Origin of the sequence: Pseudomonas sp. SL4(2022) (assembly GCF_026625725.1) — a bacterium.
Classification (GTDB): domain Bacteria; phylum Pseudomonadota; class Gammaproteobacteria; order Pseudomonadales; family Pseudomonadaceae; genus Aquipseudomonas.
In genome coordinates this window covers 1,225,040-1,339,049 of record NZ_CP113060.1, presented here as the reverse complement: position 1 = coordinate 1,339,049, position 114,010 = coordinate 1,225,040, and the positions used below count along the sequence as shown (strand labels likewise).

The window sequence follows — 114,010 nt, the reverse complement described above, 5'->3', positions numbered from 1 at the left end:
GCTGGAAAACAGCGCCGGGCGGATCGTTGCGCAGAAAAACCTCGAGCTGAGCGGTCACCAGCTGAACAACCAGAGCGGTGAAGTTCTGGCCAAGCAAGCGATCAAGGTCACGGCGGCCAACTTGGCTAACCAAAACGGCACCGTCTCTGCCAATGGCGCGATCACGGTCGAATTGACCGGGGCACTGGATAACACAAGTGGCCTGGTTGAGGCCGGTAGCACCCTCGTTGTCAGTGCCGACAGCCTGAGCAATAGCAATGGTGGGCTGCGTGCATTGGGCAATAGTGGCTCAAGCGTTTTTGCTATCGGCACTCTGTTCGATAACCACACGGGCAAAGTCGAAATCGGCAATTCCGCCTTACGACTGCATGCTGCCCGCTTCGAGCAGAGCAGTGCTGGTCGCTTGTTGGCACTCGGCTCGCTGGAGGCCAAGGGTGCTGATTGGCGTAACGAGGGTGAGGTCAATACTCAGGCTGCACGCCTGGAGCTGACAGGAAGCTACCGTGGGAATGGCAGCCTGCTCAGCGAGCAGGATCTATTCATTACGACTGATAGTTTGGAGCTGGGAAATGGCGCGCAGTTGCGTACCCGTGGCCAGGCACACCTGCAACTTTCTGGCGAGTTGCGCAGCCGTGGCATCATCACGGCCACCCAGGGCCTGACACTTGCGGCAAGTAAGGTGCATAACCTTGGCACACTAGGCTCCGCTGGGGCAGTACGTGTCGATACCCAGGCCTTGGCGAACGAGAACGGCCTGCTATTCAGCGGCGCGGACATGCAACTGCGTAGCAAGGCGTTGACCAACCGCTTTGGCGACATCTACAGCCTTGGCTCACTGGACTTCGCCCTGGACGACCAGCACCGCCGCGCCGAACTGCTGGAGAACATCTCCGGCACGATTGAAAGCGCCGCTGACATGCGTTTGGCGGTAGACAGCCTGGTCAACCGTAAAGACAAACTGGTTTTCCAGCAGCGATTGGTTTCAGGGCAAATTACCCTGACTTCCACCGACAACTGCAAAGGCAAACACTGTGAAGCCTCTTATTATGTAAACGAAACCTTCGGCCCGCATATTACCGAGGACTCGGCCAGCGCCAGCCTGACGGCCGGGGGGGCTCTGCGGTTCACGGGTGGCACCTTCGACAACCGCTACAGCAGCGTGTCAGCCGGCAACGATATCGTCATCAATACCGAGCGCTTCTCCAATACCGGGGTCGGTGGCGGTGAGCTGCGCTATGCCAGCTATCACGTCTACACCAAGAGTGACAGCGCCTACTGGACCTTCATCAACAACATGGGGGCCTACAACGCCTATAACGACCCCGCCTCGGCTTCTTACAACCCCGGTTACCTGTCATTTTCCGGGATCGCCTTAGGGGCGCAAACCGGCGGCAGTGTGACGGCAACGAGTGGCGGCGTCGTGGCGCCTGCGGTTGTTCAGGCCGGTGGTAATGTCAATATTGTTGGCCTGCAGACTATCGAGAATGCGCTTGTCCGTGCGGGTGAAGCCACCCAGCCAGGCGTGAGTCGTGTTGCAGACACCCAGCTCGGGACTACCCCGCCTCCCACGCTGAATCAACAGTTACCGCCGGAGCTGGCCCAGCAAACCGTCGACCCTCTGGCTTTGCCTGGATTTAGCCTGCCGCAGGGGAACAATGGCCTGTTCAGCCTCAGCCAGAACCCTGAACATCCCTATCTCATTGAAACCAACCCGGCCTTTGCCAGCCTGAGTAGCTTTCTCAACTCGGGCTACCTGCTCAACGCCGTTGGTTACAACCCGGATCAAACCCAACGCCGCCTGGGCGATGGTTTGTATGAGCAGCGCCTGATCCAGCAAGCCATCGTCGCGCGTACCGGCAAGCGCTTCCTCGCGGGTTTGAACTCGAACGAAGCGCAGTTCAAGTACCTGATGGACAACGCCATCGCCAGCAAACAAGCGCTGAACCTGGCCCCCGGTATCGCCCTGACGGCCGAACAGGTGGCGGCCCTGACCCATGACATCGTCTGGATGCAAGAGCAGGTCGTGAATGGCCAGAAGGTTCTGGTGCCGGTGTTGTATATGGCCCAGGCCAATGACCGTCTGGCTCCCACGGGCGCCCTGATTCAAGGGCAAGATGTCGCCTTGATCAGCGGCGGCAACCTGAACAATAGCGGCACCCTGCGCGCCAGTAAGAACCTCAGCGTGACGGCCAACAACATCGGCAATAACGGCCTGATACAAGCGGGCGAGCGCCTGAGCCTGCTGGCCACCGACAGCATCCGCAATGCACAGGGCGGCATCATCAATGGCAAGAACGTCACCCTGGTTACCGAACAGGGCGACATCCGCAACGAACGCAGCATTGGCACCAGTGCGGGCCGTGACGGTGGTTTCAGTTGGAGCCAGAGCGTGGCGGACAACGCTGCCCGTATCGAAGCCGGCAATAACCTGACCCTCTCCGCCGGTCGCGACCTGCGCAATATCGGTGGCGTGCTCCAGGCTGGCGGCGATGCTCAACTTCGGGCCGGTCGTGACCTGCTGATTACCGCCGCCACTGAAGTGGACACTACTCAGGCGCAATACAAGAAAGCCCGCACCTCCAGCCAGACCATCACCCAACATGGTAGCGAGGTGAATATTGGCGGCGATCTGACAGCCGAGGCTGGACAAGACCTGGAGGTGATCGCCAGCGAGGTTAAGGCCGGTGGGGATATCGACGTGTTGGCGGGTGGCGGCGTGCTGATCGGGGCGGCAGCTAACGAAAGTAGCAGTGAGTACCACTACAAGAGCAGTAAGAAAAAGATCCACAAGGAAGATGCTTCGGTACGCCAACAGGGCTCTGAGATAGAGGCAGGCGGTAATTTCACCAGCGTCTCAGGTAACGACACTATCCTTGTTGGCAGCCAGATCCATGCCGGTGAAGAGGCCTACCTCTACGCCCGCGGCAACATAGAGCTCGATGCTGCCCAGAACTCCGACTACAGCTATTTCTACAAGAAGAAAAAAGGCGGCATGTTCAGCAGCAGCAAGCTGCAGATGTCCGAGTCCTCCAATAGCCAGTCGGTCTCCTCCTACATCACGTCGGGAAGTGACCTGACGCTGCATGCCAATAAGGATATTGCCGCACGCGGAGCTCAGTTGATCAGCGATTCGGATATCTATCTGAATGCAGGTGGCGACGTTGTTCTGGATGCAGCACAGAACTCCAGTAGCCAGGCCAACGCCAAGGTCAAAAGCGGCCTGTTTTCCAGCAAGGCGAAAACCAGCAGCTCCGAGGCCTCGACTCTCACCGGTACCCGCCTGGACGGCCAAAACATCGTCATCGACGCCAGCGACGATATCGTACTGCGCGCAGCTGGCTTACGTGCTGACGACGCCATCATCCTGGATGCCGGGCGCGATATCTCCGTAGGCACTGCTGTGGCCTCGCAGCAGTCGAGCCAGGCCAGCAAGTCCAGCTCACTGAAGTGGCACATCTTTGACTCGCTCGCAACCAATGGGTCTTTGACGCTCGAGCAGAAATCCAAGGGTGCACAGTCATCTTCATCGCAGGAGGTTGGTAGCACGCTCAGCGGCGCCACCATTGACGTGACCAGCGGCCGCGATACCGCGATCCGGGGTAGCACCCTGGTTGCTGACAGCGATATCAACGTAGCGGCTGGGCGCAATCTGCTTATCACCAGTGGGGAAGCCAAGGATGACTCCCGTGCCCGCTCCAGCTCGAAGAAGTCCGGAGAAATTGGCGACTGGTGGCAGGGCGCAACGGGTGTGGTCAGCATCAAGCAAAGCAGCCAGAACAGTACGACTCAACAACTGGGCAGCCAGATCGCCTCGTTGGGTGGGGATGTCGAGCTGAAGGCTGGTGAAGCCTATCGCCAGCAGGCCAGCCAGGTCATCGCGCCGCAGGGCGATGTCTCTATCACCGCCAAGCGTGTCGATATTGAAGCGGGTTATGACCTGCTCAGTTCCAGCCAGAAGCAAAGCTCCAACCGTACCGCTGTTGGCGGCACCGTGAGTGTGCCGCTGATCGAAGCGGTCCAAGGTGCGCAGCGAATGATCAATGCAGCCGGTGATACCAAGGACACACGCCTGACCGCCCTGGCGGCCGCCAACACCGCGATGAGTGGTTACCAGGCTTATCAGAGTGCCCAGACCCTGGCGACCGGGGATTTCACGGGTGTCAAAATCAGCGTCAACCTGAGCAACAGCCAAAGCAAGAGTGGCGGTACCCAGTCTGGGCAGAACGTGGTTGCCAGCAGCGTCGCAGCTGGCCGGGACGTCAGCATCAAGGCAACCGGTGACGGTGACGCCAGTAATCTGAACGTGGTGGGTAGCACCATCGATGCGGGGCGCAATGTAGCGCTCGATGCGGATGGCAACATCAACCTCGTCTCGGCGCAAAACACCGCCAGCCAAGAGGGCAAGAACAGCAACAGCGGTTGGAGTGCCGGAGTCGGTTTCGGCGTGGGCCAGCAGAACGGCTTTACCCTCGAGCTGGCTGCCAATAAGGGCAAAGGCTCATCCGAAGGTGAAGCGATCACCCATGCCAATACGTTGGTGACTGCCGGCGAGAAAGTCGCTCTGAACAGTGGTGGCGACACTAACCTGAAAGGCGCAGTGGTCACCGCCAAGCAGGTTACTGCTGAGGTCGGTGGCGACTTGAATCTGGTCAGCCAGCAAGACATCGACGACTACAAATCCAAACAGCAAAACGCGGGCGTTGGGCTGAGCCTGTGCATCCCGCCTTTCTGTGCGGGCGTGTCCACGGTCTCCGGAAGTTTTAGCCAGCAGAAGATCAACAGTGAGTACGCAAGTGTCGGCCAGCAAACCGGTATCAAGGCGGGTGATGGCGGCTTCCAGATCAACGTTGGCGGCAATACGGATCTGCAAGGCGCCATTATCGCCAGCAATGACAAAGCCTTAGAGGATGGCAAGAACAGCCTGACGACTGCCACGCTGACGCATTCCGATATCGAGAACAAAGCCGAGTACAAGGGCAGCAGTATCAGCTTGAGTGGCAGCTATAGCACAGCTGCTCGTGACAAGGCCGGCAATGTAATCACGGACAAGGACGGAAAGCCTGTTCAGGAGGCCGCTGCGAATGCAGGCACACCAATCGCGCTAAGTGCCAGTGGTAAGGATAAGAGCACCACGCAGAGCGGTATCAGTGCTGGTGCCATCACCATCACCGATGCTGCCAAGCAGCAAGAGCTGACAGGGCAGACGGCTGAGCAGGCGGTGGCCGGCGTCAATCGCGATGTATCCAGCGATAGGGACGGCAGCAATACCCTCAAACCGATCTTTGATCGCAAGGAGATCGAAGCTGGCTTCGAGATTACTGAGCAGTTTGTGCGCAACGTGGGCACTTTGTTGGAGGCCAAGGCGCGGGAGGCTGATTCTAAAAAGGCATACGCCGAGAAAATCGAGGCTCAGGCAAACGACGTAAGTAATGGCCTCACTACTGAACAGCGGCTGAGCTTGCTAGGCCAGGCGCAGATACTCAGGGACGAAGCTAAATCCATCAATGACAACTGGGGGGCAGGTGGAACCTACAGGCAAATTGCGACGGCATTAACTGCTGCTGCAGGGGGCCAAGTCAATGCAGGCACCAGCCAGTTCGCGCAGAACATGGTGGTCAACTATCTCCAGCAACAGGGGGCCGGTTACATCGGTAAGTTGGTGGAAAATGGCTCGTTGACCGAGGGAAGCCCGCTGCATGCTGCACTGCATGCCATTGTCGGCTGTGGCGCAGCCGCTGCCAGTCAGCAGTCTTGTTCGGCCGGTGCAATGGGGGCTGCGGCTAGTAGCGTACTCACGGGGGTGTTCGCTGAAGCCCGTCCCGATGAAAGCAGCGAGCAACGTGAGGCCAAGCGTAATCTGCTTCTGAGCATCGTCACGGGTATCGCTGCGGCCACAGACCCTGATAGCGCCGCCACCGCTAATAATGCCGCCACCGCAAATGTTGACAACAACTGGTTGGCCACACAGCAGAAAGTTCAGCGTAATAAAGAGTTGGCCGAAGCGGAAACGCTAGCCGAGCAATTAAACATACATGCTAAATGGCTTAAAACATCGTTAGATCAGGATCTCTCTACGGGGGGAGGCATTGCCAAAGGCCTGAAGGACGGTTTGGCAGGCTCTGGACTCGATACGCTCAATACAGTGGCACGCTTCTCTGCATTCCCCGGTGAAAGTCTTGATGAGATATCCGAGGTGATCAGCGCTCCAGCAATTAAACAGTTGCTGGGGGCAAAGTATGACGAGATGCAGCAGTCCATCGAAAAAGCCAAGGTTGCGTTGGAAGTTGGTGGCCTGGATCATGCCGAACAGTTGGGCATGCAGATTGGACGCATTATCTCTGTAGCGATCACGCTGGTGGTTGCCGTCGAAGCCGATGCGGTAAAGGCGGCAGGGCAGGCAGCCAAATTTGGTGTTGCGGTTACCAAGGAGCAAGCTGGCGCACTGATGGCTGGCTCGAGTGGGAAACTGGCGGCTCAGCTGGCGACTATCGAGAAGTATGGGTTTGATGGGGATGTGCCGTTAGTACCTAAGGAGGTAGGTGGTCCAAAAGCGACAGGAGCTGTAGATGTTCCCGCCACTTCGTCTATTGCCCGAGATGGGCTGCGTAATGATCTTGCTGTGCAGGCAGGCATTCCAAGGAGCTTGGATAAGGTCTGGGGTTCATCAATAGATGATTTGGTTCAAGCGTATAAGATGGACGGCGCAAAGCTTGTGCCTAAACCTCCCAAGCCAGGCACTTCTGGCAATGCACAAGCATTTACAGTGGAAGGGCACCCAGCGATTAAGGAAGTCCAATACCACTCTGGCGGAGGTCGGCATGACGCGGAGTACTATAAGTTTACGTACAAAGATGGAACTGAAGTCAGAGTGATTGACTCGAGTGCAGGCTTCAAGCCAGGAACAATTACCAAGTATCAGCAGTATTATGATAAGCAGGGTAACCGCTTGAAGTATGAGGCTGGCCAGTGGAAAGCTTGGAGGTAGTGGTGCATGGCGATGTTAATTCCTAATCTTAGTGCAGTGCTTATTCCGGGTATAAGCGCGGCGGGGTTTTCTCTGGGTGAGGATTTTTCCAGTATTAAAGAAAAAATTGGAATCGTAGACTGGTATGAGTCTAATGCGTGCATTGATGAGGTTTTGATTAACAGTGCGGGATGGGTTGGAGTCAGGTCAAAAGTCGGTTCTGCCATCGGGCTTGACAAGACTGTTGAGTCATTCAGCTATCGCAATGATTTGGTTTCATTGGATTTTGGGGATGCCAAGAAACTATATAGAATTGTGGTTGGGAAAGGCTACCAAGGGAAATTCAAGTCGGTTATGCCTGGCGATGACCTACTGCTGCTTAGTGATTCTCATGAACTTGATTTCAATGACATGGATGACGATTTTTTAATAATTGAAAGTGGTAGATATATAGAGGGCATTAGCTTTATAACCGACTATAGAGCTTCATTGGAGCATGCGCCGATTCAGAAAATTGAATATATTTCAATACATGATTGGTCTTTTCGATAACTGTCCAAGCACACTATCCGACCCAGAGTTATAGAAAAAGGGGACAGATTTATTTTTTCGCCAGCTTTACTAGGCTTAAAGCTTCCACGGAAGGAGGAGGCAGATATGCCGAGAATGGGACGTGTTGTTTTACCGAACTACCCGCACCATGTTGTGCAGCGCGGCCATAATCGTCAGGTGGTGTTTGCCGCTGCAGAGGATTATCAGCGCTATCTCGGGGATTTGCGCGAACTCAAGGATGCGTTTGGCGTGAAGGTCTATGCCTATTGCCTGATGACCAACCACGTTCATCTGCTGCTGACGCCGGGCGACTCGGTTGCCGGCCTGGGACAGTTGATGAAGGCGCTGGCGGCGCGTGCGACGCGCTATCGCAATCGCTTGGAGGGTCGCTCCGGTACCCTGTGGGAAAGCCGTTACAAGTCCAGTGTGGTGCAGTCGGATGCCTATTTGCTTGCCTGTTGTCGTTACATCGAATTGAACCCTGTACGTGCTCGTATGGTGGCCGATGCGGCGGATTATCCATGGTCGAGTTATCGCGTTCGGTTTAGTGATGTGCCAGATGATCATTGGCTGGATGCTGACCCTTGTTTTTTGGCTTTGGGTAATACCGCCAATGAACGGCATCATCGATATGAGGCGTTTATACGCCAAGCGATTCCCGTTGATGAAATCAGATTAATCCGAGAGGCTTTGCAGCGTGGTCAGTTGACTGGTACCAGCCGTTTCGTCGACGAGGTAGAGCGTATTTTTGGCTTACGGATAGAGCAGCGAGGGCAAGGTCGGCCAAGAGTGGCACTGAGGGAATAGATGTTTCTGGTTTATATGGCGTGTTTTTATATCACTGTCGCATTTGTTTAACTTCCTTTTCGTTACTAATACGTATTGCGAAAGTGTGATTATCTATTTTTATAATTTAATTGTTGGGCGGTTAGTGTGCAGTTAACGGTTTTTGTTTTGGCGGCTGAGAATGGGGTAAAACAGGAGCGTTGGGCCAGTTTTATGAAATGCCCGAAGCAATTTATTGAGGTGATGGGGGAGGCGCTTATTCATCGCACTTTGCGATTGTGTAGGCTGTATTTCAAGTGTGATATTCATCTGCTGGCTATAAACGACTTGTATGATTCGCTGCCTGTTATAAAGTTGGTGCCAGTGTCTTTTGCCACAAAGGCGCATAGCGTATTGAGCGTTCTGGATGAATGGAAAGGTGGCAATCTGGTAGTGCTTTACAGTGATGTGTATTACTCAGAGGCGGCGTTTCAGCGTGTGCTGCATACGCCGGGCACCCATTTTTTTGGTCGCGCTGGGCGGAGTGCATTTACCTTTAAAAATTATGGTGAGTTGTTCGCCTTAAGAGTGGCATGGGACGATAAAGATTATTTAGCTGAAATGCTTCATGTGTGTGTGGATAACTACGGGCGTACTGGGCAACAAAGTTTTTGGGCGCTTTATCGGTTGATGGCTGGCTTTCCTGTTGATAAGCACAGGGTTGAAAGTCAGCTATTTATTGAGATACACGATGAGACGGACGATATTGACTTTCCTCAAGATGTACAGCGAGTTGTTGAGGCTGTAGAGAAACGGCCTAAATGGCGTATACGGTTTTGGCTACGTCGAGCAAGTTTATGGAATAAGCAGCGACGTGACAGTGTGCGAGAGAAGAGATCCCAGAAGCAGCGCTAATGTTGTGTGATATTTATATATTGAATGCCTAACTTAGGTTCAACTTTAAAAAGCCCCCGCCGGCGCGAGCCTGCGGGGGCTTTTTTGTTTTCGGATGGTCTACTAGACGTGTGTTGAGTTTGCGCGCAAGGTTTGACGAGTTTTTCACAGTCTGTCTGGCATAACAGGCACCACTATTGGGCTGCCATGAGGTTGCTATGTCTGCAGTGTTGACAGGAGCGGCGCGCCAGCGGGTCGATTGGGCCGGGCTGGGTTGGGCGTTTGTGTTTTTCTGGTATTTCTCCGGCGTGACCCAGTTGTTGATTCAGCTGACCGGTACGGCGGGGTTTTCTGGCTTTCGTCAGGCGTTGCTTGCCAGAAGTAAAAAAGGGGACAGATTTTTTCCGCCAGCTTTACTAGGCTTAAAGCTTCCACGGAAGGAGGAGGCAGATATGCCGAGAATGGGACGTGTTGTTTTACCGAACTACCCGCACCATGTTGTGCAGCGTGGTCATAACCGCCAGGTGGTGTTTGCTGCTGCCGAAGATTATCAGCGCTATCTCACGGATCTTCGCGAGCTTAAAGATGTATTTGGGGTAAAGGTCTACGCCTACTGCTTGATGACCAATCATGTTCATCTTTTGCTGGAGCTAATGGGGTCGGAGTGATTTATTTTTGATCAATTAGGAATGGTCAGCTGCTAGATAATTCACTCCGACCCCATTGGCTTTAAAAACTGATGTCGCGCGAAATCAAAGATCATTTCCTTTGTATTGAGATAACAACTGATTCATCAAGGTTTTATTTTCGCGAACTTGAGCTATTGCCTCCCAGATTGCCTGCTGCCTTTCTGCGGGGAAGTTGCTGCTGATAGAAAAAGCGGCAAAATAAGATTTTGAGTTGAAAGGCACCGTTTGTATCTTTAATTTATCTTTGAAGGACGGATGTTCAGCAAACAGCTCTGCCATATTGCGAAGCGTGACCACGCTACCGTTGTCTTGAGTCACTAAGCGCAGCAACGTTGCGAGGTCCCCTTTTGACGTGCTGTCCACGTCGTTGAGGCCACCCGCTTTAAGGTCCGCGCCAACCGAATAACCTTGCGGCACCATCACCGGTTTGGGTAAGTCAAGTATGTTGCCTTCAAACTCATAGGGGTTATCCTTGCGGTTAACCACAACATATTCAGCTTGAGTTAATCGAAATGCAGACGCATTGGTGCTGCTCGCATCTGCTGGATAGCTTAGAAACTCGGTGCGTGCTTCCACGTACGAAGCCCTCAGCACCATCTGTACTTCGCCTTTACGCGCCTGTTCAAGGCAAGCAACCCAATCCATAGGTCTAATGCGAAAACGGTCACCGCTAATTTTGCCGGCTTCGTTGAGCATGTCGACATAGAGTCCTTCAGCCTTATTGATTTGTACAAAAGTGAAGGGGTACCAGTAGGCTTTATCAGTACAAACACTGATGGCATCCTCGCTCAGTGCTGGCAAGCAATAGCCACTGAGTGCCAAAAACATACTCAATGAAGCAGAAGCCGTTCGTTTGCTGGCCATTAGAGCCTCCGGATAACCAATGATCTAAGGTGATTGACCGCTCTCTAACCCTAGGTCTGCTCCCCCAAAAATACAATTATTAGACGTGGGGCAGGCGTAAGCGCCCCATTAGCCGCGCCCCATGACAAGACCTTTTTCAGGCGGCCGGAGCTGGCGAACCGCTCTGAGGCAGCAGCGCTGCGTGGCCATCGAGGGTGTTGATCAGCTGCAGGCGTTCGAGCGTGTGGCGCAGGTAAGCGCAAGATTACTGGCCGTTGGCCTTGGTGGTTTCCACCAGGCCATAGAGCTGGTGCGATCGAAGTAAGCTGCTGAGGCCGACTGAAACCGTGATCTATCCGCTGTTATCCCTTTGTGTGGAGGGCGGGTACCTGTTAACGGTTTGTTATGGGTTTGTTCTTTGTGTGCAACTTTTTTCAATATGCTTGTCTGGCATCAGCCAGGCACATGCCACCAGAAAGTAAATTATTAAACTGAGCACAGGTGCAAAAAACGCGCAAACTATGCCGGTCAGGTAGGCCAGCATCGACAACTTGGTCTTGCCCGTCATGGCACACAGCCTCTGTACTTCCGGGTTGTCCGCTTCTTCTTTGGCGACAAACTGTGTCAGCAGAGACCAGGCGAAACTGGACAAAAATAAAATCCCCCCATAAAACGCCAGCGGGTATGAGCTAATAAAGTGCTTTCCCACCCAGCCACTGGCCATGGGAAGAATGGATAGCCAGAAAAGTAAATGTGAATTGGCCCAGAGAATCTTCCCGGTTACCTTGGTTGCGGAAAACCATAGGTGATGATGGTTGTTCCAATAAATACCCACGTAGATAAACGTCAAAATGTGGGCAGTGAATTCAGGAATCAGGGGGACTAGAGATTCCCAGTTGGTGAACTCTGGGGGTTTGAGGTTGAATACCAGAATGGTAATGGTGATTGCCAGTACTCCATCGCTGAACGCTTGTAATCGGGCTGAATTCACTACGGTTACCTTGAAATGATGCAAAAAGAGCGAGTGGTTTACTGTCGTTGGCTGAAGACTGGGTTCAACGGTAAAGCCATTTGGCGACCATGCGCGTATAGCGAGGCATGATTACATACACCATCAGTCCCACAATGCATGTTGCTACCAGCAGTTTGCCAAAGAGCATCGCGGGCAGCCCTTGCCCAGCACCCAGCAGGGGGGCAAGCAGTGCCGGTACGATCACCGTTAGTGGAAAAATGGCAGACAGGGTGAGCAGGAACTGCTTCCAGGAAACCGGCGGCTTGACCGTCGGCGGCGTAAACCAGAAATCCAGTCCGGTCTGCACCACGTAACGGTCACCTTTCTCAAGTAGGTGTTCAATACGCTGCAGAAACTCGCGTCGCACGTCAGACTGCATCCAGCGTTGCAGGGCCTCTATGCCTGAAAAACGAATGATCACGGTGAAGGTAGTGAGATTGCCAACCGGGCGGATCACGTCGGTGGACAAATAGCCTGGAATCTCTCTACAAGCCTCTCCTACATCCTCCAGCCACCGTTCGTATTCGGGCCAGCCATTGCGGCGGGGTTGGTGCACGATGATGGCCGTGACGGTTGTATCTGGGCTGCTGGAGTCAATTGCATGGTTTGTGGCGGTCATGGCAGGCCTATGTCGGGCAAGAAAGCGCACCCGCATTTTTGCAGATGCGCTCCGGGATTTACTTAGCGTTGTAGCTGGTCATCAGGTTTTTGTAGTCGGGAATATGGTTTGCGCAGAGCGTTCCCAGACCTTCGACATCATTGCGCCAGTCACGATGCAGTTCGCAGGCCATGCCAAACCAGGTCATGAGTTGCGCGCCTGCTGTCGACATGCGGTTCCAGGCGGAGTCGCGTGTCAGCTCATTGAACGTGCCAGAAGCGTCGGTAATCACGAACACTTCGAAGTCTTCTGCAATGGCGTCCAGTGCGGGGAAGGCTACGCACACTTCAGTAACTACGCCCGCGATGATGAGTTGCTTTTTGCCGGTGGCTTTGACTGCCTTGACGAAGTCCTCGTTATCCCAGGCGTTGATTTGGCCCGGGCGAGCAATATAAGGCGCATCCGGGAAGAGCGCCTTGAGCTCGGGCATCAGGGGGCCGTTGGGGCCTTGTTCGAAACTTGTAGTCAGTATGGTCGGCAGACCGAAAAACTTGGCAGCATCGGCAAGCGCCATAACGTTGTTTTTGAAGCGATCTGGCTCGATATCACGAACCAGTGACAGCAGGCCGACCTGATGATCCACCAGCAGGACAGCGGCATTGTTTTTGTCGAGCTTGACGTAAGGCTTGCTCAAAGGGTTCTCCTTGGTTTTTTTGGTATGTGCGGCGAGTGTTGTTTGCCTGTGGTCGGGGATGCCGCACGAATCCCCGCAGGTTTTTAATCAGCGTTAGGCAGATAAATCAGGTGAGGTGTGTATTGATAACGGAAAGAGACTAGGGGTCGTTCCCAATTTGTGTCAGGAACTAAGTTCGCAGTGCAAAAATAATACACCCACCCAGATAACCGTTTTATTACCGGCTCGCTTGTTCAGTTTGATTGCTCAGGACACGAGTCGTATGAATGCACTTCACTTTTTCGGTTTTTCTTTATGAAGTTATTTTTTGCTCAACGAACTTGGCTCATCTGGAACCTGCATGATGATCCTGACAGTAAGATCGCCAAGTACTTCTTTGTGGCAGCTGTCCCTTAACGTTAGGCTGCGACGTCGACCAGTACGATTTCGGCGGCTTCCTCTGCGGTCACGCGGATCGACTGCTCACCGGAAATCGCCGCACCATCCTGGGCCTGCAGCGCGATGCCATTGACGGTCACGCTGCCGCGTGCGGCGACCAGGTATCCCCGACGACTCGCATCTGCAAAGCGGTATTCCAGGGTTTCCCCGGGGCTCAGCGCTGCACCCAAAACCCGCGCGTTGGCGCGTATCGGCAATGCCTCTGTGTCATCTGCCAGGCCACTCGCCAAGGTGACAAATCGCCCGCAAATGTCGCCTTTGGGGAAGGGCTTGGTTCCCCACGAGGGCGGACCGCCAGGCTGGTCGGGAATGATCCAGAGCTGAAAGATGCGGGTGATGCCCTGTTCGAGGTTGAATTCGGAGTGCCTGATGCCGGTTCCGGCGCTCATCACCTGCACATCACCTGCAAGGGTTTTGCCCTTATTGCCGAGGTTGTCCTGATGAGTGATGGCCCCCTCGCGCACATACGTGATGATTTCCATGTCGGCATGCGGATGCGGCGAAAAGCCGCTGCCCGGTTGAATCGTGTCGTCGTTCCAGGCACGCAAGGCGCCCCAGTTGTTCCTGTCAGGATCCGCGTAGCTCGCGAATGAGAAATGATGACGGGCCTGTAGCCAGCCATGGTCGGCATGGCCGAGGCTTGATAAGGGGCGACGTTCGATCATGGTAGGGTACTGCTTTAAGATGGTTTAAATAAGGATAATAAGCGTTAATGTTTTCCTTAAAAATAGCAACAATGGAATAGCACCATTTCCATTTTTGCTTAGATGACTGGGCCAGTCAGATAATCCGTTGGCGGGCCGGGAAGGTGATGACTGGAGCGTGCGCTTGAACAAACTTCCTGATCTAGAGGCATGGGCGATCTTCGCCAAGGTTGCCCAAACCGGTTCATTCGTGCAGGCCGCAACGGAGTTGTCGCTGTCGCAGGGGACGGTCTCAAAAGCGATTACCCGGCTGGAGGCGCGGGTCAGGAGCATGCTTTTTCACCGCACCTCGCGCAGCATGACGCTGACCGACAGCGGTGTGATTGCTTTGGAGTTTGCCAACAAGATTCTTGAGGAGGGGTTGGCGGTCGAAGCCGAACTGACGGAACAGGCGGTCAATCTGCATGGGCAGGTGCGTGTGACAGCGCCGATGTCTTTCGGGCTTTCGTATGTCGCGCCTGCGCTGCCGGGGTTTATGGCGCAATATCCTGATATTGCGCTCGATATCGATTTCAGTGACGCGTTGGTCGACCTGATCGAACAGCGATTCGATCTGGCTATCCGGATTGCCAAACTCTCTGATTCGAGCCTGCTGGCGCGGCGCTTGTGCACGGTACGCATTCTTCTGGTCGGTTCGCCCGCCTATTTCGAGCAGCATGGCCGGCCTAGGCATCCTCGCGATCTCGCCGGGCACCGGGCGCTTCAATATGCCTATTCCCCTAAGGGTGAGAGCTGGCGGTTCCAGCATCCGCAGCATGGTGAATTCACGCAAACGATGCATGCGCCGTTGCGAGTGAACAACGCGGAAGCCTTGGTGCCAGCACTCCATGCTGGGCTTGGGCTGGCATTACAGCCTGAGTTTCTTGCCTGGCAGGACATTCAATCAGGACGGCTGGAAACCGCCATTGACGACTGGGAGGTCGAACCTATTGCCTTGCATCTGGTCACCCCGCCCGGAAGGCGGCGTCCCGCGCGAGTACAAACGCTGATCGATTACCTGGGCGATTACTTTGCCACGGTGCCGTGGGCTCACGGAACCGGGCCGGAGCAGGCGTGAATTGGCCGCCCAGATCGTGGGAAAGGAGGCGATTTAATTTCCCGGCTGGTGAGGGCGCCAATCAGTAAAGCTGTCCCCCTGTTGCTTTTCCTAGCTGACTAAAAAGCCTCCGCAGGCATGAGCCTGCGGAGGCTTTTTGTTGGCACTGTTCGCCGGGGGCGGCAACGGTTCTGCCAGGTCATCATTTAGCGTTTGCATCGGTTATCAGGTTTTGGCGATCTGAAAGCGTTCACGCAGCCCCATGAGCAGACCGAGGCAATTGGAGCCGTTCATTTGATACGGCCGGAAGTCATCATCGACACCAAAGCGCAGCAGCAGGTCGCGGGTCAGTTTGGTGATGGGAACATACGCCATGCTCCATTCAGGGAACTGGCGTTCGTCAATCTCGCTGACCTGCAGCAGCAGGAGTTGCTCATGCCGCGAGTCCAGGGCGATGTGTTGATAGAGTTGGTTGACGGCAGTGCGTCCGCCTTCCAATACCTGCAGGAAGAATTCGCCGTTAAAGGCCAGCATGCCGGTGATGCCAACCTTCGCATTGTGTTGGCGAGCGACCTGTAACAGGGCGTCAATTTCATGAGCGCCTAATCCGTTTACCACCTTACTTACATAAAGCAGCCGCACAAGGTACATGGTTATTCTCCTTTTACCATTGGTCAGGCAAACGATAGATGCTCCGCATGGTTTGTGCTGCGCAGAAAGGTTGCATTGTGCAAATTCAGATCAGTGGATTGCGACGCCAATCGCGGCGCGTTGACGGGGGCAGCAAGTGCCTGGCCCAGGTGCTGGATGGGTCTTAGCGCATTAATTTTTCCAGACGGGCGGCCACAGTGCGGGCCATTTTACGCCGCCAGGGGGCGCTGTTTGGGTTGGCCAGTACGCGGTCTTCGAGGGCAAAACTCTGGATGATGGCGTTGTAGCCGAGCCAGCGCAGGGGTTCCGGCTCCCAGCGCGGGAGTCGGTTCAGTGGCTGGTCGCCCAGTACCCAGGGTTGGCGGGTTAGCTCGCTGTGTTGTCCGAGGATCAGGTCAGCCAATGTGCGCCCACCGAGGTTGCTGGCGCCGACGCCTTCGCCGCCATAACCGCCTGCCAGGGCAATGCCGCTGCGCCGGTCGACCAGCATGTGCGGTCGAAAACGCCGTGCCATGCCCAGGTTGCCGCCCCAGGCATGGGTGATGCGCACGTGCCTGAGTTGGGGGAACAGTTCCGCGAAGAGGTAGCGGCGCAATTCGCGCTCATGTTCATGCAGGTTGAAGTCGCTGCGCAAACGCCCGCCGAAGCGATAGCCGCCGCGTGCCCCGAATACCAGTCGGTTGTCAGCGCTGCGTTGGCCGTACGTGACCTGGCGGCTGTTTTCACTGAAGGCCTGGCCCCGTTCCAGGCCGATGTCAGCCCACACTTCCTTGGGCAGTGGCTCGGTAGCTACCAGCAGGCTTTGCACGGGTAGCTGATGCTTGCCCAGCGGTGGGAGGCCTGCTGCGTAGCCTTCAACCGCCGGGACAATCCAGTCAGCACGTACGCTGCCGGTGGCCGTGCGCAGCAGGCCGTTTTGCCAGTCGAGTACGCGGCTTTGCTCGTACAGTTCAACGCCCATGGCCAACACGCAGCGGGCCAAGCCGCGTACCAGCTTGGCCGGTTGGATGGTGGCGCAGTGAGGGCTGTAGAGTGCACCGTAGGCCTTGGCCAGTTGCAGTTGCTTACCCAGGTCAAAGGGCGTCAGCCAGCGGTAATCCGTTTCATCCAGGCCCTGGGCGCGCAAATCAGCCAGCTGCTGTTGCAGGCTGCTGCGCTGCTCGGGATAGCGTGCGGCGCAGTACAGCACGCCGCCTTTGCGGTAGTCGCAGGCAATCTGTTCGCGCTCGAGGACGCTGGCGACTTCATCCGGGATGCCGTGCAGCAATGCGTGGGCGCTGTGCCGTGAGGCATTGGACAGACCGGCCAGCATGCGTTCCTGGCCGAGCAGGTTGCCCATCAGCCAGCCGCCGTTGCGCCCGGATGCACCGAAGCCGGCGATCTCGCTTTCGATAATGACGATGCGCAGTTGTGGCGCCTGGCGTTTCAGGTAGTAGGCGGTCCATAGGCCGGTGTAGCCGGCACCAATGATCGCCACGTCGACCTGCAGGTCTTCGCACAGGGCTGGGCGCGGGGTGAGCGTTTTGCCCAGTTGGTCCATCCACAGGCTGAGGGTATGCCATTGCTGCATCTGGGTAGGCCTATTGCGGGTAATGGCCTTTAGCGTAAACCAGTACAGCGCAGCCGGAACTTAGCTCTTGGGTTTATAGGCGCAATAACCTGGGCGCGGGCCGATTCGTGGGTGGTTGCGGCAGGTGTCCGGGCGTTTGTCGTAGATGGTGCACAGGCGGGTTTTGCGATCGAGGTAGTAGCAGTCGTTGTTGCTCATGCGGGTGAGGGTGAAGATGCCCGACTTCTGATGGAAACGTTCGACGATGCCGTCCTTCTGCAGGCGCTTGGCGATGTTCTTCAGCGGTTCGCTGCGTTCGAACTCATCGACCACGCCGATGCGGATCAGGTCATTCAGACGTGCCTCGACCGGCAGCGTGCAGCAGCTGGACATGCAGCTGTGGCACATGTCGGCAGTGTATTTGGCCCAGGTTTCCAGGCGGTCGAGTTCGGCGGCAGCAATCAGGTTGTTTTTCATCAGCGCAGGCAGGCATCAGTTGTACGGCGCGCGATGATACCGGCCTGACGGCGCTTGTGGATGACTATCTGCCAACTGGTCATCTTTTGTGCTGTTTGCGGACGGGCGAATTTCTTGTTGTGCTGTGATGCGTGCGGCATTCGTCTCTCTGGGTATGCACCGGTCGTGCTCCTATACTGCTGCGCAGTTTGCGCCGGGTGCCGGGCAACGGGATGTTCGGGTTTAGCTGAATAGGAACGCGCTGCATGCAATGGATCTTCATGCTGGTGGGGTTGGTGCTCGGGGCGTTGGCAGATGAGACGCTGACGGCGTCACTGCTGGGCGCTCTGATAGGCTTGGGCCTTGGCCAGGCGCTCAAACTGCAGGGGTTGGCGCGCGAGAATGCTGCGCTGACGGCGCAACTCAAGGCGTTTACGCAGCGCTTCGAGCAAGGCACTGCGGCGCTGTATGAGCGCTTGCTCAAGTTGGAGCAGGCCGCCATGCCAGCTGCCGAGGTGCCGCCTGTGTCGGAACCGATCAGCTCCGTTGTCGAGCCTGCACCTGAACCTATCGTGAGTGCTCAAGCGGCCCAGCCTGAACTGGACTGGACCCTGGATTTTGTCCTGCCAGAACCAGCTTCCGAGCCTGTCACTGTCATGCAGTCCGTGCCTGAGTCCGCTGTCGCGTCGATCGAAACGCTGCCCGCTACACCCAGGAGGCCTGCTGAACCGCGTCAGCCAACCTTGCTTGAGCGGGGCTTTGCGGCGGCGAAGGACTGGCTGCTGGGCGGTAATACGGTGCTGCGTGTCGGTGTCGTACTGCTGTTTCTCGGCCTGGCCTTCTTGCTGCGTTACGCCACCGAAGGCGTGGTGGTGCCGGTGGAGTTGCGCTATGCCAGTGTCGCCGCCAGTGCCGTGGCGTTGCTGGGTTTGGGCTGGTGGCTGCGTCTGCGTAACCCGAACTATGCCTTGATGCTGCAAGGCACCGGGATCGCAGTGTTGTACCTGACGGTGTTCGCTGCGATGCGCCTGCACCCGCTGCTCGACCCTGGTATAGCGCTGGGGCTGTTGGTGCTGGTGACGGTGTTCTCGGCGATCCTGGCGGTGCAACAGAATGCCCTGGGCCTGGCGGCTGCAGCGGCATTGGGTGGTTTCGCCGCGCCGATCCTGACCAGTACCGGCAGCGGCAACCATGTGGCACTGTTCAGCTATTTCGCCCTGCTCAATGCCGGAATCTTTGCCATCGCCTGGTTCAAGGCCTGGCGCCTGCTCAATCTGATCGGTTTTGTCGGCACCTTTGGCATCGGCTTCGCCTGGGGCATCCGCTCCTATAAGCCGGAACTGCTGTGGAGCACCGAGCCGTTCTTGATTCTGTTTTTCCTGATGTATGTGGCCATTGGTCTGCTGTTTGCCCGGCGCAAGCTGCATGAGGCTCTGGACGCGCCCGAGGACCGCGACGCACTGCTGCGCTGGGCGGCGCGCAAGGGCGACTATATCGACGCCACTGTGCTGTTCGGTCCGCCGCTGGTGGGTTTTGGCTTGCAGTTTGCGCTGGTGCAACACCTCGAATTTGCTGCGGCGTTCAGTGCGCTGGCGCTCGGACTGTTCTATCTGCTGCTGGCGCGGCTGCTGGTCGGCCGCACCGGTGATCGTGCCGGATTGCTGGTAGAAACCTGCCTGGCACTGGGTGTGGTGTTCGGCAGCCTGGCGATTCCCTTGGGTCTGGATGCGCGCTGGACTTCAGCCGCCTGGGCGGTGGAAGGTGCGGGTATCTACTGGCTCGGTTTACGTCAGCAGCGCAGCTTGGCGCGGGCGTTTGCCCTGCTGCTGCAGGTGGGGGCGGCGCTGGCATTTGTTATGGGCTTGCGCGGCGGCGAGTTGACCCTGTTGGACGGTGTGCCGCTGGGCGCGTTGATGCTTGGCGTGGCCTTGCTGTTCAGCTGCTGGCAGTTGCGGCAGAACACGCAACACGCCAGCAGTTGGGAAGTGCGTGGTCTGCCGGTGCTGGCCTGCGCCGGCCTGGCGTTTCTCTATCTGCTTGCGCCGTTGCTGTTTGCTGCCCAGGGCACGGCGATCAGCTGGGCGTTGGCCGGTCTGCTGACGTTATGGCTGGGTTTGCGCCTGCAGGCGCGCAGCTTCCTGTTCAGTGCCTTTGCCGTGCAATTGCTTGGTGGTGTGGTGTTTATGCTGGAGATGGCCGGCAATGCGGCCACCGGCATGGGCGGCTTCTCTGCCGGCTGGCAGGGCTTGCTGACTTCGTCCTTGATTGGTTTCGGCCTGATCGCCGGCATGCTGCTGGCCGCTCGTGATCCGCAGGTGGGTAACGACCGCCGCCTGCTGCGCGGGCTGTCGGTTGTGCTGCTGGTTGGGCTGGTGTTTCTCAATCTGGCGGTGCTGTTTGTGCTGCCCTGGGCGACGGCCAGTGCGGTATGGGGCGGCAGCGGGTTGCTGATCATCTGGCTCAGTTTGCATCTGCAGCAGCGCGCCAGTTTTGTCTTCGGTCTGTTGTTGCAGGTGCTGGCGGGGCTGGTGTTTCTCGCAGTCAGTCCGCTGCTGTTCGGTCAGTTGTCGGTCGAGGGGCTTCGGCCGCTGGCTCATATGGATTTCTGGACGCCGCTGGTGCTCGGTGTCGCCGCCTTGATCGGTGCCTGGCGCTTGCAGCAATTGGCGCGCCGCGAGGCGCCCAGCGCCCTGGGTCATTTCAGTTTGCTTGGCCTGGCGCAGTTACTGTTGGTGTGGGGGGGCGCCTGGTGGGCGCTGGCGCTGAGCAGTGAAGTGCTGCGCTTTGTCGCCGCTGAATGGCAGGCAAGTGCCTTGCTCGCGTTGCTGGCGGCCAGTGTGGCCTTGGCCGCGTTTTTGGCCCCGCGCACCCGCTGGGCCGAACTGGCGCTGCTGTGTTGCCTGCTGACACCGCTGGCCGGTGTGGTGTTGCTGTACGCCTGGCATCAGCACTATCACCCGGCCGCACAGTTTGGCTGGCTGGCCTGGGCGCTGCTGTTTGCCGTGCACTTCTGGGCGTTGCGACGGTTGGCGGTGCAGTTGCCGGCTGGCGCGCTGAGCGCCGCCCATGTGCTCGGTTGCTGGTTGCTGCTGGGCGTGCTGGCGCTGGAATTGCGCTACCTGCTGTTGGCTCTGTCGGAGCATTACAACGCCTGGCGCTGGCTGGGCTGGGCGCTGCTGCCGAGTGTCTACCTCTGGCTGATGGCGCTGCCACGGCGCTGGCCATGGCCTGTCGTGGCCTATTCGCGGGAATACCGCTTGCTGGCGGCGGCCCCGCTGGCGTTACTGATGCTGGGCTGGTTCTGGCTGGCCAACGTGGTCAGTGCCGGGGATGCTGAGCCTTTGGCCTACCTGCCGTTGCTCAACCCTCTGGAGCTGGGCCTGCTGTTTGCCCTGGGCGCGGTGTTCGCCTGGGCGCGCCTGGGCCTGGCCGAGCTGGGCGTGGACGGTGTGCACAGTCAGTGGCTGACTCAGGCTGTGGCGGGGGCTTCGCTGTTCGCCCTGCTGACCGCGATGGTGATGCGCACGGCCCATCACTGGGGCGGCGTGCCTTATCAGCTGGATGCATTACTCGATTCGATGCTGGTGCAGGCTGGCTTGTCGATTGTCTGGACGCTGATCGCGCTGCCGCTGATGGTGCTCGGTAACCGCCGTGGCCGGCGCGAGCTGTGGCTGATCGGCGCGGCGTTGATCGCTCTCGTAGTGGCCAAGCTGTTCTTCGTCGAATTGGGTAACCGCGGTGGCCTGGAGCGCATCGTGTCGTTTATTGGGGTGGGTGTATTGCTGCTGGTCGTGGGCTATTTCGCGCCCCTGCCGGCACGCAAGGCGGATGTGGATCAGCCGCAGGAGCAAGCATGATCAGTCGTTTAATTTACCGCGTGGGCAGCGCTGCCTTGCTTGGCTTGCTGTGCGGCGCGCCAGTCCTGGCGCAGGAGCAGCCTGGCGACTATGCCGTGCAATTACAGCTGAGTCTCAGTGGCGAAGGCCCCTGGTATCGTTTGGATGTGCCGATGGCGCTGCATTTCGCTGCGCGTTATGGCGATCTGCGCGACCTGCGGGTGTTTAACGCGGAAGGTCAGGCCCTGGCTTACGCCCTGGTGGCGGGGCAGGGTGAGTCGCGCGACAGCCAGCAGGAGCAGGCGGTCAAGTGGTTTCCGCTGTATGCCGAGCAGGGCGACAGCAGCGCCACGCCGAGCCTGCGGGTGCAGCGCAGCACCAGCGGCACGCTGATCGAGTTGCTTGATGAGGCGAACTCCTCAGCCACCCCCGCCTTGCTGCGTGGCTGGCTACTGGATGCCAGCGCATTGGACGAGCCGCTGGTGCGCTTGCAGCTGGATTGGAGCGGCGGCCAGGACGGTTTTCAGCGCTTCAGCATCGAGGCCAGTGATGACCTGCAAGGCTGGCAGCCCTGGGGCAGTGGTCAGCTGGCGCGCTTGTCTTTCGACGGTGAGCGTATTGAGCAGCGCCAGATCGAGCTACCGGGGCGCAAGGCGCGTTATCTGCGCCTGCTCTGGCAAAGCCCGCAACAAGCGCCACAGCTGACGGCAGCCAGTTTGCGTAGCCAGCGCAGTGATAGCGTGTCGGCACCGCTGGTGTGGTCGCAGCCGCTGGCGGCTACGCGCAGCCCGGATGGTGAATATCAGTGGCAGCTGCCCCTGGCCTTGCCGCTGGAACGGTTAAAGGTTGAGCTTACGCAGGCCAATAGCCTGGCGCCGATCCGCGTTAGCGGACGCAATGAAGCCAAGGGTGCTTGGCAATCACTGACACAGGGGCTGCTCTATCGGCTGCCGGAAAATGGCGTGGAAATCCGTCAGGACGAGCTGGCACTGCCCGGTTGGGCGGTGCAGCAGCTGCGTCTGCAGGTGGATGAGCGAGGCGGCGGCCTGGGCGGCGAGCCACCGCAGATCAAGGTAGCGGTGCGCGCCACCCAGCTGGTGTTTCTGCAGCGTGGCAGCCCGCCCTATCGGTTGGCGTTGGGGCGCAGCGGGGCAGCGTCGGCGGCCTTGCCGCTGACGACCCTGATTCCTGGCTATCAGCCGCAGCGCCTGCAGCAACTGGGCACAGCCGAAGCAGCGTTGCAGGCCGCTAACCTGGCACAGCAAGAGCGGGCAGCGGTGAGCGATAGCGGCTGGAAGCGTTGGGGCTTGTGGCTGGTGTTGTTGCTTGGGGTTGGACTGCTGGCGCTGATGGCGGTCAGTCTGTTGCGTAGCCCGAAGGCTGAGTAGAGTCCTCTAACAGAAATAAAGCCCAGCTACCTAACGAAATTTGCAGTATGGTTGGCACCTTCAATTGATTGGCGTTTGAGGTCAGGAAGGCCCTTGCGTATTTCTATTTTGACCCGTGTTTGGGTAGCGCCTGAGTGGTTTTGCGGTGTTTTTGACCGAATTGCCAGGCCAATAGCTTTGGTAGAACCCAGCCGATGAATGCCTGCGGAAATTCCTCCTGGGCGTTGAGTGGGCCATTGATACTCACCTGCCTGGTCTGTATCGGGGTGCTGCTGTTGACCCGTTGGGTGACTCGGCAGCGCTATTTCCCCGGGCGCGAGAGTTTTATCGTGCTGCACTTGGCCAGCCTCTGGTGGATGGTGGCCGCAAGCCTGGAGATGGCCGCGCAGGGCGCACAGTGCAAGGTGTTCTGGGCGAGCATGGCCTGGCCGGGAATTCTTGTCGCGCCCACCTTCTGGGCGATCTTCCTCTGGCAATACGTCAACAGCGTGCGGCAACCGTTGCCGCTGCGCAGCGTGCTAGGGTTGGCCGTGGTGCCGGTGCTGATTTGGCTGATGGCCCTGAGCAACCCCTGGCATGGTTTGTTCTATGGCGCAGGTACCGCGCCGCTCAGTGATGAGCCGGGCGCGCCAATCCGTTATCAGCACGGGCCGTTGTTCTATGCGGCAGCGGCATACGTTTATCTGTTCATGACGTTTTGCATGGGCGTAGTGCTGCGCGCGGCTATCGTCAGTTACGGCGTGCATCGGCGTCACTACCTGGCGTTTGTCTTCGTCACGGCCGTGCCCTGGGTCGCCAACATCAGTTACGTGGTATTTGGCTGGATGCTGTTCGGCTTCGACCCGACGCCGTTCAGCTTTGCCTTTACCCTGGTGGCCTTTGCCTGGCTGATCGTCGGGGTACGTCTTTTTGATCTGCTGCCCGTGGCCCGGCACTTGTTGCTGGAAGCGCTGCTTGATCCGGTTCTGGTGGTGGATGCTCAGTTGCGAGTGATTGAAGCCAATCCGGCGGCGTTGAAACTCGCCAGTTTGCGCAGTGGTTGGCAGGGCCGCCCACTGCTGGACTGGCCGATTCTCGGTGCTGATCTGCAGCAATTGCTGGGTCAGCACCCGCCTGGTGAGCAGGATTGTCTCCTGACATTGGCCAACTCCGCACGCTACTTCGAGGTGCGTATCCGGGCGATCGAACGCGTCACGCGCCAAGGCGCTCAGGTGCTCGGGCAGATGCTCTATCTGCGCGATGTGACCCAACGCCACCTTAGTGAGTTGAAACTGGCCGAAGCGCTCGCCTTGAGTGAGGAGCGCCTGCGAACCATCAGCAGCCTGCATGAGCAGTTGCAGCAGCAGGCGCTGTGCGATCCGCTGACCGGTTTGTATAACCGGCGCTATTTGGATGAGTTCTTTGCCCGTGAACTGACCTTGGCGCAGCGCGAATGTTCGCCCATTGCCCTGGCTCTTATCGATCTTGATCACTTCAAGCAACTGAACGATGAGCATGGCCATCTCGAAGGTGACGATGTGCTCAAGGGCGTAGCCCAGCACTTGCTGGAGAACCTGCGTAGCTCTGATGCCGTGTTTCGTATCGGTGGTGAAGAGTTCCTGCTGATCTTGCCAAGAGCCGATGCCGCGGAGGCGCGTGCGCGCCTGGAGGGGATCTGTCGCGATCTGGCGGCTCATCCGCTGCCCACTCGTGGAGGTGCGCGCTATGTCACCCTGTCGGCTGGTCTGGCGCTTTGGCCTGCGCAGGGGCATGTGCTGGACGAGCTGCTCCAGGTGGCGGATGCGGCGCTCTATCAGGCCAAGCATGAAGGCCGTAACCGGGTCTGCAGCCTGGCCTGAGTCAGGTGTTGTCAGGCCGTGCCTTCCCTTCCATCCAGCGCAGAGGCGCTTTTCCCGCTAAAGGGGTAAACTGCGCGCGATTTTTCTTCCTTCCCGGAGCCGTCCATGTCCCGCGTTACCCTCAGCCGCTATCTGATCGAGCAGACCCGCAGCCACAACACCCCGGCCGATCTGCGTTTCCTTATCGAAGTGGTCGCACGCGCCTGCAAGGAAATCAGCCATCAGGTGTCCAAAGGTGCATTGGGCGGTGTGCTGGGTAGCATGGGCACCGAGAACGTGCAGGGCGAAGTGCAGAAGAAACTCGACGTGATTTCTAACGAGATTCTGCTGGAAGCCAACGAATGGGGCGGTCACCTGGCCGGCATGGCGTCGGAAGAAATGGACAATGCCTACCAGATTCCCGGCAAGTACCCGAAGGGTGCCTACCTGCTGGTATTCGACCCGCTGGATGGCTCCAGCAACATCGACGTCAACGTTTCGGTCGGCACCATTTTCTCGGTACTGCGCTGCCCAGACCGCAATGGCGAAGAGGGTGATCTGGGCGAAGAGGCCTTCCTCCAGCCGGGTACTCAGCAAGTGGCTGCAGGTTATGCCATCTACGGCCCGCAGACCATGCTCCTGCTGACCCTCGGTGAAGGCGTCAAGGGCTTTACCCTGGATCGCGAACTGGGCAGCTTTGTGCTCACCCACGACAACATCAAGGTGCCGGAGTCGACCAAGGAATTCGCCATCAACATGTCCAACCAGCGCCACTGGGAGGCGCCGGTGCAGCGCTATGTCAGCGAATTGCTGGCGGGTGAAGAAGGCCCGCTGGGCAAGAACTACAACATGCGCTGGATCGCCTCGATGGTGGCCGACGTGCACCGCATCCTCACCCGTGGCGGTGTATTTATGTACCCACGCGACAGTCGTGAGCCGGAGAAACCGGGCAAGCTGCGCCTGATGTACGAAGCCAATCCGATGTCGATGATCATCGAGCAGGCTGGCGGTGTGGCCACCAATGGCACCCAGCGCATTCTCGATATCCAGCCGACGTCCCTGCACCAGCGCGTCGCCGTCTTCCTGGGTTCCAAGGAAGAAGTGCTGCGCATCAGCGCCTATCACCGCGAGTAAGCGGTGAACGTGCCCTGGCAGCCGTTGCTCGACTGGTGGTTCGGTGCGGCCGGCTGCGGCCCCGGTGTGACGGTGGCCGAGGTGGCTGCCAGTCGTACTTCGCTGTGGTTCGGCAAACAGGACTACCAGGATGACCAGGCGCGCGAGCAGTTTGCTGCGCTGGTCGAGCAGGCGCTGGGCAACCAGCTGCAAAACTGGCAGGGCCAGCCTGAAGGCTGGCTGGCGACACTGTTGTTGCTCGATCAGCTGCCACGGATGATCTTTCGCGATACATCAAAAGCCTTTGCCGGTGATCCGTTGGCGCGTGCTCTGGTTCAGCACGGGCTGGCGCAAGGCTGGGATCAGGCATTGCCGCCGATCCAGCGGGTGTTTGCCTATCTGGTGCTGGAGCATGCCGAAGATCTGCAGCTGCAAGATCAGGCCGTGCAGCGCTTTGAGGTGTTGCATACGCAGGTCGCAGACACCGAGCGCGAGCTGTTTGCCGGCTATCTGGATTATGCCGAGCGCCACCAGCGGGTAATCGCCCGTTTTGGTCGATTCCCCCACCGCAATCAGATTCTTGGCCGCTGCAGCAGTGCCGAGGAATCTGCCTTTCTGCTGGAACCAGGCTCACGCTTCTAGCGTCGAAGCAAGCAAGCTCGGTATGGCTATGCCAAGCTGGTTTGGCCCATTTTCTCAGGAGTAATCCCATGCCTCTGCGTGTCGTCGCACTACTCGCCGGTTGCCTGCTGCTGGTTGCCTGCAACAAGGTCAACCAGGACAGCTACGCCCAGCTCAAGCCCGGCATGAGCAAGGATGACGTCGAACGCCTGCTCGGCGGCCCGGATGAGTGTGCCGGTGCTCTGGGTATGTCCAGCTGCACCTGGGGTGACGAGCAGCGGTTTATCAGCGTGCAGTACGCGGGCGACAAGGTCATGCTGTTTTCCGGCAAGGGGCTGAAGTGATGCGTCTGTTCGCCGTGTTGAGCGCTGTGCTGGCGCTGGTCGGTTGCGTTAATTCAGGTACCGGTGTGGTGCCGCCGCAGACTGTGGACAAGGTCGACCTGCAGCGCTATCAGGGTACCTGGTACGAAGTAGCCCGCCTGCCGATGTTCTTCCAGCGCAACTGTGCGCAATCCGAGGCGCACTACCGGTTGCAGGACGACGGGGCTATTGGGGTAGTAAACCGTTGTCGGACCTTCAATGGCGAGTTGCAGGAGGTCAAGGGGCAGGCCGTGCCACAGGTGCCGGGGCAAACCAGCAAGCTCTGGGTGCGTTTCGACAATTGGGCCAGCACTCTGCTGCCAGGGCTGACCAAGGGCGACTACTGGGTGCTCTACCTGGATGAGAACTACCAGACCGCGCTGGTCGGGCATCCCAACCGTAAATACCTCTGGCTGTTGGCGCGTGATCAGGACATCGGCCCGCAACACCGTGCGACCCTACTGGAAGAGGCGCGCAAGCGCGGCTATGACACCCGCGAGCTGATCTGGCGGCGTACTGAGGCCGAGATGGCCTTGCCGCGCTGAGGGCTGTTGCCGGCGTTACTTCCAGCTCAGGCGCGCCAGCTTCCAGTCATCGCCATCCAGCCACCATTCCAGTTTCACGCTGTAATGGCGTGCGCTGTCAGGTATCAGCCCCTCGGCACCCGAAAGGGCAACCTGCGCCTCGGTGTGGCCTTTTTCACGGTAGGTCGTATCGAGGTGACTGTCCTTGCTCAGGGCCAAGACTTTGATGTTCTTGTGGCGCATAAACAGCAGCAACATGGTGCGCTGCGCCCACTCGCGGTCGAATTCGCCCTGGGCCGAGAACTGCGGGTGCAGTTGGTCGAGCACCGCGCTGGTGCTCTTTGCTTCCAGATTGTCCTGCAGCTGCTGCAGCGCTGCTTCCAGGGCGGCCTGCGGGTCATCCTTGCTGCCGCAGCCAGCGAGCAAAGTGCAAAACATCAGGAAAACTAAGGCAATTATCCGTGTTGGCATGCTCAACTCCTGTTTCATGGTTATGATGCCCGGCAGAGCTTAAAGCGGTTGCGCCCGTGGTTGTTCGGCGCAAGGCCGTCAACGTTACGCCGCGCATTATTCAGGTCAAGTCAGGAGCATGCCATGCAGACCTTGTATCCGGAGATTAAACCCTACGCCCGTCATGAGCTGGCGGTGCAGGCACCGCACGTGCTGTATGTGGACGAAAGCGGTTCACCGGATGGTTTGCCTGTGGTGTTTATTCACGGCGGGCCAGGTGCCGGCTGCGATGCTGCGAGTCGACGCTATTTCGACCCCAATCTGTACCGTATTGTCACCTTCGATCAGCGTGGCTGCGGTCGCTCCACCCCGCACGCCAGCCTGGAAAACAACACCACCCAGGCATTGATCGCCGACATGGAGCAGATCCGCGAGCACCTTGGCATCGACCAGTGGGTGCTGTTCGGCGGCTCCTGGGGCTCGACCCTGGCGCTGGCTTACGCCCAGGCCCATCCGCAGCGCGTGCACGGGCTGATTCTGCGCGGCATCTTCTTATGCCGCCCGCAGGAAATTCAGTGGTTCTATCAGGAAGGTGCAAGCCGCCTGTTTCCCGATTACTGGGAGGATTACCTCGCGCCGATCCCGGCGGATGAGCGCGCTGATCTGGTGCAGGCCTTCTACAAACGCTTGACTGGTCCGGATCAGATTGCCCAGATGCACGCGGCCAAAGCCTGGTCGACCTGGGAGGGCCGCACCGCCACCCTGCGCCCGAACCCGCAGGTGGTCGACCGCTTTAGCGAGGCGCACCGCGCGCTATCGATCGCTCGCATCGAATGCCATTACTTCGTCAATAACGCCTTCCTTGAGCCCAATCAGCTGCTGCGCGACATGCCGAAAATCGCCCACCTGCCTGGGGTGATTGTGCATGGCCGTTATGACGTGATCTGCCCGCTGGATAACGCCTGGGCGTTGCACCAGGCCTGGCCGAACAGTGAGTTGCAGATCATCCGCGATGCCGGCCATTCGGCCGCTGAAAGCGGTATTACCGATGCCCTGGTGCGTGCAGCGGACGAACTGGCGCGACGCCTGCTCAACCTGGCGCCGGACGAAGCATGAAAGCACTGATTCAACGGGTGCGTGGCGCCCGTGTCGAGGTCGCCGGTGACGTGGTGGGCGCGATTGATCAAGGCTTGCTGGCGCTGATCGGTGTGGAGCCCCATGACACCCCGGCCAGTGTCGAGAAAATCCTGCACAAACTGCTCAATTACCGGGTATTCAGCGATGCGGACGGCAAGATGAACCTGTCGCTGGGTGATGTCGGCGGCGGGTTGTTGCTGGTTTCGCAATTCACCCTGGCCGCCGACACCAAAAGCGGTCTGCGCCCCAGTTTCACTCGCGCCGCGCCGCCGGCACTTGGCGCTGAATTATTCGACTTGCTGGTGGCGCAGGCCCGCGCCCGGCACCCTCAGGTCGCCACCGGGCAATTCGGGGCCGACATGCAGGTGCACCTGATCAATGACGGGCCGGTGACGTTTCTGCTGGAGAGCTGAGCAGACGTCGATCTGCCTGTGCGGCGTGAGCTTGAGCTTCTGGCCTCTTGGCGGGTTGCGGGCCGTGCGTCGCAGCATCGGTTTTGGCTTGGCCAATCAACTCACCGGCGTACAGCGCCCAGAGAATGATCAGCGGCTGAAAGGGCAGGCGCAGCCAGTAGTACCAGGTCGCCGCAGGCAGGCCTTCAACCTGCAATCCATCTACGGCGTTCTTGATATTGGCCGGGAACACGCAGACGAAATAAATCGCCAGGGCAATGGCGGCATAGCGCCTGAAGCGTGGCAGCAGCAGGCCGATCGCACCTGCCAGTTCGCACAGGCCAGTGAAGAGCACCAGTTGCAAAGGATAGGGCAGGTAGCCCGGCATCATGGCCAGGTAACGCTCGGGCGTCAGCAGGTGGTCGGTGCCCGCCATCAGCAGCGCCACGACCATGGCCAGGCGCATGCGCTGGGGCCAGTCAGCCACGCCAGGGACGCCGCAACGGTGAGCCAATGCGGCCAGTAGAGTCAGGCTGAGCAACAAGGCAATGAATAGCATGAGTCCTCCTAATGTGCCGACTGGTAAGGCTAACCGAGCTCGCGGCATAATGTGGGCGTCGTCAACATATAAGGAGATGTTGTCAGTGTCAACACGCAAGCAGGAACAGCCCTATCACCATGGAGAGTTGCGCGGTGCGCTGCTGCTCGCCGCGACCGAACTGTTGGCTGAAGGAGGGCTGGCATCCATTAGCCTGCGCGAAGTCGCACGTCGAGCGGGTGTCTCGCATAACGCGCCCTACCGCCATTTTGCCGACCGCGACAGCCTGCTGGCGTCTCTGGCAATCCAGGGGTTCGTTCAGTTGGGACAAGAGATGGGCCGGCAGTCTGGCGGGCTGGCCGAGCTGGGACAGTGCTATGTGCGTTTCGCCCTGGCGCAGCCGGGGCATTTTGGGTTGATGTTCGGTGCCACCCTGGACAAGCGCCGTTATCCCGAGTTGCAGCAGGCCTCGGCGGCCTTGCACGCGCGTTTGGCCGCGGCCGTGCAGGTGGCCGCGCCACAGCGCGCTCAGCCGGTCGCGACCCTGGCGGCATGGAGCCTGGTGCATGGTCTTGCTCATCTGCTGCAGGAGCAGCAACTGAGCGAGGCCCTGGGAACAGATGAATTGACCGAGCAGGTGACACGACTGTTCGTCAGCCTGCTCTAAGGCATTTCAGCGGCGCAGGGCTGCGACCAGAAAGCCCTGCTGATTCTGGCCGGAGTTGCATTTCGCTGCCGCCCCCGTTGCGTTTGGTGTCTTCTTCGCTGCTGCTCTTCGGGTGTTCTTTGAGCCTTTCAGTTGACTGTGGTGAGCCGGTTGCAACGAGTAGGGTGGATGATGCGCTGTTTATCCATCGGCCGCTGTGGGGGGTGAATGGAGTAAAGGCTTTCCATCCTACGGCTCATGGATGTGTGGTTAAAAAAGTCGCGCGAGCAAGGCAGTAACCGCTGTTTCCACCCGCAGAATCCGCGCGCCTAGTTGAACCGGTTGCAGGCCGGCGTGCTGGAGCTTTTCCACTTCGTAGGGAATCCAGCCGCCTTCCGGGCCGATGGCCAATGTGACGGCCTGTTCGACGGCTCGCGGGCAGGCCGGGTAGTCGCCAGGATGGCCGACCAGGCCCAGGGTGCCGGCGGCAATACCCGGCAGCTGGTCTTCGACAAAGGGCTTGAAGCGTTTCTCGAGGGTGACCTCGGGCAGCACCGTATCGCGGGCTTGCTCCAGGCCGAGGATCAGCTGTTCGCGAATGGCAGCGGGCTCGAGGAAAGGTGTTTGCCAGAAGCTTTTTTCCACCCGGTAGCTGTTCAGCAGCACCAGCCGTGACACGCCCATGCTGCTGACGGTTTGCAGCACGCGGCGCAGCATCTTCGGCCGAGGCAGGGCGAGCAGCAGGGTCAGGGGTAGTTTCACTGGCGGTGGCTGGTTGAGTTGCACAGACAGCTCGGCTTCTTCTGCATCCAGGCGCAGCAATTGGCCGCTGCCCATCAGGCCATTCAGGCGGCCGACGCGCAGGCTGTCGCCCGCTTCGGCGCGGTGCACTTCCTGCAGGTGCTTGAGGCGGCGGCCGCTTAGCCGTACGCAGTCCTCGGCGATAAAGTCGCCGTCTTCCAGCAGCAGCAGGTTCACGGCAGTGGGGCTGGCGGCTGGTCTTCGGTCTCTCGCGTGGTTTCGTCCAGCTCATGCTCATCGCGCCGCTTGATCATGCTGCCGCACAACACGCCGGCCTCGAACAGCAGCCACATGGGCACGGCCAGCAGGGTCTGCGAGAAGATATCTGGCGGCGTTAGCACCATACCGACTACAAAGCAGCCGACGATCACATACGGCCGGCTCTTGCGCAGGGTATCGACGTCGACGATGCCGACCCAGATCAGCAGGAAGGTCGCGACAGGGATCTCGAATGCCACACCAAAGGCGAAGAACAGGGTGAGGACAAAGTCCAGGTATTCGTTGATGTCGGTCATCATCGCCACGCCTTCGGGGGTCACGCTGGCGAAGAAATGGAAAATGATCGGGAACACCAGGAAATAGGCGAAAGCCATGCCGCTGTAAAACAGGATGATGCTGGAAACCAGCAGCGGCATGGCGATGCGCTTTTCATGCTTGTACAGACCGGGTGCGATAAAGCCCCAGATCTGATGCAGGATCACCGGCACGCTGAGAAACAGTGCGATCCAGGCGGTGAGTTTGAACGGGGTGAGAAATGGCGAGGCGACCCCGGTGGCGATCATCGTCGCGCCTTCCGGCAGGTAGGCGCGCAGCGGCGCGGAAACAATGGTGTAGATGTCCTGGGCGAAGTAGAACAGCCCTGCGAATAGCAACAAGACCGCCACTACGCAGCGCAGCAGGCGCGAGCGCAGTTCGGTCAGGTGCGACACCAGGGGCATTTCCTGGTCGCTTTCCGGTAGTCGACTCATGGTTGTGGGGTCTTGTCCTGGCTGGCGGCGGTGGGCGTCGTCAGGCTGGTTTCAGTTGCAGTTACACTGCTTTCGACGGGCGTGGCGGGGGCGATAAGGCTCTGCTTCATCGCCTGCATTTCCCGCTCCAGGTCGAGAATCTGTTCGTTATGCAGTTGCCGACGGATTTCGTCGGCACCGATCTCGCGCTCCACTTCCTGCTTGATCGACAGGAAACTGCGTTTCAGGCGGCCGATCCATAGGCCCGCAGTGCGCACGGCGCCGGGCAGGCGGTCCGGGCCAAGCACCACCAGGGCGACTACGCCTACGAGCACTAATTCGGAAAAACCGATATCGAACATGGCGTGGACTCAGTCTTTACGGGCAGGTTCTTCGACTTTTTGCGCGTGCCCGTCGATGGTCTGCGGCTGATGAAGAGGAGCGGTGTGTGCCTGCGGCGCTGGGTGCGGCGCTGGGGCTGGCTGTGGTTCGGCCTTTTCCGCGTCTTCATCGGTGTTCATCGCCTTACGGAAACCTTTGATGGTTTCGCCCAGGTCAGAGCCAAGGTTCTTCAGTTTTTTGGTGCCGAACACCAGGATCACCACGATAAGAATGACTACCCAGTGTTTCCAATCGAAAATACCCATGAACGGCGCTCCTCTAAGATTGATTAGTTGGTGTCGCGCGCGGCTTTTTCCGCGTGCCCGGACAGACCGAAACGCCGGTCCAGTTCATCCAGTACCGCCTGCGGATGCTGGCCGAGGGCGGCCAGCATGACCAGGCTATGGAACCACAGGTCGGCGGTTTCATAGATCACATTGCTGCAGTCGCCGCTGACGGCTGCGTCTTTGGCGGCAAGGATGGTTTCCACCGACTCCTCGCCGACCTTTTCCAGAATCTTGTTCAAGCCCTTGTGGTATAGGCTGGCGACATAGGAGCTGTCGGCGGCCGCGCCTTTGCGCGACTCCAGCACCTCGGCCAGGCGGCTCAGGGTATCAGTCATGGCCGAATCACTCATGGGTATGTCCTGCGCTGTAGATGGCGTGCGGGTCTTTCAGTACTGCTTCGACCGTTTTCCAGGTGCCATTCTCGAACACCCGGTAAAAGCAGCTCTCGCGGCCGGTGTGGCAGGCAATACCGCCCAGCTGCTCAACCATCAGAATGATCACGTCAGCGTCGCAGTCCAGGCGTATCTCATGCAGTTTCTGCACATGACCGGATTCTTCACCCTTGCGCCAGAGTTTGCCGCGCGAGCGTGACCAGTAGATGGCACGCTGCTCGCTGGCCGTCAGGCTCAGGGCTTCACGGTTCATCCAGGCCATCATCAGCACACGGCCGGTCTTGTGGTCCTGAGCGATGGCCGGCACCAGGCCGTCGCTGTTCCAGTTGATTTCGTCGAGCCAGTCAGTCATTACAAGTTCCGCCCATCTCGGGCTGTCTGATTCAGAAGGCTAGTGTGCCAGTGCACACCCGGTGTGGCTATCGGCGCAGCACCAGATAGAGACCGCCCGCCAGCATCAGCCAGCTGGGCCAGACGCTCAGGCTCAGCACCAGACCCTGGGTGGCCGCCCCCGCGATCAGCGCCGCGCCGAGCAAGCGGGCGGGCCATTGGCGCCCGCTCGTAGGCTGTGACTGGCGACTGGCTGCGGGCTGGTTGAGGCGCTCCAGCGCATCGCGGGCAATCTGCGACAGGTGCGGTACCTGCTCGGCCTGCAATTGCAGGTTGCGCAGCAGATGCAGCGGGCTGATGCGTTCACGCATCCAACGCTCCAGGAATGGCTGCGCGGTGCTCCACAGGTCCAGGTCCGGGTACAGCTGGCGGCCCAGGCCTTCGATATTCAGCAGGGTCTTTTGCAGCAGCACCAGCTGCGGCTGCACTTCCATATTGAAGCGCCGTGCGGTCTGGAACAGGCGTAGCAGCACCTGGCCGAAGGAGATGTCTTTGAGCGGCTTTTCAAAGATCGGCTCGCACACGGTGCGGATCGCGGCCTCGAAATCATTGATTTGGGTTTCTGCCGGCACCCAGCCGGAATCAATATGCAGCTGCGCCACGCGGCGGTAGTCACGCTTGAAGAAGGCGATCAGGTTACGCGCCAGGTAGTCCTGATCTTCTGCGGTGAGGCTGCCGATGATGCCGCAGTCGATGGCGATGTACTGCGGGTTCCACGGCGTGCGCGTGCTGACGAAGATGTTGCCGGGGTGCATGTCGGCGTGGAAGAAGCTGTCGCGGAACACCTGGGTGAAGAAGATTTCTACGCCGCGTTCGGCCAGTTTTTTCATGTCGGTGCGTTGGTCGGCCAAGGTGTCCAGATCGGTGACCTGAATACCGTAAATGCGCTCCATGACCAGCACTTTGGGCCGGCAATAGTCCCAATACACCTGCGGCACGTAGAGCAGCGGCGAGCCTTCGAAGTTGCGCCGCAACTGGCTGGCGTTGGCCGCTTCACGCAGCAGATCGAGTTCATCGATGATGGTTTTCTGGTAGTCGCTGACCACTTCCACCGGGCGCAGACGGCGGGCATCGGCGGAGGCGCGTTCGGCCAATTTGGCCAGCAGGAACAGCCAGGCGATGTCTTGCTCGATCACCGGCTTCAGGCCGGGGCGAATCACCTTGACCACCACTTCTTCGCCACTTTTCAGCTGCGCGGCATGCACCTGAGCCACTGAGGCTGACGCCAATGGCAGGGCATCAAAGCGGGCGAACACGTCGCTGACCTTGGCCCCCAGTTGCGCTTCGATCAGCGCTTGCGCCTTGGCCGGGTCAAAGGGTGGCACCTGATCCTGCAGCTTGGCCAGTTCGTCAGCGATGTCCAGCGGCAGCAGGTCGCGGCGGGTGGAGAGGACCTGGCCGAATTTGATGAAAATGGGCCCCAGCTCTTCCAGTGCCAAACGCAGGCGTGCGCCGCGCGACAGCACCATTGGGCGCCGTGGCAGCCAGCGCCAGGGCAGTGCGTAGCGCAACAGACGCGCCCAGAAGGGCAGCGGCATGTCGAACAGCAGATCATCCAGTTGATAACGAACAATCACGCTCTGGATACGCAGCAGGCGACGCAGGGCTAGCAGCTTCATGCGATGGGCTTATGGCGTTGGGCGAGGCGCTCGATGCGCGCGTCGAGTCGATCAAGGGACAGCTTGAGCTGATCCAGTTCGGCGAAGCGCGCATCGGCTTCGCGCTGGCCAACCAGGCTGCGGGATTCTTCGCTGAGGTAGTCGGCCAGGTTCAGGCGCAGGCTGTCGAGGGCCTGGCTGGTCCAGTTGAGTCGGCTGCGCAGGTGGCCGCCGAGCAGCTGGCTGCCGACCGGGCCGAGCCAGCGTGACAGCTCGTATTCCCAGTCCAACTCCAGGTCCTGAAGGATGCCTGCCAACTCCAGCAGGGCAGCGCTGTCGCCGTCCAGCGTGACGTCAGGGCTGTGCAGGATGCTGGTTTTGTCCTTGCTGGTGGCCAGGCGCAGCAGGCTGGCGGCGGATGCGCGCAACTGGCAATCGGCCTCACCGCCCCATTGTGCGGCCAGTTGAAGACCGCTGGCGCTAGGCAGAATAAACAGTTGCAGCGCTGGTGCGGCGCATTCCACGGCAATCACCCGACCGCTCAAGCGGGCCAGCCGTGGCAGCGCGGTGCTGTCCATGGCCAGTACACGATTGAGGCCGAGTTCAACCCCAGCCAGCAGCCCGGTGAGCAGCATCAGGGCTTGAGGCCGCGGTGCAGGGCGACGATGCCGCCGGTCATGTTGTGGTAGGTGACGCGCTCGAAGCCGGCTTCGACCATCATCGCCTTGAGGGTGTTCTGATCCGGGTGCATGCGGATCGACTCGGCCAGGTAGCGGTAGCTGTCGGCATCGTTGGTGATCAGCTTGCCGGCCAGCGGCATGAACTTGAACGAGTAGGCGTCGTAGAACTTCGACAGCAGCGGGCTGGACGGTTTGGAAAACTCCAGAATCAGCAAGCGGCCGCCGGGCTTGAGCACGCGCAGCATCGAGCGGATGGCATCTTCCTTGTGCGTCACGTTGCGCAGGCCGAAGGCGATGGTCACCACGTCGAAGTGGTTATCCGGGAACGGCAGCTTTTCTGCATCAGCCTGAACGAAGTTGACGTTGCCGGCCACGCCCTTGTCGAGCAGGCGGTCGCGGCCCACCTTGAGCATGGATTCGTTGATGTCGGCCAGCACCACTTCGCCAGTTGGACCGACCAGGCTGGAGAACTTGCGGGTCAGATCACCCGTACCGCCGGCAATATCCAGTACCCGGTTACCGCTGCGCACACCCGACAGTTCGATGGTGAAACGCTTCCACAGGCGGTGCATGCCGCCGGACAGCACGTCGTTCATCAAGTCGTATTTGGCGGCCACCGAATGGAACACCTCGGCGACTTTCTCCGCCTTCTGGCTTTCCGGCACGCTCTGGAAACCAAAGTGTGTGGTGGGTTCGCTGTCGCTGCTGTTGCGCGGGTCGTTCATCTTGCCCTTTCCTAAAACAGAGAGGCTGCATCCAAAGTGGCGCTCATTCTAAACCCAAAAAGCCCCGCTGGGTTTGGGCCGTGCGGCGGCAAACCACAAAGTTGTGCCGTGGGTGGAACACTGACGTTGCGTGCAGCTTGCGCCTTGCAGCCTTGCTATAGTCGCAGCGACTTAAGGTCGCAGTTAACGGGCGAGGAGAAATGCCATGGCCAAGATCACCATTGAACGACCCCATTCCCTGGGGCGCGAGGTTGCCCGCGAAAAAGCCGAACAACTGGCCGAGCGCCTGGCGCGAGAATACGACGTGCGTTACCGCTGGAACGGCGACAGCCTGGAGTTCAAACGCAGCGGTGCTGATGGCCGCATTGATGTGCATGACGACAGCGTGCGCGTGCAACTCAGCCTGGGATTGTTGCTGTCGGCCATGAGCGGCACCATCAAACGCGAAATCGAAGACGTGCTGGACAAGAATCTGCGGGCGTGAGGTGTCGTCTGAAGACACCTTGGCCGTTTTCATGAGACACCCCAGGCAGCCACCCTCCGGGCCGTTGCTGCGCTCGGCTCAAGACGGCCCCGGCATTTTTTCTCACGCTTAGTATGCGGTTTCTAATTTTCATCGATACCGTGCACCTAAGCCTGCATTACGTGGGCGTTTCCTCGAAACATAAAGAGTGAGGTGCACCATGTCGAAAGTTGCCGTTAAAAAGAAAACTGCCGTCGTTGAAGAAAGCACCAGCGTGCTGAGCGACGCCAAAGTCTACGCCCGCAAAATCTGGCTGGCAGGTCTGGGCGCATACGCCAAGGCGGGTCAGGAAGGCGCCGAGTACTTCAAAGAACTGGTGAAGAGCGGTGAAGGCGTTGAGAAACAAGGCAAGAAGCTGGTCAACGAACAAGTTGACGCCGCCAACAGCCAGATCGACAGCGTCAAGAGCACCGTCACCAGTAACGTCAGCAGCGTCAAAGGCAAGGTCGAAGTGCAGCTCGACAAGATCGAGAAAGCCTTCGACAACCGTGTTGCCAGCGCCCTGAATCGTCTGGGCATTCCGTCCAAACAAGACGTGGAAGCACTGTCTGCTAAGCTGGATGAGCTGAGCGCGTTGCTCGAGCACGTCGCGCGTACCAAGTAAGGAGAGCAGGATGGCTGTTAAGAAGAAAACCGAAAAGCAAACCACTTCCTGGATCGGCGAAGTAGAGAAATACTCGCGTCAAATCTGGCTGGCCGGTTTGGGTGCCTACTCCAAGGTCAGCAAGGACGGCAACAAGCTGTTCGATACGCTGGTCAAGGACGGCGAGAAAGCTGAAAAACTGGCCAAGACTGAAGTCGACAAGCAAGTTGGCGCGGTGAAGTCCACTGTGGGTTCGAAAGTGGACAGCGCCAAGTCGAAAGTTGACGAAGTCAAAGACAAGGCCATTGGCAAGTGGGGCGAGCTGGAAGAGGCGTTCGACAAGCGCTTGAACAATGCCATTTCGCGTCTTGGTGTACCGAGCCGCAATGAAGTGAAAGCACTCAACGCCAAAGTCGAAAGCCTGACTAAGCAGATCGAGCAATTGACCGGCGTTTCGGTCAAGTCGGTCAAGCCTGCCGTGAAGAAAGTTGTGGCCAAGCCAGCGGCCAAACCGGCTGCCAAAGCCGCCGCCAAGCCTGTTGCTAAAGCGGCTGCCAAACCGGCGGTCAAGGCTGCGGCCAAGCCAGCGGCTAAACCCGCTGCCAAAGCTGCCGCCAAGCCGGCTGCTAAACCCGCGGCGAAACCGGCTGCCAAGCCGGCCGCCAAGGCTGCTGCTAAACCCGCCGCCAAGCCTGCAGTTGCCAAACCCGCTGCTGCCCCGGTAGCCGCTGCGGTTCCTGCGCCGGCCGCTGCACCTGCTGCACCAGTAACACCTGCCGCCCAGTCGTAAGACGCGCAGCAGTCAACGCAAACGCCCGGCTTCGTGCCGGGCGTTTGCGTTTAGGCGGGGGCTGCGTCTGGGCCGCATCGGTCAGGCTTGTCAGTCCTGAATGGCGTGGGTGAATTGTGCGATGGCATCCACGACCCGCTGTGCTTCGCTGCGAATTTGCAGCATCAGCTCACCGCGGGGTTGGCCAGTTCCCCCCCCGCGTTCGGCACTGCCCAGGCTGCCGGTCATGCCAGCGACTGCCTGCTGTGCCAGGTTCTGGTTCTGTTGCATCACATCGTTGATTTCCACCGGTCTGGCTGGTTCTTGCTGTCAGGCTGCGCACCTCATCGGCAACCACTGCGAAGCCGCGGTCTTGATCGCCGACGCGGGCGCCTCAATCGTGGCGTTGAGGGCCAGCAGGCTGGTCTGTTCGGCAATGCTGCGGATGACCTGGACAATGCTGCTGATGCGTTCCGACTGGTGGCTCAGTGCATGGATGTTGGTGGATACGGTGCCCAGTTCGCCGGCAATCGAGCGCACCACATCTACCGTATCCTGAACCCTTTTGCCCCTTCCACGGCACTGGTGTCGGTCTCGCAATGTTCGATTTGGGCCGTGATGTCACTGGCGAACTTGATCACGCCAACCACCTTGCCCTGCGCGTTATACCGCGGGTTATCGGTTGCGCGCAGCCAGGCCGTGCGGCTGTCTTTGGTGGCGCACTCAAATCGGGGGCGTCGTGCCTGAAAGGCGCTTAGATCATCCCTTTGCGGTTTAGGGGCTTTTGCCTGAGTGTGGGAATGCCGCACGCAGCGCCTGAGTAAATGGGCTCAGGCGCTGCGTATCACGCTTCCAGGTAGCGACTGGCCAAGTGCTCGGCTGCCAGGCGTGAAGTGCCCGCGAGGTGTGGGGCCACCAGCATCATCACCTGGTACACCACCAGACGGCTTTCACCTTCGCGGCCAATGATGCGCTGGTAGTCGAGGGAGAACAGCAGGGTCAGGGTGATCTGCTCGACCAGTTGGCCGAGTGATGCGGTGTCGCTGTGCAACTGGCCGTCTAGCTGCAGTTGCGCGAGCAGTTCAGCCAGCGCGCGTTTCAGGCTGTTGAGCCAGTGGCGCATGCCGCGTTCGAGTTTCGGCAAGCGGCTGGTGAGGTTGGAGAGGTCCTGAAACAAAAAGCGGTAGTGTGCCAGGCGTTCGACAATCAGGTGCAGAAACAGCCAGTAGTCTTCGACATCCAGCTGCACGTCTTCGGGCGGCGAGAGCAGCGGCGCCAACTCGGCCTGAAAGCGCTCGAACAGGCCGAGGATCAGCGGCTCCTTGCCGTGGAAGTGGTAGTACAGGTTGCCCGGGCTGATGCCCAGTTCGTTGGCGATTTCCAGGGTGGAGACATTCGGTTCGCCCTTCTGGTTGAACAACAGCAGGGCACATTCAAGGATTCTGTCGCGGGTTTTCATCCGGTCTTCTTATGCTGGCCGCGGGGCGTTTGACGATACCTGGCCGCAGCAGGCTGCGGCCAGTGGCGGTTGTTCAGCGCACGTGCACGTAGGTGCCGGGAGCCGCTTCCATGGCAGGGTGGTTCTGGTTGCCCAGGGCCATCAGGGTGTCCCGCTGTTCGCCCGAGCGTTCCTGCATCCACTTCAGCCACACCGGCCACCAGCTGCCCTGTACGTGCTCGGCATCGTGGTACCAGGCGCGTGGGTCGCCGGTGAGCTTGGGGTTTTCCAGGTAATTGGATTTGGGGTTGCCCGGCGGGTTGAGAATGCTTTGGATGTGTCCGCTGTTGGACAGGATAAAGCGCCGGTTGCCGCCCAGCAGCAAGGTCGAGCGGTAGACCGCGTCCCAGGGGGTGATGTGGTCGTTGATCCCGGCGACGCTGAAGCTGTCGACCGTGACCTTCTGCAGGTCCACTGGCGTACCACAGACTTCCAGGCCGCTTGGGCGGGTCAGCGGGTTGTGCTTGAAGAAGTCGATCAGGTCGCCGTGTAGAGCTGCGGGTAGGCGGGTGTTGTCGTTGTTCCAGTAGAGAATGTCGAAGGCCGGCGGCTGCTTGCCGAGCAGGTAGTTGTTGACCCAGTAATTCCAGATCAGGTCGTTTGGGCGCATCCAGGCGAACACCCGCGCCATGTCACGGCCATCCAGAACGCCTTGCTGGTAGGAGCGGCGTTTGGCGGCTTCGAGGGTCAGCTCGTCAGCAAAAAGCATGGCTGGGCTGTCGATCTGGCTGTCGAGCAGGCTGACCATGTAGGTGGCGCTGGCCACTTTGCGCAACTGACGCTTGGCTTGTAAATGACCTTGCAGCGCCGCAATGGTCAGGCCGCCGGCGCAGGCACCGAGGAGGTTAACGTCCTTGCTGCCGGTGATTTCACGGCAGACGTCGATGGCTTTTTCCAGTGCTTCTACGTAGCTCGACAGGCCCCATTCGCGATGCCGCGGGTCCGGGTTGCGCCAGCTGATGACGAAGGTTTGCAAGCCATTCTTCAGTGCGTACTGGACGAAGCTTTTTTCGCTGGAGAGGTCGAAGATATAGAACTTGTTGATTTGCGGCGGCACGATCAGCAGCGGTTTGGCGTACTGTTTTTCGCTCATCGGTTTGTACTGGATCAGCTCCAGCAACTCGTTGCGAAACACCACTGCGCCGCTCGTGGTGGCCAGGTTACGGCCGACTTCGAAAGCGTGTTTGCTGACCTGGCTAGGCATGCCGTCGTTGTTCACCAGGTCATCGAACAGATGGGTCACGCCCTTGAGCAGGCTGCTGCCGCCGCTGTTGAACAGTTCTTTGATCACCTGTGGATTGAGTAGGGTGTTGCTGGGGGCGAGGGCATCGCCGAGCAGGGTAGCGACAAAACGTGCGCGGGCACGGTCATCGGCGTCCAGGTTGCTCTCGTCGATCCAGCTGTTCAGCTGCTTCTGGCAAGCCAGGTAGGCTTGCAGGCTGCGGCTGTAAAGCGGGTTTTCACGCCAGGTTGGGTCGGCGAAGCGCGGATCTTGTGGGTTGACCTTGAACGGTTTGTCACCCAGCAGCACCCGCCCCAGCTGGCCGCCGAGGGCTACGGCATGCCGTGCGCTGTGGATGGGGTGTCGGACCCCTTGCAGGGCCAGGCTGCGCAGTGTGGAAAGCAAGTCGCGGCCGCGCAGGCCGACCACCGCGTTCTGGGCATTCATCACACTGCTGCGGGCGGGCAGGGCGTTTTTGGCAGGCTGGTCTCGCATTGGGCAACACTCCGTCGTCAAACCGTGAGACTTCAAGGTCGATAGATAAGCAGCAAGGCTTATACCAACGCGCGCGCTAGGTGCATTCCAGACTACCGCGCGACAAGCTTCAGGTAATACAACGTGCCCGGAAACGGGTCAAGCACTGAGCGGCCGGCACAGCCTCGGTGCGTTGTCAGGGGGCGCCTGCCCAACCAAGGTGCGGTCAGCTCAGGGTGCGTGCGGCTGCCGGCTGTGGGTGCATGATGGCGCGCTGACGCTCTTCCTCAAGGAACTTCATGATGATCGGCGCCACGGCTTCGGCGCGGGTCACCAGAAACAGGTGGCCGTCGTCGATGACGTGCAATTCTGAGTTGGGGATGCGCCAGGCCAGCAGGCGCATATTCACCAATGGGATCAGAGGGTCGTCATCACCGGCCATGACCAGCGTCGGTTGGCGGATTTTGTGCAGCCAGTGGATGCTGGTCCAGCCGAGGCCGGCGAACAGCTGCCAGTAATAGCCCATCTTGCCGCCCGAGCGGACTTTACTGGCGTGCGCCAGCGCCAGCTTGGGGTCACGGCGAAAGGCGCCACCGTAGATGTCCGGGGCAATCTGCACGCCATAGGAGGGCTGCACATAACGTCGGGGGCTGGCCATGCACCAGAGCACCTTGGGTTTGCCTGGCACCATCACCGCGCCGGCTGAGGTGGCGGCGAGGATCAGTTTCTTGCAGCGCTCCGGGTAGTCGTGAGCAAACTGCTGTGCCAGTGCGCCACCCCAGGACACGCCAATGGCATTGACCTGACCGTAGTCGAGGTAGTCGAGCATGCGTGCTGCCAGCTTGGCCAGGCCAGGAAAACGGTACGGTGTGCTGGGGGTGGATGAACCGCCTACGCCAGGCACGTCGAAGGCGATGACTTCCAGGTCGGGGTCGAGGGCGCGCACGAAGGGCATGACCAGTTCCAGGTTGGCCCCGATGCCGTTGAAGATCAGCAGCGGGGTCATCTTGCCGTTGCCGGGGCGAACGGCGGTACGGATGGTCTGGCCGTCCAGTTCGATGGTGCGGAATACGAAAGGTAGCGACATGCGCAGAAGCCCTATCAGTGAAAACGCTGGGTCAGACCCTCCGGGTCATTTCCAGAAACGCCAGGGCAAAGCCTGGTTCGCCGCACTCAGACCATTGCCTGGGTGGGCGAGCGGCACCTCCAGTGCCGCGGGCAGTGCTGCGCAGTGCGCAGGTATCAACGTTCGTGAACGTAAGTGCCAGGCGCTGCTTCGCCGGCGGGGTGCTTTTTATTGCCAAGCTGGGTCGGCGCCTTTTTCATTTCACCGGAGCGCTGTGCCAGCCAAGTCTGCCAATGCAGCCACCAGGAGTCGGCATGCTTGGTAGAAGTGGCTTGCCAGGTTTTCGGATCAGCGTGCAGTTCCGTGTTGGTCATGTAACGCGCCTTGGGGTTACCCGGCGGGTTGAGAATGCTCTGAATGTGCCCGCTGTTGGACAGCACGAATTCGACGTTGCCGCCAAACAGCTTGGCTGACTTGTAGCACGACTCCCACGGTGTGATGTGGTCGGTGGTGCCGGCTACACAGTACAGGTCGCTGGTGACCTGCTTGAGGTCAATCGGCGTGCCGCAGACTTCCAAGGCGTTGGCCCGAATCAGCGGGTTGGACTGGAACATGTCAATAAACTCGCCATGCAGGGCGGCCGGCAGGCGGGTGGTGTCGTTGTTCCAGTAGAGAATGTCGAATACCGGTGGCTCGTTGCCCAGCAGGTAGTTGTTGACCCAGTAGTTCCAGATCAGGTCATTGGGACGCATCCAGGCAAAGACTTTGGCCATGTCGCTGCCTTCCAGTACACCGGCCTGGTAGGAACGGCGTTTGGCCAGCTCCAGGCTTTTCTCATCGGCAAACAGGGCAACGTCGGTTTCCAGGCGATTGTCCAGCACGCTGACCAGCAGGGTCAGGGCGTTTACCTTCTTATCTCCCAGCGCGGCGTAATGGCCCAGCAGCGAGGTGGTGGTGAGGCCGCCGGAGCAGGCGCCGAGCATGTTGATGTCGTTGCTGCCGGTGATGGCGGTGACCACGTCGATGGCTTCTTTCAGCGCTTCGATATAGGTCGACAGGCCCCACTCGCGGTGGGCCTTGGTCGGGTTGCGCCAGCTCACCACGAAGGTCTGCACGCCGTTGCGCAGCAGAAAGCGCGCCACGCTCTTTTCCGGTGACAGGTCGAAGACGTAGAACTTGTTGATCTGTGGCGGCACCACCAGCAGCGGGCGTTCGTGCACTTGCTCGGTGATTGGCTTGTACTGAATCAGTTCCAGCAGGTCGTTACGGAAGATCACCGCGCCGTCGCTGGTGGCGAGGTTCTTGCCAACCTCGAAGGCGTTCATATTGACCTGGCTGGGCATGCCGCCGTTGTTGACGATGTCTTTGGCCAGATGCGACAGGCCATCGAGCAGACTCTTGCCGCCAGTCTCGAAGAAGCGTTTGACGGCCGCCGGGTTAGCCATGCTGTTGCTCGGGGCCATGGCTTCGGTCATCAGATTGATCACGAAGTGGCCGCGGCTGGCGTCCTGTTCGGACAGGTTGCTGTGCTCGACCCAGTCGTGCAGCTCCTTGCGCCAGGCCAAGTAGGTCTGCAGGTAACGACGGTACAGCGGGTTCTGGCTCCAGGCCGGATCAGCAAAGCGCCGATCGCCTTCGGTGGGGGTGAGTTCGGATTGGCCGAGCATCACGTTTTTCAGTTCGATACTGAAGTGGGCCAGGTGTTTGGCACTGTGCAGGGGTTGCTTGAGGGCTTGCTTGAGTACGATACGCGCAGAGCTGAGCAGGTCTTTACCCCGGATGCCGATTACCGGGTTAAGGCCCAGGGTGTTCTCGGAGGCCTGGTGTTTCAGGTCATCATTATTCTTATCTGTCATCTACAACGCTCCATTGTCCTGAGACGAAATACCGGCAACTTGCTGTGCACGGCGACACAGGGCTAGAACCTGCCCCCAGTCTGCTGCATATCGGCGCTGCTGCGCAGGAACAGACTCGGGAGCGACAGCTCGTACACTGCGCGTCTTCGCCTGTTCTTGCCTTGCATGGCTTTAGCTCGTGAGACTTTGAACGGGTTCCATGAACCAGGTATTGCCCGGATTACCAAGGGCGGATCACTCCGCAATATTTCCTGCCGCTGGTTTGGCCAGATGCAAGAAAACTTCCAACTACTTGGTTACCCGAGTTTGTGAATTTGTGCAAGCTGACCACGATCTTGGCCGAATGCGCGATGAGTATGCCGAGAAGGATTAGAAAATGCGCTCTAACCGGGTAAGCGTGGCGGGTTAGAGCGCGTGCTGTCAGGCTGCCAGTAGGCGGTGGGGCCGGAAATGGCTGATGCCCTGATGTGGCCTCAGCGAGCGCTCCGGCAAGCCGTGTGCAGCGTTTCAGAGCATCAGTCTGACCACGCTCTCGTTCGGGTCACGCGATTGCCCGGCGGCCCTCAGTGCGGCCAGATAGTCGCTCCACAGCTCGGCCTGGCGCAGGGACAGCTGTTCCAAGTAATCCCAAGTGAACAGGCCGCTGTCGTGGCCGTCATCGAAGGTCAGTTTGAGGGCGTAATTACCGGCCGGCTCGACCTTGCTCAGACCGACGCCGAGCTTGCCGGTCTGCAGAATGGGCTTGCCGTGGCCCTGTACTTCTGCAGATGGCGAATGCACGCGCAGAAACTCGGCAGGCAGGGTGTAGTGCTCGTCCGCGCCGTAGTGCAGCTCCAGGGTTTTCGAGGCTTTGTGCAGTTTTATTGCGGTGGGGATGCGCATGCTCGCTTCCTCAATGGTTCCCTGGCCTGGAGCGCATCCGGGCCAGGGGTGGGGCGCGCTACAGAATATAGCGCGAGAGGTCTTCGTCCTGCGCCAGTTCACCGAGGTGGCTGTTGACGTAGGCCGCGTCGATCACGATCGGTGCGCCATTCTGCTGGCCGGCCAGGTCGCCGGCGCTGAAGGAGACTTCTTCCAGCAGGCGTTCGAGCAGGGTGTGCAGGCGGCGCGCGCCGATGTTCTCGGTTTTCTCGTTGACCTGATAGGCAATCTCGGCGATGCGCTTGATGCCTTCGGCGACGAACTGGATGCCCAGGCCTTCGGTGTTCAGCAGCGCGGCATATTGCTCGGTGAGCGAGGCGTGTGGCTCGGTGAGGATGCGCTCGAAATCTTGTGGGGTCAGGGCTTTCAGCTCGACGCGAATCGGCAGGCGGCCTTGCAGTTCGGGCACCAGGTCGCTTGGCTTGCTCAGGTGGAACGCGCCGGAGGCGATAAACAGAATGTGGTCGGTTTTCACCATGCCCAGCTTGGTGTTCACCGTGCAGCCTTCGATCAGCGGCAGCAGGTCGCGTTGTACGCCTTCGCGGGACACATCCGCGCCACCGACGTTGCCGCGCTTGGCCACTTTGTCGATTTCGTCGATAAACACGATGCCGTTTTGTTCGACAGCTTCCAGCGCCTGCGCCTTGAGTTCGTCTTCGTTGACCAGGCGCGCGGCCTCTTCGTCGCGCACCATCTTCAGGGCTTCGTTGACCTTGAGCTTGCGGCTCTTGCGTTTGCCTTTGCCCATGTTGGAAAACAGGCTTTGCAGCTGGTTGGTCATCTCTTCCATGCCCGGTGGGGTCATGATTTCGATGCCGGCCGGAGCGTCGGCCACTTCGATTTCGATGTCCTTGTCATCCAGCTGGCCCTCGCGCAGGCGCTTGCGGAACAGCTGACGGGTGTTGGAGTCGCTGGCTGGCGCGGCCTCTTCATTGAAGCCGGTGCGGGCGGGTGGCAGCAGGGCGTCGAGGATGCGCTCTTCGGCTGCGTCTTCGGCGCGGTGGCGGACCTTGATCATCTCCTGCTCGCGCAGCATCTTGATCGCGGCATCGGCGAGGTCACGGATGATCGACTCGACATCACGGCCGACATAGCCAACCTCGGTGAACTTGGTCGCTTCCACCTTGATAAACGGAGCATTGGCCAGCTTGGCCAGGCGGCGGGCGATCTCGGTTTTGCCGACGCCGGTGGGGCCGATCATCAGGATGTTCTTTGGCGTCACTTCAGCGCGCAGCTCAAGCGGCAGCTGCATGCGCCGCCAGCGGTTGCGCAGGGCGATGGCCACGGCGCGCTTGGCGTCGTCCTGACCGATGATGTGGCGGTTGAGTTCGTGAACGATCTCGCGGGGCGTCATGGACATGCGGGTTTACTCCAGAAGAAGGCGCGCTTACTCGGCGCAGTCTTCTTCTTCGATAGTCAGGGTTTGGTTAGTGAAGACACAAATGGAGCCGGCAATGTTCAGCGCGGTTTCGGTGATTTCACGGGCGCTCAGGTCGGTTTTTTGCAGCAGGGCCATGGCCGCCGCTTGGGCGAAGCCACCGCCGGAGCCCATGGCGATCAGGCCATGCTCGGGCTCCACCACGTCACCGTTGCCGGTGATGATCAGCGAGGCGTCCTTGTTTGCTACAGCCAGCATGGCTTCCAGGCGGCTCAGCGAGCGATCGGTGCGCCAGTCTTTGGCCAACTCGACGGCAGCGCGCACCAGATGACCTTGATGCTTTTCAAGCTGGCCTTCAAAGCGTTCAAACAGGGTAAAGGCATCGGCGGTGGCACCGGCGAAGCCGGCCAGCACCTGGCCGTGGTACAGGCGGCGCACTTTTTTCGCGTTGCCTTTCATCACGGTATTGCCGAGGGACACCTGGCCGTCGCCGCCCATGACGACTTTGCCGTTGCGGCGCACTGAAACGATGGTGGTCAAGGGGAGAGTCTCCACGCAGCGGGGCGAAAGTGCCCAATGCCGAGTGAAGTGGGGGCTGAGCGCGCCGGCTTCAAGCCCTGTGTGCAGCCGGCGCCGACAAATAGTCAGCTGATAGGGTCGCAGGGCTTGTCTGGCGCGGGTCTACTGCACCTGGCGCTGCTGTAACAACAGATTGCTGAAGCCACTGCCCGCCAGCGATTTCTGCGCCTGGCCAAGCTGTTCGCGGGTGGCAAAAGGCCCGACCAGCACGCGGTGCCAGGTTTCCTCGCGTACCTTGCCGGATTCCACCTGCACGTTCTGGCCGAGCAGGATGATCTGCGCGCGCAGGGCGTCGGCGTCCTCCTTGCGGCGGAACGAGCCGGCCTGGAGGAAGAACTGCGAGCTGACCGGTCCCTTGGCCACCACCGGCGGCGGTGGCGGCACCTCGCCATTGAGCGCTGCTTCGGCGCGGGCGGCGTCGATTTTTGCGGCTTCTTCCGGGCTGACCGGTTTGGGCTCAGGCACGGCGGCGGGCTGTTCGATGGCTTGTGGCGGCAGGATCACTTCTGATTCTGGCAGCAGGGTGTAGAAGTCGTATTTGGGTTTGGCCGGTTCCTTGTCGTCGGCCGGCTGCGCGGTGGGCTTGGCTTGCTGCTTGGCCTGTTCGGGCTTGTCGCGTTTGATTTCATCGCGGCCCGGCTCCAGGCTGAACAGAAACACCATGAAGCCGCCGATCACCAAACCACTGACCAGCCAGAACCAGCCAGGCACCGGCTTTTTCGCCGGTGCCTGGTAGCGGCTGGCGCCGCGTTTGGCGGCGGGCTTCTTCTTGGCCGCCACTTACATGCGCTCCAGGGTTTCCAGACCGAGCAGCTGCAGACCCTGCTGCAGGGTGCGACCTGTGAGGGCGGCCAGGCGCAGGCGGCTGTTGCGCACGCCATTGTCCTCGGCGGCGAGGATCGGGCAATTCTCGTAGAAGCTGGAGAACAGCCCGGCCAGGTCATACAGGTAGGCGCACAGCAGGTGCGGCTCGCCCTTGTCGGCAACGCCGCCGAGCACTTCTGCGAATTGTGCGAGTTTGCCGGCCAGGTCGATTTCCTGGGCGGCCTGCAGGTCCAGCTGGCCGTCCAGCTCATCAAAGCCCTTGCCTACTTTGCGCAGCACGCTGGCCACACGGGTGTAGGCGTAGAGCAGGTAAGGCGCGGTGTTGCCCTCGAAGCTCAGCATCAGCTCGAAATTGAAGCGGTAGTCACTGGTGCGGTGCTTGGACAGGTCAGCGTATTTCACTGCGCCAATACCCACAGCGCGGGCGATCTGGCGCAGCTCGGCGTCGTCCAGTTCCGGGTTCTTGCCTTTGACCAGCGCGTAGGCGCGCTCTTCGGCTTCATCGAGCAGGTCGACCAGCTTCACGGTGCCGCCATCGCGGGTTTTGAATGGGCGGCCGTCGGCGCCGTTCATGGTGCCGAAGCCCATGTGTTCCATTTGCAGGCTGTCGGGCACGAAGCCGGCCAGACGTGCGGCGGCGAAGACCATTTGGAAGTGCAGCGCCTGGCGCTGGTCGACGAAATACAGCACGCGGTCGGCCTTCAGCACGTTGGCGCGGTAGCGCGTGGCGGCCAGGTCGGTGGTGGCGTACAGGTAGCCACCGCCAGCCTTTTGCACGATCAGCGGCAGCGGATTGCCTTCGGCGTTTGTGAACGCGTCCATAAACACGCACTGCGCGCCGTTGTCTTCGGTCAACAGGCCCTTGGCCTTGAGGTCGGCGACCACGTTGGCCAAATCGTCGTTGTAGGCGCTCTCACCCTTGACGTCGGTCATGCTCAGTTTCACGCCCAGGCGGTCATACAGCGCCTGGCAGTGGCTCAGGGAAATGTCGTTGAAACGGTGCCACAGGCGCAGGCACTCAGCGTCGCCGGCTTGCAGCTGCACCACCAGCTCACGGGCGCGTTCGGCGAACTCCGGGGAATCATCGAAGCGTTTTTTCGCCGCGCGGTAGAAGCCTTCCAGGTCGGCCAGCTCGCTTTCGGCGGCTGCCGGGTTTTCCTGCATATAGGCCAGCAACATGCCGAACTGCGTGCCCCAGTCGCCGACGTGGTTCTGGCGGATCACCTCGTCGCCGAGAAACTCCAGCACCCGTGCCACACCATCACCGATGATGGTCGAGCGCAGATGGCCGACGTGCATCTCTTTGGCCAGGTTGGGGGCGGACAAGTCGACCACCACGCGCTGCACCGGGCCGGCCTTGCGTACGCCAAGCTTGGCGTCGGCCAGTAGCGCATCTAGGCGCGCGGCCAGTGCCTGGGTGTTTTGGAAGAAGTTGAGAAAGCCCGGCCCGGCAATTTCGACCTTGCTGATGCCATCGTCGGCCGGCAGCGCCGCGATCAGCTTTTCGGCCAGGTCGCGCGGCTTCATGCCCGCCGGCTTGGCCAGCATCATGGCGATGTTGCTGGCGAAATCACCGTTGGCCTTGTCCTTGGTGTTCTCCACCTGAATGGCCGGAGTCAGGCCCTCCGGCAGCACGCCGTCGGCAGTGAGGCGGGTCAGGGCGTGCTGGATCAGGTGGCGAATGCTGTCTTTCATGGTCTGCTCGGTCGGCCGGTGGCGGCGGCGCACAATGGCGCTGGTTGAAAACTGCGCATTATCGACGCCCTTCGCCTGCAGCATCAAGCCGCCTGTGGTTTCACTTCGCTAAAGGCTGGCGCAATGGGCGGCCGATCGCGCCGTGCCGTGCCTTTATATGACAGCGCCGCAGCGGCGGAGCCCCTGCGGCGTTGAGGCGCGTGCGCCGCTTTAGGCGGAGCGTTGCGCGGTGCCACGCACGGCGGCATTACCCGCGACGAAATAGGGCGCGGTGCTGCGTGGCAGCGGGGCGCGGCCACGGATTTTGTCGGCGATTTTCTCGGCCATCATGATGGTCGGCGCGTTGAGGTTACCAGTGACGATCAGCGGCATGATCGAGGCATCCACCACGCGCAGGCCGTCGAGGCCGTGCACCCGGCCCTGACTGTCGACCACGGCCATGTCGTCTTCGCCCATTTTGCAGGAACACGACGGGTGGTAGGCCGTTTCCGCGTGTTCGCGAATAAAGGCATCCAGTTCGGCGTCGCTCTGCACATCCTTGCCGGGGCTGATTTCGCGACCGCGGTACGGGTCCAGCGCCGCCTGCGCCATGATTTCGCGGGTGATGCGGATGCCATCACGGAACTCGCGCCAGTCCTGTTCGCTGGCCATGTAGTTGAACAGAATGCTTGGGTGCTGGCGCGGGTCTTTGGATTTGACCTGAATGCGCCCACGGCTCGGCGAGCGCATGGAACCCATGTGCGCCTGGAAACCGTGTTCTTTAACCGCGTTGCTGCCGTTGTAGTTAATCGCCACGGGCAGGAAGTGATATTGGATGTTTGGCCACTCGAATTCGGCGCTGGAGCGGATAAAGCCGCCGGCCTCGAACTGGTTGCTGGCACCAATGCCCTTGCCTTGGAACAGCCACTGCGCGCCGATGGTGGGCTGGTTCCACCATTGCAGCGCCGGGTACAGCGACACCGGTTCTTTGCAGGCGTATTGCAGGTACAACTCGAGGTGGTCCTGCAGGTTCTGGCCAACGCCCGGTAGGTCATGGACCACGGGGATTCCCAGTTCATTCAGGAGGGCGGCTGAGCCGACGCCGGAGCGCTGAAGAATTTGCGGCGAGGCAATTGCGCCGCTGCACAGCAACACTTCGCGACGGGCCTTGGCAATGTGCGGGGTGTTGCTGTCACCCACCAGGTAGGTCGCGCCAATGGCCCGCTTGCCGTTGAACAGAATGCGATCGGTCAGGGCATGGGTGACGATGGTCAGGTTCGACCGCTGGCGGGCTTGGTCGAGGTAACCACGCGCAGTGCTGGAACGCCGGCCTTGGGGCGTAACGGTGCGGTCCATCGGGCCGAAGCCTTCCTGCTGGTAGCCGTTGAGGTCGTCGGTACGCGGGTAACCGGCCTGCACGCCGGCTTCGACCATGGCGTGGAACAGCGGGTTATTGCCGTTTTTAGGGGTGGTGACCGACACTGGGCCTTCGCCGCCGTGGTAATCATTGGCGCCGATGTCACGGGTTTCGGCCTTGCGGAAATACGGCAGGCAATCCAGATAACTCCAGTCTTCCAGGCCTTTCTCCTTGGCCCAGCCGTCGTAGTCCATGGCATTGCCACGGATGTAACACATGCCGTTGATCAGCGATGAGCCGCCCAGGCCTTTGCCGCGACCGCATTCCATGCGGCGGTTGTTCATGTGCGGCTCGGGGTCGGTCAGGTAGGCCCAGTTGTAGCGCCGGCCTTGCAGGGGATAGGCCAGGGCAGCGGGCATCTGCGTGCGGAAGTCCAGGCGATAGTCGGGGCCGCCGGCTTCGAGCAGCAGTACGCTGACGTCAGCGTCTTCGGTCAGGCGGGTGGCCAATACGTTACCGGCCGAGCCGGCGCCGATGATGATGTAATCGAATTCTTGGGGCATAAACGCTCCTGTGGCCGGATCTCTCCGGAGAAAACGCGATAACTGTTCCCGGATTGCATCCGGGCTACGGGGCGGTGAAGACCGGGTGATCGGGCTGCCGTATGGATAGCCGTCGGTCTGTGGGCGCGGCCGAGCGGCGTTCCGCTTTATCCGCGACACCTTTCGCGGCTAAAGCCCCTCCCACAACACAGTGCTCAGAACACCGAGGTGTAGCCGCCCATTTCCAGCTGCACCGATTTGATCCGCGTGTAGTGCGCCAGTGTGGTCAAACCGTTTTCGCGGCCAACGCCGGATTGCTTGTAACCGCCCACCGGCATTTCCGCCGGTGATTCGCCCCAGGTGTTGATCCAGCAAATACCGGCTTCCAGCTTGTGGATCACCCGGTGTGCGCGGTTCAGGTCGCGGGTGACCACGCCAGCGGCCAAGCCGTACTCGGTGGCGTTGGCGCGGCGGATCACCTCTTCTTCCGTGTCGTACACCAGAATGCTCATCACCGGGCCGAAGATTTCTTCACGCACGATGGTCATGTCGTCGGTGCAGTCGGTGAAAACCGTAGGGGCGACGTAGGCACCGTTGGCGTATTCGCCCTCGGTCACGCGCTGGCCACCGATCAGCAGGCGAGCACCTTCACTGCGGCCTTTTTCGATATAGCCGAGCACGCTGTCCATGTGCGCAAAGCTCACCAGCGGGCCGAAGTTGGTGGCGTCGTCCTGCGGGTTGCCCAGGCGAATGCGTTTGACCCGCTCCAGCACCTTGGCCTCGAAGCGTGCCTGCAACATGCGCGGCACAAACACGCGCGTGCCGTTGGTGCAGACCTGCCCGGAGCTGTAGAAATTGGCCATCACCGCGATGTCGGCGGCGCGGTCCAGGTCGGCGTCTTCGAAGATGATCAGGGGCGACTTGCCACCCAGCTCCATGGTCACTTCCTTGAGTGATGAGCTGGAGGCGCTGGCCATGACCTTTTTGCCGGTCACGGTACCGCCGGTGAAGGAGATTTTCTCGATGCCTGGGTGCTCAGTCAGCCACTGGCCGACTTCGCGGCCGCTGCCGGTGAGCACGTTGAACACGCCATCCGGCAGGCCTGCAGCGGTGTAAATTTCCGCCAGTTTGAGTGTGCTGAGTGAGGTCACTTCGCTGGGTTTGAAGATCATGGCGTTGCCGGCGGCCAAGGCCGGGGCGGATTTCCACAGGGCAATCTGGATTGGGTAGTTCCACGCCCCAATACCGGCCACCACGCCCAGCGGCTCGCGGCGGGTGTAGACGAAACTGGTGTCGCGCAGCGGGATTTGCTCGCCTTCGATGGCCGGGATCAACCCGGCGTAGTACTCCAGCACGTCAGCGCCGGTGACGATGTCGACGTAGCGCGTTTCCGAGAGTGGCTTGCCGGTGTCGAGGGTTTCCAGTTCGGCCAGCTCATCGTTGCGCTCGCGCAGAATGTCCACGGCCTTGCGCAGGATGCGCGAGCGCTGCATGGCGGTCATCGCGGCCCACACTTTCTGGCCTTCGGTGGCGCTGGCCACGGCCAGTTCCACGTCCGCCTGGCTGGCACGCTGCACCTTGGCCAGCACTTCACCGTTGGCCGGGTTGATGCTGTCGAAGGTCTCACCGCTGCTGGCCGCCACATAACGGCCTCCGATATAGAGCTGCTGTTCGTCAAAACGGGGCATGGGTGAGTCCTCTCTTATAGGTGTATTCGGTTTCAGGCGGCCGGCCATGCGCTGCAAGCCGGTGCGGCAAGGTGAAAACGAGCCTACTTTATTTTTATTGAACGTTCAAACAACAAAGAATAAGCTCGCCGCACTGACCCCTTCTGCGGCACATCGCCGCAGTGGGTAAGCCGGCTGTAAGGCCCGCCATAGAAGCGTGCCGGCAGCGGGTTAGGGTCAATCCGGCGTGCCGTCTCAGAACCAGCGGTGCGTTCGTTTCCATTGCCTTGGAGCTCATCTCCACCATGAGTACTGCTTCTCTGATAACAACAAACCCTGAGAAGGTGCGCTTGAATCCGGTTGTGTTTTACGGATCGACAGCGTTGATTCTGCTGCTGACCCTTGCATTAATCGTCTTCCCCGATGCGGCCGGTGCCTGGCTGAGCAAAGCCCAGGTGTGGCTGTCGCGCAGTTTTGGTTGGTATTACATGCTGGCCATTGGGGCTTATCTGTTCTTTGTGCTGTACGTGGCGTGCTCGCGCTACGGCAATCTGCGCCTGGGGGCTGACCACGAGCGCCCGGAGTTCAGCTATGGGGCGTGGGCCGGCATGCTGTTCTCTTCGGGGATTGGCATTTCGCTGTTGTATTTCGCCGCTTCGGAGCCGATTGATCACTTGTACAACCCGCCTGAAGGCGAGCCGGGCACGGCCTCGGCAGCCCGCCAGGCGCTGCAGCTGACCTTCCTGCACTGGGGTGTGCACGGCTGGGCGATCTACGCGCTGGTCGGTCTGGCCGTGGGGTATTTTGCCTACCGCCATCAACAGCCTCTGGCCTTGCGCTCGGCGTTGTACCCGTTATTCGGTCAGCGCCTGACCCGTGGCTGGGTCGGCAATGCGGTGGACTGCTTTGGTATCTTCGTCACGTTGCTGGGCTTGGTGACCAACCTCGGCATTGGCTCGCTGCAAGTGGCATCCGGCCTGGAGTACCTGTTCGGCATGCCCAACAGCCAGGGCGCGCTGCTCACGGTGATTCTGGTGATGAGCGCTGTGGCCACGCTGGCAGCCGTTTCCGGGGTGGAGAAGGGCATTCGTCGCCTGTCCAACCTCAATATCATCCTATTCAGCGGTCTGCTGGTGTTCGTGTTACTGGCCGGCGACACCCTGCATTTGCTCAATAGCCTGGTGCAAAACCTCGGTGACTACCTCAACGGTTTGGTGCTGAAGACCTTTGACCTCTATGTGTACACCGGGCAGTCCGGCAAGAGTGAAGCGTGGATGGGCTTGTGGACCCTGTTCTACTGGGCCTGGTGGATTTCCTGGGCACCGTTTGTCGGCATGTTTATCGCGCGGATTTCCCGTGGTCGTACCGTTCGCGAGTTAGTCAGTGGCGTGTTGCTGATTCCGCTGGGGTTCACCCTGGCCTGGCTGTCGATCTTCGGTAACAGCGCGTTGGATCTGGTGATGAATCAAAACGCCACCGATCTGGGCAAAGCCGCGCTGGAACAACCAGCCATGTCCATCTACCTGCTGCTGGAGCATTACCCCTGGTCCAAGGTGGTGATCGGTGTATCGATTTGCGTGGGCTTTGTGCTGTTCCTCACCCCGGCTGACTCTGGCTCGGTGATGCTGGCCAACCTGTCGCGTCAGGGCAGCGAGCTGGACGAAGACGCTCCGCATTGGCTGCGCATCTTCTGGAGTGTGGTCATCACGCTGGTGACCATTGGGCTGTTGTTCGCCGGTAATTTCACCGCCATGCAAACCGTGGTGGTGCTGGCGGGATTGCCCTTCTCGGTGGTGTTGCTGTTGTACATGTTCGCCCTGCTCAAGGCGATGAAGGCCGATCTGGCCGCCAGTGAGCAGCCAGCGGCAGTACCCGCTCTGCCGACGCAAGGCTGAAGCGGACTCGGGTGGTGCCCTGTGCGCCACCCGAGCTGCTTAACCCGCTTTTTCCAGCTGCATGTCCAGGTAGTCATAGGCGATCTGCATCGCCTGGCGGGTGTCGAAACCTTCACCGGACAGCGCCCCGCGCAGCCACAGGCCATCGATCAATGCCGCCAGGCCACGGGCTGCGCTGCGCGCCTGCGCCTGCGGCAACACCCGGCTGAACTGCCCGCACAGGTTGGAATACAGGCGGTGATCGTTGACCCGCTGCAAACGCCGCAGCGCCGGCTGGTGCATGCTGGTGGCCCAGAATGCCAGCCAGGTTTTCATCGCCGGGCCGTTGACCTGACTGTCATCGAAGTTGCCTTCAATAATCGCCCGCAAATGGGCGCGCGGTTGATCCGCCGGCAGGCGGGCGCGGCGTTCGCGAACGGCTTCGCTCAGCGCCTGCATCAGGTGGCGCATGGTGGCGTCGAGCAAGCCGTTCTTGTCGCGGAAATAGTGGCTGATGATGCCATTGGATACGCCGGCAATCCGCGCGATGTAGGCAATGCTGGCTTCGCTCATGCCGACTTGATCGACGGCTTCAAGGGTGGCCGCAATCAATTGTGAGCGGCGGATCGGTTGCATTCCGACCTTGGGCATCTGTTTCTCCGTCGATGGGGCTTCCCGTAATGCGCGCAGTCTAGGCCGGTTGTTGCGGCCTGATCAATCTGTCAGGGATTTAATGCTGACTGTCGGGTCATTAAGTGTCGAGGTTTATATCTCTGACTTAATGGGCGCTCGAATGCTTAAACATTCATAAGTGTATGTGGGTTGGATGAACTTTAATTTATAGAGACGCGTTTTACTATACGGCTGCGTACTGTAATTAAATTGTCACACTGGTGCGTGCCGAGTACAAAAAGATACAGAGCATTTAATGGTATGGCTTTATAAAGATGTGGCATTTCTTGAAACGAGTTTCTGCGCTAGACGGTAATTTGACGTTGGTTTAATGGCGTAAGGGGTTTCCCCTAAGGAGGCTAAATAAAACTATTCGCAATTAAAAGCAGGCTGTGAATCGCAATTAATAATTATAACGAGGACGACCCTGGCGACCCATTAAAGCTTCTGTATGTGCGATGGATGGAGTTTCAGAGAGCTAACGTATTTGGCGAGGGTTTGCTATGAGTGATATCGAATCACCTAATGCGCAGGTGTTGACGTTTTTGTTTGTGCTGTTGTTGATGAGCTTGGGCTATGCCGTGCATACCCGTCGCCAACTTCACAGTGTGGCGCGCAAGGCAGATCGTGTCTTTGCTGAGTTAAGTACGCAACTGAGTAATAATCAGGCGTTGTTACGGGCTGCTGTAGATGGCATTCATGTGCTTAATCTCAAAGGTGATGTCATTCTGGCCAATGAGGCGTTTGCCCGTATGCTCGGCTACGAACAGCATGAGGTCATGCAGTTAAATGTGCTGCAGTGGGATGCACGATTCGACCAAGAAGACTTGATCGCCAATATCCCCATGTTGCGAGGTATAGAAAGTACCTTTGAAACACAACATCGGCGTAAAAGTGGGCAAATCATTGATGTTGAAATAACCAGTGTCGGTGTAGACATTGATAGTGTGCCACTGCTGTTTTGTTCGGCGCGTGACATTACTGCGCGAAAATATGTAGAACAAAAATTATTACAAGCCGCCAGCGTGTTTCATCATTCCCACGAGGGTGTGATGATTTTTGAAAACGACGGCTCCCTGGCTGACGTTAATCAGGCCTTTAGTCGTGTCACCGGGTATTCCCGCGAAGAGGCGCTGGGCCACTGTCCGCCGCTGATCAATGCCGAGTGCAATGACGCAGAAATCTGCCAGAGCATCAAAGCTGCACTCGAGCAATCAGGTTATTGGACAGGCGAAACCTGGAACCTGCGCAAAAACGGAGAGCTTTACGTCACGCACCTCACCGTCAGCCGTGTGCCGGGCATTTCCGGGCGGGTGAATGGTCTGGTGGGTGTGTTTACCGATATTACGCCACTGAAAGACCATCAAAAACAGCTCGAAAAAATCGCCCACTATGACCCACTGACCCGTCTGCCAAACCGCGTGCTGTTTGGTGAACGCCTCAAGTTAGGGCTGCTACAGGCTATGCGACGGGACAATCTGGTAGCCGTTGTCTACCTCGATCTGGATGGTTTCAAAGCCGTTAATGACACCGGCGGGCACGTTGCGGGTGATCAACTGCTGGTTGAACTGGCTGGCAGGATGAAACATGCCCTGCGCGACGGCGACACCGTGGCCCGGATTGGCGGTGATGAGTTTGTCGCCATTCTGGTTGATCTCGAATCCGTCGAAGCCTGTGAAACCGTTCTGCACCGCCTGCTGCAGGCTGCTGCCGAACCGGTGCAATTGGCTACGCAAACGCATCAGGTGTCCGCCAGCATCGGTGTAGCGCTTTACCCGCAAGACGGTGCCGACGCCGATTTGCTGCTGCGCTGCGCCGACCATGCGATGTACCAGGCCAAGAAAACCGGGAAAAACCGCTACCACTTTTTTAACCCTCATACGCATTAGTAGCGGCTGAGCGGATAAAGCATAAATGCATGGACTCGCCTTTGTTCACGATGCAGTGGACAGAGGTGTGTGGCTGCGGCACTTGAGTTCAGAGGGTGTTAGCGTCGTTCAAGCCTTCACGGGTAATCAGCTTGGTGCGTGGTGTGAAATTGCAGTGATTTGACCACCAATTTGCACAACCACTGACCAGTCAATGGCATTCCAGCTGACCAAGCGTTTGCACTCGACTTGACCAGCGCACGCCGTCGTGACGACCGGCAGAAACCGGCCCCAAAGCGGTCATAGAGTGTCAGCAAAAGCTGGTGCGACTCACTAGTCGTTGGAGCCAAGTGGCTCTCTGTTTGATCCTTTGTTAGTCGTCGCTTTTTTGCGTGCGCCAGGCGGTGCGAACAATGCGTGCCAGACATCGCCTAGGTTGCGTGCGCTAACCACATCACGCACCAGGTTAATCCACTCATGGAAGGCGATGCGCAATGGGTTGTATGTCAGCAATGGAGTGGTCAGGCCATAGCGCGGTGGCACATCGGCGCGTTCTTCCACATAGGTACCAAACAGGCGGTCGAAGACCATCAGCACGCCGCCATAGTTGCAGTCCAGATATTCCGGGTTGCTGCCGTGATGTACGCGGTGGTTGGAGGGGGAATTGAACCATCGCTCAAACACGCTTCCCAGCTTCGGTATCCAGGTGGTGTGTAGCCAAAACTGATAGAGCAGGTTGGCCGACATCGCGAGCATCACCGCCAACGGTGAAAAACCGAGCCATACCAAAGGCGCGAAGAACACTGCCGTACCGGTGAGCTTGCCCGTCCAGCCCAGCCGCAGGGCGGTGGTCAGCGTCAGCTGATTGGGTGAATGATGCACAGCATGCGTCGCCCAGAACCAGCGCACGCGGTGGGCACTTCGGTGGTACCAGTAGTAGCAAAGCTCCTCGCCTACGAACAACAGGGCGAAGGCCCACCAGGTGTCCATCGTGATGGTGAACAGGCGGTGCTCGTAGACCCAGCCGAGCAGCAAAATCGCAAGCACCAAGCCGAGCCCGGTGGACACTGCATCGGTGATGCCGCGCCCGATTGCATCAGCGATTGACGCGGCAAAGGCTCGCCAATCATAGCCACTCGGGGTACGGCGCGAGAGGACGATGCCTTCAATGGCAGCAATACCCAGCAAGACGACAATCAAGACGCTGAGCCAAGGCCGCAGATCGGCAGTCGCGAGGTCATTCAAGGCGATGTGATCCATGATGGTCAGTCTCCAGCCGCGGTTTGGCAACCCGCACTTAACTTGGTGCGCCTATCCTTCAGGCACTGTTTCTTATCCCCCTCATTCGGTATGTCTGCGCACAACTGCTGCATTTCGGCTGCACAGGTGTCGATCTTATTGAGCTGGAATTGGCATGCCGCAGACAACTGACGGGTGTTCTCGCGCAGGCAGGTGACGATGCGCCCCTCGCCAGGTCGCTGGCCGGTGCAAAATTTTCGGGCATCGCTGCGGCAGGCCTGTGCCAGGGTGCGTTCGCTCGCCGTTACAGGGGCGCTGGCCCATAGCATCGCGGCACATAGTCCACCTAGGGCGAGGGTTCGGGGGAGGTCGGCAAATCGTCGAGTGTGCATTACATACGTCTTGGTGTTTTGGTGGCTGTGATGGTCTTGGTCATGACGCGCGGATGCTGGTGTGACGACGGCATCCATGGCTGAGGCAAAGGGCCGTGAGTGAACCTTGTGCATGGCGGACTCTTATGGGAGTGTGAAAGACAGATGCATCGCACTGAGCATGTGCAAATATTAAGTGCCGCCCGGTGCTGTGCGCGTCTACGAAAAACGACGAATTGCGACAGCGCTGTCGTATAGCCAAATAAAGGGCCATGCCGCGAATGCAACCGCAGATCCTTATCGTCGATGACGATGCCGAACTGTCCGCCATGCTGGTGGAGTTGCTGGCACGCGAGGGCTGGTCCACGCAAACGGCATTGAGCGCGGGCGATGGCGAGCGAGCACTAGCGGCAGGCCAGCCGGACGTCGTTCTGCTTGATGTAATGCTGCCTGACGGTAATGGTTTCGAACTTGCGCGCCGCTGGCGTGCGGCGTACTCGGCCCTCGGCCTTGTGATGCTCACTGCTCGTGGCGATCCAATGGACCGCGTGCTCGGACTGGAGATTGGTGCCGACGATTACCTGGCCAAACCTTTCGAGCCCCGTGAGCTGGTGGCACGTGTTCGTGCGCTGCTGCGCCGCGCGAAACCGGAGCGTGCAAACACCGCTGTGCTGCGTTTTGCAGGACTGTCGATTGATTTCCTCAAGCGTGAAGTCATCGCCGACGGCGGTGTCGTGACGCTCACCAGTATTGAATTCAAGTTGCTCGTTGCGCTGGCCAAGCAGCCTGGCACCCCGCTGACACGCGAGGCGCTTTCCGAGGCGGTGCAAGTAGGCAGCTACCAACCGCAGGAGCGTACTGTCGACGTGCAGATTGCGCGGTTGCGGCGCAAGCTGCGCGACGCGAGCATGGGCACCCAGTGGATCGACACCGTGCGCGGTGAGGGGTATGCCTTCATACCACGTGGAACCGGTGCCCGTGCGTCTTAGCGAGTTAGCCCGATGAGCCGCTACGGCAGTTTGTTTGCGCGCCTGCTCGCGGCGCAAGTGGCGGTGGCCATCGTGCTCACCGTGATGCTGGCGATGATCTTCTACGCGGAGCGCCACCGCACGGTGGCGCAGCTTGTTGTATCACGCTGGGCACCCGCCTTGATGCTCGTGGCACAAGGGGCTCCGATGGAGAAGGCACGGCAAATTGCGCCCGGCCCCTTGCAGGCCTCGGATCAGCGACCTGGTGAGGTGTTCGGGATCGCATCACTGACGCCGCGCCGATTGATTGTCAGCCAGACATTGATTGAGGCCGGATTGCCGGTGGCAGACCTGGTATTCGGTCGTATGCGGGACGTCACGGCGGTAGCGCCGACGCTTTGGTTGGCGCTACGCGGCACAGACGGCAGCGTGCGCTGGGTGGGTTTTGAAAGTGCCATTGTCGAAGAAGCGCTGGGCGAGCGGGTGTTGATCGCAACGCTACTGCTGGTCGGACTGGCTATAGCTGCTAGTGCGTTGATCGCACATCGTCTGGCACAGCCACTCGAAGCCCTGCGCGCGCGTATTGCGGCCGACGATGTATCCAGCGACCCGTTGCCACACGCTAGCGCGGAAGTCCAAGCGATCGACGAAGCCTGGCGTACGCTGCGGCAGTCCCTTGATCAGCAAGAGCGCGAGCGTGCATTGCTATTGGCGGGCGTGTCGCATGATCTTCGAAGCCCGCTCGGCCGGATTCGCATGGCGGCCGAGCTTTTGCCTGAGGGCGATGGCATTGCCCCGAAGCGCGAAGTCATCGTGCGTAATGCGCTGCAAGCAGATCGGCTCGTAGGAAGCTTTCTCGACTATGTGCGCAGTGGTGAGCTGTGTCTGGACGAGACGGTGGATGTGGCCTTAGTGGCAAACAGCGTAGTGGCGCAGCAGCAGCGCGCCGATACGGAGTTGCTGGTTGAAGTACCGCCGTCGCTCATCGTGCCTCACGCCAGTGGCGTGCTGCTTGAACGCGTGATTGGCAACCTACTCGACAATGCTTTTACCCACGGTCAGCCACCGGTGCGATTGACCGTGAGTACGGCGGGTCTCAGGGCTTTGATTGAGGTCGAGGACTGTGGGTCGGGTATCGCACCGGAAGATCAGAAGGCCATGCTGCAAGCCTTTGCACGTGGCGATATGGCCCGCCGGCACCCGGGTTTGGGCCTGGGGTTGGCAGTTGTGCAGCGTGTTGCAATACGAATGCGCGGTAGCGTTACGTTCTCCTGTTCGCCTGATGCTGCAAGGACCATCGTGCGATTTGAGTGGCCGATAGGTTGACGCAGCTAATTGAATCCCCCAGCTTTTCTAAGCGCCCGAATGACTGCTCATGGCCGCCTTCAGCCTGTTGCGACAGGCGACTCTCGGCCACAAGCGGACAGATCTATTCCAAGCCAAACGGATTCACTTTGAGGCGCGGAGGGCTCTAGCGAATCCGGGGCTATTCATTGAGCCAGTTGAGCAGAGGATATTGGTTCACAATTGTGGATATGTTTTTCAGTGCTGCGAGCCCAACTGGGAAACCTCAGTGCGAAGTGCTTTAGGCAGCTGGTTGCGACGTACTTCGCGGATTTGGCCCTGCTCATCCTCAACCAGATAGGCCGTGCCGCTTTGGCCAAGGCCCTGCTGAACCATTTCGCCACTCATGTAGCCGATACCGGCACCGATCAGCGCGCCGACCGGGCCGCCTGCAGCACCGCCGAGCAGGACGCCTACACCGCTGCCAAAGACTTCTCCGGCGCGGTTGTCTTCTGTGGTGCCGACGATCTCGGCGGCATTGGCCAGGGGGGCGATCAGGGCCAGGGCAAGCAGGAATTTGTTCATGGTGCAGTTCTCCGTAAGGCGATGTGAGGGGCTGTTCAGCCGACGGAGATAGGTTCTCAAAATGCTGATTCAGCAAGAATAACCATGATTAGCACTGCTTAATTTCATATAAAGAAATAGAACAAGCATGAAAAAGCCCTCTGAAGAGGGCTTTTTACAGGGGCAGATAGTGCGCTGAATCATTCAGAGACCGAGCTGGCTCAGGCCGGGATGCTCCTCGGGGCGGCGCCCCTGTGGCCAGTGGAACAGCCGCTCGTCCTCGCGGATCGGCAGGTCATTGATGCTGGCATGGCGCACCTGCATCAGCCCGTGATCGTCGAACTCCCAGTTCTCGTTGCCGTACGAGCGGTACCACTGACCGTTCTCGTCATGCCACTCGTAGGCAAAGCGCACGGCAATGCGGTTGCCGTCATGGGCCCAGAGCTCCTTGATCAGGCGGTACTGCTGTTCACGCTGCCATTTGCGGGTGAGGAAGTCGCGGATCTGCTCGCGGCCGCGCGGGAACTCGCTGCGGTTGCGCCACTGACTGTCAGCGGTATAGGCCAGCGCCACCCGCTCGGGGTCGCGGCTGTTCCAGCCATCCTCGGCCATGCGCACTTTCTGCGCGGCGGTTTCACGGGTAAAGGGCGGGAAGGGAGGGCGTGCTTCGGGATGCATGGGGAGGCTCCTTAGGTGAAAGGTTCAGACGCTGCCGGCGGTTTCGATGACCAGCACCCGCGCCACCCCGACAGGGTGGGCGACATGCTCGGTGCCGCGACTGGCATAGAAGATGTCGCCACAGTCGAGCAGGCACTCAAGTTCCTGCCCATCCTGGCGGTAGAGCATGCGCACCTGTCCATCGAGCACGACAAAGACTTCCTCGCAGTCGTTGATGTGCCAGCGGTAGGGCTGGTCGGTCCAGTGCAGGCGGGTGGTGATGTCGTTCATGCTGGCGATGTCGAGCGCGCCCCAGGCACGCTCGGCGGTAAATTCCCTGCTGCGGATGATCTTCATGGGCGACATTCCTAGAGGTCGAGGACCAGTGGTTGCGTTCCGTCCTTGCCAGCGGCGGGCACGGCGCAGCAGATCAGTGCCTCACCCTCGACCGGCAGGTTGGCCGGCGGCTGCGGGTAGGTCACCTGACCGCTGACGATGCGTGTGCTGCAGATGCCACAGGTGCCGCCCCGGCAGCTGAACTCCGGGGTCAGGCCGCGGCTCTCGGCCAGCTCCAGCAGGCTGCCGCTGCCGGGCAGCCAGCGGGCTTCCTTGGCCGAGTGCTCGAACAGCACGGGCACAGGGATGCTGGCTGCCGGTGGCCAGTCCTGTGTCGGACCGGCCTTATCCGGGTGCCGCTTGAGGCTGGAGGGACCGAAGGTTTCGGCATGCAGGCGGCTGTCGCTGATGTTCAGCTCGCGCAGGCCGTCATACAGGTCCTGAGTAAAAGCGGACGGCCCGCACAGCACGAAGTCATAGTCGTCGAAGGGCAGCACGGTCTTGAGCAGCGTCACATCGATGCGCCCGTGCAGGTCGAAGTCCAGCCCCTCCTGCAGCCCGGTCTCGGGCTGGCTGAGCACCCGCAGCCAGTGCAATGTCTCGCCGCTCTCCTGCTCAAGCTCCTGCAACTCGCGGCTGAAGGCCAACTCCGCCTGCTGGCGGGCGCTCTGCATCAGCCAGACGGTGCGGCGCCGGCGCAACCGGCGATTCTGGTAAGCCACCTCGCGTAGCATGCTCAGCAGCGGGGTGATGCCCACGCCTGCGGCCAGCAGCACCAGCGGCCGGCGCTGCTCGGGGGCGAGCACGAACTGGCCCTGCGCGGCCTTGGCCTCCAGCAGACTGCCAACCTTGATCTGCTCATGCAGGTAGGCGGACGCCAGTCCGTCGCGCTTCACGCTGATGCGCAGGAAGTCATCGGACGGCGCGCTGGACAGGCTGTAGGTGCGGACGACCGGGTGCGCCTGCCCGGGAATCGTCAGGCGCAGGGGCAGATGTTGCCCCGCCGAGAACGCCGGCCAGCCTCCGGCATCGGCCGGCTGCAGATAGAACGAGCGGATGCTGGCGCTTTCCTCGACCACCCGGGCCACCCGCAGGGGCCGCCACTGATCGCGCTGGGCCTGTGCCTGCAAACGCGCCGCGGCCTGCGCCCAACTGCCGGTCATCAGGCTGTTGGGCGAGTAACTCTGGAAATCCCAGCGCAGCGCCAGCGCGCCGCGCCGGCGGACCACCTGCTCGACCTCCACATGCCAGAGCCGTTCGGCGCCCTGGAAGGCACGGATTTCCTCACCCTCCAGGGTTAGCTCGGTGCGTCCGCTGAGCTGCAGCAGATCACCCGTGGCGAAGTCGATGAACAGCAGACCGGCCTGTGGGTTGAGCAGCAGGTTGCCGAGGGTGTTGAAGTGCAGGTTGCCGGCAAAGTCCGGGATGCTCAGGCGGTTGCCCTGCACCCGCACGAAACCGGCCTGGCCTCCGCGGTGGGAAACGTCCACCGCCAGTCGGCCATCCGTCAGGGTGACGTAGCTGGCGACAAAGAACGTGTCGGCGTCGGCAATCATCTGCTGCGCCGACTCATCCAGATGATCCAGCTGCTCGACCACCACCGCCGGCAGTTTCTGGCGGGCGGACAGCTGGTGCTGGCGCAGCTGGATGTACTGCGGGCAGTTGCCGAATGCCTGATCCACGGCGATGCCAAGACCCTGAGCGTCACGCCCGGCCACCTGGCCGTTCAGGCGATTGCGCCGGCGGGTATGCAGCTCGATGCCGAGCAGGCCGACGGCCGCACCGTCCTGCAGCGCCTGCGCCGCCGGGTCGCCCGCGCCGAGCGGGCTGTCCAGCCGCAGCAGGCGCGGTTCAGGCGAATGGGCAAAGCCGACCGGGCCCTCGAGGATGCTGGCCCAGGGGCGCCCCACGGCATCGACCGAGCCGAGCAGTACGAACGGCAGTTGCCGGTAGAAATCGCGATGCTGGTCGGGCATGTGGTCGCGGATCACCCTGCGACCGAATACGTCCATGCGCTCGGCCACGCCTGCGCGTTCCTGCAGCTGCTTTTCCCCGGCGTGCCAGGGAGATGAATCGGGCGGCAGTGGGCTGGTCATGGCGGGCTCCGCTGAATGAAAAGGCCGGCGCGGCTGGTGGCCGCGCCGGGGTAACTCAGGCGCTTTGCAGGCCGACGGCAGTGCGCTGCATCGGCACGAAGCCCGGCAGTGCTTCGATGCGGGCCAGCCAGGCACGCACCTGCGGGTAGTCGGCCAGCGACACATTGCCCTCCGGCGCGTGGGCGATATAGGTATAGCTGGCGACATCGGCCAGAGTCGGCAGGTTGCCCGCGAGGAAGGGACGGCCGGTCAGCTCCTGCTCGACCACCTTGAGCAGGGCATAGGAGCGGGCAATGGTCGATTCGGCGTCATAAGGCGCACCGAACACGGTGATCAGGCGGGCGGTAGCCGGGCCCGAGGCAATCGGCCCGGCGGCGACGGACAACCAGCGCTGTACCTGCGCACCTGCCAGCGGCTCCTTGGGCAGCCACTGGTCGCTGGTGTCGTACTTCTTCGCCAAGTACACCAGGATGGCGTTGGAGTCGCTCAGCACCACGCCGTTGTCATCGATCACCGGCACCTGGCCGAAGGGGTTCATGGCCAGGAATTCGGCCGATTTGTGCGCGCCCTTGGCCAGATCGACGAACACCAGTTCGGTCGGCACATTCAGCAGCGACAGGAGCAGCTCGACGCGATGGGCGTGGCCGGAGAGGGGATGACGGAAGAGTTTGATCGGCTTGGACATGGTGGACTCCGCAGTGGGCTGGGTGAAACAGCGGCACCGGGTGTGCCGTGCTGTGGGAGCCATACTGAGTCATAGAGCTGAGTCGCAGAATCGCCAGAATAGGCAATCCATTGTTGCGAGAAATGAAATGAACGCGTTGGTCAGGCCAGCGCCGGGTGCTCGCGCAAACGACTCACCGCAAAATCGACAAAGCTACGCACCCGCGCGGCGGCGCGCCGGCCTTCACGGTAGACCACGTGTACGGGCAGCTCAGGCAAACCGAACCCCTGCAGCACCTCGACCAGCTCGCCGCGTTGCAGGCGTTCATGCACCTGATAGCTCATGCAACGGGTCAACCCGCCATCGGCGCAGGCCGCGCGAATCGCCGCCTGATTGGTGCTGCAGCTCAGCCGGGGGCGCAGCGGGTAGTGGCGTATGACGCCGTCGACCTGAAAGCGCCACTCGGTCAGCCGTGCATCGGCGCTGGAATGGATAATCTGATGATCCCCCAGTTCATTGGGGTGTTGCGGGGTGCCACGCCTGCTGAGGTAGGCCGGGCTGGCACAAACCACACGGCGGATCTGCCCGGCCTTGAGGGCAAACAGTGAGGAATCGGGCAGGGCGCCGGCGAGGATCGCCACATCCACGCCTTCCTCGTGCAGGTTCGGCTGGCGGTCCAGATAGCGCACATACAGCTGCACCTCGGGATACTGCTGCAGGTAATCAAGGAGGATGGCCGGCATCAGCTCCTGGCCAAACAGCAGGGGCGCGCTGACCGTCAGATGCCCGCGCGGCTGACTGTGCAGGCCGCTGGCCGAGGCTTCGGCCTCCTGGACCTCGGCAAGAATGCGCTGGCAGTCGGCGGCAAAGCGCTCACCCGCTTCGGTGAGCAGCACGCCGCGAGTGCTGCGTTGCAGCAGCGCCAGGTTCAGCCGGGCTTCCAGGGCGTCGATGGCGCGGGTCACGGTCGGCGCGGAGAGTTCCAGCTGGCGTGCGGCGGCGGCCAGACTCAGGGTCTGGCTGACCGCGAGGAATACCTGCATCTGTTGCTGGCGGTCCATGGCTCAGTTCTGCCGGTTCGGATTGAGCGCCGGGTCCTGGCTCAGGCGCTGTTCGCAGAAGTCGACGAAGGCGCGCACCTTGGCGGCCACCTTGCGCCCCCCCTGATACACCACGTGCACGGGCAGCGGCTGCTGCTCGAAGTCCTGCAGAACGATTTCCAGCTCGCCGCTGGCCACTTTGGACGCCACCTGATAACTCAGCACCCGGGTCAGGCCCCAGCCCAATACGGCGGCATTGATGGCCGCCTGGTTGGCGGTAACCACCAGCCTTGGTTGCAGGCGCACGCTGAGCGGGCTGCCGTTGTCCTCGAACTGCCAATCGCTGAGCAGCGGGCTGCTGGCCGAGGCCACCACCTGCAACTGCTGCAATTGTTCAGGATGAGTCGGCCGGCCATGGGCATCGAGAAACGCCGGAGAGGCGCAGATCACCCGGCGCACTTCACCGACGCGCACGGCATTCAGGCCGCTGTCCGGCAGGTTGCCGATGCGCACGGCCACATCGATACCTTCATCGACCATGCTCACCACCCGGTCTACCAGCATCGCACGAATCTGTAAGGCCGGATGCTGTTCCAGGAAGTCGACCAGCAACGGGGTGACAAACAGCTCGCCAAACAGCACGGGCGCCGTGAGCGTCAGTTGGCCCCGGGGCATGGCGTGGCTGCCGGCGGCGGATTCTTCGGCCTCTTCCAGTTCGGCGAGTATGCGTCGGCAGTCCTCGGCATAGCGCTGGCCGGCCTCGGTGATGTTCACGCTGCGGGTGGTGCGGTTCAGTAGCAGGGTGCCGATGCGTTCTTCCAGTGCGGCCACGGCGCGGGTCACGCTGGGCGGCGACATGTTCAGACGGCGGGCCGCCGCAGCAAACCCCTGTTCCTCGGCAACTGCCAGAAACACCTGCATTTCCTGAAAACGATCCATGTCGGCCTCCTAAAGTGAGGACACAGTCTGCGCGGTTAATTGCAGATTCTGCAATAGAGCTTTGTCAACTTGGGTTGTTCTTGTTCTTTCTGTGAGTTTTTACAGTGCGCTCACGTCGGACTCAACGGGTTCTGACGTTTACCCACTGTTCAACTGATCCAGTAAGGAAGACCACGATGAACCTGAAGAACTCCTTTATTGCCACCTCCCTGTCTGTTGCGCTGGCCGCTGGCGGAGCCGCGCTGTTGACCGCCACCAGCAGCTTCGCCTACGACGAGGCCTCTACGTCCTCGATCAACGTAGAAGCCGGCCAGGTGATCCTCAAGGGTTACGACCCGGTGTCCTATTTCCAGGGTAAGCCGGCCATGGGCGACAAGCGTTTCGCCGTGAAGCATGAAGGTGCCACCTACTACTTCGCTTCGGCCGAGAACATGAAGACCTTCCAGAGCGACGCCGCGCACTACGTGCCGCAGTACGGCGGTTTCTGTGCCATGGGCGCGGCGCTGGGCAAGAAGCTCGACGTCGACCCGAGCCAGTACAAGGTGGTCGACGGCAAGCTGTACCTGAACGTCAATGCGGACGTGTTCAAAAAGTGGTCCGAGGACGTGCCGGGCAACATCGCCAAGGCCGACGCCAACTGGCCGTCCATCAAGGACAAGGCCCCGAGCAGCCTGTAACCCTGCTGCCCCTGTTGGCGATTGCCGCCGGCAGGGGCTTTCCGGAGACATGACATGACTGTCCAAACCGTATCCGCACGTTGGCAGGCGCTAGGCCGTGATGCCCTGTTGCTGCTGGCCCGCATTACCCCAGGGGCGGTGTTCTGGCAATCCGGCCGGACCAAGGTCGAGGATTGGCAGCTTAAGGAGTCGACGCTCTATCTGTTCCAGGAGGAATACCGCCTGCCGCTGATCGATCCGGCGCTGGCCGCCGGGCTCGCTGCCTTTGCCGAACATCTGTTGCCGATCCTGTTGCTGCTCGGGCTGGGCACCCGCCTGGCGGCTGCCGGCCTGCTGGGCATGACGCTGGTTATTCAGCTCTTGGTCTACCCCGATGCCTGGGCGACCCACGGCACCTGGGCGGTGGCCTTGCTGCTGCTGATCGGGCACGGCGGCGGTCGTCTGAGCCTCGACCATGGGCTGCAACGTCCGTGGCGACGTCGCCACGGCAACAGCCAGAACCCTTGCGCGGGTCATGCCGACCCGGAGCAATGCCTGAGGGCACCGCAATGATTGAACTCTACAGCGCCAATACTCCCAACGGTCTCAAGGTGCCGATCGCCCTGGAAGAGCTGGGTGTCGACTATCGCCTGATCAAGGTCAATCTCAGCCAGGGCGAGCAGAAGCGCCCGGCATTTCTGGCACTCAATCCCAATGGGCGGATTCCTGTGCTGGTCGACCTCGACGGTCCCGGCGCTCAGCCGCTCAACCTGGCCGAATCCGGCGCCATCCTGCTGTACCTGGCGCAGAAGCACGGCGCGCTGTTGCCGCAGGACCCGCGTGAGTTCCAACGCGCCATGGAATACCTGTTCCTGCAGGTGGCCAGTGTCGGGCCGATGTTCGGCCAAGCCGGCTGGTTCCTGCGCTCGGCACCCGAGCCGGTACCGCTGGCCATCGAGCGTTACCGCAACGAGTCGCTGCGCCTGACTGCGCTGCTGGACGAGCGTCTGGCCGAGGTGCCCTGGCTCGCCGGCAGCAGCTACTCGATCGCCGACATCATGCACTTCGGCTGGCTGCGCATTGCCGACTATGCCGGCGTCGACCTGAACCAATTCCCCCATGTCCGTGCCTGGGTCGACCGAATCAGTGCCCGGCCCGCCGTGCAGCGGGCGCTAGCCCGTCTACAGAACTGACCTTCTCTGAGGAGTACCTCATGCAAACGCTCAACACCTGTCTGGCCCTGTCACTGGCCAGTGCCTTGCTCGCCGCCACCCAGTCGGCCAGCGCAGCCGATGCCCCGGTCAATGCCGGCAAGGAAAAATGCTACGGCATCTCGCTGGCCGGGCAGAACGACTGCGCCGCCGGCCCCGGCACCTCCTGCGCGGGCACCTCGAAGATCGACTATCAGGGCAACGCCTGGAAGTTGGTTCCGGCAGGCACCTGCGTAGAGATCGAAACCCCGTTCGGCAAAGGTTCGCTCGAGCCCGTGCAGAGGCCCTGATCCATGAGCAGTCTCGCGCTCCGTGGCGGTGCTGGTGTGGCGTTCAAGCCGGTGCATTTCGATGCCCTGCTGGCCAACCCGGGGCGCGTCGACTTTATCGAGGTGCATGCGGAAAACTATTTCGGCGAGGGCGGCCTGCTGCATGCCCAGCTCGCCGAGTTGCGCCGGCATCTGCCGCTGTCGGTGCATGGCGTGGGTCTCTCGCTGGGCGGTGTTGACCCGCTGGATGCTGAGCATCTACAACGCCTGTGCTGGCTGTGCGAGCGTTACGAACCGCAGCTGGTGTCCGAGCACCTGGCCTGGTCCGGGCATGCCGGCCAGTACCTGGGCGATCTGCTGCCGCTGGCCTACAACGCCGCCACGCTGCAGCGGGTGAGCGCGCGGATACAGCAGGTGCAGGAGGCGCTGGGGCGCACGATCCTGATTGAGAATCCGGCCGTTTACCTGCGTCTGGAAGAGTCCGACATGAGCGAAGTGGAGTTTCTCCGCCAGCTTTGCCGGGATACCGACTGCGGCCTGCTGCTGGATCTGAATAACCTGCTGGTCAGCTGCCACAACTGCGGCGGCAGTCCGGACACCTACCTCAAAGCCTTGCCGGCTGAACGGGTAGGGGAGCTGCACCTGGCTGGTCACACTCGCATGCCGATTGGCGATAGCACACTGCTGATCGACGATCACGCCAGTGCGGTGGCCGACGACACCTGGGTCTTGTATGTGCAGTGGCTGCTGCTGGCCGGTCCGCGCCCCAGCCTGATCGAGTGGGACCGCGAACTGCCTGCCTGGAATACTCTGGCTGCCGAAGTCGATTGCGCCAGATCGCTGCAGCAAAGCCCCTATATGCCGCCCTGTGCCTCCCGGGAGACACCCGCATGACTCCCATTGCAATGGAAGAATTTTCCCAGGCAATACATAACGCCGATGCCGTGCCACTGCATTTGGGCGAGTGTGGTGAAGGTGCATTTGCCCAGCGTTTTGCCATTTACCGCAACAACGTCAGAGCTTCGCGCACTGAGGCACTGCGTCAGGGATTTCCAGTGTTGGCGCGGTTACTGGGACCGGACTATTTCACCGCACTGGCGGCGGTGTTTATCCAACAGCATCCGCCACGCTCGGCCGCGCTGCATGAGTATGGTGCCGAGCTGGCGGGCTTTATCGCCCGATTCCAGCCGCTGAGCGAGCTGAACTATCTGACCGACATCGCCCGTCTGGAATGGGCCCGACTGTGTGCCTTCCATGCGCCAGATACGCCTGTGCTAAGTATTGCGGAGATGGACTTGGTGATCCTAACCGACAGAATCGGGCAGCCCCTGCGCTGGCATCCCTCGGTGACACTGCTGCGCTCGGATCATCCGCTGTACCTTTTGTGGACCAGTCAGCAAGGGGGCACACCAGCACCTACCGCCCAGAACTGGCCGGAGGAAAATGTACTGGTCTGGCGACATGGGTTACTGCTGCGCACCGAGCCGCTCGATGCGGTTAGCTGTGAGCTGCTGCAGATGGCTACCCAGCCAAACCGTTTGCCAGCAGCACTGGTCGAACATCCGGAGTGGCTTAGCCGGCTGATACAGCTGTTGCACTGGCAGGTGTTCTTGTCCGAATGAGCGGATCACGGATTATGCTGGGGAGCAGGCCCGGTCGTGCGCGGGCTAGCAGATCGTCCATCAGTGCTTGCGGATAGAGGGCTGTCGTTTCAGACCTGAAATTGATCCCACAAATAAAAAGCCCCTGAGCGGATTTCCGCTCAGGGGCTTGTGGTTGGCCAGGCTCAGGCTTTGTGTATCAGTTGTACGCGGTCGGCACCACCTTCAGCCACATCAATATGACGTTCAAGCCAGTAGCTGCGGCTGCGTTCGCTGCCATCTTCGGCCAGTTTTTGCAGTTTATTGACGCTGGTATGAGACGGGGTGTGCTGCAGGCGTTCACTGCCGTCGGCCGCAAAAGACTGGCCGCTGCCGAGGTTTACGAGGCTGCCGAACAGCAAGGCCGTGGCGAAGAGTCGGTGCTTTCGATGAAGGTTATGCATGATGAGTTCCTCAGGTAGGGTGCCGTTATCGGCAGTGAGGAAATTCTCTCAGTCTTAGTTGGTTGCAAGAATAGATGACTTTTGAACTTTACTATTTCTATTAATGAAATTAATGATCAGCCGCAAAGATGTTCCAGTGAATCGTCCCAGTTTCTCTAGACGCATACGACTGACCGCTGTTGGCCGGTTGTTGCCTGTCGCGACCGGCAGCAGTGGTTGTTCTCTGCCAGCTGCCGGTCAAATCCAATGCAAATGACTGGTCAGGTCGAATGCAAGTGGGTGGGTAAGTCTGTGCAATTACTCACGTGGCACGCTAAAACGGAAATCGCAGTGTGCGGCACCGCCGGCGAGGGTCTGCGTGCGTTGCAGGCTTACGCCCCAATCCTTGGCCATGCGGTAATCCAGACTGCACGCGGCAAAGTGGGTCAGCTCCGGCGCACCCTGCTCACGCAGGTAACTGGCCAGCGGACACACCTGCACATCAAAGGCCACGCCAGCGGCGGCGGGCAGGTTTGTGCGGCGGAAAGGGCGGGTAAACACCAGGCTGAATAGCGTATCGAGCAGCCACTTGATGCGTGCCGGCAAGCGGCGGCTGCGCAGGCGCGACACCTTGAGCGCCAGGGCGCTGGCCGGGGCGAAGATCTGCCAGTTGATCTGCTCAATCCACTCGCCGGCCTGCTGCTGGCCAATGCCTTGCTCCTGCAGAGCGCGGTACAGCGCGCAATCCCACTGCATATAACGCAGCAGATTCACTCCAGGCGAATGGCCTGCCCGCGAGCGTTGCATTTCTCCCTGTATTTCCAGGGTTCTGGCCCACACCGCTGACGCCGTGGCCGCAGGCAAACAAGCACCTGGCTGCGTCTGCGCCGCCCGGTGAAAGACGATGCGCGGGAGCAGCAGGGCGAGTGGCTTCATCGGTTGTCTTGGCTCTGGCGATTTGTTGAGCGCATTAGCGCGGCGCCACGTCGGCAATCAGCGCCAGTAAATCGGTCATGCCGATATCCTGCCCGGCCTGGAACAGTAAGGTGCTGGCCTGGCCGCGATGATGAGTCTGGTGATTGAAGAAGTGCAGCATCAGGCTGGCGTAAGGGCGATGCGCGGGCACGCCCTTCATATTGCCGTAGGCCAGCCCATGCTCCAGGTCCGGCTCGGTCAGCGCCGCTACCCAGTCGCTGATATGCCCATCCAGTCGGCTGCGCAATGTCTGCAACGAGGCGAGCGTGTCGAACAACAGCTGATCTAGCGCGACGGGCTGTTGCAGATCGTCCATTGCCTTGCGCAACTCAGCACACGCCGGGTGCTCGGCAAAGCGCTTGAGCCAGATGATATCGCCCACCGCAATATGGTTCAGCGTGCCGAGGATGGACGGGAAAAACGCCCCGCGATCCTCACTCAGCGCCTGCGGCGACAGCTTGCCGGCAGCGGCGTAGAGCTTGTCATTCATCCATGCGTTATAGCGGGCCAGTAACTGGAAATGGGCTAGTTGAGACATGGCGCTTAACTCGGCAATTAAGGTTCAGTCAGGCATCAAAAACCGGGCGGAAAAAGGTGCGCTCGTAGCTGATGATGCACTGGGTCTCTTCCGCATAGTTAAAGGCCGCCAGGCACTCGGCGTCGGCAAAGGACTTGAGCCGGTATTGCTCGTACGCCGCCAGGCTGGGGAAGCTGAACATCGCCAGGCCGATAGTGTTGGCACCTTCGGAGGGCAGAAAGTAACCGTGATGCGTACCGCCAAACTTCGCCACCAGGGCAATCCACAGCTTGCCGTAATGCTCGAATTCCTTGAGTTTGCGCGGGTCGAGCACATAGCGGATATGACAGGTGATCATGCTGGTCCCTCAATGATTGGATTGGATTGCTGTGTGGCTGCAGGCGATTAGGCAAGGTAAACCTGTCGCCTTTATTTCTCTAGCGTCTGCACCAGGCGAACCAGCACCGGCAAATGATCCGAGCCCAACTGTGGGCCTACTTGGCGCGACACGACCGCCCAATGTTGCGTGACCAGCACCTGGTCGATAGGCAACCCGACCACGCCCTGCAAAACGGCCGGCCAGGTCGCGGCCAAACCGCTGGCGCGGCGCAAACCCAATTGCGCCAGCCCGCTGAAGGCCGACGACCAAGGCGTGGCATTCAGGTCGCCAGCTAATACCGTCGGTACGGCGCGGGCTGCAGCTTGCTTGGCCAGGGCTGCCAACTTGGTGTTACGCACGCTGTGATACTGCGGCGAAAGCGGCGGCATGGGGTGCAGAGCGATAATCCCGATCGGCTGGCCGTGCCACTGCAGCTGCGCCTCGATATGGGCAATGCCCTGCGCATCTTCGATCACCTCTACCTGCTGCAGCGGATGGCGCGACAGTACGGCGATACCAAAGGGGTTGTCCTGGGCAACGATGTGTTGATAGGGGTAATCGCCGAGGGCGTGCAAGCCTTGCGCATAGGCCGGGGAAACCTCCAACAACACCACCACATCCGGCTCTTCCTGGGCCAGCCAGGCGGCCAATGCCTGAGTGTTGCGGCTATCTAGATGAACATTGGCACTGGCCACGGCAAATACCTGGGCCTGCGGATCGCCAGCCGGTGCTGGTGCGGATGCCGTCAGCCAGGGCAGCGGCAGCGCCAACAACAACACGGCCCAGCGCTTATCACGGCAACAGGCCAGTCCGGCAAACACCACTAACCCGAGCAAGAACAGCCACTGCCAATGGCTGACCAGGTCGATCAACCAGGCCAGCGCACCTGCGGACCCCGCGAGAAGATTCGAGAGCCACGGCAGTAGCAGGCCGAGCAGGCAAAGCAGCGCCAGCGTATTAACGCGTCTGGCCCTGAAGGCGCTGCGGTTTGGCTTGGGCTTATCGGGTGTGCGCGTTGTGGCCATGTTCGGATATGCGTGTTCCCGGCAACTTATTAGGGATCATGGTTGAAATGGCCTTGCCGCAGAAACGACTTGGTCTGAACGGACAATATTGATCCGGTTCATCGGCGGCGTGTCGCCTCCACCGCTTTAACCGAGTATTCGGCGGTATTTCAATTGCGTCGCCAAGCAGGAATCGCCGCAATGGTTATTGCGCGCAGCACCCATTCTCCTGGCCCATATAAATGATGTTTCAACCACCAGCGGCTGAATAGCAACTGAATGGCGAAAACAAAAGGCACAATCACAAGAACGATTAACGGCGAGAGTCGATCAATCAGTCCAAACCCGTATCCGGTAAACAGGATGCCAAGGAGTAGGGATTGCCCAAGATAGTTCGTTAGCGCCATTTTCCCCATGGGGGCAAGTGCTTGCTCAATACGCTGCCCTGGCTTTGTCCGGAACAGCATGACTGCTGCCACTACGTAGGACGCTGTGAGTAAAGGTGCCGTCAACTGACCGAGCCCGAAGGCGATGATTTCATAGGCACCGCCGGGAGCGTAGGTTGTTGCCAGCGCGTAAGTGAGTGCTCCGACGATTCCAATTGGCAAAGCAACCAGAAAGATCCGCTGTGTGTGCATGTTGTATAGAGCCGGATTCTCGAAAAAACGGATACGGCCTGCCGCGAGGCCAAAGAAAAACATGGCCATTGCACTTGGACCCTGCAGCATAAACAGGGTCGCAATCGTCTCCAGCAAGTGAGTTGCGTGGTAGTTAAGCGTCGCCATCGCGTCACCAGTGAATGCAGCCCGTTTCGCGTTGGCACTGGTGAGGTCTGCGTCCATCACTGCGGCCTGAGTCATTGCAGCGATCCCGAGCAGTATCCATAGCACGCCCATGGTCACGACTAACACGACGCCGATCTTCGCCGCACGACCAGGTGGGAAACCCCGACAGGCTAAAAGTATCAACCCTAATAGTGCGTAGATAGAGAGTATCTCGCCGTAGTAGAGGCAGGCTCCGTGCGCTAGACCGATTGCGAGCAGTCCGCTCTGGCGCCGCAGCATTCGTGGGAAGAATGCGCGTTCAGCCCGTTCGGCTGATGCCATTTGTAGGGTAAAGCTGTAGCCAAATAGAAAGGAAAATAATAAGTAGAATTTGGTTTCAAAAAACAGCGAGATGGAAAAACGAACCGCTTGATCAACCCCTGATACATAAACGGGATTGGACTGTGTTGTGGTGTAGTAGGGGTCGGCGAAAGCCCATATGTTCACCGCAAGAATTCCGAGTAGGGCGAATCCCCGCAACGCGTCGATATTAAGAAGGCGGTTTGATTGTTCCAATTCGAGTTACCCTGCAAGTTTGTATTTATGCTTAAACATGTTCTGTGCTTATGCATTAGTAATTAATATGTACAACAACGGCACACTAAAACAGATGCGTCACACAGGGCATTGGCCAGTAAAAAATAAAATTAGGTGCGTATTTATCTATGTCTGCGTTGAGACGGGAGCCTTACAGGCTATTTTCCTTCTTTCGGTATTTGGCGTTTGAGGGGTGGTTGGCATGATGCTAGAACGCTAGACAAAGCAGAACTCAATCTCATCGGTCTCGACTTCAAATAAGGCCGAGTGCTCAACGTTTGCAGGTACGTGATGCCCCGTCACCGACGTAATCCGGATCGTTTGCTTATTCATACCCAAAATCAATTCGCCGTGCGTAATCACGCCATGGTTATTGGTGTGGGTATGCGGTGGGATGAATGTTCCGGCGGGGGGGAGGTAAATACAACGGTGCTGCCTTTTGCCTCAAGCTTACAGGCGTCAAAGCGGCCGTCGAATAAGAGCAGTTGTTTGACTATTTTTGGGTATTGGCCTGGCATATGAGCATTCTTCCTTGTGGTTCATCACGGCGTATTGAGTTTATGGCTGTGGCGCGTCTTCGCTTGGAGCGGTTAAATCCGACACCGCTGGCTCGGGCGTAATGATTGAGTCAGGCTTGGCTTCTTCAGCCAGTTTTAAGCGGTCGGCTTTGCTGATGTAGGTGGATTTTTTCTTCGGAGCTTTTTTCGCGTTGGCCTTTTTTGCATGGGCTTCCAGCAGTTGTTTGATTTTCTTGCGACGGTTCATGGGGTAGGCCGTTTAGAGGGTTAAGCGTGCGGCGTTTAGGTGTTGAGCCCATGGCTACTGATGCCGCAGGAACCCACGTTCTGGTGTTCAGCCATTTTGCATGCTGACGCGTTGCAATACGGCTGTTCACCCTAGCCGGCTAACGCTGATCGATTGATACGGGCTGATCTGAAAGCAGTGCTTTCAGTAACGCTTCAGCCAAATGGGTGTTGTCTTGCATCGTGTGGCCGTTAAACGCCTCGCTTTTCCAACTGCTGGGCGCTTCGGGGTGCGGGCCTGAAACGGCCACTTTGCCGTGACCGTAGGCGTTCACGAGCGCTGCTGGCTGGCCGTTTTGATAGCGAGCGATAATCTGGGTGAACTCAGCGTCTGGCTGCAGCGTAAATTCGGGCCCTGCCTGATAGTACATACGGCGCGTTTCGCCCAGCCAGGTGATGGGGTAAATCTTGGGCGCAAAGTCTTCGTCATGCGCATCAGATTCTGCAGGGGTAAGACCCAAGGCTGGGAAAAAGTCACCTTCATCATGCCAGCCGGCAGATGCTAAAAACGCCCCGCCACAGACGCCCAAGTACCTTCCGCCGTTTTGCAGGTATGTCTTTAAAGCTTGGCGCGTAGTGGGTGTAAAAGCTTCAAGCAATGGCTGCACATCATCATCCGTCCCGCCCAGGATAAAAACACGGGCATTATCCAGCAGCGTTGGCAATGCGTTCAGGTTGCTCACGTACTGGATCTTCAGGCCGCTCTTACTTGCAATGTCGGCAATCGCCTCTGTGCTGTCGGGGTCTGCACCTGCGCCGTTATAGATCAATGCATAGTTCCCACGTGCAGTGGGTTGAGCGGCAGCCGCTTCGACGAGCGTAGGCAGGATGAAGGTCGTTAAAAGTGCAGCTGAGCAGAGCATCCCTTTGAGTAAGCGCATTCAACAAATTCCCTGTTGGTTAACGTGCAAGTGGTTTATACGTATGGCTGCTTAACGCATTTTGTAGATGTTTATGGCTTTATGCTAAACAACATCCCCTTGATGTGCGTCTATCTTGCGGCCCGTACCGGAGGGTGTGATACACCGCGGTCCAATCTTATCCCGCCGCCCATTTACAAATCACATCCCATCGACACAACTGTTGCCGGTTCAGTGTTCACCGTTCGCGGCGTCATAGCGACAGCTCGAGCCTGTCTCTGTGTGGGCCGTCAGTTTTTGAGTGGGATATAGATCTCGGTCACACTGTTCGGATCCATGGGGCCTAGGAAGCGCTCACCACTGTATTCGAACTCCACGCCCTCGTCTGGCTGCATTCCGGCAGATGGCAGCCATTCACTGTAAGCAGCACGGAAGGTTTCTGGCAGCGTAGCAACTATGCCGTGATGCTCGATCCTCGCGTAGTGACGAGAGGGTATCTGCACTTCCACCATGCCGGCCACTAGCGGTGCGTCGGCACCCACCGGCAAACCCGCGATATAACGCCATTCGCCGTCATCCAGGGGCTGGCAGACTCCAAAAGTCCCGACCGGATCTTGTAGGCGATCGATCTCTGGCTCTCTCGGTACGAAGCGCTCCCACATTTGGCCGATAGTGCCCTCGTTGTGCTGTTGCCAGCTCATGCCCATGATTCGCAATGCCGGATAAACGACTCGCTCAGGCGTTTGCATCCCGGGTATGCAACGCTCTGGCTGAGCCAGGTAGCGAGTGAGCTGGTCAAGTACCTGCTGGTCGCGGGCGATTGCACCTTTGAGTTTGCGGGCATGTGCCTCCAGGGCCTCACGGAGGCTTACGACACAGTCCAGTCGGCCACTATTCGCCAGTATGCGAATATCCTCCAGCGGCATACCAATTTGTTTGAGCCAAACAATGCGACCCAGGGTAATGATTTGTTCGGGCTGGTAATACCGATAGCCATTGTCGCGTCCGGTAAGGGCCGGGGTGAACAACCCAATGCTGTCATAGTGGCGAAGTGTCTTGGTCGTAAGCCCGTGACAACGTGCCATTTGTCCGATGGTAAGCATGGAGCCTCCTGTTTCTACTGGTAAAAACCTAGCGTATTGCTTGCCCTAGGGGAAAGCTCAAGCGCCTCCAATTCTGCCGCTCGTCAACTAATACGTGTGCGACTCAGGTCGAATGCAAATAGGTACTCAGTCCATGCAATGGTGCAGGCCACAGCACCTTTTCCTGCAGCCCTAATGCGCCCACAAAAAAGCGGGCCGTAGCCCGCTTCTTTATAGCCGTGCAGCTTGGGCTTATTTAAGCCACTCGGCGACGCGCTCTGGGTTTTTGCTGATCCAGGCTTTGGCCGCGTCTTCCGGTTTGGCGCCTTCGCGGATGGCGAGCATGACGGCGCCGACTTCTTCACCGCTCCAGGAGAATTTCTTCAGAAAGGCAGCAGCTTCCGGGGCTTTGCTGTTGATGCTGGGGTTGGCGACGGTGTCGACGTGTTCGTCATCACCGAAGACTTTTTTCGGGTCTTCGAGGAAGCGCAAGTTCCATTTGGCGAACATCCAGTGCGGGATCCAGCCGGTGACGACAATGGCTTCCTTGTTCTTCTCGGCGCGGGTCAGGGCGGTGGCCATGGCGGGGCCGGAGCTTGGCATCAGTTTGATGTCGCTGAGGGCGTATTCCTTGATCGCTTCTTCGGTGCGGCGCATCACGCCGGCGCCGGCGTCGATGCCGGTGATTTTGCCGTCGAAGTCCTTGGCGTAGGTTTGCAGGTCGGCGATGGTTTTGGCGGGTACGTAGTCCGGCACGATCAGGCCGATTTTCGCCCCGGCGTAGTTGGTGCCGAGCACTTCGACTTTGTCTTTGAGTTTTTCAAAGTATTCGCCGTGGGTGGCGGGCAGCCAGGCGGAGAGTGTGGCGTCGAGGTCGCCGCGGGCTACGCCCTGCCACATGATGGCCGGCTCGACGGCTTTCAGCTCAACGCTGTAGCCCAGCTTGCTGTGCAGGATTTCCCCGGCGACATGAGTGGCGGCGACGCTGTCGTCCCAGCCGTTGACGTAGCCGATGTTCAGGGTGGCTTTGTCAGCTGCCATGGCGCTGCTCATGCCGAGTACCAGGGCGGCGACGCCGAGGTTTTGCAGGCAGAGGTTCTTCAGGTTTCGCATAGGGTGTGCTCCGTCAGTGAGAGTGGCAGTTCAGTGAGTTACTGGCGCGTTCTTCTTGCGGGCCTAGCTGGGTAAACATGCGGGTATTGCGTGTTGGTCGTCCTGGCTGGTTGTGTGCTGCGAGGTAAATCGCGGGTGCAGCAAACCCGGCGATGGCCGTGTGGCCTCGCGGGTTGCGTTGTTAAAAAGGTGAGTCAGCTAACCGCGCCGCCCACCGTTGTGCGGCGGCGCGGTGCTTGGCTTACAGGCCGAGGTGTTTCTTCACGGCAGCCAGGCCGTCTTGGCCGTCATAGGTGGTAACACCGGCCAGCCACTGGTCGAGGATTGCCGGGTTGGCTTTGAGCCAGTTTTTCGCCACTTCGGTGGGGTTCTGTTTTTCCAGAACCTTTTCCATCAACTGGCTTTCGATTTCCACGGTGAACTGCAGGTTGTTCAGCAGTTTGCCGACGTTGGCGCAGCGCGCTTCGTAATCTGGCGGTACCACGGTGAAGACCTTGGCAGCGCCGAAGTCAGGGCCGAACACGTCATCGCCGCCTTCCAGGTAGGTGATGTCGAACTGCGTGTTCATCGGGTGTGGTGCCCAGCCGAGGAATACGGCGGGTTCTTTCTTTTTCACTGCGCGCTGCAACTGGACAAGCATGCCGGCTTCGCTGGACTCGACCATCTTGAATTCGCCGAGGCCGAACTGGTTGCTTTTGATCATGCCGTCGATCAGCAGGTTACCGTCGTTGCCAGGCTCGATGCCGAAAATCTTGCCGCCCAGTTGGTCTTTGAACTTGGCGATGTCGGCAAAGCTTTTCAGTCCGGCTTCTGCGGCGTAGGTCGGGACGGCGAGGGTGTACTTGGCACCTTCAAGGTTGGCCTTAGGCAGCACTTTGACGCCGCCATCCTTGGTGAAGGGCTCGATCACGGCGTCCATCGAGGGCGCCCAGTAGCCGAGGAAGGCGTCGATCTGACCGCTTTTTACCCCGGTGAAGGCGATAGGCACGGAGGCCATGATCTTGCGGGTCTGGTAACCCAGGCCTTCGCTCAGGGTCATGGCGACACCGGTGGTGGCGGCGATGTCGGCCCAGCCGATTTCGGCGAAGCGCACCATCTTGCAACTTTCCGGCTCCTGCGCCCAGGCGCTTTGCAACATGGCCACGGAGAGCAGGCCGACACCTGCGAGCTGTTTAATCGTTTTCATCTTCGACTCCCTGTGATGGCAAAAGCTAAGGCTTACTGACGTTGAAGTTTGCCGCTGAACCAGCCGAACACGCTGCGGCGTTTGGCGGTTTGCGGGGTTCCGAAACTCTCCGTGATGCGGTCGAGAATGATCGCCAGCAGCACCACGGCCATGCCGCTTTCGAAACCGAGGCCGATGTCCAGGCGCTGAATACTCGCCAGTACGTCGTTGCCCAGGCCGCCCGCACCCACCATCGAGGCAATGATCACCATGGACAGGGCCATCATGATGGTTTGGTTGACCCCGGCCATGATCGATGGCATCGCGTTAGGCAGCTGGACTTTGAAGAGTAGCTGACGCGGCGTGCAACCGAAGGACTGACCGGCTTCGATGATTTCCTTGTTGACCTGGCGGATACCCAGGTTGGTCAGGCGCACCGCGGGCGGCATGGCGAAAATCACCGTGGCGATGATCCCCGGCACGCGGCCGAGGCCGAACAGCATGGCGGCAGGAATCAGGTAAACGAACGCCGGCATGGTCTGCATAAAGTCGAGAATCGGCCGGATGATGGTCGCCACGCGCTCGCTGCGCGCCGCCCAGATGCCCAGGGGAATGCCCAGTAGCAGGCTGATCAGGGTGGCGGAGAAGGTCAGGCCGAGGGTGACCACCGTCTGTTCCCAGAAGCCGGTGAGTACAATCAGGACAAAGGCGACAGCCGTGAAGATGGCGAATTTGTAGCCGATACGCCACAGGCCCAGACCGACGAAGATGGCAATCAGCAACCAGGCCGGTGGCAGCATCAGCAGCCATTCGATGCCTTCTGAGAAGCCGTTGACCACTGAGCCGATGCTGTCGAAGCCATCGCTGTAGTTGTCCAGCAGGTGTTGGACCACGTCATTGACCCAGCTACCCAGGTCGAGCTGTTTCTCACTCATGGAACTCTCCCTGCAGGCGGGTCAGCAGCCGGCCCTTGCTGATGGCTCCGCTGTAGCGGCCATTGCTGTCGACCACGGGGATCGGCCCTTCGTTGTCCACCAGGCGACCAATAACCTGGTCCAGTGGCAGGTCTTCAGGCACAGGCAGGATCTGTTTGAGCACGCTGCTGTCAAGGCTGCAGGTGCTGCCGCCATCCACCAGCAGGGCGATTTTTTCCAGGCTGATGGAGCCCTGAAAGGTGTGCTGTTCATCCACCACAAAGGCGTAGTGCTTATCCAACGCTTGCAGTTCCTGGCAGACCTTTTGTGCATCCGGTGCTTTGCCGTTGTGCACGTAGATGGGCACGCTGTCAGCCATGAGCTGGCCGGCGGTGAGGTAGCGGTTGGTGTCGACGGTGTTGAAGAAGTTGCGCACGTAATCGTTGGCGGGGTTGTCGATCAGCTCTTGCGGGGTGCCGACTTGAATCAGTTTGCCGCCTTCCATGATGCCGATGCGGGTGCCAATGCGCATGGCCTCCTCGATGTCGTGCGAGACGAAGATGATGGTGCGGCGATCGGTCTTTTGCAGTTCCAGCAGCACGTCCTGCATCTCGCGGCGCTTGAGCGGGTCAAGGGCGGAGAAGGCTTCGTCCATGATGATCATTGACGGGTCAACCGCCAAGGCGCGGGCCAGGCCAACGCGTTGCTGCATGCCGCCGGACAGCTCGCTCGGCAGCTTGTGGGCAAAGGTGTCGAGGCCGACTTGTTTGAGCACTTGCATGGCGCGCTCTTCGCGTTCTTTTTTACCTTTGCCGGCCACTTCCAGACCGAAGGCGGCGTTGTCCAGTACGGTGCGCGAGGGCATCAGGGCGAAGGACTGGAAAACCATGCTCATGTCGCGGCGGCGCAGGTCAATCAGTTGCGCCTTGGGCAGTTTGGCGACGTTCTGCCCGTCGATGTAGACATTGCCGCCGCTGGGTTCAACCAGGCGGTTGATCAGGCGGATCAGGGTGGATTTGCCAGAGCCGGAGAGGCCCATCAGCACGAAAATTTCACCTTCCTCGACGCTGAAGGACACGTCGCTGACGCCGATAACCGCGCCTTTTTCCGCAAGAATCCGCTCCTTGCTCCAGCCCTGCTTGAGCAGTTCGATGGCTTCTTGTGGCTCTGCGCCGAACACCTTGTAGAGGTTTTCGACGACGATTTTTCCAGACTGCATGGGATGATTCCCCTTCAGTAGACATCCAGATCAGTGCTGCGGAACCGCGCCTACGCCAGCTGGCGTACGTACGGTGATGCCGACTGTTCTTGCCTGTGTGGGTTTACTGGGTTCCGGGGTCGGGGCCGTGCCTTGCCGCGCAACACATTCGGGGCGCTCAGGCACAACCGCTGCGGCGCTCCAGTTGCCTTGCGGGCAATGGACGCTAAGAGGGCGTACTGTCGAGTCAACCTTGCTGTGTCGTGCTGCAAACCGCGTTCCAAACCCTCTGGCAGTGTTACGAAGCCCCATCCTTGGGTTTTACACACCTCGACCCGAGGTGCGCGTACATCCGAAATTTCTTGTTGGGCTGGCGCCCGTTTGGGACAAGCCAGCACTTATATATTCTTCGGTCCGGGGCTGTGGGCGCCCGGTCTGTCGACTCTGCGGCAAGCTACTGAAACTACTGCGCTCGGTTATAGGGCGTTGGATTCAGCCTCAATATGTTCATGTACAACTCGTACACTCCACTTTCTCGGCTGATTCCGCCTTGCCTAACCTTCGCTCGCTACGTTTCAACAACCTGCCGGAATCTGACAGCGACGAAATCGGCTGACTCAACGATATAGTCTTCGGCCTGTCGCAATTGTCGGTTTGCGACCCTGACGTGTTGCGCGGCGACAGACGCTTTAAAAACCATAACAGACTTTTTTGCCCCCTGGCCAAGGCTGCAAGCCGCGCCGGGTCTGGTTTGCCATCGTTGAGTCGGCCACAACCAGGATGACCCGTGGGCTGTGGCGTGATCGAGAAAACTGTAAATCAGTCATTTGCGGCAAGGCTCGGCGGCGCTTTGGGCAGTTGTCCGTCGCGTTGTTTGACGCCCTGCAGCCAGCTGGCCAGCGCCTGCGGATTGGCCTTCAGCCAGGCTTTGGCCTCGCGCCGCGGGTTGGTGTTCTTATTCAGGATCGCGCCCATCAGGTGGCTTTCCATCTCCAGGCTGAAACGCAGGTTCTGCAGCAGTCGGATTACGTTCGGGCACTGCTCGCCAAGGCCGGCACGCACATTGGTGTAGACCGTGGCGCCGCCATAATTGGGGCCGAAGAACTCATCGCCACCATCCAGGTAATACAGTTGCAACTGGTTGTTCATCGGGTGCGGCGCCCAGCCGAGAAACACCACCCACTGTTTGAGGTGCTCAGCGCGTTTGACCTGGGCCAGCATGCCGTTCTCGCTGGATTCCACCAGGCTGAAGCCTTGCAGGCCGAACGCGTTCTTGTCGATCATCTGCTGGATCAGCTTGTTGCCGTCGTTGCCCGGTTCGATACCGTACACCTTGTTGCCCAATTCTTTACTGAAGCGCGCAAGATCGGCGAAGTTTTTTACGCCGCCGTCATAGGCCGCCTGATTCACCGCCAGGGTGTATTTGGCACCGATAAGGTTGGCGCCGAGGGTCTTTACCGAGCCGTTGGCGGCGTAGGGCTTGATGTCGTTTTCCATGCTCGGCATCCAGTTGCCGAGGAATACATCGATCTTGCCATCCTGCATGGCCTGGTAGGTGTCCGGCACGGACAGGCGTTTAACCTGGGTGCGGTAGCCAAGGTCGCTGAGTACCTGGCGGGTGACGGCGGTGGTCACGGTGATGTCGGTCCAGCCGACATCGGCGAAGCGGATCACGTCGCATTGCGCCGGTTCCACGGCCTGGGCCATGAGTGGTGTGCTCAGAGCAGCCGCCAGCAGGCAGCCGCGCATATTCAGTGTCATCAAGCCTCTCCCGATTACGGTGGCAGGGCGCGCCTGTGAAGGCATGCAGTCGGCCACGGGGTGGGCAGGGCGAGCAGCGGCTTGCCGGTCCATGGGCGCGGCGATCATGCCGACAGATTTCCTCCGCTGCCTATGCGTGAAGTCGCAACTAGAACGCTGCTGTCGTGATTGGCTGCGGCGGCGGTTGAAGGTGTGAAGCTGTTAGCGGTGCTGCGACCGCTCGCCATGTGGCAGGTGCGCTGACGGATTTAGGCATGGGCGGGTCGGTGTGAGGTGGCGGCCTGCTAGCGAAATCCTGATCATGGCCTGTACGTAGCATCAGTGCAGGAGAGTGTCGTGGCTATCAGCGTGTTTGACTTGTTCAAGATCGGCATCGGGCCGTCCAGTTCGCATACCGTCGGGCCGATGCGGGCGGCGGCGCTGTTCAGCGCTGCACTGGGCGAGCGGCGCCTGCTGGAGCGCACGGCACGCTTGCAGGTACGCCTGTACGGTTCGCTGTCGGCCACCGGTGTTGGCCATGGCAGCGACCGCGCGGTGATCATGGGGCTGATGGGCGAGTGGCCAGATCTGGTCGATCCGAGCACGATCGAACCACGTATTGCGGACCTGTTGGCCAGCGGCCAATTGTTACTTGGCGGGCGCGTCAGCATCGCCTTCGACTGGGCGCGTGACATGCTGCTGCTCGACGAAAACCTGCCCTATCACCCCAACGCCATGACCCTCAGTGCCTTTGCCGCCGATGGCAACCTGCTGCACGAAAACACCTATTACTCGGTGGGCGGCGGTTTTGTGGTGGACGCCGAGCAGGCCGCCAGCGGCCAGTTGGATCAGGATCACACGCAGCTGCCCTACGACTTCAATAGTGCGGAAGAGCTGCTGCGCCTGTGCAAGGCCCATGGTCTGCGCGTCTCCGAACTGATGATGGCCAATGAAAAGGCCTGGCGCAGTGAGGCGGAGATCCGCAGCGGGCTGATGCGCCTGTGGCAGGCGATGCGTGACTGCGTCGAGCAGGGCCTGAAGCATGAGGGCACCTTGCCCGGCGGACTCAACGTCAAACGCCGCGCTGCCAAGCTGCACCGCAGCTTGCAGGAAATGAGTAAACCCAACGTGATCGGCTCCACGCTCAGCGGTATGGAGTGGGTCAACCTGTTTGCCCTGGCGGTGAATGAGGAAAACGCCGCCGGCGGGCGCATGGTCACCGCGCCGACCAATGGTGCGGCCGGGATCATTCCGGCCGTGCTGCATTATTACGTGCGCTTCAGTCCGGCGGTCAGTGAGGCCCATGTGGTCGACTACCTGCTGGCAGCAGCGGCCATCGGCATTCTGTGCAAGAAAAACGCATCCATCTCCGGCGCAGAAGTCGGTTGTCAGGGTGAGGTTGGTTCAGCCTGCGCCATGGCGGCGGCCGGGTTGGCGGAAATTCTCGGTGCGACGCCGGGTCAGGTGGAGAACGCCGCCGAGATCGGCCTGGAGCACAACCTTGGCCTGACCTGCGACCCGGTCGGTGGTCTGGTGCAGGTGCCATGCATCGAGCGCAACGCGATTGCTGCAGTGAAGGCAATCAACGCCGCGCAGATGGCCCTGCGCGGCGACGGTGAGCACTTTATCTCGCTGGATCGGGTGATCCGTACCATGCGCGACACCGGCGCCGACATGCATGACAAGTACAAGGAAACCTCGCGCGGCGGGCTGGCAGTGAGCGCGGTGGAATGCTGAGGCGGTGATTCTGCGGCCGCCCTCGCGGCGAGGGCGGCGTGTCCAATTGAGTGCGTACAGCGTGTCGCGCTCAATTATGGTGCGTGGCTGTTCGGCGCGGCGGAAAAGGGCAATGCAGCGCTGCTGAATACGGCCTGACCGTTGGTCCGTTACCGCACTGTTTTTACTCTGCGTAGCGGGGTGACAAAGCACCTGCTCGGCAGTGCTACCGAAATGCTCAAGCGCCCGCCGACCGGGCGTTTACGGTCGTAATCAGAATGCTTCTGTCGCTCCTGCCAACGCCTAGTGGCACTAGCCTTGGGTAACGGCTGATATTTTTAATTGAACGACCAATCAATTTAGGCACGGCCTTTGCGTTATGCAGCCTGTCAGTCTGGTGCCATGCAGTCCCAGAATCATAAGAAGAGCCACCCTACAGAGGGGCTCACTACCGTGCTTTGCTTCGCGTGAGGGTTTACCTGATGTCACAGTTCACTCAAGGGGCACAACCCCAGAGCCGTGCTCCGCAATCCATCGGCTTTCTCCTGCTCGACAACTTCACCCTGATTTCCCTGGCGTCGGCCGTCGAGCCGCTGCGCATGGCCAACCAGCTGTCCGGCAAGGAGCTTTACCGTTGGCACACCCTCAGCCAGAGCGGTCAACCCGTCTGCGCCAGTGATGGTCTGCAGATTACCCCGGACGCAGGCCTGAGCAACGCGCCGCGCCTGGATGCAGTGATCGTCTGCGGTGGCGTGGACATCCAGCACAGCGTCACCCGCGAGCATGTGCAGTGGTTGCAGAGCCAGGCGCGTCATGGTGCACAACTGGGCGCGGTGTGCACCGGCAGCTGGGCGCTGGCCAAGGCCGGGCTGCTCGACGGTTTCGATTGCAGCGTGCACTGGGAGTGTTTGGCCTCGATGCAGGAAGCCTTCCCCCGCGCCGGCGTCAGCACCCGCCTGTTCTCGATTGACCGCAACCGCCACACCAGCTCCGGCGGCACCGCACCGATGGACATGATGCTGCACGTGATCGGCCGCGAGCATGGCCGCGAACTGGCAGCGGCGATCTCCGAGATGTTTATCTACGAACGCATCCGCAACGAGCAGGACCACCAGCGCGTGCCGCTCAAGCACATGCTCGGCACCAACCAGCCGAAGCTGCAGGAAATCGTTGCGCTGATGGAAGCCAACCTGGAGGAGCCGATCGACCTCGATCAGCTGGCGCTGTATGTCGATGTGTCGCGCCGCCAGCTGGAGCGCCTGTTCCAGAAGTACCTGCACTGCTCGCCGTCGCGCTACTACCTCAAGCTGCGGCTGATCCGTGCGCGGCAGCTGCTCAAGCAGACCAGCATGTCGATCATCGAAGTGGCCTCGGTGTGCGGCTTTGTCTCCACCCCGCATTTCTCCAAGTGCTACCGCGAATACTTCGGCATCCCGCCCCGCGACGAGCGCGCCGGTCAGCAGGGCAGTAATGTGGTGGCACTGCTGCCGATGCCGGAAGACCTGATGCGCCCTTCAACGTCCTCGGCCATGGCCGCGTTGACGCGTGCGCAGGGGGAGTCGACGTTTGCCAGCGTCAGGCTTTAAGAGTCTGTTTACGATCTGCTGCGCGTCGGCCCTACGGCGTTAAAAACAGACTCGGAAAGCCGCTTGTGGCTAACGCGCTTTAGCGCGATCCGAAGGGCGAGTGAAACGAGTAATGCTCATGTACAAAAGTACACTCCGCTTCCTCGCCTGTTTTGACCCGCCGGAGGCTGTTACTAACGTAGCGCCTTGTATGGCTCTAGCTCGCGAGAGCTTGAGGTTCTGAGTCGAGAGCGTAGGGTGGGAGGCGCTTTAGCGGCGAGCTTTTAATCGCTCGTCGCGGCTAAAACGGAGTGCCGCCCAGCCCCTCCCACAAAACAAAAACGCCGCACTGGCCTTGAAGGCGAGTGCGGCGTTTTGCTGCATGCGTGGTGGTCGATACGCGTTGCTCAGTACTCGATCGCCACATCACCCTGCGGCACGCTGCAGCAGGAGAGGATGTAGCCCTCGGCGACGTCGTCGTCGGTGATCCCGCCGTTGTGTTCCATGCTCACTTCGCCAGCGGTTTTCAGCACCTTGCAGGTGCCGCAGATGCCCATGCCGCAGGCCTTGGGGATATGCAGGCCAAGTTTGGCGGCGGCGGCGTGCACAGTTTCGCCCGGGTCGACGCGGATGCTCTTGCCGGTGCTGGTGAACGCCACCTGATGCTGTTCGGCGGCGGGTACGGGGGGCGCTACGGCAGCTTCTGCAGCCAGTTCCTTGACCTCGGCACGCACCTCGGGCGGTGTCGGGCCGAAGGCTTCTTCGTGGTAATGCGCCATGTCGAACTGGTTGGCTTCAAGCAGGCGCTTGACCGCGCTCATGTAGGGCGTCGGGCCGCAGCAGAAGATTTCCCGCTCGAGATAATCCGGGGCAATCAGCTCGAGCATCTTCTGGTTGAGGTAGCCGCGATAACCGGCCCAGGCCTCGCCCAGGCCGTGCTTTTCACAGATCAGGTGCAGGCTGAAGTTGCTGATCCGCGCGGCCATGTGTTCCAACTCGCGGTGGTAGATGATGTCCTTCGGCGAGCGTGCGCTGTGCACGAACACCATGTCGACATTGGCGTTGGTGTCGTAGAACCAGCGCGCCATCGACATCACCGGCGTGATGCCGACGCCGCCGCTGAGGTAAAGCACCTTCTCGGCGGGGAAATCGATGGCATTGAACAGCCCGACCGGGCCGTGTACCGGCAGTTCCTGACCTTCCTGCAGATTGTCATGCAGCCAGTTGGAAACCTTGCCGCCGGGCACGCGCTTGATGGTGATGGAGAAACTGTAGGGCACCGACGGCGAGCTGGAGATGGTGTAGGAGCGCATCACCGGCTGGCCTTCGATTTCCAGTTCCAGGGTGACGAACTGCCCCGGCTTGAAGAAGAACAACACCGGCTGGTCGGCCATAAAGCAGAAGGTGCGCACGTCCCAGGTTTCCTGGATGACTTTGACGCAGCGCACCAAATGGCGGCCATTGCTCCAAGTCTGTGTGGTGACGGGGTTGAGGAAGTCGTTGGACATGGCTTTTCTCGCGCACAGCGGCCCGTTGGCAGGCCTGTTGAAATCGATTGTGCGCATCGACCGACGCGCTCATTTATCTGCCAGCGACATTTACATGCTTATCGCGACCTGGCCCATGGTGCGGGGTGTGTCGCGTCGGAAACGGATGTGACCATGTCGTCCATGGATAAGGTTTGGCCCTGCCTCAGCGCCACACTGAAAACCAGCCGAATTATAAGGTTAAGAGCGAATGCCCCGATCACGCACGCGCCCTCGGCAGGCGCTGAGCGGGGCCATGCCGCCACCTTGCGTGAGGGTCAGCAGACCCCTGCTGAATTAGCCACTTTTACGGCCGTCGTCGCAGGCGACGGCCATTGAGGAGTAACCGATGGACGTCACTTCCACCCTGAGCCTGGGCGACCCGCTGGAGCCCGCACGCAAGGCCACCGCCGAAATGCTGCAAAGCCGCGAGCGCACCTTCTCGCTGCCACAACCCTTCTACAGCGATGAGCGCCTGTTCAAGATCGACATGCAGGAGATCTTCCACAAGGAATGGCTGATCGCCGGCATGACCTGCGAGATCCCGGCCAAGGGCAACTTCCTCACCCTGCAGATTGGCGACAACCCGATCATGGTGATTCGCGGTGCCGATGGCGTGGTGCATGCGTTCCATAACGTGTGTCGTCACCGGGGTTCGCGTCTGTGCACCAGTGACAAAGGCAAGGTGGCCAAGCTGGTCTGTCCTTATCACCAGTGGACCTACGAACTTGACGGTCGCCTGCTGTTCGCCGGCACCGAAATGGGCGCGGATTTCGACCTCAAGGACTACAGCCTGAAACCGGTCAACTGCAAGGTGGCAGGCGGCTATATCTTTATCTCCCTGGCGGAGAACCCGCCGGCCATCGACGAATTCCTCAGCACCCTGGCTCACTACATGGAGCCCTACGACATGGAAAACACCAAGGTGGCGGTGCAAACCACCTTGATGGAAAAAGCCAACTGGAAGCTGGTGATGGAGAACAACCGCGAGTGCTACCACTGCAACGGTTCGCACCCGGAACTGCTCAATACCTTGTTGGAGTGGGATGACGTCACCGACCCGCGCGCCACTCAGGCGTTCAAGGATCAGGTGGCCGAATGCACGGGGCGCTGGGACAAAGACAACATTCCCTACGCCCATGCCAGCTTCGGTCTGCGCAACCGTATCGTGCGCATGCCGTTGCTCAAGGGCACTGTGTCGATGACCATGGACGGCAAGCAAGGCTGCAAGAAACTGATGGGCCGCATCACCGACCCGGACCTCGGCTCGATGCGCATCCTGCACCTGCCGCACTCGTGGAACCACTGCATGGGCGATCACATGATTGTCTTCACCGTCTGGCCGATCAGCGCCCAGGAAACCATGGTCACCACCAAATGGCTGGTGCACAAGGATGCCGTGGAAGGTGTCGATTACGACGTGGCCCGCCTGCGCCAGGTGTGGGACGCGACCAACGACCAGGACCGTCGCCTGGCCGAAGAAAACCAGCGTGGCATCAACTCCACCGCCTACCAGCCCGGCCCGTACTCGAAGACCTACGAGTTTGGCGTGGTCAACTTTATCGACTGGTACAGCGAGCGCGTGCTCAACAACCTTGGCGCGGCGCCAGCGCCTTACCTGAAAGGGGTTGCCGCCGAGTAACGGAGCTGGCGGGTTGGTCGCCCGCCGGAACGGCTCCACACTGAGGCCTTCATGGCCACTTTGTTGCCCGCAGTCTGCTGCGGGCATTTTTTTAGCCCCGCCAATGTGCGCCATTACCTGCGCACAAGTGTTACCGCTCAGCCAGCAACGGGAACACAAACGAGTAGCAGCACCCCAGAATGGTGACTGCTTGTGTCAGTTTTGCTGCCTGGAATTTCCATATCGCATTGATTTATAAGTTATTTTTAAAGTTGGCACGCTGAATGCTTTGTTTCCTGCACAAAAACAATAACAAACATCAGCAGAACTATCGTACCGACTCAAGGCACAACAAAAACAAGAGTACCCACGAGTCGCAAACAGATTTTTTTGGAAAGGGTATGTGATTCGGGTTTTCCCGCAACCAGGCCGAAAAGAATAAAACTACCTTGAGGTAGCTCGGTGTGCCGGTTGGATCATTGCAGGGGTTTTGGCAATGGCGATTGCTGTATCAGTACCCAAAAAAATACGTTTGCCCTTGGTTCCACTTGGAATCACCGAAAGCGATGACGCAACAAACAGCGATAAAACAACAATAACAGTCGCCCAATAATAAAAATAAAGCACACACCCAATTAGAGGGGAGCCTAGGCTCCCCTTTGTGCTTTCTGCGGTTTCGTTTTCCTTCCTCTCGCGACCTTTCCGCACGCCAGGCCGTGCAGTCGGTTGGGCGCTCGCTCGGTGGCTTACTCGTAGGCGACCCCGCTTTGACGCTTTCGGCAATACCCCGGTCGCTTTTGCACCGGGTCGCCCGAGCCCCCAGGGATATGCTCAGTCCAAAGCGCCAACAACGGGTTTGGCGACACCGCTAAAAAAGGGGACTGCCTGATGAGCCCAGCCGAATTACACGCCGACAGCATCGTTATTGACGGGCTGATCATCGCCAAGTGGAACCGCGACCTGTTCGAGGACATGCGCAAAGGCGGCCTGACCGCCGCCAACTGCACCGTGTCGGTGTGGGAAGGCTTCCAGGCGACGGTGAACAACATTGCCGCCAGCCAGAAGTTGATCCGCGAAAACAGCGACCTGGTGATGCCGGTGCGCAGCACTGCCGACATTCGTGCGGCCAAGGCGCAGGGCAAGACCGGCATCCTCTTCGGCTTCCAGAACGCCCATGCGTTCGAGGACCAGATTGGCTATGTCGAGGTGTTCAAGCAGCTCGGCGTGGGCATTGTGCAGCTCTGCTACAACACCCAGAACCTGGTTGGCACCGGTTGCTACGAGCGTGACGGCGGGCTGTCCGGCTTTGGCCGCGAGATCGTTGCCGAGATGAACCGCGTCGGCATCATGTGCGACCTGTCCCATGTAGGCAGCAAGACCAGCGAGGAAGTCATCCTTGAATCGAAAAAGCCGGTCACCTATTCCCACTGCCTGCCGTCGGGCTTGAAAGAGCACCCGCGCAATAAGTCCGATGCCGAGCTGAAATTTATCGCCGATCACGGCGGTTTTGTCGGCGTGACCATGTTTGCGCCGTTCCTGGCCAAAGGCATTGACTCGACCATCGACGACTACGCCGAAGCCATCGAGTACGTGATGAATATCGTCGGTGAAGACGCCATCGGCATCGGCACCGATTTCACCCAAGGTCACGGCCAGGACTTCTTCGAGTACCTGACCCACGACAAGGGCTACGCCCGCCGCCTGACCAGCTTCGGCAAGATCATCAACCCGCTGGGCATCCGCACCGTCGGCGAATTCCCCAACCTCACCGAAACCCTGCTCAAACGCGGCCATTCCGAGCGCGTGGTGCGCAAGATCATGGGCGAGAACTGGGTGCGCGTACTGGCAGACGTCTGGGGCGAGTGATGAATACCTCCGGAGCCTACTGCGCCCACCGATAGCTGCGTCGCGTCCTCGCGACAAGCTCGCCGTACATGCGTACTGCTCTCGCTTGTCGCTGCGGGTCTCCTTGCTCTCGGTGTGCTCGCTACGGCTCCACAGGCATTCATCGGCACCTTTCAAATACGCAAGAAAACGAATTCTGGAGCACTGAACACATGGCCACCCACGCACCCGAAATGCCTATCCAGGTCGACGACGAAACCGGCGTCTGGACCACCGATGCGCTGCCGATGCTGTATGTGCCGCGGCATTTCTTCGTCAACAACCACATCGGTATCGAAGAGGTATTGGGCGCTGAGGCCTATGCCGAGATCCTCTACAAGGCCGGCTACAAGTCCGCCTGGCACTGGTGTGAGAAAGAGGCCGAATGCCACGGTCTGTCTGGCGTGGCGGTGTTCGAGCACTACATGAAGCGCCTGTCGCAACGCGGCTGGGGGCTGTTCGAGATTGAAGCCATCGACCTGGCCGCCGGCACCGCCTCGGTGAAGCTCAAGCATTCGGCCTTCGTCTACGTCTACGGCAAATGCGGGCGCAAGGTCGACTACATGTTCACCGGCTGGTTTGCCGGCGCCATGGACCAGATTCTCCAGGCCCAGGGCAGCACACTGCGCACCGTGGCCGAGCAGGTCTATGGCGGTTCCGAAGAGGGCCACGACGATGGCCTGTTTATCGTCAAGCCGCGCTAAGTCGAGGATCGAGTCATGGCTTTCGAAGCAATGTTCCAGCCGATTCAAATCGGCAAGCTGACCATCCGCAACCGCGTGCTCAGCACTGCGCACGCCGAGGTGTATGCCACCGACGGCGGCATGACCACTGAACGGTATGTGCAGTACTACGAAGAGAAGGCCAAGGGCGGCATCGGCCTGGCGATCTGCGGTGGCTCCTCGGTGGTGGCCATCGACAGCCCGCAGCAGTGGTGGAGTTCGGTCAACCTGTCCACCGACCGGATCATTCCGCACTTCCAGAATCTCGCCGACGCCATGCACAAGCACGGCGCCAAGATCATGATCCAGATTACCCACATGGGCCGTCGCTCGCGTTGGGATGGCTTTCACTGGCCGACCCTGATGTCGCCATCGGGTATCCGCGAGCCGGTGCACCGCGCCACCTGCAAGACCATCGAGGTCGAAGAAATCTGGCGGGTGATCGGCAACTACGCACAAGCTGCACGCCGCGCCAAAGAAGGCGGTCTGGACGGCGTTGAGCTGTCCGCCGTGCACCAGCACATGATCGACCAGTTCTGGTCGCCGCGCGTCAACAAGCGTACTGACGAATGGGGCGGCACCTTTGAGGGCCGCATGAAGTTCGGCCTGGAAGTGATCAAGGCGGTGCGCAAGGAAGTCGGCGACGACTTCTGCGTCGGTATGCGCATCTGCGGCGACGAATTCCACCCCGACGGCTTGTCCCATGAGGACATGAAGCAGATTGCGGCCTATTACGACGCCACCGGCATGATCGACTTTATCGGCGTCGTCGGCTCGGGCTGCGACACCCACAACACCCTGGCCAACGTCATCCCGAACATGAGCTACCCGCCGGAGCCCTTCCTGCATCTGGCCGCCGGGATCAAGGAAGTGGTCAAGGTGCCGGTGCTGCATGCACAGAATATCAAGGACCCGAATCAGGCCACGCGCATTCTTGAAGGCGGCTACGTGGACATGGTCGGCATGACCCGCGCGCATATCGCCGACCCGCACCTGATCGCCAAGATCAAGATGGGCCAGGTCGACCAGATCAAGCAGTGCGTCGGTGCCAACTACTGCATCGACCGCCAGTATCAAGGCCTGGACGTGCTGTGCATCCAGAACGCCGCGACCAGCCGCGAGTACATGGGCCTGCCGCATATCATCGAGAAAACCACGGGGCCCAAGCGCAAGGTGGTGATCGTTGGTGGCGGCCCGGCCGGGATGGAAGCGGCGCGTGTTGCTGCCGAGCGCGGCCACGACGTGACCTTGTTTGAGAAGAAAGACAGCCTCGGCGGGCAGATCAGCCTGGCCGCCAAAGCGCCGCAGCGTGATCAGATGGCCGGCATCACCCGCTGGTTCCAGCTGGAGCTGGCGCGCCTGAACATCGACCTGCGCCTGGGCACCGGCGCGGACGAGGCGAGCATCCTCGACCTGCGCCCGGATATCGTCGTGCTGGCCAACGGCGGCCATCCGTTTCTGGAGCAGAACGAGCACTGGGGCGCGGCGGAAGGCCTGGTGGTGAGCAGCTGGGACATCCTTGATGGCACGGTCGCGCCGGGCCATAACGTGCTGGTCTACGACACCATCTGCGAGTTCACCGGCATGTCGGTGGCCGACTTTATCGCCGAGAAGGGCGCGAAAGTGGAGATCGTCACCGACGACATCAAACCGGGCGTGGCCATCGGCGGCACCAGCTTCCCGACCTATTACCGCAGCCTGTACCCGAAAGAAGTGATCATGACCGGCGACCTGATGCTGGAGAAGGTCTACCGCGAAGGCGACAAGCTGGTGGCGGTGCTGGAGAACGAATACACCGGCGCGAAAGAAGAGCGGGTGGTCGATCAGGTGGTGGTGGAAAACGGCGTGCGTCCGGATGAGCGCCTCTACTACGCCCTCAAGGACGGCTCGCGCAACAAGGGCCAGATCGATGTGGAAGCGCTGTTCGCGATCAAGCCGCAACCTTGTTTGGCTGAGAAGGGCGACGGCTACCTGCTGTTCCGCATCGGCGACTGCGTGGCCCAGCGCAACACCCACGCGGCGATCTATGACGCGCTGCGCTTGTGTAAGGATTTCTAAATCAGGGTTCGGGGGATCGCTTCGCTCATCCCTCGGCGCCACTTAACGGCTGAAGCGCTGTGTCCTGTGTAGGGTGGATAACGCTCTGCTTATCCACCGCAGGTCACGCGCCATTGAATACGGTGGATGGCTTCGTCCATTCACCCTACGGATCATCTGAAGGGTGCGGCCATGCTGAACACCATCCTGCCCATTCTGTTGTGCGCCGCGCTGGCGTTGGCGGTGATGGGGGCTATTAAACGCTTTCTGATGTGGCGTCGCGGTCGCCCGGCCCAGGTCGACTGGCTCGGTGGCCTGCTGGCCATGCCGCGCCGCTATATGGTCGACCTGCATCATGTGGTGGCACGCGATAAATACATTGCCAACACCCACGTGGCCACGGCAGGCGGCTTTGTCCTGGCGGCGGTGCTGGCGATTCTGGTGCACGGGTTTGGCCTGCAGAGTCGCATCCTCGGCTTTGCGCTGTTGGCGGCCACCGCGCTGATGTTCGGCGGCGCGCTGTTTGTCGCCAAACGCCGTCTTGACCCGCCTTCACGGCTGTCGAAAGGCCCGTGGATGCGTTTGCCGAAAAGCCTGCTGATGTTTGCCGGCAGCTTCTTTATCGCCACGCTTCCTGTTGCCGGCATCCTGCCGGATGGCTTTGGCGGCTGGGTACTGGCGCTGCTGCTGACCGTCGGCGTGGCCTGGGGTGTGTCCGAACTGTTCTTCGGCATGACTTGGGGCGGGCCGATGAAACACGCCTTCGCCGGTGCCCTGCACCTGGCCTGGCACCGCCGCTCAGAGCGCTTTGGCGGTGGTCGCTCGACCGGCTTGAAGGCACTCAATCTGGACGATCCTAAAGCCCCGCTGGGTGTGGAAAAGCCTACGGATTTCACCTGGAACCAGCTGCTCGGCTTCGACGCCTGCGTGCAGTGCGGCAAGTGCGAGGCGGCCTGTCCGGCCTTTGCTGCCGGCCAGCCGCTGAACCCGAAAAAGCTGATTCAGGACATGGTGGTCGGCCTGGCCGGTGGCACCGACGCCAAGTTTGCCGGTTCGCCTTATCCGGGTAAGCCGATTGGCGAGCACAGCGGCGGCCCCCATCTGCCCATCGTCAATCTGCATGGTAAGGCCCTGGTCGATGCGGAAACATTGTGGTCGTGCACGACGTGCCGCGCCTGCGTCGAGGAATGCCCGATGATGATCGAGCACGTCGATGCCATCGTCGATATGCGCCGTCATCTCACGCTGGAGAAAGGCGCGACGCCGAACAAGGGCGCCGAGGTGCTGGACAATCTGATCGCCACCGACAACCCCGGCGGTTTCGCCCCCGGTGGGCGACTGAACTGGGCAGCGGATCTCAACCTGCCGCTGATGAGCGACAAGCAGAACGTCGATGTGCTGTTCTGGGTCGGCGACGGTGCCTTCGACATGCGCAATCAGCGCACCCTGCGCGCCTTTGTCAAAGTGCTGAAAGCCGCCAAGGTCGACTTCGCTGTGCTCGGTCTGGAAGAACGCGACAGCGGCGACGTGGCGCGCCGTCTGGGCGATGAAGCGACCTTCCAGCTGCTGGCCAAACGCAATATCGCCACCCTGGCCAAGTACCAGTTCACGCGCATCGTCACCTGCGACCCGCACAGTTTCCATGTGCTGAAAAACGAATACGGCGAGCTGGGCGGTCGCTATTCGGTGCTGCACCACAGCACCTATATGGACGAGCTTATCTGCGCCCAGAAACTCAACCTCGGCCAGCACAAAGGCGGCTCGGTCACCTACCACGACCCCTGCTACCTGGGCCGCTACAACGGTGAGTACGAAGCGCCGCGTAATGTGCTGAATGCCATCGGCATCGAAGTGAAGGAAATGCAGCGTTCGGGCTTCCGTTCGCGATGCTGCGGCGGTGGCGGCGGTGCGCCAATCACCGATATCCCCGGCAAGCAGCGGATTCCCGATATGCGCATGGTCGATATCAAGGAAACCGCCGCCGAGCTGGTCGCTGTGGGTTGCCCGCAATGCACCGCGATGCTCGAAGGCGTGGTCGGTCCGCGCCCCGAGGTCAAGGACATTGCCGAGCTGGTGGCCGATGTATTGATCGAGGGTGTGGTCGAGGCGAAGCAGCCTGTGCAGGTAAAACCCGAGCGGGCGGAGGTGCAGTGATGAAGGTACACGCCGGTTGTAGGTTGGCGTTGAGCGCAGCGAAGCCCAACAGGGCGCACGTAGCGCGCGGCTCGATGTTCTCTCTCGCGCACGCGTGTTGGGCTTCGCCGCTGCGCGCCTCAACCCAACCTAGGTTTCGTCAACACCTCGCGGAGTCCTGTGCATGAGCGACCTGATCCGCCGTGACCCACGGGCTGAATGGATTGCCCGTAACCGCCTGCATCCGCTGCATGCCGCCACACAACCTGCGATGCCCAGCTGGCTCAGCGCCGCCGGGGTGCTGCGCAAGAACCCGCATGCGGTCGGCTTTATTGGCCCCAATGGCCTCAAACGCATCGACCGCTCTGGCGCGCAGCAAGGCGGCGCGGCCAAGCGCTCGACGGCCAGCGCCGTGGTGCAGCTGCCGCTGCATGTGGTCGAGCAACCGGCGTTCTATATCGCCGTGGTGCCGGACATGGTCGGCGGCCGCCTGAGCAGCCATGACAAGGACCTGCTCGGCCTGGCGCACAAGCTCGCCGGTCGCGACGGTGCGGTGGTGGCGGTGATCTTTGGCGAGCACAAGGAAAGTGCCTTCGACAGCAACGGCGTCGACCGCTTGCTGCAGTTTGAGGGCGACAGTTTCGACGGCTACGCCCCGGAAGCGCGGGTATTGGCACTCGGCACTGTAGAACGGCAATTGTCGCCGCGGCATTGGTTGCTGCCCGACAGTCGGAATGGCGGTGGTGAGCTGGGTCGCCGCCTGGCTGCCAAGCTCGGCGAACGCCCGGCCACACGGGTTTGGCAGGTGGCCGAGGGCATGGCCAGCGGGCGTGCGGGGGCCGGACGGGAAGATTTGGTGCAACAAGCGCCCCGCCTGATTCTGGCAGCGGTGGAATGCGCCGAGCCGGTCAGCGAAACCCGCCATGAAGTGCGGCCGCTGGCGCTCAGTGAAGCGCTGGTCAGCCACTTGCCACGGATTCAGGACTTGGGCGCGGTGGCGGTTGATCCCGCGCAGATCCCCATGGCCGAGGCCGAATTTATCCTCTCCGGCGGCAATGGCGTGAAGGACTGGGCGCTGTTCCACCAGGCCGCTGCGGCGCTGGGCGCGACCGAAGGCGCCTCACGGGTGGCGGTGGACGATGGCTTTATGGGTCGTGAACGCCAGGTCGGCGCGTCCGGCATCTGGGTCACCGCGCGGGTTTACGTGGCGGTGGGGATTTCCGGGGCGATCCAGCACCTGCAAGGCATCGGTGCCTGCGACAAAGTGGTGGCGATCAACCTCGACCCAACCTGCGACATGATCAAACGCGCTGATCTGTCGGTGATCGGCGAATCCGCCGCGATTTTGCAGGCATTGATTGAGCGGGTTGCAGCCTACCGGCAGGGGGCAGAACGCAATGTGGCGTAACCAAACAGTAGGGTGGATGACGCTTCACCCATCCACCCTTGCCCACACCGCGATGGTGAAAGAAAACAGCGTCTTCCACCCTACGGAGCTGCGCCATGACTGATTTGCAGGTCGTTACGCTGGTTTCTGTCGGTGCGCATCCCACCTCCGGCCGGCCACGCCGCGCCGAGCAGGATGCCCGCGCGGTCGAGCTGGGGCTGCGTCTGGCCGGTGAGCGGTTGCAGGTGCTGCATGCTGGCGATCCCCAGCAGGAAGCATTGCGTGCTTACCTGGGCATGGGCCTCAATCAGATCAAAATTCTTGAACAGCCAGCGCACAGCGATGCGCTGCCGGTGCTCGCCGACTACCTGGCTGACTCCAGCGCGCAGTTGGTGCTGACCGGCAGCCAAGCGGAAACCGGCGAAGGCTCCGGCATGTTGCCTTACCTGTTGGCGGAACGCCTCGGCTGGCCGCTGGTGGTTGGGCTGGCGGCGGTGGAGCAGGTCAGCAATGGCGTGGCGCAGGTGCTGCAAGCCTTACCGCGCGGTCAGCGCCGGCGCTTGCAGGTGCGATTGCCGTTTGTCGCCAGCGTGGATAACGCCGCGCCCGTTGCCCGGCAAAGCGCTTTCGGCCCGGCGCGGCGCGGCCTGTTGACCGCTGAAGAGGTGGCGCTGGTGGCCGATCCACTGTTGGCCAGCGCCCAGCTGCAACCGGCGAAGCCGCGCCCCAAACGCCTTAAGGTGATCAAGGCCAAGACCGGCGCCGAACGCATGAAAGCCGCTACGGCCAAAGCGTCGGGCGGCGGCGGGCAGGTGCTCAAGGATGTCTCGCCACAGGCTGGTGCCGAGGCTATCTTCAAGTTGCTGTTGGAAGAAGGCGTGCTGCGCTAGCACGCCACCATTGGAGGAATGGATCATGATGCACGCCGACCTGATCGATCAGGAGGACCTACGCGAACGCCTGGTGGCGCTGGGGTTGTCGATTCCACCTGGCGTCACCGCCGAGCAGGCGTGCGAGCATGCCGTCAGCGGGCTCAGCCCGGAGCGCGCGCTGGCCCTGCGCAGGCTGGTGGAGGAGTTGCTGGGTGGCAGCGCCACGCTGTTGCCGAATGTGCGTGAGGCGATCTCGCGCACCTTGCTGCCCGCGCTGGTTCCCCGTCCTTCCTGAGGGTCTGATGCAGGCGTCAGCGGCCGTCTGTGAGCGTCTTGCTTAGCTGGCCGTCATCGCCTGATGAATATCCCCCGCGAGCTGGCGCACCCGTGCTTCGTCGGTGTCCCAGGAACACATAAAGCGTGCGCCGCCGGCCCCGATAAAGGTGTAGAAGCGCCAGCCCTGGCCGCGCAGGGTTTCCAGCGCCGGTTCCGACATCTGCAAAAACACACCGTTGGCCTGCACCGGGAACATCAGGCTGACCCCCGGAATGTCGTTGACCAACTCGGCGAGCAGTTGCGCGCAGCGGTTGGCGTGCTGGGCGTATTTCAGCCAGGCATCGTTGTGCAGGATGCCGACCCAGGGCGCGGACAGGTAACGCATCTTTGAGGCCAGCTGACCGGCCTGCTTGCAGCGGTAGTCGAAGTCTTCGGCCAGGTCCTTGTTGAAGAACAGTATCGCCTCACCCACCGCCATGCCGTTCTTGGTGCCACCAAAACACAGCACGTCCACACCGGCTTTCCAGGTCAGCTCGGCGGGGCTGCAGCCGAGAAAGGCGCAGGCATTGGAGAAGCGCGCGCCGTCCATGTGCAGGTGCAGGCCCAGTTCGCGGCACACCGCGCTGATCGCCCGCACTTCATCGGGGCTGTAGACCGTGCCGACTTCCGTGGCCTGGGTCAGGGTTACCACGCGGGGTTTGGGGTAGTGGATGTCCTGGCGTTTGCGGGCAATGTCGCGGATGGCTGCAGGGGTCAGCTTGCCGTTTTCGGTCTTGGCCAGCAGCAGTTTGGAGCCATTGGAGAAGAACTCCGGCGCGCCGCATTCGTCGGTTTCGACGTGGGCGGTCTCCGAGCAGATCACGCTGTGGTAGCTCTGGCACAACGACGCCAGGGCCAGGGAGTTGGCCGCCGTACCGTTAAAGGCGAAAAACACTTCGCAGTCGGTTTCAAACAGGCGGCGGAAGTGGTCGGCGGCACGCGCCGTCCACTCGTCATCGCCGTACGCACGCTGGTGGCCCTGATTGGCTTCAGCCATGGCGGCCCAGGCTTCCGGGCAGATACCGGAGTAGTTGTCGCTGGCGAATTGTTGCGAGAGATCGGGCATGGGCGTTCCTTGTCTGTGAGGTGCCTTGTATCGATGCATTAACTGTATCGGCGGTCACGCCGTTGTGCAGATATCAGGGCGACATCCTCGGCCATGCAAGCGAAGCCGCAACGTGCTGTCTTCTGCTCGCCTACGCAATTGCGACGCGTGCATGTCGCAAACGCAATCCCCCGTGGCGCGCCTAGGCATCTGGCGCTGCGGGGTGAGTCATACCATCGGTGGCAACTGGGGTTCGTTCCCCGATCGACCAGATGCGCCGCAGTGGCTGCCGCAGGAGATTCGCGATGTTCAGCAAGCACGACCAGATTCAGGGTTACGACGATGAATTGCTCCGCGCCATAAACGCCGAAGAGGCGCGTCAGGAGCACCATATCGAGCTGATCGCCTCGGAGAATTACACCAGCAAGCGCGTGATGCAGGCCCAAGGCAGCGGGCTGACCAACAAGTACGCCGAAGGCTATCCGGGCAAGCGTTACTACGGCGGTTGCGAGCATGTCGATGTGGTCGAGCAGTTGGCGATTGACCGCGCCAAGGCGCTGTTCGGTGCCGACTACGCCAACGTCCAGCCGCACTCGGGCTCATCGGCCAATAGCGCGGTGTACCTGGCGCTGATCAATGCCGGCGACACCATCCTCGGCATGAGCCTGGCCCACGGCGGCCACCTGACCCACGGTGCCAAGGTGTCGTCCTCGGGCAAGCTGTACAACGCCGTGCAGTACGGCATCGACACCGCCACCGGCCTGATCGATTACGACGAAGTCGAGCGCCTGGCTGTGGAGTTCCAGCCGAAGATGATCGTTGCCGGGTTCTCGGCCTACTCGAAAACCCTGGATTTCCCGCGTTTCCGCGCCATCGCCGACAAGGTTGGCGCGCTGCTGTTTGTCGACATGGCCCACGTCGCCGGTCTGGTGGCTGCCGGTCTGTACCCCAATCCGATTCCCTTTGCTGATGTGGTCACCACCACCACCCACAAGACCCTGCGCGGTCCACGCGGCGGCTTGATCCTGGCCAAGGCAAATGCCGACATCGAGAAAAAGCTTAACGCGGCGGTCTTCCCTGGTGCTCAGGGCGGCCCGTTGATGCATGTGATCGCGGCCAAGGCGGTGTGCTTCAAGGAAGCCATGGAACCGGGCTTCAAGGACTACCAAGCGCAGGTGATCAAAAACGCGCAGGCCATGGCCAAGGTGTTTATCCAGCGCGGCTACGACGTGGTCTCCGGCGGCACCGACAACCACCTGTTCCTGGTCAGCCTGATCCGTCAGGGCCTGACCGGCAAAGACGCCGATGCCGCCCTGGGCCGTGCCGGCATCACGGTCAACAAGAACGCCGTGCCGAATGATCCGCAGTCGCCGTTCGTCACCTCGGGCCTGCGCATCGGCACCCCGGCGATTACCACACGCGGTTTCAAGGAGGCACAGAGCATCGAGTTGGCCGGTTGGATCTGCAACATCCTCGACCACCTCGGCGATGCCGATGTTGAGGCACAGGTGGCGACCTTGGCGGCAGGGCTGTGCGCCGATTACCCGGTTTATCGCTGACGCGTGTGGCGGTTTTGGTGGATCGGTAAAGCGTGATCCACCCTACGGCCTGATTGATTTGTAGGGTGGATGTCGCTTTTTACATCCACCGTTGCGGCCGAGGGGATGGATAAAGGCAGATCCATTTCACGGGCGACAGAGATTGCAGTACCCCGATTTCAGGAGCATCCCATGCAACGTTATTCCGGCTTCGGCCTGTTCAAGCACGCGTTCAGCCACCACGAAAATTGGCAGCGCATGTGGCGCAACCCAACGCCCAAGCCGGTGTACGACGTGATCATCGTCGGCGGTGGCGGCCACGGTCTGGCCACGGCCTATTACCTGGCCAAAGAGTTCGGCATCAAGAACGTCGCGGTGATCGAGAAGGGCTGGCTGGGCGGCGGTAACACGGCGCGCAACACCACCATCGTGCGTTCCAACTACCTGTGGGATGAGTCGGCGCACCTGTATGAGCATGCGATGAAGCTGTGGGAAGGCCTGTCCCAGGACCTCAACTACAACGTCATGTTCAGCCAGCGCGGCGTCTACAACCTGTGTCATACGCTGCAAGACATGCGCGACTCCGAGCGCCGCGTCAGCGCCAACCGCCTCAATGGCGTGGACGGCGAACTGCTGGATGCCAAGCAGGTGGCCGCCGAGATTCCGTACCTCGATTGCAGCAAGAACACCCGTTACCCGGTGCTGGGTTCCACCGTGCAGCGCCGTGGTGGCGTGGCCCGTCACGATGCCGTGGCCTGGGGCTATGCCCGCGCCGCCGATGCACTGGGCGTGGACCTGATCCAGCAGACCGAGGTGATCGGTTTCCGCAAGGAAAACGGCGTGTGCATCGGCGTGGAAACCAACAAGGGCTTTATCGGCGGCAAACGCGTGGGCGTGGTTACGGCCGGTAACTCCGGGCACATGGCCGGCTTGGCCGGTTTCCGCCTGCCGCTGGAATCCCATCCGCTGCAGGCGCTGGTATCCGAGCCGATCAAACCGGTCATCGACAGCGTGATCATGTCCAACGCCGTGCACGGTTACATCAGTCAGTCCGACAAGGGCGATCTGGTCATCGGCGCCGGTATCGACGGCTACAACGGCTACGGCCAGCGCGGCTCCTACCCGACCATCGAGCACACCCTGCAGGCCATCGTCGAGATGTTCCCGGTGCTCTCGCGGGTGCGCATGAACCGCCAGTGGGGCGGCATCGTCGACACCTCGCCGGACGCCTGCCCGATCATTTCCAAGACCCCGGTGCCCAATCTGTTCTTCAACTGCGGCTGGGGCACCGGCGGCTTCAAGGCCACGCCGGGTTCGGGCCACGTGTTCGCCGCCAGCCTGGCCAAGGGCGAAATGCACCCGCTGGCCAAGCCGTTCTCCATGGACCGTTTCCACACCGGCGCATTGATCGACGAGCACGGCGCTGCTGCCGTGGCTCACTAAGAGGGCTTCCCCATGTTGCATATCTTCTGCCCTCACTGCGGCGAACTGCGCTCCGAAGAGGAATTCCACGCCAAGGGCCAGGCGCATATTCCGCGCCCGCTGGACCCGGCTGCCTGCACCGATGCCGAGTGGGGCGAGTACCTGTTCTTCCGCGATAACCCGCGCGGCATCCACCACGAGCTGTGGGTGCATGCCGCCGGCTGCCGCAAGTACTTCAACGCCACCCGTCACACGGTGACCTACGAAATTCTCGAAACCTACAAGATCGGTGAGAAGCCCAGCGTCACCGCTGCTGGCACGGCCGAGAAAAAGGCCAGCGACCAAGGAGTAACGGCATGAGCCAGGTCAATCGTCTTGCCAGCGGCGGCCGCGTTGACCGCAGCCAGCCCCTCACATTCAGCTTCAACGGACAGCGCTACCAGGGCTTTGCCGGTGACACCCTGGCCGCCGCCTTGCTGGCCAATGGCGTGGATATCGTCGGGCGCAGCTTCAAGTATTCGCGGCCGCGCGGCATCGTTGCCGCCGGCGCGGAAGAGCCGAACGCCGTGCTGCAGATTGGCAGCACCGAAGCGGCGCAGATCCCCAACGTGCGCGCCACCCAGCAGGCGCTGTATGCCGGTTTGGTCGCCAGCAGCACCAACGGCTGGCCGAGCGTGAACACCGACCTGATGGGCATTCTCGGCAAGGTCGGCGGCAAGATGATGCCGCCGGGGTTTTACTACAAAACCTTTATGTACCCGCAGAACCTCTGGCTGACCTACGAAAAATACATCCGCAAGGCTGCAGGGCTTGGCCGCGCGCCAACCGCCGTGGACCCGGACAGCTACGACTACATGAACCAGCACTGCGACGTGCTGGTGGTCGGTGCCGGCCCGGCGGGCCTGGCCGCAGCGCTGGCGGCTGCGCGCAGCGGTGCACGGGTAATCCTGGCCGATGAGCAGGAAGAGTTCGGCGGCAGCCTGCTCAGCACCCGCGAAACCCTCGACGGCAAACCGGCCGCCGACTGGGCCGCGCAGGTGATTGCCGAGCTGTCTGGCATGCCTGAAGTCACTCTGTTGCCGCGCTCGACGGTCAACGGTTACCACGATCACAACTTCCTCACCATTCACCAGCGCCTGACTGATCACCTCGGTGAAATTGCACCCATGGGTATGGTGCGCCAGCGCATGCACCGCGTACGCGCCACACGTGTGGTGCTGGCTACCGGCGCCCACGAGCGGCCGCTGGTGTACGCCAACAACGACGTGCCGGGCAACATGCTCGCCGATGCGGTGTCCACCTACGTGCGCCGTTATGGCGTGGCGCCGGGCAAGCAGCTGGTGCTGTCGACCAACAACGATTACGCCTACCGCGTGGTGCTCGACTGGCTGGATGCCGGCTTGCCGGTGGTGGCGGTGGCCGATGCCCGCAGCAACCCACGCGGCAGCTGGGTGGAAGAGGCGCGCGCACGGGGTGTGCGTATCCTCACCGGCAGCGCGGTGGTCGAAGCCGCCGGCAGCAAGCGCGTGACCGCTGCGCGCATCTGCGCCATCGATGTGCAGAGCCATAAGGTCAGCAGCCCGGGTGAGGTGCTCGACTGCGATTTGATCGTCAGCTCCGGCGGCTACAGCCCGGTGGTGCACCTGGCCTCGCACCTGGGCGGCCGGCCGACCTGGCGTGAAGATATTCTGGCCTTTGTGCCGGGCGAGGGCGGCTTTCAGAAGCGCCTGTGCGCCGGTGCTGTAAATGGTGTGTTCAGCCTGGGTGATGCCCTGGCCGATGGTTTCGAGGCCGGTGTTTCAGCCGCCGCCGAAGCCGGTTTTAAAGCCGTTGCCGCCAGCCTGCCGCAGGTGGCCGTGCGCATGGAAGAGCCGTCCCTGGCACTGTTCCAAGTGCCGCACGACAAGCCGACGGCGCGTGCGCCCAAGCAGTTTGTCGACCTGCAGAACGACGTCACCGCTGCCGGTATCGAGCTGGCCACCCGCGAGGGCTTCGAGTCGGTCGAGCACGTCAAACGCTACACCGCGCTGGGCTTCGGCACCGACCAGGGCAAGCTGGGCAATATCAACGGTTTGGCAATTGCCGCCCGTTCGCTGGGCATCAGCATCCCGCAGATGGGTACCACCATGTTCCGCCCGAACTACACCCCGGTGACCTTCGGCGCGGTGGCCGGTCGTCACTGTGGCGCGCTGTTCGAGCCCAAGCGTTACACCGCGATGCAAAGCTGGCACCTGCAAAACGGTGCCGAGTTCGAAGACGTGGGCCAGTGGAAACGCCCCTGGTACTTCCCTAAAACCGGTGAAGACCTGCACGCCGCCGTGGCCCGCGAGTGCCTGGCGGTGCGTAACGCGGTCGGCATTCTCGATGCTTCGACGCTGGGCAAGATCGATATTCAAGGCCCGGATGCCCGCGAGTTTCTCAACCGCGTGTACACCAACGCCTGGACCAAGCTGGATGTGGGCAAGGCGCGCTATGGCTTGATGTGCAAGGAAGACGGCATGGTCTTCGACGACGGTGTGACCGCCTGCCTGGCCGACAACCACTTCCTGATGACCACCACCACCGGCGGTGCCGCGCGGGTGATGGAATGGCTGGAAATCTACCACCAGACCGAGTGGCCGGAGCTGAAGGTGTACTTCACCTCGGTCACCGACCACTGGGCGACCATGACCCTGTCCGGCCCCAACAGCCGCAAGCTGCTGGCCGAGGTCACCGACATTGATCTGGACAAAGACGCCTTCCCCTTTATGAGTTGGAAGGAAGGCCAGGTCGGCGGCGTGCCAGCGCGGGTGTTCCGCATCTCCTTCACCGGTGAGCTGAGCTACGAAGTCAACGTGCAGGCCGACTACGCCCTGGGCGTGTGGGAAAAAATCATCGCAGCCGGCCAGAAGCACGGCCTGACGCCTTACGGCACCGAGACCATGCACGTGCTGCGTGCCGAAAAGGGCTTCATCATCGTCGGTCAGGACACCGACGGCTCGGTCACCCCAGACGACCTCAACATGGGCTGGTGCGTGGGCCGCACCAAACCGTTCTCGTGGATCGGCTGGCGCGGCATGAACCGCGAAGACAGCCTGCGTGAAGACCGCAAGCAGCTGGTCGGGCTCAAACCTGTCGACCCCAACAAGGTGCTGCCGGAAGGCGCGCAACTGGTGTTCGACCCGAAACAGTCCATCCCGATGCAGATGGTCGGCCACGTCACCTCCAGCTACATGAGCGCGGCGTTGGGTTATTCCTTCGCCATGGGTGTGGTCAAGGGCGGCCTCAAACGCATTGGCGAGCGGGTGTTTGCACCGCTGGCCGATGGCAGCCTGATCGAAGCCGAAATCGTCAGCTCCGTGTTCTATGACCCGAAAGGGGATCGCCAGAATGTCTAACTTGATCAACGTTTATCAGCAACGCCCGGCTGCGGCGCATGCCGAATCGCCTCTGTTCCACGCCGGCCTTGCACAGCTGGCGGGTAAAGGCTCTACCAGCGCCGGGGTGACGGTGCGCGAGAAGAAATTGCTCGGTCACCTGACCCTGCGCGGTGACGCCAAGGACCCGGCGTTTGCCGGTGGTGTGCACAAGGCGCTGGGGCTGGAGCTGCCGTCGGCGCTGACAGTGGTAAGCGCCGGCGACACCTCGCTGCAATGGCTGGCACCGGATGAATGGCTGCTGATTGTGCCGGGCGGCAGCGAGTTCGCGGTCGAGCAGAAGCTGCGCGAGGCGCTGGAGGGCCAGCACATCTCGATCGTCAATGTCAGCGGCGGGCAGACCCTGCTGGAACTGAGCGGGCCGAAGGTGCGTGAAGTGCTGATGAAGTCCACCAGCTATGACGTGCACCCGAGCAACTTCCCGGTCGGCAAGGCGGTGGGCACCCACTTCGCCAAGTCGCAATTGGTAATCCGCCACACCGGCGAAGACACCTGGGAACTGCTGATCCGCCGCAGCTTCTCCGACTACTTCTGGCTGTGGCTGCAGGACGCCAGCGCCGAATACGGCTTGGCGATCAAAGCCTGACAGCAACAAACATCCTGTGGGAGGGGCTTTAGCCGCGACTGCTTTTCGCGGCTAAAGCGGAATGCCGCCCAGCATCTCCCACGAGTTCTACCGAGGGACTGACCATGAGCCGCACCCCCGACACCTGGATTCTCACCGCCCACTGCCCGAGCGTGCTCGGCACGGTGGATGCGGTGACACGCTTTCTGTTCGAGCAGCGCTGCTATGTCACCGAGCACCACTCCTTCGATGATCGCCTGTCGTCGCGCTTTTTTATCCGTGTGGAATTCCGCCAGCCGGATGACTTCGATGAGCAGGCCTTTCGCGCCGGGCTGAATGATCGCCTGAGCGCTTTCGGCATGCAGGTCGAACTGACCCCGCCGGGCTATCGCGCGAAAGTGGTGCTGATGGTCAGCAAGGCCGACCATTGCCTGAATGACCTGCTCTACCGCCAGCGTATCGGCCATCTGGCCATGGACGTGGTGGCGGTGGTGTCCAACCACCCGGATCTGGAGCCGCTGGCATGCTGGCACGACATCCCCTATTACCACTTCCCGCTCGACCCGGCAGACAAGCCCGCGCAAGAGCGCAAAGTGCTGCAGGTGATCGAAGACACGGGCGCCGAGCTGGTGGTGCTTGCCCGTTATATGCAGGTGCTGTCGCCCGAACTGTGCCGCCAGCTGGATGGCTGGGCGATCAATATTCACCACTCGCTGCTGCCCGGTTTCAAAGGCGCCAAGCCTTATCACCAGGCCTATGAGAAGGGCGTCAAGCTGGTCGGCGCCACTGCCCATTACATCAACAACGACCTCGACGAAGGGCCGATCATCACCCAGGGCGTAGAACCGGTGGACCATGCCCACTACCCCGAAGACCTGATCGCCAAGGGCCGCGACATCGAGTGCCAGACCCTGGCCAAAGCCATCGGCTATCACCTTGAACGCCGTGTCTTCCTCAATGACGGCCGCACAGTGGTGCTGCACGCCTAAACCGCAACTGCTGAATCCCGCTACGGGTGGATCACCGACTGCCAAGTTCTCGGCCCACCCGGCAACAGACTTAAACGCTCCAGTACAAGGCTGCGCGACCGTTGGCTGCGCCTTTGTATTCACAACAAGAAAGGAGAAATACGTATGTCTGGTAATCGTGGCGTCGTCTATCTCGGCGCTGGCAAGGTCGAAGTGCAGAAAATCGACTATCCAAAAATGCAGGACCCGCGCGGTCGCAAGATCGAGCACGGGGTCATCCTGCGTGTGGTCTCCACCAATATCTGCGGCTCCGACCAGCACATGGTCCGCGGCCGCACCACGGCGCAAACCGGCCTGGTGCTGGGTCACGAAATCACCGGCGAGGTGATCGAGAAGGGCCGCGACGTGGAAAACCTGAAAATTGGTGATCTGGTCTCGGTGCCGTTCAACGTCGCCTGCGGCCGCTGCCGTTCGTGCAAAGAACAACACACGGGCGTGTGCCTGTCGGTCAATCCGGCACGTGCTGGCGGTGCTTATGGCTATGTCGACATGGGCGACTGGACCGGCGGTCAGGCCGAATACGCCATGGTGCCGTACGCCGACTTCAACCTGCTGAAACTGCCGGATCGCGACAGGGCCATGGAGAAGATCCGCGACCTCACCTGCCTGTCCGACATCCTGCCCACCGGCTACCACGGCGCGGTGACGGCCGGCGTTGGCCCTGGCAGCACGGTGTATATCGCCGGTGCCGGCCCGGTCGGTCTGGCTGCGGCTGCCTCGGCACGCTTGCTCGGTGCGGCCGTGGTGATTGTCGGTGACGTCAACCCGGTGCGCCTGGCCCACGCCAAGGCAGTGGGCTTCGAGATTGCCGACCTGTCGCAAGACACCCCGCTGCACGAACAGATCGCGGCACTGCTGGGCGAGCCGGAAGTCGATTGTGCGGTGGATGCGGTGGGCTTCGAGGCCCGTGGCCACGGCCATGCAGGCGTGCAACACGAAGCGCCGGCCACGGTGCTCAACTCGTTGATGGGTGTGGTGCGGGTCGCCGGCAAGATCGGCATTCCCGGTCTGTATGTCACCGAAGATCCGGGCGCGGTGGACGCCGCTGCCAAAATCGGCAGCCTGAGCATCCGCTTTGGCCTCGGCTGGGCCAAATCCCACAGCTTCCACACCGGCCAGACCCCGGTGATGAAGTACAACCGCCAGTTGATGCAGGCGATCATGTGGGACCGTATCAATATCGCCGAAGTGGTGGGCGTGCAGGTCATCAGCCTGGACGACGCGCCGCGTGGTTACGGCGAGTTCGATGCCGGCGTGCCGAAGAAATTCGTGATTGATCCGCACAAGCTGTTCAGCGCGGCTTGACCAGCGGTCATTAAACCGTCGCGGCTAAAGCGGATGCCGCCCAGCCCTTCCTACAGATTTGCAGTGCTCTTGTGGGAGGGGCTTTTGCCGCGCCAAAAACCTCACAGCTCCGCGCGAATCTGCGCAATCCGCGCATCCTTGTCTTCCCAGAGTGTGTTCACCCAGTTCTGCACATACTGGCGGAAGATTGGGTCGTTTTCGTAATCGCCCTGCCACAGTGCCGGGTCCAGCTCGCGGGTCTGGATATCGACGATCACCTTGTCCACCTGTCCGCTGATCAGCGCCCAGAAACCGGGAGTGCGGGTGCCGGGGTACACCAGGGTCACGTCCAGCACTTTATCCAGCTGCTCACCCAATGCCGCCAGCACAAAGGCCACGCCGCCGGCCTTGGGCTTGAGCAGGTATTGGAAGGGTGAGCCCTGTTGCGCCTGCTTGGCCGGGGTAAAGCGGGTGCCTTCGAGGTAGTTGACCACGGTCACCGGCAGGTCCTTGAACTTCTCACAGGCCTGCTTGGTGATTTCCAGGTCCTTGCCCAGCATGTGCGGGTGCTTGGCCAGAAACGCTTTGGAGTAACGCTTCATAAAGGGGTAATCCAGCGCCCAGAAGGCCAGCCCAAGGAAGGGCACGCAAATCAGCTCCTGCTTGAGGAAGAACTTGAAATACGGTGTTTTGCGGTTGAATGCCTGCACCAGCGCTGGAATATCCACCCAGGACTGATGGTTGCTGATAACCAGGTAGGAGGTGCTTGGGCGCAGGTCAGCGCTGCCGCGAATATCCCAGCGCACGGGCAGTAGGGCGGCAAAGATCAGCTTGTTGATCTCCGCCCAGGTTTCCGCCACCCACATTACGCCGCGCGAACTGGCCGTTTTCAGGGCCTTGCCTGGCAGGACGAACTTGCCTAGGGCGATCAGCAGCAGCGGGACGATCAGGGCCAGCGTATTGAGCAGCAGCAGAATGAGGACACTTAGCCCTGTGATCAGGGGGCGCATGGCAACTCCTTGTGTGCGCGAGAGCGGCAATGATAAGCACTCGTGTCATAGCTTCCAAGCCCGTCCCAGGCGGCCTGCAGCCTATTGCCATTAACTGGCGTGGCCATAACAATGCATTCTGACTGGTCAGCTAAACTGACTGCTAAGCCTTAGTTTTGACCTCATTTGAGTGCAGTCCATGTTGAAGTGCATTGCGGTGGCCGACGTGCGAGTCGGTATGTATATCCACGAGTTTTGTGGCGCATGGATGGACCACCCCTTCTGGAAGTCTAAGTTTCTCCTCAACTCTGAAAAAGACCTGCAACGCATCAAGAGCAGCAGCATCAGCGAGTTATGGATTGATGTCAGCAAAGGCCTGGATGTTGAAGACGGCACCGCCAGCGTAAGCCCTGAAGAGGTTGCCGCCGAAGCCGAGGCCAACCTGCTGGCTGCGGTGCAGAGCACGCCGGTCAGCCTGGCCGTCTCGATGGATGACGAGGTTCGCCGTGCGGCCAAGCTGTGTGCCAATGCCAAGGCCGCGGTGATCAGCATGTTCAGTGATGCGCGCATGGGGCAGGCGCTGCAGTTTGAGCAGGCGGGCGAACTGGTCGAGGAAATTTCCGACTCGGTCATGCGTCATCCGAATGCCCTGATCAGCCTGGCACGCCTGAAAAATGCAGACGAGTACACCTACATGCACTCCGTTGCGGTGTGCGCCCTGATGATTGCGCTGGCGCGTCAGTTGGGATTGAGCGAGGGCCAGGTCCGTGAAGCCGGATTGGCGGGCTTGCTGCATGACATCGGCAAGATGGCCATCCCCAACGAAGTGCTGAACAAGCCCGGCAAGCTGACCGACAGTGAGTTTGCCACGGTGCGTAACCACCCTGAGGCAGGCTCACGCATGTTGCTGGAAAGCAAACAGGTCAGTGCCCTGGTGCTCGATGTGTGTTTGCACCACCACGAAAAGATCGACGGTACGGGCTACCCTCATCGTCTGGAGGGTGAGCAGATCAGCCTGTATGCGCGCATGGGGGCGGTCTGTGATGTGTATGACGCCATTACCTCTGACCGGCCCTACAAGCGCGGTTGGGACCCGGCCGAGTCGATCCGCAAGATGGCCGAGTGGAAGGGCCATTTCGACCCTGTAGTGTTTCAGGCCTTTGTTAAAACCGTGGGCATTTACCCGGTCGGTTCGCTGGTGCGTCTGGAGAGCGGACGCATTGGTGTGGTCCTGGAGCAGCAGGCCAAGTCCTTGCTGGCGCCCAAGGTCAAGGTGTTCTTTTCTGCCAAATCGAAAAC

At 60.4% G+C, this 114,010-nt stretch carries 105 protein-coding genes and 3 pseudogenes (2 of these 108 cut by a window edge); 48 read left to right on the top strand and 60 right to left on the bottom strand.

The window, feature by feature from the left end:
* The 6 genes and pseudogenes from OU997_RS06435 to OU997_RS06415 form a co-directional block, all read left to right on the top strand.
* Positions 1-6,985 carry the 3' portion of a hemagglutinin repeat-containing protein gene (locus tag OU997_RS06435; protein WP_267809455.1) on the top strand. 1,253 nt of this gene lie to the left of the window's left edge, so only the last 6,985 of its 8,238 coding nucleotides appear in the window; its start codon lies beyond the left edge, outside the window; its stop codon occupies positions 6,983-6,985.
* A 6-nt stretch (positions 6,986-6,991) separates the two neighbouring features.
* On the top strand, positions 6,992-7,516 hold the full coding sequence (locus tag OU997_RS06430) for a hypothetical protein (protein ID WP_267809454.1): 525 nt from the start codon (positions 6,992-6,994) through the stop codon (positions 7,514-7,516).
* A gap of 105 nt (positions 7,517-7,621) precedes the next feature.
* Positions 7,622-8,323: a transposase gene (locus OU997_RS06425; protein WP_267809453.1), complete on the top strand. Its 702-nt coding sequence runs from the start codon at positions 7,622-7,624 to the stop codon at positions 8,321-8,323.
* A 126-nt stretch (positions 8,324-8,449) separates the two neighbouring features.
* On the top strand, positions 8,450-9,196 hold the full coding sequence (locus OU997_RS06420) for a hypothetical protein (protein WP_267809452.1): 747 nt from the start codon (positions 8,450-8,452) through the stop codon (positions 9,194-9,196).
* 197 nt (positions 9,197-9,393) lie between these two features.
* Positions 9,394-9,543 (top strand): annotated as a pseudogene (locus tag OU997_RS20965) (hypothetical protein); the annotation flags it as partial.
* Positions 9,544-9,627: 84 nt separating this feature from the next.
* A pseudogene (locus OU997_RS06415) lies at positions 9,628-9,822 on the top strand (transposase); the annotation flags it as partial.
* A gap of 105 nt (positions 9,823-9,927) precedes the next feature.
* Here OU997_RS06415 and OU997_RS06410 read toward each other — a convergent pair.
* The 5 genes from OU997_RS06410 to OU997_RS06390 form a co-directional block, all read right to left on the bottom strand.
* Positions 9,928-10,728 carry a transporter substrate-binding domain-containing protein gene (locus OU997_RS06410; RefSeq protein ID WP_108486217.1) on the bottom strand — a complete coding sequence of 267 codons (801 nt, stop codon included), beginning with the start codon at positions 10,726-10,728 and terminating at the stop codon, positions 9,928-9,930.
* A gap of 382 nt (positions 10,729-11,110) precedes the next feature.
* On the bottom strand, positions 11,111-11,698 hold the full coding sequence (locus OU997_RS06405; protein WP_158271579.1) for a TMEM175 family protein: 588 nt from the start codon (positions 11,696-11,698) through the stop codon (positions 11,111-11,113).
* A gap of 64 nt (positions 11,699-11,762) precedes the next feature.
* Positions 11,763-12,338: an antibiotic biosynthesis monooxygenase gene (locus OU997_RS06400; protein WP_218276639.1), complete on the bottom strand. Its 576-nt coding sequence runs from the start codon at positions 12,336-12,338 to the stop codon at positions 11,763-11,765.
* Positions 12,339-12,396: 58 nt separating this feature from the next.
* Positions 12,397-13,011, bottom strand: a complete 615-nt coding sequence (ycaC, locus tag OU997_RS06395) for an isochorismate family cysteine hydrolase YcaC (protein ID WP_108486219.1) — start codon at positions 13,009-13,011, stop codon at positions 12,397-12,399.
* A gap of 398 nt (positions 13,012-13,409) precedes the next feature.
* The gene (locus OU997_RS06390) at positions 13,410-14,114 is read right to left on the bottom strand and encodes a pirin family protein (RefSeq protein WP_108486220.1); all 705 of its coding nucleotides are present in this window, start codon (positions 14,112-14,114) and stop codon (positions 13,410-13,412) included.
* 163 nt (positions 14,115-14,277) lie between these two features.
* Between OU997_RS06390 and OU997_RS06385 the strand changes: the two genes are divergently transcribed.
* A complete protein-coding gene (locus OU997_RS06385; protein WP_267809451.1) occupies positions 14,278-15,210 on the top strand; it encodes a LysR family transcriptional regulator in 933 nt (310 codons plus the stop codon).
* A 204-nt stretch (positions 15,211-15,414) separates the two neighbouring features.
* On the opposite strand, the gene OU997_RS06380 is transcribed toward OU997_RS06385, so the two are convergent.
* From OU997_RS06380 to OU997_RS06365, 4 genes are all read right to left on the bottom strand, one after another.
* The gene (locus OU997_RS06380) at positions 15,415-15,840 is read right to left on the bottom strand and encodes a BLUF domain-containing protein (protein WP_108486222.1); all 426 of its coding nucleotides are present in this window, start codon (positions 15,838-15,840) and stop codon (positions 15,415-15,417) included.
* 163 nt (positions 15,841-16,003) lie between these two features.
* Positions 16,004-17,410: an NAD(P)/FAD-dependent oxidoreductase gene (locus OU997_RS06375; protein WP_267809450.1), complete on the bottom strand. Its 1,407-nt coding sequence runs from the start codon at positions 17,408-17,410 to the stop codon at positions 16,004-16,006.
* 60 nt (positions 17,411-17,470) lie between these two features.
* The gene (locus OU997_RS06370; RefSeq protein WP_108486224.1) at positions 17,471-17,866 is read right to left on the bottom strand and encodes a YkgJ family cysteine cluster protein; all 396 of its coding nucleotides are present in this window, start codon (positions 17,864-17,866) and stop codon (positions 17,471-17,473) included.
* On the bottom strand, positions 17,866-18,006 hold the full coding sequence (locus tag OU997_RS06365) for a hypothetical protein (protein ID WP_267809449.1): 141 nt from the start codon (positions 18,004-18,006) through the stop codon (positions 17,866-17,868). Before OU997_RS06365 ends, OU997_RS06370 begins: the two co-directional genes overlap by 1 nt.
* A 105-nt stretch (positions 18,007-18,111) precedes the next feature.
* Between OU997_RS06365 and OU997_RS06360 the strand changes: the two genes are divergently transcribed.
* The 7 genes from OU997_RS06360 (at position 18,112) to OU997_RS06330 (ending at position 27,527) form a co-directional block, all read left to right on the top strand.
* Complete coding sequence (locus OU997_RS06360; protein WP_267809448.1) at positions 18,112-21,702, top strand: DUF2339 domain-containing protein; 3,591 nt, start codon at positions 18,112-18,114, stop codon at positions 21,700-21,702.
* On the top strand, positions 21,699-23,069 hold the full coding sequence (locus tag OU997_RS06355; protein WP_267809447.1) for a DUF3999 domain-containing protein: 1,371 nt from the start codon (positions 21,699-21,701) through the stop codon (positions 23,067-23,069). The genes OU997_RS06360 and OU997_RS06355 overlap by 4 nt, the downstream gene beginning before the upstream one ends.
* Positions 23,070-23,263: 194 nt before the next feature.
* Complete coding sequence (locus OU997_RS06350) at positions 23,264-24,907, top strand: histidine kinase N-terminal 7TM domain-containing protein (protein WP_267809446.1); 1,644 nt, start codon at positions 23,264-23,266, stop codon at positions 24,905-24,907.
* Positions 24,908-25,012: 105 nt separating this feature from the next.
* Positions 25,013-26,020, top strand: coding sequence for a class 1 fructose-bisphosphatase (locus tag OU997_RS06345; protein WP_108486228.1), 1,008 nt, complete (start codon positions 25,013-25,015; stop codon positions 26,018-26,020).
* A gap of 3 nt (positions 26,021-26,023) precedes the next feature.
* Positions 26,024-26,641, top strand: coding sequence for a DUF924 family protein (locus OU997_RS06340; RefSeq protein WP_267809445.1), 618 nt, complete (start codon positions 26,024-26,026; stop codon positions 26,639-26,641).
* A gap of 68 nt (positions 26,642-26,709) precedes the next feature.
* On the top strand, positions 26,710-26,964 hold the full coding sequence (gene bamE, locus OU997_RS06335) for an outer membrane protein assembly factor BamE domain-containing protein (RefSeq protein WP_108486230.1): 255 nt from the start codon (positions 26,710-26,712) through the stop codon (positions 26,962-26,964).
* Positions 26,964-27,527 carry a lipocalin family protein gene (locus OU997_RS06330; protein ID WP_267809444.1) on the top strand — a complete coding sequence of 188 codons (564 nt, stop codon included), beginning with the start codon at positions 26,964-26,966 and terminating at the stop codon, positions 27,525-27,527. Before bamE ends, OU997_RS06330 begins: the two co-directional genes overlap by 1 nt.
* Before the next feature lie 15 nt (positions 27,528-27,542).
* On the opposite strand, the gene OU997_RS06325 is transcribed toward OU997_RS06330, so the two are convergent.
* Positions 27,543-27,977 (bottom strand): hypothetical protein, encoded by a 435-nt coding sequence (locus OU997_RS06325; RefSeq protein WP_267809443.1) that lies wholly within the window; start codon positions 27,975-27,977, stop codon positions 27,543-27,545.
* Positions 27,978-28,100: 123 nt separating this feature from the next.
* Here OU997_RS06325 and pip point away from each other — a divergent pair, with 123 nt between their 5' ends.
* Together pip and dtd are read left to right on the top strand one after the other, a co-directional pair.
* Positions 28,101-29,072, top strand: a complete 972-nt coding sequence (pip, locus tag OU997_RS06320; RefSeq protein WP_108486233.1) for a prolyl aminopeptidase — start codon at positions 28,101-28,103, stop codon at positions 29,070-29,072.
* Positions 29,069-29,506, top strand: a complete 438-nt coding sequence (gene dtd, locus OU997_RS06315; RefSeq protein WP_267809442.1) for a D-aminoacyl-tRNA deacylase — start codon at positions 29,069-29,071, stop codon at positions 29,504-29,506. The genes pip and dtd overlap by 4 nt, the downstream gene beginning before the upstream one ends.
* On the opposite strand, the gene OU997_RS06310 is transcribed toward dtd, so the two are convergent.
* Positions 29,469-30,044 carry a DoxX family protein gene (locus OU997_RS06310; RefSeq protein ID WP_267809441.1) on the bottom strand — a complete coding sequence of 192 codons (576 nt, stop codon included), beginning with the start codon at positions 30,042-30,044 and terminating at the stop codon, positions 29,469-29,471. The genes dtd and OU997_RS06310 overlap by 38 nt on opposite strands.
* Before the next feature lie 85 nt (positions 30,045-30,129).
* Here OU997_RS06310 and OU997_RS06305 point away from each other — a divergent pair, with 85 nt between their 5' ends.
* Complete coding sequence (locus OU997_RS06305; RefSeq protein ID WP_218276637.1) at positions 30,130-30,690, top strand: TetR/AcrR family transcriptional regulator; 561 nt, start codon at positions 30,130-30,132, stop codon at positions 30,688-30,690.
* A gap of 249 nt (positions 30,691-30,939) precedes the next feature.
* On the opposite strand, the gene OU997_RS06300 is transcribed toward OU997_RS06305, so the two are convergent.
* The 9 genes from OU997_RS06300 to ubiE form a co-directional block, all read right to left on the bottom strand.
* The gene (locus OU997_RS06300) at positions 30,940-31,647 is read right to left on the bottom strand and encodes a 16S rRNA (uracil(1498)-N(3))-methyltransferase (protein WP_108486236.1); all 708 of its coding nucleotides are present in this window, start codon (positions 31,645-31,647) and stop codon (positions 30,940-30,942) included.
* Entirely contained in the window at positions 31,644-32,438 is a 795-nt protein-coding gene (tatC, locus tag OU997_RS06295) for a twin-arginine translocase subunit TatC (protein WP_267809440.1), read from the bottom strand. Before tatC ends, OU997_RS06300 begins: the two co-directional genes overlap by 4 nt.
* Positions 32,435-32,779 (bottom strand): Sec-independent protein translocase protein TatB, encoded by a 345-nt coding sequence (gene tatB, locus OU997_RS06290; RefSeq protein WP_108486238.1) that lies wholly within the window; start codon positions 32,777-32,779, stop codon positions 32,435-32,437. Before tatB ends, tatC begins: the two co-directional genes overlap by 4 nt.
* A gap of 9 nt (positions 32,780-32,788) precedes the next feature.
* Entirely contained in the window at positions 32,789-33,064 is a 276-nt protein-coding gene (locus OU997_RS06285) for a twin-arginine translocase TatA/TatE family subunit (RefSeq protein WP_108486239.1), read from the bottom strand.
* Positions 33,065-33,087: 23 nt separating this feature from the next.
* Complete coding sequence (locus OU997_RS06280; RefSeq protein ID WP_108486253.1) at positions 33,088-33,420, bottom strand: phosphoribosyl-ATP diphosphatase; 333 nt, start codon at positions 33,418-33,420, stop codon at positions 33,088-33,090.
* A 7-nt stretch (positions 33,421-33,427) separates the two neighbouring features.
* Positions 33,428-33,829 (bottom strand): phosphoribosyl-AMP cyclohydrolase, encoded by a 402-nt coding sequence (hisI, locus tag OU997_RS06275; RefSeq protein WP_108486240.1) that lies wholly within the window; start codon positions 33,827-33,829, stop codon positions 33,428-33,430.
* A 67-nt stretch (positions 33,830-33,896) separates the two neighbouring features.
* Entirely contained in the window at positions 33,897-35,486 is a 1,590-nt protein-coding gene (ubiB, locus tag OU997_RS06270) for a ubiquinone biosynthesis regulatory protein kinase UbiB (protein ID WP_267809439.1), read from the bottom strand.
* On the bottom strand, positions 35,483-36,100 hold the full coding sequence (locus tag OU997_RS06265) for a ubiquinone biosynthesis accessory factor UbiJ (RefSeq protein WP_267809438.1): 618 nt from the start codon (positions 36,098-36,100) through the stop codon (positions 35,483-35,485). The genes ubiB and OU997_RS06265 overlap by 4 nt, the downstream gene beginning before the upstream one ends.
* Positions 36,100-36,870: a bifunctional demethylmenaquinone methyltransferase/2-methoxy-6-polyprenyl-1,4-benzoquinol methylase UbiE gene (ubiE, locus tag OU997_RS06260; protein ID WP_267809437.1), complete on the bottom strand. Its 771-nt coding sequence runs from the start codon at positions 36,868-36,870 to the stop codon at positions 36,100-36,102. Before ubiE ends, OU997_RS06265 begins: the two co-directional genes overlap by 1 nt.
* Before the next feature lie 205 nt (positions 36,871-37,075).
* Between ubiE and OU997_RS06255 the strand changes: the two genes are divergently transcribed.
* From OU997_RS06255 to OU997_RS06245, 3 genes are all read left to right on the top strand, one after another.
* The gene (locus OU997_RS06255; protein WP_108486244.1) at positions 37,076-37,354 is read left to right on the top strand and encodes a polyhydroxyalkanoic acid system family protein; all 279 of its coding nucleotides are present in this window, start codon (positions 37,076-37,078) and stop codon (positions 37,352-37,354) included.
* Between the two features lie 199 nt (positions 37,355-37,553).
* A complete protein-coding gene (locus OU997_RS06250; protein WP_108486245.1) occupies positions 37,554-37,997 on the top strand; it encodes a phasin family protein in 444 nt (147 codons plus the stop codon).
* Between the two features lie 10 nt (positions 37,998-38,007).
* Complete coding sequence (locus OU997_RS06245; RefSeq protein WP_108486246.1) at positions 38,008-38,766, top strand: phasin family protein; 759 nt, start codon at positions 38,008-38,010, stop codon at positions 38,764-38,766.
* Positions 38,767-38,856: 90 nt separating this feature from the next.
* Here OU997_RS06245 and OU997_RS06240 read toward each other — a convergent pair whose 3' ends face one another.
* From OU997_RS06240 to betB, 13 genes and pseudogenes are all read right to left on the bottom strand, one after another.
* Positions 38,857-39,054: a hypothetical protein gene (locus tag OU997_RS06240; protein WP_267809941.1), complete on the bottom strand. Its 198-nt coding sequence runs from the start codon at positions 39,052-39,054 to the stop codon at positions 38,857-38,859.
* A 9-nt stretch (positions 39,055-39,063) separates the two neighbouring features.
* Positions 39,064-39,345, bottom strand: a pseudogene (locus OU997_RS06235) (methyl-accepting chemotaxis protein); the annotation flags it as partial.
* Positions 39,346-39,589: 244 nt separating this feature from the next.
* Positions 39,590-40,204 carry a TetR/AcrR family transcriptional regulator gene (locus OU997_RS06230; protein WP_108486247.1) on the bottom strand — a complete coding sequence of 205 codons (615 nt, stop codon included), beginning with the start codon at positions 40,202-40,204 and terminating at the stop codon, positions 39,590-39,592.
* Between the two features lie 73 nt (positions 40,205-40,277).
* Positions 40,278-41,960, bottom strand: a complete 1,683-nt coding sequence (phaC, locus tag OU997_RS06225; protein WP_108486248.1) for a class II poly(R)-hydroxyalkanoic acid synthase — start codon at positions 41,958-41,960, stop codon at positions 40,278-40,280.
* Between the two features lie 205 nt (positions 41,961-42,165).
* Entirely contained in the window at positions 42,166-43,026 is an 861-nt protein-coding gene (gene phaZ, locus OU997_RS06220) for a poly(3-hydroxyalkanoate) depolymerase (protein WP_108486249.1), read from the bottom strand.
* Positions 43,027-43,181: 155 nt separating this feature from the next.
* The gene (gene phaC / locus OU997_RS06215) at positions 43,182-44,861 is read right to left on the bottom strand and encodes a class II poly(R)-hydroxyalkanoic acid synthase (RefSeq protein ID WP_108538095.1); all 1,680 of its coding nucleotides are present in this window, start codon (positions 44,859-44,861) and stop codon (positions 43,182-43,184) included.
* A gap of 507 nt (positions 44,862-45,368) precedes the next feature.
* On the bottom strand, positions 45,369-45,743 hold the full coding sequence (locus OU997_RS06210) for a gamma-butyrobetaine hydroxylase-like domain-containing protein (RefSeq protein WP_108490555.1): 375 nt from the start codon (positions 45,741-45,743) through the stop codon (positions 45,369-45,371).
* A gap of 58 nt (positions 45,744-45,801) precedes the next feature.
* Entirely contained in the window at positions 45,802-47,142 is a 1,341-nt protein-coding gene (hslU, locus tag OU997_RS06205) for an ATP-dependent protease ATPase subunit HslU (RefSeq protein ID WP_267809436.1), read from the bottom strand.
* A 27-nt stretch (positions 47,143-47,169) separates the two neighbouring features.
* On the bottom strand, positions 47,170-47,700 hold the full coding sequence (hslV, locus tag OU997_RS06200; protein ID WP_090254921.1) for an ATP-dependent protease subunit HslV: 531 nt from the start codon (positions 47,698-47,700) through the stop codon (positions 47,170-47,172).
* Positions 47,701-47,841: 141 nt separating this feature from the next.
* The gene (locus tag OU997_RS06195) at positions 47,842-48,519 is read right to left on the bottom strand and encodes an SPOR domain-containing protein (protein WP_108488614.1); all 678 of its coding nucleotides are present in this window, start codon (positions 48,517-48,519) and stop codon (positions 47,842-47,844) included.
* A complete protein-coding gene (argS, locus tag OU997_RS06190) occupies positions 48,520-50,259 on the bottom strand; it encodes an arginine--tRNA ligase (protein WP_267809871.1) in 1,740 nt (579 codons plus the stop codon).
* 210 nt (positions 50,260-50,469) lie between these two features.
* Complete coding sequence (gene betA, locus OU997_RS06185; RefSeq protein ID WP_267809435.1) at positions 50,470-52,158, bottom strand: choline dehydrogenase; 1,689 nt, start codon at positions 52,156-52,158, stop codon at positions 50,470-50,472.
* A gap of 194 nt (positions 52,159-52,352) precedes the next feature.
* A complete protein-coding gene (betB, locus tag OU997_RS06180; protein WP_267809434.1) occupies positions 52,353-53,825 on the bottom strand; it encodes a betaine-aldehyde dehydrogenase in 1,473 nt (490 codons plus the stop codon).
* 341 nt (positions 53,826-54,166) lie between these two features.
* Between betB and OU997_RS06175 the strand changes: the two genes are divergently transcribed.
* Positions 54,167-55,699 carry a BCCT family transporter gene (locus OU997_RS06175; protein ID WP_267809433.1) on the top strand — a complete coding sequence of 511 codons (1,533 nt, stop codon included), beginning with the start codon at positions 54,167-54,169 and terminating at the stop codon, positions 55,697-55,699.
* 39 nt (positions 55,700-55,738) lie between these two features.
* On the opposite strand, the gene betI is transcribed toward OU997_RS06175, so the two are convergent.
* The gene (gene betI / locus OU997_RS06170; RefSeq protein WP_108488618.1) at positions 55,739-56,329 is read right to left on the bottom strand and encodes a transcriptional regulator BetI; all 591 of its coding nucleotides are present in this window, start codon (positions 56,327-56,329) and stop codon (positions 55,739-55,741) included.
* 524 nt (positions 56,330-56,853) lie between these two features.
* Between betI and OU997_RS06165 the strand changes: the two genes are divergently transcribed.
* Positions 56,854-58,239, top strand: coding sequence for a diguanylate cyclase domain-containing protein (locus OU997_RS06165; RefSeq protein WP_267809432.1), 1,386 nt, complete (start codon positions 56,854-56,856; stop codon positions 58,237-58,239).
* Between the two features lie 312 nt (positions 58,240-58,551).
* On the opposite strand, the gene OU997_RS06160 is transcribed toward OU997_RS06165, so the two are convergent.
* Both OU997_RS06160 and OU997_RS06155 read right to left on the bottom strand, forming a co-directional pair.
* Entirely contained in the window at positions 58,552-59,478 is a 927-nt protein-coding gene (locus tag OU997_RS06160; protein ID WP_267809431.1) for a sterol desaturase family protein, read from the bottom strand.
* A 5-nt stretch (positions 59,479-59,483) separates the two neighbouring features.
* A complete protein-coding gene (locus OU997_RS06155; RefSeq protein WP_267809430.1) occupies positions 59,484-59,963 on the bottom strand; it encodes a cysteine rich repeat-containing protein in 480 nt (159 codons plus the stop codon).
* A gap of 137 nt (positions 59,964-60,100) precedes the next feature.
* On the opposite strand from OU997_RS06155, the gene OU997_RS06150 reads away from it, so the two are divergent.
* Positions 60,101-60,817, top strand: a complete 717-nt coding sequence (locus OU997_RS06150) for a response regulator transcription factor (RefSeq protein WP_218276636.1) — start codon at positions 60,101-60,103, stop codon at positions 60,815-60,817.
* A 12-nt stretch (positions 60,818-60,829) separates the two neighbouring features.
* Complete coding sequence (locus OU997_RS06145; protein WP_267809429.1) at positions 60,830-62,122, top strand: sensor histidine kinase; 1,293 nt, start codon at positions 60,830-60,832, stop codon at positions 62,120-62,122.
* A gap of 216 nt (positions 62,123-62,338) precedes the next feature.
* On the opposite strand, the gene OU997_RS06140 is transcribed toward OU997_RS06145, so the two are convergent.
* The 7 genes from OU997_RS06140 to OU997_RS06110 form a co-directional block, all read right to left on the bottom strand.
* Positions 62,339-62,665, bottom strand: coding sequence for a hypothetical protein (locus tag OU997_RS06140; RefSeq protein WP_267809428.1), 327 nt, complete (start codon positions 62,663-62,665; stop codon positions 62,339-62,341).
* A 183-nt stretch (positions 62,666-62,848) separates the two neighbouring features.
* Positions 62,849-63,322 (bottom strand): nuclear transport factor 2 family protein, encoded by a 474-nt coding sequence (locus tag OU997_RS06135; RefSeq protein ID WP_267809427.1) that lies wholly within the window; start codon positions 63,320-63,322, stop codon positions 62,849-62,851.
* 24 nt (positions 63,323-63,346) lie between these two features.
* On the bottom strand, positions 63,347-63,658 hold the full coding sequence (locus tag OU997_RS06130) for a cupin (protein ID WP_267809426.1): 312 nt from the start codon (positions 63,656-63,658) through the stop codon (positions 63,347-63,349).
* A gap of 11 nt (positions 63,659-63,669) precedes the next feature.
* Entirely contained in the window at positions 63,670-65,733 is a 2,064-nt protein-coding gene (locus OU997_RS06125) for a pyridoxamine 5'-phosphate oxidase family protein (RefSeq protein WP_267809425.1), read from the bottom strand.
* Positions 65,734-65,788: 55 nt separating this feature from the next.
* Positions 65,789-66,418 carry a glutathione S-transferase family protein gene (locus OU997_RS06120; RefSeq protein ID WP_267809424.1) on the bottom strand — a complete coding sequence of 210 codons (630 nt, stop codon included), beginning with the start codon at positions 66,416-66,418 and terminating at the stop codon, positions 65,789-65,791.
* 140 nt (positions 66,419-66,558) lie between these two features.
* Complete coding sequence (locus OU997_RS06115) at positions 66,559-67,458, bottom strand: LysR substrate-binding domain-containing protein (protein WP_267809423.1); 900 nt, start codon at positions 67,456-67,458, stop codon at positions 66,559-66,561.
* A gap of 3 nt (positions 67,459-67,461) precedes the next feature.
* Positions 67,462-68,376, bottom strand: a complete 915-nt coding sequence (locus OU997_RS06110) for a LysR family transcriptional regulator (protein WP_267809422.1) — start codon at positions 68,374-68,376, stop codon at positions 67,462-67,464.
* A 176-nt stretch (positions 68,377-68,552) separates the two neighbouring features.
* Here OU997_RS06110 and OU997_RS06105 point away from each other — a divergent pair, with 176 nt between their 5' ends.
* Genes OU997_RS06105 through OU997_RS06080 form a run of 6 tightly spaced genes read left to right on the top strand, consistent with a single transcriptional unit; the run spans position 68,553 to position 72,134 of the window.
* Complete coding sequence (locus tag OU997_RS06105; protein WP_267809421.1) at positions 68,553-69,053, top strand: YHS domain-containing (seleno)protein; 501 nt, start codon at positions 68,553-68,555, stop codon at positions 69,051-69,053.
* A gap of 54 nt (positions 69,054-69,107) precedes the next feature.
* Positions 69,108-69,605 (top strand): DoxX family membrane protein, encoded by a 498-nt coding sequence (locus tag OU997_RS06100; RefSeq protein ID WP_267809420.1) that lies wholly within the window; start codon positions 69,108-69,110, stop codon positions 69,603-69,605.
* A complete protein-coding gene (locus tag OU997_RS06095) occupies positions 69,602-70,225 on the top strand; it encodes a glutathione S-transferase family protein (protein WP_267809419.1) in 624 nt (207 codons plus the stop codon). The genes OU997_RS06100 and OU997_RS06095 overlap by 4 nt, the downstream gene beginning before the upstream one ends.
* Positions 70,226-70,245: 20 nt before the next feature.
* Positions 70,246-70,533 carry a DUF2282 domain-containing protein gene (locus OU997_RS06090; protein ID WP_184685165.1) on the top strand — a complete coding sequence of 96 codons (288 nt, stop codon included), beginning with the start codon at positions 70,246-70,248 and terminating at the stop codon, positions 70,531-70,533.
* 3 nt (positions 70,534-70,536) lie between these two features.
* Entirely contained in the window at positions 70,537-71,406 is an 870-nt protein-coding gene (locus OU997_RS06085; RefSeq protein WP_267809418.1) for a DUF692 domain-containing protein, read from the top strand.
* Positions 71,403-72,134, top strand: coding sequence for a DNA-binding domain-containing protein (locus OU997_RS06080; protein ID WP_267809417.1), 732 nt, complete (start codon positions 71,403-71,405; stop codon positions 72,132-72,134). The genes OU997_RS06085 and OU997_RS06080 overlap by 4 nt, the downstream gene beginning before the upstream one ends.
* Positions 72,135-72,298: 164 nt before the next feature.
* Here OU997_RS06080 and OU997_RS06075 read toward each other — a convergent pair whose 3' ends face one another.
* The 14 genes from OU997_RS06075 to choX all read right to left on the bottom strand — a co-directional run bounded on the left by OU997_RS06075 (position 72,299) and on the right by choX (position 85,655).
* The gene (locus tag OU997_RS06075; protein ID WP_267809416.1) at positions 72,299-72,556 is read right to left on the bottom strand and encodes a hypothetical protein; all 258 of its coding nucleotides are present in this window, start codon (positions 72,554-72,556) and stop codon (positions 72,299-72,301) included.
* Between the two features lie 297 nt (positions 72,557-72,853).
* Positions 72,854-73,471, bottom strand: a complete 618-nt coding sequence (locus OU997_RS06070) for an L-2-amino-thiazoline-4-carboxylic acid hydrolase (RefSeq protein ID WP_267809415.1) — start codon at positions 73,469-73,471, stop codon at positions 72,854-72,856.
* Between the two features lie 34 nt (positions 73,472-73,505).
* Positions 73,506-74,048 (bottom strand): DinB family protein, encoded by a 543-nt coding sequence (locus OU997_RS06065; RefSeq protein WP_267809414.1) that lies wholly within the window; start codon positions 74,046-74,048, stop codon positions 73,506-73,508.
* 28 nt (positions 74,049-74,076) lie between these two features.
* A complete protein-coding gene (locus tag OU997_RS06060) occupies positions 74,077-74,385 on the bottom strand; it encodes an NIPSNAP family protein (RefSeq protein WP_267809413.1) in 309 nt (102 codons plus the stop codon).
* A 71-nt stretch (positions 74,386-74,456) separates the two neighbouring features.
* Positions 74,457-75,431, bottom strand: coding sequence for an endonuclease/exonuclease/phosphatase family protein (locus OU997_RS06055; protein ID WP_267809412.1), 975 nt, complete (start codon positions 75,429-75,431; stop codon positions 74,457-74,459).
* Positions 75,432-75,580: 149 nt separating this feature from the next.
* Complete coding sequence (locus tag OU997_RS06050) at positions 75,581-76,750, bottom strand: DUF418 domain-containing protein (RefSeq protein ID WP_267809411.1); 1,170 nt, start codon at positions 76,748-76,750, stop codon at positions 75,581-75,583.
* A gap of 579 nt (positions 76,751-77,329) precedes the next feature.
* Positions 77,330-77,536 (bottom strand): DUF2986 domain-containing protein, encoded by a 207-nt coding sequence (locus tag OU997_RS06045; protein ID WP_267809410.1) that lies wholly within the window; start codon positions 77,534-77,536, stop codon positions 77,330-77,332.
* A 139-nt stretch (positions 77,537-77,675) separates the two neighbouring features.
* The gene (locus OU997_RS06040; RefSeq protein WP_108488631.1) at positions 77,676-78,455 is read right to left on the bottom strand and encodes a BPL-N domain-containing protein; all 780 of its coding nucleotides are present in this window, start codon (positions 78,453-78,455) and stop codon (positions 77,676-77,678) included.
* 269 nt (positions 78,456-78,724) lie between these two features.
* Complete coding sequence (locus OU997_RS06035) at positions 78,725-79,537, bottom strand: MerR family transcriptional regulator (RefSeq protein ID WP_108488632.1); 813 nt, start codon at positions 79,535-79,537, stop codon at positions 78,725-78,727.
* Between the two features lie 231 nt (positions 79,538-79,768).
* Positions 79,769-80,629 (bottom strand): glycine betaine ABC transporter substrate-binding protein, encoded by an 861-nt coding sequence (locus tag OU997_RS06030; protein ID WP_108488633.1) that lies wholly within the window; start codon positions 80,627-80,629, stop codon positions 79,769-79,771.
* 241 nt (positions 80,630-80,870) lie between these two features.
* On the bottom strand, positions 80,871-81,815 hold the full coding sequence (locus tag OU997_RS06025; RefSeq protein ID WP_108488634.1) for a choline ABC transporter substrate-binding protein: 945 nt from the start codon (positions 81,813-81,815) through the stop codon (positions 80,871-80,873).
* Between the two features lie 32 nt (positions 81,816-81,847).
* Entirely contained in the window at positions 81,848-82,729 is an 882-nt protein-coding gene (locus tag OU997_RS06020) for an ABC transporter permease (RefSeq protein WP_108488635.1), read from the bottom strand.
* Positions 82,722-83,927: a quaternary amine ABC transporter ATP-binding protein gene (locus OU997_RS06015; RefSeq protein WP_108488636.1), complete on the bottom strand. Its 1,206-nt coding sequence runs from the start codon at positions 83,925-83,927 to the stop codon at positions 82,722-82,724. Before OU997_RS06015 ends, OU997_RS06020 begins: the two co-directional genes overlap by 8 nt.
* Before the next feature lie 798 nt (positions 83,928-84,725).
* Positions 84,726-85,655, bottom strand: a complete 930-nt coding sequence (gene choX, locus OU997_RS06010) for a choline ABC transporter substrate-binding protein (protein ID WP_267809870.1) — start codon at positions 85,653-85,655, stop codon at positions 84,726-84,728.
* A 348-nt stretch (positions 85,656-86,003) separates the two neighbouring features.
* Here choX and OU997_RS06005 point away from each other — a divergent pair, with 348 nt between their 5' ends.
* Together OU997_RS06005 and OU997_RS06000 are read left to right on the top strand one after the other, a co-directional pair.
* Positions 86,004-87,383: an L-serine ammonia-lyase gene (locus tag OU997_RS06005; protein WP_267809409.1), complete on the top strand. Its 1,380-nt coding sequence runs from the start codon at positions 86,004-86,006 to the stop codon at positions 87,381-87,383.
* A 461-nt stretch (positions 87,384-87,844) separates the two neighbouring features.
* On the top strand, positions 87,845-88,948 hold the full coding sequence (locus OU997_RS06000; protein ID WP_108489807.1) for a GlxA family transcriptional regulator: 1,104 nt from the start codon (positions 87,845-87,847) through the stop codon (positions 88,946-88,948).
* A 386-nt stretch (positions 88,949-89,334) separates the two neighbouring features.
* On the opposite strand, the gene gbcB is transcribed toward OU997_RS06000, so the two are convergent.
* Positions 89,335-90,435: a glycine-betaine demethylase subunit GbcB gene (gene gbcB / locus OU997_RS05995; protein ID WP_108489806.1), complete on the bottom strand. Its 1,101-nt coding sequence runs from the start codon at positions 90,433-90,435 to the stop codon at positions 89,335-89,337.
* 367 nt (positions 90,436-90,802) lie between these two features.
* Between gbcB and gbcA the strand changes: the two genes are divergently transcribed.
* From gbcA to OU997_RS05955, 8 genes are all read left to right on the top strand, one after another.
* Positions 90,803-92,095 carry a glycine-betaine demethylase subunit GbcA gene (gbcA, locus tag OU997_RS05990; protein WP_267809408.1) on the top strand — a complete coding sequence of 431 codons (1,293 nt, stop codon included), beginning with the start codon at positions 90,803-90,805 and terminating at the stop codon, positions 92,093-92,095.
* A gap of 867 nt (positions 92,096-92,962) precedes the next feature.
* Positions 92,963-93,940 carry a dipeptidase gene (locus OU997_RS05985; RefSeq protein ID WP_108489803.1) on the top strand — a complete coding sequence of 326 codons (978 nt, stop codon included), beginning with the start codon at positions 92,963-92,965 and terminating at the stop codon, positions 93,938-93,940.
* Positions 93,941-94,131: 191 nt separating this feature from the next.
* Entirely contained in the window at positions 94,132-94,662 is a 531-nt protein-coding gene (locus OU997_RS05980) for a DUF5943 domain-containing protein (protein ID WP_090254966.1), read from the top strand.
* Between the two features lie 15 nt (positions 94,663-94,677).
* Complete coding sequence (gene dgcA / locus OU997_RS05975) at positions 94,678-96,738, top strand: dimethylglycine demethylation protein DgcA (RefSeq protein WP_267809407.1); 2,061 nt, start codon at positions 94,678-94,680, stop codon at positions 96,736-96,738.
* Between the two features lie 171 nt (positions 96,739-96,909).
* Positions 96,910-98,871, top strand: coding sequence for a dimethylglycine demethylation protein DgcB (gene dgcB, locus OU997_RS05970; protein WP_267809869.1), 1,962 nt, complete (start codon positions 96,910-96,912; stop codon positions 98,869-98,871).
* Between the two features lie 163 nt (positions 98,872-99,034).
* Entirely contained in the window at positions 99,035-100,258 is a 1,224-nt protein-coding gene (locus OU997_RS05965) for an electron transfer flavoprotein subunit alpha/FixB family protein (protein ID WP_267809406.1), read from the top strand.
* Positions 100,259-100,353: 95 nt separating this feature from the next.
* On the top strand, positions 100,354-101,127 hold the full coding sequence (locus OU997_RS05960; protein ID WP_267809404.1) for an electron transfer flavoprotein subunit beta: 774 nt from the start codon (positions 100,354-100,356) through the stop codon (positions 101,125-101,127).
* A gap of 25 nt (positions 101,128-101,152) precedes the next feature.
* Positions 101,153-101,404: a hypothetical protein gene (locus OU997_RS05955; protein WP_090254976.1), complete on the top strand. Its 252-nt coding sequence runs from the start codon at positions 101,153-101,155 to the stop codon at positions 101,402-101,404.
* Between the two features lie 42 nt (positions 101,405-101,446).
* Here the strand turns inward: OU997_RS05955 and OU997_RS05950 are convergent, their stop codons facing one another.
* Entirely contained in the window at positions 101,447-102,490 is a 1,044-nt protein-coding gene (locus OU997_RS05950) for a low specificity L-threonine aldolase (RefSeq protein WP_267809403.1), read from the bottom strand.
* A 284-nt stretch (positions 102,491-102,774) separates the two neighbouring features.
* Here OU997_RS05950 and glyA point away from each other — a divergent pair, with 284 nt between their 5' ends.
* From glyA to fdhA, 7 genes are all read left to right on the top strand, one after another.
* Positions 102,775-104,028: a serine hydroxymethyltransferase gene (gene glyA / locus OU997_RS05945; protein ID WP_267809402.1), complete on the top strand. Its 1,254-nt coding sequence runs from the start codon at positions 102,775-102,777 to the stop codon at positions 104,026-104,028.
* Between the two features lie 171 nt (positions 104,029-104,199).
* On the top strand, positions 104,200-105,450 hold the full coding sequence (locus OU997_RS05940; protein ID WP_267809401.1) for a sarcosine oxidase subunit beta: 1,251 nt from the start codon (positions 104,200-104,202) through the stop codon (positions 105,448-105,450).
* A 12-nt stretch (positions 105,451-105,462) separates the two neighbouring features.
* A complete protein-coding gene (locus OU997_RS05935) occupies positions 105,463-105,789 on the top strand; it encodes a sarcosine oxidase subunit delta (RefSeq protein ID WP_108485961.1) in 327 nt (108 codons plus the stop codon).
* Positions 105,786-108,806: a sarcosine oxidase subunit alpha gene (locus tag OU997_RS05930; RefSeq protein WP_267809400.1), complete on the top strand. Its 3,021-nt coding sequence runs from the start codon at positions 105,786-105,788 to the stop codon at positions 108,804-108,806. Before OU997_RS05935 ends, OU997_RS05930 begins: the two co-directional genes overlap by 4 nt.
* Positions 108,799-109,431 carry a sarcosine oxidase subunit gamma gene (locus tag OU997_RS05925; RefSeq protein WP_267809399.1) on the top strand — a complete coding sequence of 211 codons (633 nt, stop codon included), beginning with the start codon at positions 108,799-108,801 and terminating at the stop codon, positions 109,429-109,431. Before OU997_RS05930 ends, OU997_RS05925 begins: the two co-directional genes overlap by 8 nt.
* A gap of 104 nt (positions 109,432-109,535) precedes the next feature.
* Positions 109,536-110,399 carry a formyltetrahydrofolate deformylase gene (gene purU, locus OU997_RS05920; protein WP_267809398.1) on the top strand — a complete coding sequence of 288 codons (864 nt, stop codon included), beginning with the start codon at positions 109,536-109,538 and terminating at the stop codon, positions 110,397-110,399.
* A gap of 144 nt (positions 110,400-110,543) precedes the next feature.
* The gene (fdhA, locus tag OU997_RS05915) at positions 110,544-111,743 is read left to right on the top strand and encodes a formaldehyde dehydrogenase, glutathione-independent (RefSeq protein WP_160089594.1); all 1,200 of its coding nucleotides are present in this window, start codon (positions 110,544-110,546) and stop codon (positions 111,741-111,743) included.
* Positions 111,744-111,844: 101 nt separating this feature from the next.
* Here fdhA and OU997_RS05910 read toward each other — a convergent pair whose 3' ends face one another.
* Positions 111,845-112,732, bottom strand: a complete 888-nt coding sequence (locus OU997_RS05910; RefSeq protein ID WP_267809397.1) for an acyltransferase — start codon at positions 112,730-112,732, stop codon at positions 111,845-111,847.
* 178 nt (positions 112,733-112,910) lie between these two features.
* Here OU997_RS05910 and OU997_RS05905 point away from each other — a divergent pair, with 178 nt between their 5' ends.
* Positions 112,911-114,010, top strand: partial view of an HD-GYP domain-containing protein gene (locus OU997_RS05905; RefSeq protein ID WP_108485967.1) — the 5' portion only. 127 nt of this gene lie beyond the right edge of the window; only the first 1,100 of its 1,227 coding nucleotides appear in the window; the start codon lies at positions 112,911-112,913; the stop codon falls past the right edge of the window.

What these genes read in the sequence shown, in the direction of transcription:
- OU997_RS06430 (WP_267809454.1), top strand. Translation starts at nt 6,992, where the DNA reads ATGGCGATGTTAATTCCTAATCTTAGTGCAGTGCTTATTCCGGGTATA.
- OU997_RS06425 (WP_267809453.1), top strand. Translation starts at nt 7,622, where the DNA reads ATGCCGAGAATGGGACGTGTTGTTTTACCGAACTACCCGCACCATGTT.
- OU997_RS06410 (WP_108486217.1), bottom strand. Translation starts at nt 10,728, where the DNA reads ATGGCCAGCAAACGAACGGCTTCTGCTTCATTGAGTATGTTTTTGGCA.
- OU997_RS06400 (WP_218276639.1), bottom strand. Translation starts at nt 12,338, where the DNA reads ATGACCGCCACAAACCATGCAATTGACTCCAGCAGCCCAGATACAACC.
- OU997_RS06390 (WP_108486220.1), bottom strand. Translation starts at nt 14,114, where the DNA reads ATGATCGAACGTCGCCCCTTATCAAGCCTCGGCCATGCCGACCATGGC.
- OU997_RS06380 (WP_108486222.1), bottom strand. Translation starts at nt 15,840, where the DNA reads ATGTACCTTGTGCGGCTGCTTTATGTAAGTAAGGTGGTAAACGGATTA.
- OU997_RS06375 (WP_267809450.1), bottom strand. Translation starts at nt 17,410, where the DNA reads ATGCAGCAATGGCATACCCTCAGCCTGTGGATGGACCAACTGGGCAAA.
- OU997_RS06370 (WP_108486224.1), bottom strand. Translation starts at nt 17,866, where the DNA reads ATGAAAAACAACCTGATTGCTGCCGCCGAACTCGACCGCCTGGAAACC.
- OU997_RS06365 (WP_267809449.1), bottom strand. Translation starts at nt 18,006, where the DNA reads ATGCCGCACGCATCACAGCACAACAAGAAATTCGCCCGTCCGCAAACA.
- OU997_RS06360 (WP_267809448.1), top strand. Translation starts at nt 18,112, where the DNA reads ATGCAATGGATCTTCATGCTGGTGGGGTTGGTGCTCGGGGCGTTGGCA.
- OU997_RS06355 (WP_267809447.1), top strand. Translation starts at nt 21,699, where the DNA reads ATGATCAGTCGTTTAATTTACCGCGTGGGCAGCGCTGCCTTGCTTGGC.
- OU997_RS06350 (WP_267809446.1), top strand. Translation starts at nt 23,264, where the DNA reads ATGAATGCCTGCGGAAATTCCTCCTGGGCGTTGAGTGGGCCATTGATA.
- OU997_RS06345 (WP_108486228.1), top strand. Translation starts at nt 25,013, where the DNA reads ATGTCCCGCGTTACCCTCAGCCGCTATCTGATCGAGCAGACCCGCAGC.
- bamE (WP_108486230.1), top strand. Translation starts at nt 26,710, where the DNA reads ATGCCTCTGCGTGTCGTCGCACTACTCGCCGGTTGCCTGCTGCTGGTT.
- OU997_RS06330 (WP_267809444.1), top strand. Translation starts at nt 26,964, where the DNA reads ATGCGTCTGTTCGCCGTGTTGAGCGCTGTGCTGGCGCTGGTCGGTTGC.
- OU997_RS06325 (WP_267809443.1), bottom strand. Translation starts at nt 27,977, where the DNA reads ATGCCAACACGGATAATTGCCTTAGTTTTCCTGATGTTTTGCACTTTG.
- pip (WP_108486233.1), top strand. Translation starts at nt 28,101, where the DNA reads ATGCAGACCTTGTATCCGGAGATTAAACCCTACGCCCGTCATGAGCTG.
- dtd (WP_267809442.1), top strand. Translation starts at nt 29,069, where the DNA reads ATGAAAGCACTGATTCAACGGGTGCGTGGCGCCCGTGTCGAGGTCGCC.
- OU997_RS06310 (WP_267809441.1), bottom strand. Translation starts at nt 30,044, where the DNA reads ATGCTATTCATTGCCTTGTTGCTCAGCCTGACTCTACTGGCCGCATTG.
- tatC (WP_267809440.1), bottom strand. Translation starts at nt 32,438, where the DNA reads ATGAGTCGACTACCGGAAAGCGACCAGGAAATGCCCCTGGTGTCGCAC.
- tatB (WP_108486238.1), bottom strand. Translation starts at nt 32,779, where the DNA reads ATGTTCGATATCGGTTTTTCCGAATTAGTGCTCGTAGGCGTAGTCGCC.
- OU997_RS06285 (WP_108486239.1), bottom strand. Translation starts at nt 33,064, where the DNA reads ATGGGTATTTTCGATTGGAAACACTGGGTAGTCATTCTTATCGTGGTG.
- OU997_RS06280 (WP_108486253.1), bottom strand. Translation starts at nt 33,420, where the DNA reads ATGACTGATACCCTGAGCCGCCTGGCCGAGGTGCTGGAGTCGCGCAAA.
- hisI (WP_108486240.1), bottom strand. Translation starts at nt 33,829, where the DNA reads ATGACTGACTGGCTCGACGAAATCAACTGGAACAGCGACGGCCTGGTG.
- ubiB (WP_267809439.1), bottom strand. Translation starts at nt 35,486, where the DNA reads ATGAAGCTGCTAGCCCTGCGTCGCCTGCTGCGTATCCAGAGCGTGATT.
- OU997_RS06265 (WP_267809438.1), bottom strand. Translation starts at nt 36,100, where the DNA reads ATGCTGCTCACCGGGCTGCTGGCTGGGGTTGAACTCGGCCTCAATCGT.
- ubiE (WP_267809437.1), bottom strand. Translation starts at nt 36,870, where the DNA reads ATGAACGACCCGCGCAACAGCAGCGACAGCGAACCCACCACACACTTT.
- OU997_RS06255 (WP_108486244.1), top strand. Translation starts at nt 37,076, where the DNA reads ATGGCCAAGATCACCATTGAACGACCCCATTCCCTGGGGCGCGAGGTT.
- OU997_RS06250 (WP_108486245.1), top strand. Translation starts at nt 37,554, where the DNA reads ATGTCGAAAGTTGCCGTTAAAAAGAAAACTGCCGTCGTTGAAGAAAGC.
- OU997_RS06245 (WP_108486246.1), top strand. Translation starts at nt 38,008, where the DNA reads ATGGCTGTTAAGAAGAAAACCGAAAAGCAAACCACTTCCTGGATCGGC.
- OU997_RS06230 (WP_108486247.1), bottom strand. Translation starts at nt 40,204, where the DNA reads ATGAAAACCCGCGACAGAATCCTTGAATGTGCCCTGCTGTTGTTCAAC.
- phaC (WP_108486248.1), bottom strand. Translation starts at nt 41,960, where the DNA reads ATGCGAGACCAGCCTGCCAAAAACGCCCTGCCCGCCCGCAGCAGTGTG.
- phaZ (WP_108486249.1), bottom strand. Translation starts at nt 43,026, where the DNA reads ATGTCGCTACCTTTCGTATTCCGCACCATCGAACTGGACGGCCAGACC.
- phaC (WP_108538095.1), bottom strand. Translation starts at nt 44,861, where the DNA reads ATGACAGATAAGAATAATGATGACCTGAAACACCAGGCCTCCGAGAAC.
- OU997_RS06210 (WP_108490555.1), bottom strand. Translation starts at nt 45,743, where the DNA reads ATGCGCATCCCCACCGCAATAAAACTGCACAAAGCCTCGAAAACCCTG.
- hslU (WP_267809436.1), bottom strand. Translation starts at nt 47,142, where the DNA reads ATGTCCATGACGCCCCGCGAGATCGTTCACGAACTCAACCGCCACATC.
- argS (WP_267809871.1), bottom strand. Translation starts at nt 50,259, where the DNA reads ATGAAAGACAGCATTCGCCACCTGATCCAGCACGCCCTGACCCGCCTC.
- betA (WP_267809435.1), bottom strand. Translation starts at nt 52,158, where the DNA reads ATGCCCCAAGAATTCGATTACATCATCATCGGCGCCGGCTCGGCCGGT.
- betB (WP_267809434.1), bottom strand. Translation starts at nt 53,825, where the DNA reads ATGCCCCGTTTTGACGAACAGCAGCTCTATATCGGAGGCCGTTATGTG.
- betI (WP_108488618.1), bottom strand. Translation starts at nt 56,329, where the DNA reads ATGCCCAAGGTCGGAATGCAACCGATCCGCCGCTCACAATTGATTGCG.
- OU997_RS06165 (WP_267809432.1), top strand. Translation starts at nt 56,854, where the DNA reads ATGAGTGATATCGAATCACCTAATGCGCAGGTGTTGACGTTTTTGTTT.
- OU997_RS06160 (WP_267809431.1), bottom strand. Translation starts at nt 59,478, where the DNA reads ATGGATCACATCGCCTTGAATGACCTCGCGACTGCCGATCTGCGGCCT.
- OU997_RS06155 (WP_267809430.1), bottom strand. Translation starts at nt 59,963, where the DNA reads ATGCACAAGGTTCACTCACGGCCCTTTGCCTCAGCCATGGATGCCGTC.
- OU997_RS06150 (WP_218276636.1), top strand. Translation starts at nt 60,101, where the DNA reads ATGCCGCGAATGCAACCGCAGATCCTTATCGTCGATGACGATGCCGAA.
- OU997_RS06145 (WP_267809429.1), top strand. Translation starts at nt 60,830, where the DNA reads ATGAGCCGCTACGGCAGTTTGTTTGCGCGCCTGCTCGCGGCGCAAGTG.
- OU997_RS06140 (WP_267809428.1), bottom strand. Translation starts at nt 62,665, where the DNA reads ATGAACAAATTCCTGCTTGCCCTGGCCCTGATCGCCCCCCTGGCCAAT.
- OU997_RS06135 (WP_267809427.1), bottom strand. Translation starts at nt 63,322, where the DNA reads ATGCATCCCGAAGCACGCCCTCCCTTCCCGCCCTTTACCCGTGAAACC.
- OU997_RS06130 (WP_267809426.1), bottom strand. Translation starts at nt 63,658, where the DNA reads ATGAAGATCATCCGCAGCAGGGAATTTACCGCCGAGCGTGCCTGGGGC.
- OU997_RS06125 (WP_267809425.1), bottom strand. Translation starts at nt 65,733, where the DNA reads ATGACCAGCCCACTGCCGCCCGATTCATCTCCCTGGCACGCCGGGGAA.
- OU997_RS06120 (WP_267809424.1), bottom strand. Translation starts at nt 66,418, where the DNA reads ATGTCCAAGCCGATCAAACTCTTCCGTCATCCCCTCTCCGGCCACGCC.
- OU997_RS06115 (WP_267809423.1), bottom strand. Translation starts at nt 67,458, where the DNA reads ATGGACCGCCAGCAACAGATGCAGGTATTCCTCGCGGTCAGCCAGACC.
- OU997_RS06110 (WP_267809422.1), bottom strand. Translation starts at nt 68,376, where the DNA reads ATGGATCGTTTTCAGGAAATGCAGGTGTTTCTGGCAGTTGCCGAGGAA.
- OU997_RS06105 (WP_267809421.1), top strand. Translation starts at nt 68,553, where the DNA reads ATGAACCTGAAGAACTCCTTTATTGCCACCTCCCTGTCTGTTGCGCTG.
- OU997_RS06100 (WP_267809420.1), top strand. Translation starts at nt 69,108, where the DNA reads ATGACTGTCCAAACCGTATCCGCACGTTGGCAGGCGCTAGGCCGTGAT.
- OU997_RS06095 (WP_267809419.1), top strand. Translation starts at nt 69,602, where the DNA reads ATGATTGAACTCTACAGCGCCAATACTCCCAACGGTCTCAAGGTGCCG.
- OU997_RS06090 (WP_184685165.1), top strand. Translation starts at nt 70,246, where the DNA reads ATGCAAACGCTCAACACCTGTCTGGCCCTGTCACTGGCCAGTGCCTTG.
- OU997_RS06085 (WP_267809418.1), top strand. Translation starts at nt 70,537, where the DNA reads ATGAGCAGTCTCGCGCTCCGTGGCGGTGCTGGTGTGGCGTTCAAGCCG.
- OU997_RS06080 (WP_267809417.1), top strand. Translation starts at nt 71,403, where the DNA reads ATGACTCCCATTGCAATGGAAGAATTTTCCCAGGCAATACATAACGCC.
- OU997_RS06075 (WP_267809416.1), bottom strand. Translation starts at nt 72,556, where the DNA reads ATGCATAACCTTCATCGAAAGCACCGACTCTTCGCCACGGCCTTGCTG.
- OU997_RS06070 (WP_267809415.1), bottom strand. Translation starts at nt 73,471, where the DNA reads ATGAAGCCACTCGCCCTGCTGCTCCCGCGCATCGTCTTTCACCGGGCG.
- OU997_RS06065 (WP_267809414.1), bottom strand. Translation starts at nt 74,048, where the DNA reads ATGTCTCAACTAGCCCATTTCCAGTTACTGGCCCGCTATAACGCATGG.
- OU997_RS06060 (WP_267809413.1), bottom strand. Translation starts at nt 74,385, where the DNA reads ATGATCACCTGTCATATCCGCTATGTGCTCGACCCGCGCAAACTCAAG.
- OU997_RS06055 (WP_267809412.1), bottom strand. Translation starts at nt 75,431, where the DNA reads ATGGCCACAACGCGCACACCCGATAAGCCCAAGCCAAACCGCAGCGCC.
- OU997_RS06045 (WP_267809410.1), bottom strand. Translation starts at nt 77,536, where the DNA reads ATGAACCGTCGCAAGAAAATCAAACAACTGCTGGAAGCCCATGCAAAA.
- OU997_RS06040 (WP_108488631.1), bottom strand. Translation starts at nt 78,455, where the DNA reads ATGCGCTTACTCAAAGGGATGCTCTGCTCAGCTGCACTTTTAACGACC.
- OU997_RS06035 (WP_108488632.1), bottom strand. Translation starts at nt 79,537, where the DNA reads ATGCTTACCATCGGACAAATGGCACGTTGTCACGGGCTTACGACCAAG.
- OU997_RS06030 (WP_108488633.1), bottom strand. Translation starts at nt 80,629, where the DNA reads ATGCGAAACCTGAAGAACCTCTGCCTGCAAAACCTCGGCGTCGCCGCC.
- OU997_RS06025 (WP_108488634.1), bottom strand. Translation starts at nt 81,815, where the DNA reads ATGAAAACGATTAAACAGCTCGCAGGTGTCGGCCTGCTCTCCGTGGCC.
- OU997_RS06020 (WP_108488635.1), bottom strand. Translation starts at nt 82,729, where the DNA reads ATGAGTGAGAAACAGCTCGACCTGGGTAGCTGGGTCAATGACGTGGTC.
- OU997_RS06015 (WP_108488636.1), bottom strand. Translation starts at nt 83,927, where the DNA reads ATGCAGTCTGGAAAAATCGTCGTCGAAAACCTCTACAAGGTGTTCGGC.
- choX (WP_267809870.1), bottom strand. Translation starts at nt 85,655, where the DNA reads ATGCGCGGCTGCCTGCTGGCGGCTGCTCTGAGCACACCACTCATGGCC.
- OU997_RS06000 (WP_108489807.1), top strand. Translation starts at nt 87,845, where the DNA reads ATGTCACAGTTCACTCAAGGGGCACAACCCCAGAGCCGTGCTCCGCAA.
- gbcB (WP_108489806.1), bottom strand. Translation starts at nt 90,435, where the DNA reads ATGTCCAACGACTTCCTCAACCCCGTCACCACACAGACTTGGAGCAAT.
- gbcA (WP_267809408.1), top strand. Translation starts at nt 90,803, where the DNA reads ATGGACGTCACTTCCACCCTGAGCCTGGGCGACCCGCTGGAGCCCGCA.
- OU997_RS05985 (WP_108489803.1), top strand. Translation starts at nt 92,963, where the DNA reads ATGAGCCCAGCCGAATTACACGCCGACAGCATCGTTATTGACGGGCTG.
- OU997_RS05980 (WP_090254966.1), top strand. Translation starts at nt 94,132, where the DNA reads ATGGCCACCCACGCACCCGAAATGCCTATCCAGGTCGACGACGAAACC.
- dgcA (WP_267809407.1), top strand. Translation starts at nt 94,678, where the DNA reads ATGGCTTTCGAAGCAATGTTCCAGCCGATTCAAATCGGCAAGCTGACC.
- dgcB (WP_267809869.1), top strand. Translation starts at nt 96,910, where the DNA reads ATGCTGAACACCATCCTGCCCATTCTGTTGTGCGCCGCGCTGGCGTTG.
- OU997_RS05965 (WP_267809406.1), top strand. Translation starts at nt 99,035, where the DNA reads ATGAGCGACCTGATCCGCCGTGACCCACGGGCTGAATGGATTGCCCGT.
- OU997_RS05960 (WP_267809404.1), top strand. Translation starts at nt 100,354, where the DNA reads ATGACTGATTTGCAGGTCGTTACGCTGGTTTCTGTCGGTGCGCATCCC.
- OU997_RS05955 (WP_090254976.1), top strand. Translation starts at nt 101,153, where the DNA reads ATGATGCACGCCGACCTGATCGATCAGGAGGACCTACGCGAACGCCTG.
- OU997_RS05950 (WP_267809403.1), bottom strand. Translation starts at nt 102,490, where the DNA reads ATGCCCGATCTCTCGCAACAATTCGCCAGCGACAACTACTCCGGTATC.
- glyA (WP_267809402.1), top strand. Translation starts at nt 102,775, where the DNA reads ATGTTCAGCAAGCACGACCAGATTCAGGGTTACGACGATGAATTGCTC.
- OU997_RS05940 (WP_267809401.1), top strand. Translation starts at nt 104,200, where the DNA reads ATGCAACGTTATTCCGGCTTCGGCCTGTTCAAGCACGCGTTCAGCCAC.
- OU997_RS05935 (WP_108485961.1), top strand. Translation starts at nt 105,463, where the DNA reads ATGTTGCATATCTTCTGCCCTCACTGCGGCGAACTGCGCTCCGAAGAG.
- OU997_RS05930 (WP_267809400.1), top strand. Translation starts at nt 105,786, where the DNA reads ATGAGCCAGGTCAATCGTCTTGCCAGCGGCGGCCGCGTTGACCGCAGC.
- OU997_RS05925 (WP_267809399.1), top strand. Translation starts at nt 108,799, where the DNA reads ATGTCTAACTTGATCAACGTTTATCAGCAACGCCCGGCTGCGGCGCAT.
- purU (WP_267809398.1), top strand. Translation starts at nt 109,536, where the DNA reads ATGAGCCGCACCCCCGACACCTGGATTCTCACCGCCCACTGCCCGAGC.
- fdhA (WP_160089594.1), top strand. Translation starts at nt 110,544, where the DNA reads ATGTCTGGTAATCGTGGCGTCGTCTATCTCGGCGCTGGCAAGGTCGAA.
- OU997_RS05910 (WP_267809397.1), bottom strand. Translation starts at nt 112,732, where the DNA reads ATGCGCCCCCTGATCACAGGGCTAAGTGTCCTCATTCTGCTGCTGCTC.